Source organism: Mycolicibacterium boenickei (assembly GCF_010731295.1).
GTDB classification, from domain to species: Bacteria; Actinomycetota; Actinomycetes; order Mycobacteriales; family Mycobacteriaceae; genus Mycobacterium; species Mycobacterium boenickei.
This window is the reverse complement of record NZ_AP022579.1, coordinates 564,094-677,210: the sequence shown is the minus strand read 5'-3', so window position 1 is coordinate 677,210 and position 113,117 is coordinate 564,094. Positions and strand designations below refer to the sequence as shown.

The following is a 113,117-nucleotide window of genomic DNA, read 5'->3' as shown; positions in this document are numbered from 1 at the left end:
TCCGGCGACTCGTGATCGTGGAGTCGCCGACAAAAGCGCGCAAGATAGCTGGCTACCTGGGCTCCAATTACGTGGTCGAATCCTCCCGCGGGCACATTCGTGACCTGCCGCGCAACGCCGCTGACGTGCCGGCCAAATATAAAGGTGAGCCGTGGGCGCGCCTCGGAGTCAACGTCGACGACAACTTCGAACCGCTCTACATCGTCAGCCCGGACAAGAAGAGCACCGTCACCGAACTCAAGGACCTGCTCAAGGGCGTCGACGAGCTCTATCTCGCGACGGACGGTGACCGCGAGGGTGAGGCCATCGCCTGGCACCTGCTGGAGACCCTGAAACCCAAGGTGCCGGTCCGGCGGATGGTGTTCCACGAGATCACCGAGCCTGCCATCCGCGCCGCCGCCGAAAACCCGCGTGACCTGGATATCGCGCTGGTCGATGCGCAGGAAACCCGCCGTATCCTCGACCGGCTCTACGGCTACGAAGTGTCGCCCGTGCTGTGGAAGAAGGTCGCGCCGAAGCTTTCGGCAGGCCGCGTTCAGTCGGTGGCCACCCGCATCATCGTGCAGCGGGAGCGCGAGCGCATGGCGTTCCGCAGCGCCGGTTACTGGGACGTCAGCGCCGAGTTGGACGCGTCGGTGTCCGACCCGCAGGCCACCCCGCCGCGGTTCACCGCCAAACTCAACACCGTCGACGGCCGCCGGGTCGCCGCCGGCCGTGATTTCGACTCGCTGGGCCAGCTGAAGAAGCCCGACGAGGTGCTCGTGCTCGACGAGACCAGCGCAGGAGCCCTGGCCGCCGGGCTGCGCGGTGCCCAGCTGGCCGTCAGCTCCGTCGAGCAGAAGCCGTACACCCGCCGCCCCTACGCGCCGTTCATGACGTCGACGCTGCAGCAGGAAGCCGCCCGCAAGCTGCGGTTCTCCTCCGAGCGCACCATGAGCATCGCGCAGCGGCTGTACGAGAACGGCTACATCACCTACATGCGTACCGACTCGACCACGCTGTCGGAGTCGGCCATCAATGCCGCGCGCAACCAGGCGCAGCAGCTCTACGGCGCCGAGTACGTGCATCCGTCACCGCGGCAGTACACCCGCAAGGTCAAGAACGCGCAGGAAGCGCACGAGGCCATCCGCCCCGCCGGTGACGTGTTCCAGACCCCGGGTCAGCTGCACGCCCAGCTCGACACCGACGAGTTCCGGCTCTACGAGCTGATCTGGCAGCGCACCGTCGCCTCGCAGATGGCCGACGCGCGCGGTACGACGCTGTCGCTGCGGATCGCCGGCACCGCCGCTGGTGGCGAGCAGGTCGTCTTCAACGCGTCCGGTCGCACCATCACGTTCCCGGGCTTCCTCAAGGCCTACGTCGAGAGCATCGACGAGCTGGCCGGCGGCGAATCCGACGACGCCGAGAGCCGTCTGCCGAACCTGACGCAGGGGCAGCGCGTCGACGCCGCCGATCTGACCGCCGACGGCCACCAGACCAGTCCGCCGGCCCGCTACACCGAGGCCTCGCTGATCAAGGCCCTCGAAGAGCTGGGGATCGGCCGTCCGTCGACGTACAGCTCGATCATCAAGACCATCCAGGACCGCGGCTACGTGCAGAAGAAGGGCAGCGCGCTGGTGCCGTCCTGGGTCGCCTTCGCCGTGGTCGGCCTGCTGGAACAGCACTTCGGGCGTCTGGTGGATTACGACTTCACCGCGGCCATGGAAGACGAGCTCGACGAGATCGCCAACGGCCAGGAGCAGCGCACCAACTGGCTGTCGAACTTCTACTTCGGCGGTGAGCACGGCGTCGAGGGTTCGATTGCCCGGGCCGGTGGGCTCAAGCACCTCGTGGGCGGCAACCTCGAAGGCATCGACGCGCGAGAAGTCAACTCCATCAAGCTCTTTGATGATGACGAAGGCCGCGCCGTGGTGGTCCGGGTGGGCCGCAACGGGCCGTACCTGGAGCGGATGATCGCCGACCCGGACAATCCCGGTGAGCTCAAGCCGCAGCGCGCCAACCTCAAGGACGAGCTGACTCCCGATGAGCTGACCCTGGAGCTGGCCGAAAAGGCTTTCGCCACACCGCAAGAGGGACGTGTGCTGGGCGTCGACCCGGCGACCGGACACGAAATCGTTGCCAAGGACGGACGATTCGGTCCCTACGTCACCGAGATCCTCCCCGAACCGCCAGAGGACCCCGATGCGGGGACGACGGCCAAGAAGGGCAAGAAGCCGACGGGCCCCAAGCCGCGGACCGGATCGCTCTTGCGCACAATGGATCTCGAGACGGTGACACTCGACGACGCGCTCAAGCTGCTGTCGTTGCCGCGCGTGGTCGGCGTCGACCCGTCGAACAACGAGGAGATCACCGCGCAGAACGGCCGCTACGGCCCATACCTGAAGCGCGGCACCGACTCTCGCTCGCTGGCCACCGAGGAACAGATGTTCACCATCACCCTCGACGAGGCGCTGAAGATCTACGCCGAGCCGAAACGCCGTGGGCGTCAGGCCGCTGCGGCTCCGCCGCTGCGTGAGCTGGGCACCGACCCGGCATCGGGCAAGCCGATGGTGATCAAGGACGGCCGGTTCGGTCCGTACGTCACCGATGGTGAGACGAACGCCAGCCTGCGCAAGGGCGACGACGTCGCCTCGATCACCGATGAGCGGGCCTCGGAACTGCTGGCCGATCGTCGGGCCCGCGGGCCGGTGAAGAAGGCTGCCAAGAAGGCGCCCGCCAAAAAGGCCGCGGCCAAGAAAACCGCGGCCAAGAAAGCCCCGGCGAAGAAAGCCGCGGCCAAGAAGGCCTGAGCCTTCTAGCTCGTCACGTCGCTTTCGGCTTCGCGCTCCAGGTCGCGGGGCAGCACCAGGTTCATCGGGCGTGCCAGCTGGGTGGGCACGGTGCGTCCGCGCAGTTCCACGATTTCGCCGACGTCCCAGCTCAGCGCCTCGGCATCGAGTGCGCCGCTGACCGCGATCGCGGAGGCCAGCACGTGGCCTTCCTCCAGCTTGGCGAGCTCGGTGAGGCGGGCGGCCTCGTTTACCGGGTCGCCGATCACGGTGTATTCGAAGCGGGCCTGAGCGCCGATGTGGCCGGCGATCGCGCGCCCGGCCGAGACCCCGATGCCGAACTCGGTGTCGCTGCCGAGCACGCTGAGCAGCTCGTCATGCAGTTCGCGGGACGCGGCCAGTGCGCCGCCGGAGGCGTCGGGATGCTCGATGGGGGCGCCGAAGATGGCCAGCGCCGCGTCGCCCTGGAACTTGTTGACGAACCCGCCGTGCCGGTTGACGGTGTCGACGATGACGCGGAAGAACTCGTTGAGCAGGTTCACCACATCGCCGGCCGGGATCGTCGAGGCGAGATGCGTCGACCCCACCAGGTCGACGAACAGCACTGCCACGTCGCGTTCCTGGCCGCCCAGCTCGGTGCCGCGCTCCAGGGCACGACGGGCCACGTCCTCACCCACGTACCGGCCGAACAGGTCGCGCAACCGTTGCCGCTCGGCCAGCTCGCGCACCATGTCGTTGAAGCCGGCCTGCAGCAGGCCCAGCTCGCTGGCGTCGTAGATCTGCATGTGCGCGTTGTAGTTGCCGCGCTGCACCTCGCCCAGCGCCCAGCGCAGCTGGCGCAGCGGATCGGCGATCGACATCGCCACCAGCACCGTGCTGGACAGCCCGATCACCAGTGCGGCGATGGCGAGCAGCAGCAGCGGCGTGATCAGCCGGTCGGCAGATGCGGTCAGGATCGAGAACTTGCTGGCTACCAGGGCCAGCACGATGGCCAGCACCGGCACGCCGGTGGACAGCACCCAGGTCAGCACCTGGCGCAGGATCACCCCGGGGGCGCGGAAGTTCTCCGGAACCCCGCCGCGCAGGGCCGCCACCGCGACCGGCCGCAGCACACGCTCGGACTGCAGGTAGCCGATGATCGCCGTGGCGGTGGCACCCAGGGCGGTGGCGACCAGAACCACCGGGGCGGACTTGCTGGCCACCGGCCAGCTGGCCACGATGAACACGATCGAGCCGAGGAACCAGTTGGTGACGCTGATCAGGGTGCGGTAGAAGGGCATCTTCAGCGCCCGCACGCGGGCCAGCTCGGTGATGGCCGGGTCGGACTTGGACAGCAGCGTGTCGCGACGCTGCCAGCGGATCACCGGGATCAGCAGCCGCAAGGCCAGGTAGGCGCCGATGGTGAACGAGACGAACAGGTAGCCCAGGAAGATCGCCAGGTTCACCACGGGGAGGTCCTGGAGCTGGATGCGATCCTCGGGCGGCAGGCCGAAGCGCAGGAAGCCCAGAACGAACAGTGCGCCGATGATGTCGGCCTGCAGCATGCCCAGCGTGAACACCGGCCACGGGGTGCGCGCCACCCATCGCGCGAATGCACCGATTCGCGCGATGGGTATGGGCTCCGTGGTCACCTGTTAACCGTATCGGGCCGCGGGGACGTTCAGCGCCTGCTGTGACGTGGTTGTGTCGGCTTGACCACTACTGTTGGGGACGATGAGCGGGGTCTTTTCGCGGCTGGTGGGCCAGCAAGCGGTGGAACAGGAGCTGGTGGCGGCCGCGTACGCCGCGCGGGGTGATTCGCCACACAGTGGCACCACCGTCGGGACCATGACACATGCCTGGCTGATCACCGGGCCGCCCGGGTCCGGACGCTCGGTGGCCGCGCTGTGCTTCGCGGCGGCCCTGCAGTGCACGTCAGACGGGACGCCGGGGTGCGGTGAATGCCGCGCGTGTACGACGACGATGGCCGGCACCCACGCCGATGTACGGCGCATCGTGCCCGAGGGGCTGTCGATCGCCGTCAAGGAGATGCGCGAGATCGTCCAGATCGCCTCGCGGCGACCCGGAACCGGGCGCTGGCAGATCGTGGTGATCGAAGATGCCGACCGGCTCACCGAAGGTGCTGCCAACGCGCTGCTCAAGGTGGTGGAGGAACCGCCGCCGTCGACGGTGTTCCTGCTGTGTGCGCCCTCGGTGGACCCGGAAGACATCGCGATCACGCTGCGGTCGCGTTGCCGGCACATCGCGCTGACCACGCCGTCGGTGGAGGCCATTGCCGACGTGCTGATCTCCGGGGACGGGCTGCCCGAGGCGGATGCCCGCTGGGCCGCCTCGGTCAGCGGCGGACACGTGGGCCGGGCCCGGCGGCTGGCGACCGATCCCGAGGCCCGGGAGCGCCGCAAGCGCGCGTTGGGGCTGGCCCGGGACGCCGCGACACCGGCGCGGGCATTCGCCGCCGCTGAGGAGATGGTCGCGGTCGCCGAGGCCGAGGCGCTGGCGTTGACCGCCGGACGCAACGAGACCGAGACCGAGGAGCTCAAGACCGCCCTGGGTGGGGGTGGCACCGGAAAGGGCACTGCGGCCACCACCCGCGGGACGGCCGGTGCGCTCAAAGAGTTGGAGCGGCGGCAGAAATCCCGGCAGACCCGGGCCTCGCGTGACGCCCTGGACCGGGCCCTGATCGACCTGGCCACGTACTTCCGCGATGCCCTGCTGGTGTCGTCGGGAGCTTCGTCGGTGACCGCCAACCACCCGGATATGGCCGAGAAAGTGCAGGCCATGGCCGACCACGTGCCCCCGGACCGGCTGCTGCGATGCATCGAGGCGGTGCTGGAGTGCCGCGAAGCGCTGGCCATCAACGTCAAGCCCAAGTTCGCCGTCGATGCCATGGTGGCGACCATCGGGCAGGCGCTTCGAGGGTGAGTTGGGTCCTGGGCGTTGTCTGCCGTAAAGTGGTGCCGCCCGGTTCGCCGAGCACGCCACCCTAGCTCAGTCGGTAGAGCAATTCACTCGTAATGAATAGGTCAGGGGTTCGATTCCCCTGGGTGGCTCCACAAGTCCAATTCGGGCGAAAATGCTGCGTCCCCGCAGGTCATAGCGGGGATAGGCTCACCACTTATGACGCGGATCGTCGTGGGTGCGGCTCTCATCGCCTCGGTTGCACTGGCATCGCCCGTTGCAGGGGCTGACCCAGGGCAGATCCCCGATCTGAGTGGTTACGCCGCAGTGGATGTCGACGCGTACAACACGTACTACAACTATCCGACGACGAACGGCGCACAGTTCGTCACCCCGGGCGGATACCGATGCCGGATCAGCTACACAGGCCGTGCCAATCCGCCCATGAAGCAAGCCTCTTGCTGGGGTGAGCTGCCCGGGACATCGAGCAATTCGGTCAGCGTATTCGCGGCCATGTCAGTCGAGCCGGCGACTTTTTCTACCGTGGACCTGGCCGCCATGGAGAAGTACATGGACTACAAGGACCCGCGTGACCGCACGGTCGACCCGGCCGACTACAAGCTGCTTCCCGCCGGCAGCAAGCTCGACTATCCCGACACGGGCACGTGTGCCGTCACCGAGGTGAGCACGGTGTGCGTGGTGGGCGACCACGGCTTCGAGTTGTCCGCGAAGGGCAGCCGCGTCTTCTAGTCCTTGCTCAGCGCTTCGCGGGCCACGTTGCGGGCGGTGTTCGCAGCAGGGAATCCTGCGTAGCCGCTGGCGTGGTAGATGACTTCGGCGATCTCGTCCTCGGTGAGGCCGTTTCGGAGGCCGATCCTGACGTGCGACTCGAACTCATCGGTGGCGCGCAGCGCGATCAGAATGCCCATGGTGACCAGGCTGCGATCACGCCGGCTCAGCCCATCACGGCTCCACAGCCGACCGAAGACATTGTCGACACCGATGGCCATCAGCTCGTCGCCGAATCTGCCGTCCGGCTCGACGACGTCTGCCGGCAGATGCGGAACCATCTCCTGGAGGACCCGTAGACCTTGTTCACGTACGTCGTCAGTCATGCCTGCCAGCTTGGCATGAGCTCCGAATCAGTCGTCGACCGAGCGCATAACGAGGGTGGTCGATCCGCTGTCGAGATAGGCGGTCGATCGCCATTCGTTGTTGCTAGTGAGGTACCAGATGCTCGGCTGCCGGCCAGTTCGATGATTGCTTCGGGGCCGGACGATTGATCCTTAGCCCTTCATCTGGCCTTACGACGATTCTGTCGGCCAGCCTGGGATGGCTGGGTCCGGCTTGGGAGGTGTGTCGGGGCGAGCGGTGTAGAAGGCGTGGCGTTGCGCCGCGTCGTGCGGCATCCTGTCGAGGCATTGCTGTCGTCTCTGTATGTAGTCCGCTGCGGGACCCGAGTTCGGATCGCTCGACGGACCCCAAGTTGTACTTGGGTTGGCACCGGTTATGCGCCACGGGCCGAAGACATCCCCGAGCGGTGCAGGAGCGGGACCCTTCTGCGGCTCAGTGACTGCCGACGGCGCTTTCTGGTTTGATGGATTTGGATCGTCGGTGAGCTCAATCCGCCATACATTCATCGCAGTGCGGTCTGGATCTGGGTCGCTTTCCGTTGGTGTGTGCACTGGCACGTAGGTATTTGGATCATCGCCTGCGCGGAAGACGTTGTATGTGCCGTCGCATACATATGCGCGCCACCCGCTGTCGATCGGAGTGAGCTCGAGGATATGGAAGTACTCATTGCCGTAGAAGTTCCCAGCTGGCCCGAAGCTGTAGCGGGGATCGCTGAATGGCTGGATGTACCAAAGTTCGTATGGCTCGTCAGGGAACCGGTCAGTGTTCGGCGGCCCCGCATGGACGGCTCGGCGGAAGCCGGGGTAGACATTGTCAGGATTGAGAGTGAAATCTCCAGTGCGGTGGGATTCTAGATACGCTCGTATCGGCACTGCTGGACCTAACAATAAGTCGATGCCGGGCTCGGCAGTCCATTGAAATCGCAATCCATCTAACGATTCCGGCCAGTTCGCGTACGTCGGTTCTGCAGGTGTTGTGGCCAACTCGCTGGTGTGGCAGGCAGTCGAGCCGGACACGATTAGTAAAGCGATAAACCAGCGAAGGACTGCTGAGGCGGTCACGGTCCGGTATGTCCTTCCGCTATAGGCAGCGCATCGCGAACACTATCTTCATAGTCCTCGATAGCGGATTTGACTGCTGGGTTGATTCCGTTGAAATAGCTGTTGAGTGCTGTCTCGAAGTTGGCCTCATTCCCCTTGAGGGGTCGCAAGTGGCCACTGTCATCTAGCAGGTCGAGTTGCCTGAAGTAGTTTGAGTCGCCCATGTTGTGGCTCAGAAGTTGTTGGGCGATTGAGTGTTGCATCGCGGCTGAACTGCCGGAAGCAATGTGTACGGGCTCTTGGGGAGTTGGCGCTTCGCCGACAAAGATGTCCTGCAAAGACAGGCCAGGTATTTTTCCGGCACCATCGAGAACGGATTTAACAACAGGGATCTCTGCTCCGATTGTTGTGGCGGCCTCGAACCACCTTCCACGGCTCTCGTATGCTTTCACGTCCTCTAAATTCCCATACTTTATGGCGTCGTTATCGGCTGCATTGGCGGCTGAATCTATGACGCCACGTAAAGTGCCTGCTGAACTTAAGTCGCCGCTATTGGGCATTTCACCGCTGATTATTGATTGTTCGAAATTTCCCTGGTACTGGAGACCGGTCGCGTAGGCGTGACTGTTGAGTATTTCTGCCGCCTCTTTGTTGGAGTCGATCACTGCAAACAAGTCCCGCATGTGTGGCATTTGCTTGTTGGAGAGATCGCCCTCTAGAGGTCCACCGAACCCTTTGGTGTCATCAAGGGGATTGCCTAGCATGTCGTCGATGTAGGGAGAATTAGCGTGGGCCAGAGCTTTCACGAACTCAGGATTCATTTGACCCAGAGATTGTTTATCTGTTCCGGGGATATCTAAGAGTTGGGGCCCGTGGCCACCCACGTAGTTGTCGAATGCCCTCATTGTTTCGCCGGCCAGTTGGCTGTGATCGGCGGGTTCGGGCAATAGTCCCCCTAATGCGGAACCGTCGTCTGTCCACGGGTGTGTTACGAAGTTCTCGATGAACTTTTCGCCACGGTCACCGGTGACAACTTCATGCACAGCGGCTTGGTCGTGACCGACGGTATTAAGGGCATTCTGGATTTGGTCGGTCATTCCTTCGCTCATGGCTGTGGCTTCAGCGGACCACGGGCCCGTCGAATGCATCAAATCGACGGTCTCGCCCATTTTCGTCATCAATGCTGTGTTCACTTCATTGCCGTGCATCAAGGATGGGTCGGCATTGCTCATTAAGTTGGACCACTCTTGATACTCGTCCCAGTGGCTGAATAGCACCCGCGGGTCAAACTCGCGATTTCCTGACTGTGCAAGTTGCTGGAATGTTTCGGATTCCACACGGAGTAGAGGGTCGTTAAATGTTTTCTGCACGTCGGGAGGCATGGCAGCCATTCCGCCATGGTCGCCGTTGGCCGTCTGGATGTCAGGGTTTCCCATGATCCCCATCGCATTTCCTAGGGTGTACTTCAGGCCCGAATAATGATCCAATGCTTCCTTGACATCGTTAGAACCCATTTCTTTCATCAGTGACTTTAAGTAATCGTACTGATCTTGGGAAATTGTGGTGGGATTACCCTGGGATAAAGCAGCTTTCTGCTCAGGCGTGAGATTCGCGGCATCTTTTAATCGCGTTAACTGTTCGGGAGTTGCGGTGCCGTCTTTCGCGGCGGCGAAGTCGTCGGCCGCCTGCTTGGCTTTGTCTTCCTTCTCTCCCTTTTTCTCGCTTCCGGGACCGAACTGCTGATTCGTGCTCAGATCGTCGTATTCGTTCTTGATGTCGGTCACGCGGAACCCGATCTTGAGCATGTCCCCATTGGCAGTGCTGACGGTGTTGTTGACCTGGGTGATGCCTTGGTTGGCGATCGGGATGAGACTGTTTTCGCGCGCTTGGGAGCTGAGCGAGCTGGGCAGTGATTGGACCATGCTATCGACCCAGGACTTCGTGGCGTCCAATTGCGCACGTCCGGTCGTGACGATGTTGGCCGCGTTCGTGACCTCGGCAGACATCCTCTTGTCGAGCTCAGCGAGCTTGCCGTAAACATCGGCATGGTTCTTGTTGGCCGCGGCATAGGCGTCTGCGCCTGCGCCTTGCCAGCCGTCATGCTTGGCCGCCGATTCGACCATGCCCTTCATCTTCAGCAGCTGCGAGCTGCCGTCGTGCTGAGAGCCATCGGTAGGCGTGCCGACGCCGAAGGTTTCCCGCGCTTTGTTCCACGTTGAATAGAAGCCATCCAGCGCGCCCACAGAACGTCCCCCTCGACAGGATTCCGAAACTCAACGTTCAGTATCTCAGCACTCGGACTACCTCGGTGCCAGGAATCCCACGGGTCCGGGGGAGATGCAGACCGACAGCGCGGCGGTGTTGGCCTGCACGGAGATCGATTGTCCGGCTCCGGGCAGCCGGACGAAGACGCGGTTGAGCCCGGGCCGCACCGGCACCTTCACCTCGGGTCCTTCTGCCAGGGCCATGGTCAGTGAGCCGTCACTGTTGGCCAAGTAGTTGATCTCGGTGGTCCAGTCGGCCGGCAGCAGCGGCCCGTCCAGCGGCATGACGACGGGCTCGTCGGGCTGCACAAGGAATCCGCATTTGGGTGCCGGGCCCTCGACGATGGTGCGCACCCAGGTCACCTTGGCATCGACTAATTTTCCGGTGCGGTCGAACATGCGCAGATCGGTTGTCGCCGAGGCGAACTCGGGGCGCGGTGAGGCGAGGGCGAACATGTGGCTGGCCAGGTTCTCCGGGGCGGCCACCCGCTGCAGGATCAGCGGATCGACCTCTTGATCCAGCAGGGGAGCGGCTGATGAGGTGGACGCCAACGACGCGCGGGCATTGTTCAGATAGGCGGGCACCGGGTTGTCCTGCCACACCTTCAGGAAGGTGAAGGTCGAGTACAGGCTGCTCGCCACGAAAAGCACAGCAACACTGACACATACGGCGGTGCGCGCCGGCGACGCGGAAAGCGCACGCGAGGATTCCCGGTTCGGCGCACAGAACCCCACCGCCGCCAACAGCGCCAGCACCACCACCAGATCCGGCAGGTAACGCAGCGTCTGCGCCAACTCCAACGCCGTGAACCGGGACGAGCGCATCAGGTAGATCGGGATCTGGCAGGCCACCGCATAGCCCAACGCCACCACCAGCACCGGCCAGATCCGCCGCTTGCGCACCAGCACCACCGAGATGGCAGCAACGAGCACCACCCAGCCCAGCACCATCACCGAGACCGGTGGGGTGGCCCACGGCGAGGCGGGCGCCCAGCGCTGCCAGGACCACGGCCCGCCCACAATCCCGGGCACGATGCCGTGGGTGAAGGAGCGGCTCAGCAGGTCCCAGGTCATCGCCAGGTCGAAGCTCCACCGCTTCTGATCCACGACGAGCAGGTACACGCCGATCCAGGCCACCAATAGCGCCAGACACCCGACCCACAGCCGCAGGCCGCGCTGCCACACCTCGCGCACGGAGAACGTCCCGGTGACGTACCCGAGTAGGCCCACCACCGCGAACGCCACGAACGGGATCACCGCGGCCTTCTCGAAGAACAGCAGCCCGCCCAGAAAGACGAGCACACCAACGACCGCATGCCGCGAGGACCCGGTCCGCACGTACAGCACGGCCTCGCCGACCACCCAGGCCAGCGCGGCCTGCATCGGCAGTGTGTTCAGGCCGGCGGCCCACCACGCGAACCCGGGCAACGCCAGCGGTGTGAACAGCGCGAAGGTCAGCGGTATGAGCAGCACCGGCCGCCAGCCCAGGATCACCCATAGCGCCCGCAGCAGTGCCAGGGACGCCAGCAGTTGCATCACCACCAGGCTCACCGCGGCCAGCACCCAGGAGAACGGTGCCAGCCGGGTGACCGCGCCGGACACCAGGAACGCCGCGGGCATGACGTGACCGTCGTGATCGTCGAACAGGAAGGACGGCGACAGCAGATTCTGGGTCCCGGCCCGGCCGATCAGGATCAGATCGTCCCAGTAGAAATAGCCCCCGAACGCGAGTATCGCCCGGACCACCAGATGCAGCGCGATCAGCGCAGCGGCTGTGCGGGCGACCTTGTTCACTCTTGCCGACTGTACGGATACAGCGGGGCCATAGTTGCCGTCGGTATGGTGAGCCCGTGCGAACACTGGTGACAGGAGCGGCAGGTTTCATCGGATCGACGCTGGTCGACCGGCTGCTGGCAGACGGGCACAGCGTCGTCGGGCTCGACGACCTGAGCTCGGGCCGGGCGGAGAACCTCAGCAGCGCCGAGAACAGCAAGGACTTCGAGTTCGTCAAGGCCGACATCGTCGATGCGGATCTGCTGGGCCTGCTCAAGGACACCCAGCCCGAGGTGATCTTCCACCTGGCCGCCCAGATCTCGGTGAAGCGTTCGGTGGACGATCCGCAGCTGGATTCCACGGTGAACGTGGTGGGCGTGGTCCGGTTGGCCGAGGCGGCGCGTCAGGCCGGTGTGCGCAAGGTGGTGCACACGTCCTCGGGTGGCTCGGTGTACGGCACCCCGCCGTCCTACCCGACGAGTGAGGATGTCCCGACCAATCCCGCATCGCCGTACGCGGCGAGCAAGGTGGCCGGTGAGGTGTACTTCAACATGTTCCGCAATCTGTACGGCCTGGATTGCTCCCACATCGCGCCTGCCAACGTGTATGGCCCCCGCCAGGATCCACATGGCGAGGCCGGCGTGGTGGCCATCTTCGCCCAGGCGCTGCTGGCGGGGCGGCCGACCAAGATCTTCGGTGACGGCTCCGATACCCGGGACTACGTGTACGTCGACGACGTCGTCGACGCCTTTGTGAAGGCGTCCGGGACGGCCGGCGGCGGTCAACGCTTCAACGTCGGTACCGGAGTCGACACCTCGACCCGCGAGATGCACACCGCGATCGCGCTGGCCGTGGGTGCTGCCGACAACCCGGAGATGCACCCGCCGCGGCTCGGTGACCTGCGTCGTTCCCAGCTCGACATCAGCCGGGCCAGGGATGTGCTGGGCTGGCGGCCGCAGGTGGACCTGGCGGAGGGGATTCCCCGGACGGTCGAATTCTTCCGGAGTAATTCTCACTAAAAGATTGTGAGTACTCACTTTCTGCTCTAGCGTTGCGTCATGTCCTACGACGTCATCGTTCGCAACGGCTTGTGGTTCGACGGCACCGGCGCCCCGCCGCAGGTCCGTACGCTGGGGATTCGCGACGGGGTAGTGGTCACGGTGTCGGCCACCCCGCTCGATGAGACCGACTGCCCGGATGTCATCAACGCCGGCGGCAAGTGGGTCCTGCCCGGCTTCGTCGACGTGCACACGCACTACGACGCCGAGGTGCTGCTCGATCCGGGCCTGCGGGAGTCGGTGCGGCACGGGGTGACCACGGTGCTGCTGGGCATGTGCTCGCTGTCCACGGTCTACGCCGACACCGAGGACGCGGCCGACCTGTTCAGCCGCGTCGAGGCGGTCCCGCGTCAGTTCGTGCTGGGCGCTCTGGAGCAGCACAAGACCTGGTCGGGTCCGGCCGAATACGTGAAGGCCATCGACGAATTGCCCCTGGGTCCGAACATCGCGTCACTGCTGGGTCATTCGGACTTGCGGGCCTCGGTGCTGGGACTGGACCGGGCCACCACCCGCGGGGTGACGCCGACCGACGCCGAGCTGGAGACCATGGCAGCCAAGCTCGACGAGGCGCTGGAAGCCGGCATGCTCGGCATGTCCGGGATGGACGCGGCGATCGACAAGCTCGACGGCGACCGGTTCCGGTCCCGTGCCCTGCCGTCGACATTCGCGACGTGGCGTGAGCGCCGGCGCCTGATCAAGGTACTGCGCAAGCGCGGCCGGATGCTGCAGAGCGCCCCGAATGTGGCCAAAGTCCATGAGGCACTGAACTTCTTCCTGGAGAGCAGCGGCATGTTCGGCCGCCGCCAGGGGGTCCGGATGAGCCTGCTGGTCTCGGCCGACGCCAAGTCCTCGCCCGGTGCGGTGCGAGTGCTGGGTCCCGGCGTTCGGCTGCTCAACCGGATCCTGGGCTCCAAGGTGCGTTTCCAGCACTTGCCCGTGCCGTTCGAATTGTATTCGGATGGAATCGATCTGCCGGTGTTCGAGGAGTTCGGCGCGGGTACCGCGGCGCTGCACCTCAAGGATCAATTCGAGCGCAACAAGCTGCTCGCCGACCCGGAGTACCGCCGCCGGTTCCGCAAGTCGTTCGACCGGCGCGTGCTCGGACCGACCCTGTGGCACCGCGACTTCCACGACGCCAGGATCGTCGAATGCCCCGACAAGTCGTTGATCGGCAAGAGCTTCGGGCAGATCGCCGACGAGCGTGGCATCCACCCGCTCGACGCCTTCCTCGACGTGCTCGTCGACAACGGTGAGCGCAACGTCCGATGGACGACGATCGTGGCCAACGACCGCCCCAAGTACCTGGACCGGCTGGCCACGGATTCCTCGGTGCACATGGGCTTCTCGGATGCCGGTGCGCACCTGCGCAACATGGCGTTCTACAACTTCCCGGTGAAGCTGCTCAAGCGGGTGCGCGACGCGCAGCTGGCGGGCCGGCCGTTCATGACCACCGAGCATGCCGTGCACCGGCTGACGGCCGAGGTGGCCGACTGGTTCGGCGTCTCGGCGGGCACACTGCGCCAAGGTGATCGGGCCGACTTCGTGGTGCTCGATCCGGCCGGCCTGAACGACTCGGTGGTGGCCTATCACGAGGAGTCGGTCCCGTTCTACGGCGGCCTGAGCCGCATGGTGAACCGCAACGACGACGCCGTCGTCGTCACCGCCGTCAACGGACAGGTGGTGTTCCGCGACGGTCAGTTCCGCGAGGGCTACGGCGAGTCGGTGAAATCGGGTCGCTACCTGCGGGCCGGCGCCGAGCATCTGGACCATACGCCGGTCTGAGATGGCCAGAACCCAACAGCAGCGCCGCGAGGAAACCGTCGCCCGACTACTCGACGCCGCCATCGACACCATCATCGAGGTCGGCTACGCCAAGGCCTCGGCTGCGGTGATCGCCAAGCGGGCCAAGGTTTCCGACGGCGCGCTGTTCCGGCACTTCCCGACCATGAGCGACTTCATGGCGGCCACGGCGCAAGAGGTGGCACGCCGTCAGCTGGAGTCAGGAAGCAAGCTGGTCGCGGAGATCCCCGCCGACCAGCCGCCACTACCGGCGGTGCTGACCATCCTGCGCGATATCGCGGGCAGCGACACCAACACCGTGTGGCATGAGCTCATGATGGCGGCCCGCACCGACGAAAAGCTCAGGGGCCCACTGCAGACCGTGCTGGCGGAGTACATCGACAACATCTACGAGACGGCCAAGAGCGCGCCGGGGGCCGATCAGATCCCCGAGGATGTCTTCGCGGTACTGCTGACCATCGTGATCAACACGTTCGACGGCGCGGCCATGGTGCGCCGCGTACTGCCGCTGCCGGAACTCGAGGACGCCCGGATCGCCATGCTGGCGGCGTTGCTCAGCCGCTAGGTGTCTTCCGGCACTCGCGCGTTCTGCAGGGCCACCGACCGGGCCAGCCGGGCGTAGCGCAACTCGATGTCCTTGAAGCGCAGGTATGTCGACAGCGTGACGAACACGAACGCGATGATGAGCACGTACTCCATCAGGTCCGTACCGCGTTTCACGCCAAGCCAATTCGCGAGGACCGTGGTGTCATCGGGCCGAAGAATGGCGTAGATCCCGGCCGCCACGAACAGCACGAAACCGACCTTGACCCACGCTTTGGACCGGGCGCTGCGCCGCGACCCCAGGAGGTAGGCCAACAGCGCCAGGACCGAGACGATCAACAGAGCCTGAATCCAGTTCACCGGGACATCCTCCTGCGCAACAGCCCGTCGAAGACGATGTTGACGCCGTTGAGCAGCGGCTGTCCCTTCGACTTCGAATAGTCGGTGTAGAGAATCTCGACAGGCTCCTCGGCTACTCGCCAATGGTTCTCGGCCGCCAGTGCGATGAACTCGCCGGCATGGCTCATGCCGTTCATGGTCAGGTTGAGCGCATCCGCGACAGTCTTGTTGAACACCCGTAGCCCGTTGTGCGCGTCGGTCAAGCCGAGGCTGCGGCTCTGCGGGCTGAGAAACGCCGCGGCGCGCAGGATGACCCGCTTGACCGGCGGGACGTGGGTGACGGTGCCGGCGAACCTGGTACCCACCACCAGGTCGACGTCGTCGGCGTCGAGCCGATCGATCATCCGCATCACGTCTTTGACCTGATGCTGTCCATCCGCATCGAAGGTGGCGAACACCCGGGCACCGGGCCGGCTGCGGGCGTACTCCACCCCGGTCTGGATTGCAGCTCCCTGGCCCAGATTCACCGGATGGGGGACCACGTGCGCGCCTGCGGCGAACGCCAGATCGGCGGTGTCGTCGCGGCTGCCGTCGTCGACGCACACCACGTTAGGGAAAACCGAGCGCACGTCGGAGATGACGTCGCCGATGATGTTCGCCTCGTTGAAGGCGGGGATGACGATCCAAACGTCCTGAAAGCGCATGTCGATGGGCACCAAACTACACGGTCACTTGAGCGCCAGCCTCGCCAGCGCGCCCAGGTGAACAGCAATTCCGACGAGCGGTCCGCACAGCAGCGCGATGATGGTGCGCTCCTCCAATCCGAGCGGCAGCAACAGCAGTGCCACCGCGGCGACCGTGGCGATGATCCAGCCCAGTGCATAGGCCCGGTGCAGCGCCGCCGCGACGGTCGCGGCGCCGGTCAGCGTGAGCATCGCGATGGCGACGGCGGCCGCGGTCAGCCAGGCCAGCAAGGCCCCGCCGGCCAGGTACTCCTCGCCGAACGCCACCCGCAGCAGCCAGGGCCCGAGCAGTCCGGCCGCGGCAACGCCCACGGCGCCCAGCCCGGCCACCGCGGCGGCCGGGGCCAGCAGTGCCCGCAACCGCTTGTCGCGCTGGTCGACGAAGTGCGCGATCAGATTGCCCTGCATTGCGGTGAGCGGAACCAGCAGTGGTGCCCGGGTCAGGGTGACGGCCAGGATCACCACACCGCCTGCGGCGCCCAGGTCGCCCGAGGTGGCCTTGAGCAGCACCGGGAAGCCCATCACCAGGATCGCGCTGGCACCGGCCGCGGCGATCGAGTGCGCGGCACCGCGCAGGAACGTCGCCGGGCTGCCCGCGGTCAGCAGCCCCGCGGCCATCCGTGCCGCCGGAGCGGCGATCAGCATGATCAGCCAGGCCACCGCTCCGGCCACGGTCGCCCACAGGAACCCGGCCAATCCCCAGCCGAGTACGAACGTGGCGGCGGCGACGGCCACCCGGATTCCGGCGTCGGTGACCATCAGGGCCCCGTACTCGGTCCAGCGGTTCACCCCGGCGAGCATGCCGAGCAAGGTGGCGTGCAGACAGAAGCCGGCCAGCCCGACGCTGAGCAGCACCACGCTCAGCGCCCGCGACTCGGCGAAGACGTGCGCGCTCCACAGCGGTGAACTGGCCGCGATCACCAGGGCCGCGACGATGCCGACCAGACCGGCGATCCGCATCGGATGGGTGGTGGGGGCACCGCTCAGATCGCGGTGCCGGGCCGACCGCACTTCACGGGTGGCCTCTTGCAGCAGACCGTTGGCCGCCCCGGTCACGAGGCCGAACGCACCCCAGAACACGCTGAAGATCGAGAAGCCGGCGGGCTCGAGGTCGCGGGCGGCCAGGTACAACACGGCGTAGCCGCACAGCGCGCTGACCGCGGTCGCCAGTCCGACGCGGGCGACGCTGCTGCGCGTGATCGGGCCCGTAGCAGGAGCACCGCCGGCATCGGTCACAGGTCCGGCAGCTCTTTCGAATACAACCAGGCCTGCCACAACGGTTGCAGCGGCTCGTCGGTGTACCCGGCGGCCAGCCCGGTGAAGTCATCGGTGAATGCGGTGCTGTGCCGGTAGCGGGCCGTCCAATCCCGCAGGAGCGCAAAGAAACTGTGGTCACCGATCAGGGTGCGCAGCGCGTGCAGGGTCAGGGCTCCGCGCTTGTAGACGCGGTCGTCGAACATGTCCTCGGGTCCGGGATCGGATAGCAGCAGATCCTGAGGCTTGTCGCGCAGCCGTTCGTAGTAGTGCTCGGCCCACTCCGCGGCGCTGCGGCCGCCGCTGTGTTCGGACCACAGCCACTCGGCGTAGCAGGCGAAGCCCTCGTGCAGCCAGATGTCGCGCCAGCGTCGCGCCGTCACGGAATTGCCGAACCACTGGTGTGCCAGTTCGTGGGCGATGAGCCGCTCGGCGCCGCGGTGCCCGTCGCAGTGATTGGCCCCGAAGATCGAGATGCCCTGCGCTTCCAGCGGTATCTCGAGGTCGTCCTCGGTGACCACCACGGTGTAGCCGCTGTCCAGCGGGTACGGACCGAACAGTTTGATGAACAACTTCATCATCTGCGGCTGATCGGCGAAGTCGTGGTCGAAATTGCGCCGCAACTGGGCGGGCAGCACAGCGTGCATCGGGACCGGTGTCTTGGTCAGCCGCTGGCTCTCGTACTGGCCGATCTGCAGGGTGATCAGATAGCTCGACGTCGGCTCGGCCTGCTCGTAGGTCCACACGGTGTGCCCGGCGCGGGCCTTGCGGGAGATCAACTCGCCGTTGGCCAGCGCGTAGTACGGGCTGTCGGTGCTGATCTGGATCCGGTAGCTGGCCTTCGAGCTGGGATGGTCGTCGCACGGGAACCAGGAAGCCGCCCCGTTGGGCTGGCCGGCCACCAGGGCCCCGTTCGACAGTTCCTCGAAACCGACGTCACCCCAATAGGATTCGATCGGCCTCGGGGTGCCGTTGTAGCGGATGACGACGGTCATCGCCGCGCCGGCCGGCAGCGCCGAGGCCAGGGTGATCGACAGTTTCCCGCCCGAACATCGGTACTGGGCCGGGCGCCGTCCGTTCACCGAGACCCGCGACACCGCCAGCGCATCGGACAGGTCGAAGGTGAAGGTGCGCAGCGCGGCCAGGGTCACCGCGGTGATCGTGGCGGTCCCGGCCAGCCGGTTGATCGCCACCTTGTATTCGAGGTCGAGTTCGTAGCGCGACACCCGGTACCCGAAATTGCCGTTGCGCGGCAGGTACGGGTCGATCACGGGCGGAGGCGCCAACTTCTTCGCAGCTTTCTTGGATCGCGTCACGCGGCAGGGTCTTCTGTCTTCTTGGCGGTCTTGTCGGAGGACTTTTCGGCGGAACGTTTCTTACCGAACATGTTCCACGGTGCGATCGGGTTGCCCTGCCAGCGCGTCGACGGCGGCACTTCGTCGCCGCGCATCACCAGTGAGCCGGGCCCGACCGTGGCGCCGGCACCCAACCGCGCCGCGGGCAGCGCCACGCAGTGCGGCCCCAGCGTCGAACCTTCTTCGAGCACAACGCTGTCCAACCGCATGATCCGGTCGTGGAACAGATGCGTCTGGACGACGCAGCCGCGGTTGACGGTGGCGGCGGTGTCCAGCGCCACCAGATCGGCTTCCGGCAGCCAGTAGGTCTCGCACCACACGCCCCGGCCGATCGAGGCGCCCAGCCCGCGTAGCCACAGGTTCATCACCGGGGTGCCGCTGGCTGCCCGGGCGAACCACGGGGCGGCGACGGTTTCGACGAACGTGTCCGACACCTCGTTGCGCCACACGAACGACGACCACAGCGGATGCTCGACCGCGCGAATCCGGCCGACCACCAACCACTTCGCGATCACCGCGATGGTCCCGGCCACCGCACCGGCGACCAGCAACACCAGGCCTCCGGTCAGCGCCGCCCACAGGAATCCGAACCGCATCGTCACGGCCTGCAGCGCGCCGAGCACCGCGATGCCGATCGCGAAGGTGACGATCACCGGGATCACCCGGCAGGTCTCGACGGCCGAGCGCATGATCTTGAGCCGGAGCGACGGATGGAAGGTGCGCAGCGCATCGGCGGCGGTGGCGTTGCGGCGCAACCGAACCGGTGGGCTGCCCAGCCATGACGAGCCGGCCTTGGCCTTGTGCGGCGTGGCCGACAGCACCGCCACCAGCCCGTCGTCGGGCACCTTACGGCCGGGCTGGGTGATCCCGGAGTTGCCGAGGAACGCGCGCTTGCCGATGGTGGCCTTGGCGACGTGGATCCAACCGCCGCCCAGCTCGTAGGACGCCACCATGGTGTCGTCGGCCAGGAACGCGCCGTCCTGTACCTCCGTGAACTTGGGGGTGAACAGGGCAGTCGAGATCTCGGTGTCCTTGCCGACTTTCGCGCCGAGCAGTCGCAGCCACCACGGGGTGAGCAGGCTGGCGTAGATCGGGAACAGGTAGTTGCGGGCCGCGTCCATCAGGCGCTCGGTGGTCCACAGCTGCCAGCCCACCCGGCTGCGCACGGGGTGATAACCCTCCGAGAGCCGCACCGACAGGATGCGCACCCCGATCACGGTCAGCGCGGCGTACGTCAGCAGCGCGACGACCGCTGCGGCCGGGGTCCAGGCCAGTGCGGGCAGCAGCGCGTCGGCCGGTGAGGCGGTGTCGTGCACCGCCCAGACGATCACGGCCAGCCCGGCGGCCAGGGCGAGCAGCGGCAGACCGGCCAGCAGCAGCGAGGACACGCCGTACACCGCGACCCACAGCGGGGCGCGGCCCGGCCGGTGATCGGGCCAGGGGTGGCGGGCCTTGCCCGATTTCACCGCGGGCGAGCCCTTCCAGAACTGGCCGTTCTTGACCTTGCCGACCACCGCCGATCCGGGGGCGACGTCGGCGTTCTTGCCGACCGTGGCCCCGGGAAGCAGCGTGGTGCGGGCGCCGATGGTGGCGTCGTTGCCGATCGACACCGGGCCGACATGGAACAGGTCGCCGTCGATCCAGTGCCCGGTCAGATCCACCTCGGGCTCGACCGAGGCGCGGTGGCCGATCTTGAGCATGCCGGTCACCGGCGGAGCCGAATGCATGTCGACGCCCTTGCCGACGGTGTTGCCCAGGGCGCGGGCGTAGTAGACCATCCACGGGGCGCCGGCCAGGTTCTCCGCGCCGCTGGCGGCGGCCAGCCGTTCGGCGACCCAGACCCGCAGGTGGACGGGGCCGCCGCGGCGATAGGTTCCGGGTTCGAGTCCGCTGAGCAGCATCCGGGCGAACAGCACCGCGATACCCATGCGGCCCGGCGGGGTGACGAACAGCACGAACCCGGCCAGCACCCACCACCAGCTGAGCGGATGGGCCCACGACACGATGCCGGTCTGGGCGGCCACGTTGTTCAGCAGCGCCAGCCAGACCACCCATTGCATGCCGGTGAGGGTGGCCAACGGCAGCGACAGCGCGACCTGTGCGGCCTGGGTGAGCAGCGGGGTCGGTTTGACCTCGCGGGATTGGATCTGCGGCGGCGGCTTGAGTTCGTCGAGGTAGCCGGCCAGCGAGCCGAGCCGAGGATGGTCGTACAGATCGGCGACGGTCACCAGCGGGTAGCGCTGGCGCAGCGCGGCCACCAACTGGGCGGCCGACAGTGACCCGCCGCCCAGCGCGATGAAATCGGCTTCCGGGCCTTCGACGGGGGTGCCGAGCACGTCGCGCCACAATCCGGCGAGCCAGCCCATGGTGCCGTCGAGCTGCGGGGCGTCCTGATCGGCGTCTCCGGGCGGTGGCCACGGCAACGCGTTGCGGTCGACCTTGCCCGAGGTGCGGGTGGGGAGTTCGTCGAGCAGCACCAGCCTGGGCACCAGGGCGGCGGGCAGCGACTCCGACAGTGCGGCCCGCGCGGCGGCCAGGTCGAACTCCGGGTCTGTGCTGGCGATGTAGCCGACCAGCAGCGGTGTGCCGCTGGCGGTCTTGCGGACCGCGGCCGCGCCGCCGCTCACGCCGGGCAGGTGCACGAGCGCGTTGTCCACCTCACCCAGTTCGATGCGCCGGCCGCCGACCTTGACCTGATCGTCGGCCCGGCCCTGGAAGTACAGGCCGTCGGCCTCCAGGCGCACCAGGTCACCGCTGCGGTAGGCGCGGTTCCAGCCCAGCGTCGGCATCGGGGCGTACTTCTCGGCGTCCTTCTCGGGGTCGAGGTACCGGGCCAGGCCCACCCCGCCGATCACGAGCTCGCCGACTTCGCCGACCGCGACCGGCAGGCTGTCTTTGTCCACCACCGCCAGGTCCCAGCCGGCCAGCGGCAGGCCGATGCTGACCGGGCCCTGGCCGTCGAGCTGTGCGGCGCAGGCCACGACGGTGGCCTCGGTGGGGCCGTAGGTGTTCCACACCTCGCGGCCGTCCACCGCGAGCCGGGCCGCGAGTTCAGGCGGGCAGGCCTCGCCGCCGAAGATCAACAGCCGGACGGCCTCCAACGCTTCGGCCGGCCACAGAGCGGCCAGCGTCGGCACCGTGGACACCACGGTGATGTCCCGCGAGACCAGCCACGGGCCCAGGTCCATGCCGCTGCGCACCAGCGACCGTGGGGCGGGCACGAGGCAGGCGCCGTGCCGCCAGGCCAGCCACATCTCCTCGCACGACGCGTCGAAGGCCACCGACAGCCCGGCCAGCACCCGGTCCCCGGGTCCGATGGGGTTGTCCCGCAAGAACATCTGCGCCTCGGCGTCGACGAACGCCGCGGCGCTGCGGTGCGTGACGGCCACACCTTTCGGGGTGCCCGTCGAGCCGGAGGTGAAGATGATCCAGGCGTCGTCGCGTCCCAGCGGGGCGGCGGCGCGCCAGCCGCGCGACGAACCCGGCCCGCGGACCAGTCCTTGCTCGGTGATCACGCCGACCACGTTGGCCTCACCGAAGACCAGCTCGGCGCGCTCGTCGGGGTCGTCGGCGTCGACCGGGACGTAGGCCGCGCCGCAGGCCAGCACCGACAGGATCGCCACGTACAGCGCGTAGCTGCCCGAGGGCATCCGGATTCCGAGCTTGTCGCCACGGCCGATACCGCGGGCTGCCAACCAGGACACGCTGTCGGCGATGTCGGCGATCAACTCGGAGTAGGTCAGTTGGACGGTGCCGTCGTCGAGCGCGGGTGCATCGGGAAAACGCCGCGCCGTGTCGTGCAGGATGTCGACGAGCGTGCGGGGCTCAGGTGCCAGTGGGGATAGCACGTACTGCGGGGGAATCTCGTGCGCACCGTCGGCAGCTGTCACGAGTACAAACTACTAAGCCGCCGCCGCGACGGCTCGGCGGTCCGAGCGGCGTGCCGGTTCGATTTCGATTCGTGGGGTCCGTCAGGCAGACTGGTCGGCGGAGGGGAGTATTCCTTCGCTGCGATGTCGTCATCACGTCGGTCGTCAATGATCGATCGGTGTCGCGGGCCGGTGCATGTCACCGGTGGAAGAGACCTCCGGCGCTTTGACGACCGGAGGATTCTTGATGCAGGTTACCCAGCTGGAATGGATCATCACCCTGGCGGTGACGATCGCCGTTCTGCTGTTCGACGTCGTCGTGATCGGGCGACGTCCACACGAACCCAGCACCCGTGAAACCGCGACGGCGCTGTCGGTCTACATCGGACTGGCCGTCGCCTTCGGGGTGTTCGTGTGGTTCTTCCACGGCAGCCAGTTCGGGCTGGAGTTCTTCGCCGGTTGGCTCACTGAGTACAGCCTGTCGGTGGACAACCTGTTCATCTTCTTGATCATCATGGCCAGCTTCAAGGTGCCGAGGATCTACCAACAGCAGGCCCTGCTGGTGGGCATCATCCTGGCGCTGATCTTCCGCGGCATCTTCATCGCGCTCGGTGCGGTGGCCATCAACCAGTTCTCCTGGGTGTTCTACATCTTCGGCGCGTTCCTGGTGTACACCGCGATCAACCTGGTGCGCGACACCGACCACGACGACGACGGAGACAACGGTGTGGTGCGGTTCGCCCGCAAGCACCTGCGCACCACGGACCAGTGGGACGGCCTGAAGCTGTGGATCCACGAGAACGGGAAGCGGCTGATGACGCCGATGTTCCTGGTGATCGTCGCGCTCGGCACCACCGACCTGCTGTTCGCGCTGGACTCGATCCCGGCGATCTACGGGCTGACCCAGGAGCCCTACCTGGTGTTCACCGCCAACGTGTTCGCCCTGATGGGGCTGCGCCAGCTGTACTTCCTGCTCGGTGACCTGCTCAAGCGGCTGGTCTACCTGTCGCAGGGGCTGGCGTTCATCCTCGCGTTCATCGGCGTGAAGCTGGTGCTGCACGCCTTGCACGAGAACGAACTGCCGTTCATCAACGGTGGCGAACCGGTGCACGTCCCGGAGATCCCGACCTTGGCCAGCCTCGGTGTGATCGTGGTGACGCTCGCCATCACCACCGTCGCGAGTCTCTACAAGACCCGGGTGCGGGACGCCAGGTAGTCCCTTGGATTCGGCCTGAACGTAACTCTGTTCAGGTGCGGTATGTGCACTTAGCGTGGCGGGGTGCGGATATTCGTGGCGGATGCCGAGTCCTGGACCGAGCTGACCGAAGGTGACGAGCCGACGGCGCGAATCTCTGCGCCTGACCTGGCTCAGGCGCGCCGGATCCGGTCCGGCCTCAAGTCCGAGGACGACGCCGTCTCGGTGATCCTCGACGTCACGGTCGCGGTGGCAGGGGACTACCGGTCGGCGCGCTGCAGCCTGACCGTGGCCGGACCCGAGGCGCAGGTGCGCTATGTCGGGACGGTCGACGGGCTGACCGGGCTGATCGCTGACATCGAGGCGGCAGAGGTGGCCGACGGAGTCACGCTGATCCCGGCCACCGAGGGCCAGGACCCGCGCGGGCTCGGGGCCGACGTGCTGCGCAGGCTGGAGCTCCGCTCGGCCGCGCGGGCTTCCTAGCCCAACGCCTCGTAGAACAGGTTCAGGTAGCGGCTGGTGCGTGCGGAGCCCTCGACCCCTGGCCCCATCCGGTTCATCACATAGGCGAAGGTGGCCCGGTGATCGGGGTTGCACGTCTCCCACGAGCCACCCCACCCGCCCCAGAAGCAGATCTTGCCGTCGGGGACATACGACAGGGTCTGCGGCTGCGGCAGACCGAATCCCAGACCCCAGCGCAGCGGGTGCCCCAGCAGGACGACGTCGGGCCCGTCACAGTGCAGCTCGAAGATCGACTCGACCGTCTCGGGCTGCAGCAGCTTGACGCCGTTCACCGTGCCGCCCAACGAGATTGCCGAGAGGATCTGGGCCAGCGACCGCGCATTGCCGTGACCGTTGACGGCACCGATGTCGGCGGCCCGCCACTCTGCGGTGTTGGCGACCGTCGGTGACGGCGCGCCCATCAAGGTCTTGATCGCGGTTTCGGACAATTGGTCCAACGGCAGGTCCATCGGTTCGTCGGACGGGATGATCTCGGCGATGCGGTGGCTGTCCTCGGGCCGTGCGCCGATCTGGAAGTCGGCCGCCAGCGGACCCGAGATCTCTTCACGGACAAACTCTTTGAGTGACATACCGGTGACCCGCCGCACCACCTCACCGATCAGATGACCGTACGTCAGAGCGTGGTAGCCCGATGCGGTACCGGGTTCCCACCACGGCGCCTGGGCGGCCAGCGCCGCCGTGGACTTCTCCCAGTCGTAGCTGTCCTCGATCGCGAACGGCGGCTCCCAGCCGGACACCCCTGAGCTGTGGGTCAGTAGGTGACGAAACTCGATGTCCTGCTTGCCGTTTGCGCCGAATTCGGGCCAGTACTCGGCCACCGGGGTGTCTGCGGTGATCAGGCCGCGATCGATCAGCATCAGCCCGGCCAGGGCCGTCACCGTCTTGGTGGACGACCAGACATTGACGATGGTGTCCTCGGTCCAGGGCCTGGTCCGCGCCGCGTCGGCGTAGCCGCCCCACAGGTCGACGACGAGTTCACCGTTGATGTCGACGGCGATGGTGGCGCCGGTTTCCTCTCGGCCGGCGATCGCCTCCGACAGTGCGTCGCGGATTGCGTGAAAACGATCGTCGCAGTGGCCGTGTACGAGGTCATCCATCGGCACATCATGCGGGACCGGCGACCTGGCAGAGGCTCGAAACGGACTAATTCAACTAGTGCATGATTGACCGGCAAATTTGACTTGGACAAGCATTTATTTGGCGTCGTACCGTGCCTGTATGACCTCAACGGCGACGCTGGACCTGACCGGACAGATGCTGATCGCGGGGACGCCGGTGCGCGGCACCGGCACGGAGATCCGCGGCGTCGACCCGCAGACCGGCGAGCCCATCGAGCCCCCGTACGCATATGGCGACCACACCAATGTCGAGGACGCTTGTGCGGCCGCCGCGGAAGCGTTCTCGGCATACCGATCAGCCCCGATCGAGACGAGGGCCCGGTTCCTGGAGACGATCGCGGCCAACCTCGAGTCGATCGGTGACGCTCTGGTGAGCCGTGCGCACTCCGAGACCGGCCTGCCGCGGCCACGGCTGACCGGTGAGGTCGGGCGCACTGCGGGTCAACTCCGGTTGTTCGCCGCGGTGCTGCGCGAGGGGAGCTGGAACCAGGCACGGATCGACCCCGCGCAGCCCGGCCGAACCCCGTTGCCGCGTACCGACATTCGTCAGCGCAGCGTGCCGCTCGGCCCCGTCGCGGTGTTCGGTGCGAGCAATTTTCCGCTGGCCTTCTCGGTGGCCGGTGGCGATACCGCGTCCGCCCTGGCCGCCGGCTGCCCGGTTGTCGTCAAGGCGCACGACGCCCACCCTGGCACCTCCGAACTCGTCGGGCGGGCCATCACCGATGCCGTCGCTTCCTCCGGGCTTCCGGCCGGAACGTTCTCCCTGCTGTACGGGTACGGCCCTGAACTGGGCGCCGCCCTGGTCACCGATCCCCGGATAAAGGCGGTCGGGTTCACCGGCTCCCGCGCGGGCGGCATGGCGCTGGTTGCCGCCGCGGCGGCCCGTCCTGAACCGATCCCGGTGTACGCCGAGATGAGCGCCGTCAACCCGGTATTCCTGCTCAGCGGTGCGCTGGCCGACCGCGGTGCCGAGCTGGGACGGGCCTTCGTCGGCTCGCTGACCCTGGGCTCCGGACAGTTCTGCACCAATCCGGGTCTGGTCATCGCGGTCGACGGGCCCGAGCTGGAAACCTTCGCCGCCGCCGCGGGTGAAGCGGTCGAGGCGAGTGCTCCGACCGCGATGCTGACGCCCGGTATCGCCGACAGTTTCCGCAAGGGTGTGGAGGCAGCGGAGCGGGAGGCAGTACTCGTCGCCCGCGGAGCGCAGGCCGACGCACCCGCTGTGTCATGCCGCGCCGCACTGTTCAGCACCGACGCGACGACCTTCCTGGCCTCGAAGACACTGCAGGCCGAGATATTCGGCGCCGTCGGCGTTCTGGTGAGGTGCTCCGATGCCGCCGAGATGCTGCGGCTCGCCAAGAGCCTGGAGGGTCAGCTGACCGCGACGATCCACGTCGACGATTCCGACCACAGCCAGGCCCGTGAGCTGCTGAATGTTCTCGAGCTGAAGGCGGGCCGAATCTTGTTCAATGGCTGGCCGACCGGCGTCGAGGTCTGTCATGCCATGGTGCACGGCGGGCCGTTCCCGTCGACCTCCGATTCGCGCACCACATCGGTGGGCGCGCGCGCCATCGAGCGGTTCCTGCGGCCGGTGTGTTACCAGGACGCCCCGAAACAACTGCTGCCCAGTGCCATTGCCGAGGGAAATCCTGACGGCCTGTGGCGGCGTATCGACGGCCAACTCACCAAAGACTGACCTGAAAACAAGGAGTACACAATGCTGGACGGCGTCCTGTTCTTCCCGGTAACCCCGCTCACCGCCGCTGGCGAAGTCGACGTGGATCGGCTCGCGCAGCACATCGCAAAGGGGGTCGAGGCTGGGCCCGGTGGCGTGTTCATCGGCTGTGGCACCGGAGAATTCCATGCCCTCGATCCCGACGAGATGCGCACGGTGGTGCGTACCGCCGTCGATACGGTGAGCGGGAGGGTTCCGGTGTACGCGGGCGCCGGCGGTTCCATCGCGTCGGCCAAGGCCTTCGCGCGTGCCGCCGCGGAAACCGGAGCCGACGGTCTGTTGCTCCTGCCGCCATACTTGGTCGAGATGCCGCAGGCGGGGCTGGTGGCATACACCCGTGAGGTCAGCGCGGTCACGGATCTGCCCGTCGTCGTCTACAACCGCAACAACGCCCGCTACACCGAGGAGTCGGCGGTGGAGGCGGCTCTGATCCCCAACGTGGTCGGATTCAAGGACGGCACAGGCGATCTCGATCGAGTATCACGCATCGTGCGGGCGGTCACCGACGCCTTGGAGCCGCTCGGCAAGCCGTTCCAATTCTTCAACGGGCTGCCCACCGCCGAGGTGTCCCAGCAGGCCTACCGCGCGATTGGGGTGACCTTGTACTCGTCGGCGACTTTCGCCTTCGCCCCGGATGTCTCACTCGCCTTCTACCGGGCCCTGGAAACCGGTGACGAGCCGATGATCGCGGCCCTGACGCGCGAGTTCTACCATCCGCTGGTGCGGCTCCGGGACACGGTTCCCGGCTATGCGGTCTCCTTGATCAAGGCCGGTGTCACCTTGGAGGGGATCCCGGCCGGACCGGTGCGCCCACCGCTCATCGATGCCAGACCCGACGATGTCGCTGAGCTGCAACGCATCCTGGCGGCCGGCCGCGCCGTGATCGACAATGCGCTGGTTCACTGATGCCGCCCGTCCGTATTACCGGCGCACGCATAACACCGGTCGCGTTCGCAGACTCCCCGCTGCTCAACACCGTCGGTGTGCATCAACCGTTCGCGTTGCGGGCGATCGTCCAGGTGCAGACTGATGTAGGTCTCACCGGGCTCGGTGAGACCTACGCCGACACCCGGCATCTGGAGCGCCTGTGGGCAGCCGCGGATGCAATCGTCGGGCATGATGTGTTTTCTCTCAACGCCATTCGTGCGGCAATCGCCGATCGGCTGCGCGGAGACACGGCTGCCGTCGGCACGGCAGGCATGATCACCACCGCCAGCGCGGTCGATCAGGTTTTCTCTCCGTTCGAGGTGGCGTGCCTCGATATCGCGGGGCATGCGACCGGCCGTCCGGTATCGGATCTGCTCGGCGGCGCGGTGCGTGATGCGGTGCCGTTCAGCGCCTACCTGTTCTACAAGTGGGCCGGTCACCCCGGGGCTGAGCCAGACGGCTGGGGCGAGGCGCTCGACCCCGACGGCATCGTGGCCCAGGCCCGTCGCATCGTTGACGAATACGGTTTCACCGCAATCAAACTCAAGGGTGGCGTGTTTCCGCCCGAGGAGGAGGCGGCCGCGATCGAGGCATTGCGGGCCGCGTTCCCCGACCATCCGCTGCGGCTGGACCCGAATGCCGCCTGGACGCCAGAGACGTCGCTGAAGGTGGCCGCGCGGCTGTCGGGCGTGCTGGAGTACCTGGAGGATCCGACGCCCGGGTTGGACGGCATGGCAGACGTGGCTGCGCAGGCAACCATGCCGTTGGCCACCAACATGTGTGTGGTGGCGTTCGACCACCTGGCCCCCGCGGTCGCGAAAGGTGCGGTGCGCGTGGTGCTCTCGGATCACCACTACTGGGGCGGCTTGCAGCGGTCCCGCCTGCTGGCCGGTATCTGCGACACCTTCGGGTTGGGGCTGTCCATGCATTCCAACTCGCATCTGGGCATCAGTCTGGCTGCCATGGTGCATTTGGCGGCCGCCACACCTAATCTCACCTACGCCTGCGACACGCACTGGCCGTGGAAGACCGAAGACGTCGTGCGCCCCGGTGCCCTGGAGTTCCGATCTGGCGCAGTGCCCGTGCCAGCCGGTCCCGGACTCGGCGTAGAGATCGACGACGACGCTCTGGCTGCGTTGCACGAGCAGTACCTGCGCTGCGGGATCACCGACCGCGACGACACCGGCTACATGCGCACGGTCGATCCGTCATTTGAGGCGATCAGCCCGCGCTGGTAACTCGGGGCCCGGTCAGAACGGTGGTTCGTCCGGCCCTGGATCCGGTGGAGGTGGCGGTTGCCAGTCGGCGGGCAGGGTTTCGGGCTCGTACGGATCGTTGATCCAGGTAGCGAATGGGCTGGTGCTAGGGCGGTTTCCCTTGAACAACGTGAGGGTGGCGCGCATCCGGTTGTGTTCAACGCGGCGACGTACCTCGGCCGTGCGGGCCTTCCGGACGCGGCGGGCCTCGGCATTGATCGGACGCAACCGGTGGTTCTTGGCCCGGTGCTGCGCGATTCGGACCGCACGAGGTGTGGTCTTGGTACGCCGTGGAGCGCGACGCGCCGTCAATTCCGGGAAGATCTCGACGGCGCCGGGACTGGTGGTGTAGGTCTGGCCGCTCGGCGCGGTCCACACGATGGTCCCATCGGGGAGTTGTCGGTCGCGCCAGCCGTCATGGAACGTCTTGAGACGATGGTGTTGGCGGCAAAGGCATTTCAGGTTCCATGGCACTGTGAGCCCGCCCCGTTCCGGGTTGGCGTGATTGAACGGGATCGTATGGTCGACATCGCAGAGCTCGGCAGGTCGGTCGCAACCCGGAAACCGGCAGGTGATGTCACGGCACCGGATCCAGCGCGCCAGCGCGGTTGATACCTGGTACCGCAACGCCTCGGCGGTCGCCACCGTGGGGGCCTGAATTACCCGCAGGGCGGCCTGCTCGGCCAGCTCCCGCAGCTTTTCGGCGTCTATCACGCCGTACCCGGCGAGGTAGCCGGGCTGGTTCCCACCGGTGAGGGCGCTCTGCGGGGCGATCACATTCATCAACACCCGCGCTGCGGGTGGCTCGGCCGGTTCGGCATGCGGGCACTCGGGCCGCCGGCACAGGCAGACCAAGGCGCGGTTCTCGGACATGGCTTCGACAGCGTCGGCTCGGCGCTGGCCCAGTGTGCGCGGATCCTCTGCACACACTCCGTTGGCCAGCTGAGTCAGGCGCTGGTCGAAGGTCGAACCTGCCTTCGCGGTCAACGTTCCTTCCAGTCGTGCAGTGCCGTCGGGCCCGGGCCGTACCCGTACAAAGCGGCGCCGCTCAGCCTTTTCGCGTTCACGGATGGCATCGGGGTCCATCTCGCGCACCGCAGCGTCCACGGCGTTGACGACCCGCTGCCGTGACCACGACTTCCAGCCCGAGATCCGGCCGGCCAAATCGGCATCCAGGCGGGCGATGACCCCGTTGTCGGCGACCAGTTCTGTCCGCTCGATGATCACCGCCACCGTTGCCCAGTCGATCTGTCCGCGCCGAAGGACTTGCGCCACCGCGGGCAGTCGATCGGTCAACGCTTCAGCTTGCGCAACGACCAGTGTGGCGACTTTGGGCGAGACGTTCATGGCCGCGCCCACTTCGGCGACGGTGCGGGAAAACCCGGTCACCAACATGTAACCCGGGTCGGAATCCTCGGGTTCGACCTCCGCGGTGCGGCGGGCCAGCAGCTCCCCGATCATCGACATCCGCGAGGCCATCAGCATGGCCTCCTCGCTGACGGAGTCACCGATGCACAGGACCAGCTCCCACGATGCATCCGACTCGAACATGTGTTCGATTTTGCTACGAAAATTGGCGATGCGCAAGGAAATCCGCGATCTCGTGGTGTTTATCGATAATTTCCTCCATCAGCCCTAGTGTCGGCCTATTCATGCGATTCACGCATATATAACGGAGGTGGACGATAGGCTGCACCGGTGTTCTCGCTGTCCCGGCTGTCGTGCTTCATCGCCGTCGCAGAAGAACTGCACTTCGGCCGGGCCGCCGAGCGGCTGCACATGACCCAGCCGCCGCTGAGCCGCCAAATCCAGCAGTTGGAGAGCGAACTCGGTGTGCACCTGATCGACCGCACCACCCGGTCGGTCACTCTGACGCCCGCGGGGGTGGCGTTCCTGCCCGATGCCCGCCGCATCCTGCAATTGGCCGAAGGTGCGGCGCTCAATGTAAAACGCGTTCCCGCAGGCGATCTCGGCACGGTGGTGATCGGATTCACCGCGGCGTCGGCGCATCCGGTGCTGCCCAGGCTGTTCGACGCCGCACGTCAACAGATTCCCGACGTGAAGCTCGAGTTGCGCGAGATGGTGACGGCCGTCCAGATCGAGGCGCTCATGACCGGAGAACTGGATCTCGGCATGGCACGGCCACCGCTCAAACGTCCGGGCCTGGTATCGCGACCGCTGCTGCACGAACAGCTCATCGCCGCGCTTCCGGCAGCGCACCCGCTGGTCGAAGTACGTCGACAGCTCACGCTCAACGATCTCGACGGCCAGGACATGATCATGTACTCCCCGGTACAGGCCCGCTACTTCAACGAGTTGCTGATCAGCACGTTCACCATCGCTGGAGCCACGCCGCGATACGTTCAGTACGTCACGCAGGTGCACACCATGCTGGTGCTGGTGCGCTCCGGGATCGGCATCGCCCTGGTGCCCGCGTCGACGGCCACCCTGCATCCCGAGGGCGTGGTGTTCCGCTCGATCGGCGCGTTCCGGGAACGCCCGGTCGAACTGGACGCGGTCTGGCGCGGGGACAGCACCAACCCCGCGCTGCTGCGGCTGCTGCGCGATGTGCTGCCGCCGCGGGAGTGGACCACCGACGATCTGGTCGAGGATTTCGTCGGTTAGCCGCGGGCTGCCGGAACCGGCATGGGCACCGGGGTGACGAGCTCGCCGGACTCCAGGAACTTGTCCAGGTTGGCCAGGGTCAGGGCCTCCATGGCCGCCCGAGTCTCCACGGTTCCACTCCCCACGTGGGGGAGCAGCACCACGTTGTCCAACGACAGCAGTGCCTCGGGCACGTTCGGCTCGTCGGTGAACACGTCGAGCCCTGCGCCTGCCAGCCTGCCCCCGGTCAGGGCGTCGACAAGAGCGCCCTCGTCGACGACGCTGCCGCGGGCGATGTTGACCAGGTAGCCGTCGGGGCCGAGAGCCTCGAGCACATCCCGATCGACCAGGTGGCGCGTGCCGCTGCCGCCGGCCGCGGCGATGATCAGGACGTCGACCTGGTGCGCGAGGTCGACCGGGGAAGAGACGTATTGGTAAGGGCTGTCGGCGATCTCGCGACGATTGTGATAGCTGATGGGGCAACCGAACGCGACCAGTCTGGTGGCGATCGCGGTGCCGATACGTCCCAGCCCGATGATGCCGACGCGAGCCCCGGAGACCTTGTGGGTCAGTGGGTAGTTGCCGTCGGCGGGCCACCGCCCGGCGCGCAGGTAGCGGTCGGCGGCCGAGAACTGGCGCATGGTGTCGATCAACAGACCGACGGCGGTGTCGGCCACGCAGTCACTGAGGACGTCAGGGGTATTGCTGACCATGACGCCTCGGGCTGCGGCAGCCTCGACATCCGTGGTGTCGTAGCCCACCCCGAAGTTCACCACTGCGCCCAGATTGGGCAGCGCGGACATCAGTTCGGCGTCAACCCCGGTGCGCCCGGAGGTCACGACGGCGGCGATCGTGGCGCCGTGCTCGGCGAGGAACGCTGTGCGTTCGGGGCCGTCGGGCAACACCTGGGCGTCGTAGCTGGTCCGCAGGGTCTCGGCGAGCGACGGCTTGAGCGGACCCACCTGCAGGACGCGGCGGCTGGAATCGGATTCGGGCACACGTACTCCTCGGTCGGGATGCAGCTACGGTAAGCCTGCCTGCAAATACCCGTCCAACACGGAAATAGCATGGCTTGATACGCAAGCTGCATAATTCCCCCCTCGGCATTGCTGCGGGCGTATCGCCGATCCCGCCGCAGCGCTAAATCTGCAGTTCAGAGCCACTTCTTGGCCCATGTGACGGCGGGCCGAGCACATTCAGGCGGGGCCGTTTCAGCCGATTTCCCCGGGTTGACGGGTGGAGCGGGCCGTTCTTAGCGTGTGTCTGCGGTCACAACCGGCATCTACATACGTGGACATCACATCCTGGAGGATCCATGAGGCGAGTTCTCGCCGCCCCGGCAGTCGCCCTGACCGCCTGCACGCTCACCGCGGGGTGCAGCGTCGCCAACACCGCGCACGGCGGTTACGACCCCGATACCCTGCGAATCGTCATCTCCCAGGAACCGCCGACGCTGGAGCCCTGCGAGAGCTCGTTGACCTCCACCGGCATCGTGGTGCGGTCCAACATCACCGAACCGCTCATCGAGCGCGATCCCGACACCGGCGATCTGCAACCGCTGCTGTCCACCGCATGGCGCCAAACCGCGCCCGACCAATGGACTTTCGACATCCGCAGAGGTGTCACGTTCTCCGACGGTGCGCCGTTCACCGCCAAGGATGCGGCCTTCTCGATTGATCGCGCGGTCAACTCCGATCTGCAGTGCAACGTCGACGGCTATGTGTTCGGCGACGACAAGCTCGTCGTCGCGGCGCCTGACGAGAACACGGTGACAATAGCTACGCCGAAGCCGGATCCGATTCTGCCGCTGCGCATCTCGTTCGTCGAGATCGTCCCGTTCAACACCAGCACCACGGAAAAGGTTCGCGAGCCCATCGGCACCGGGCCGTACGCCATCGCCGACTGGGAGTACGGCCAGAAGCTGCTGCTCACCCGGAACGACCGCTACTGGGGCGCCAAGCCGGCGTTCGCGCGAGCCGAGTACCAGTGGCGCAGCGAGGGCAGCGTGCGCGCCGCCATGATCACCAACGACGAGGCCGACATCGCGACGTCGCTGGGTCCTGAGGACGGGGCCGGCGATCGGGGAGTGCCGTTCCAGAACAACGAGACCACCGCGCTGCGGATGCAGGCGACGGAGGCGCCGCTCAATGACATCCGCGTGCGGCAGGCCATCAACTACTCGGTCAACCGGACCGGCATCGTCAAGGCATTGTTCCGTGGACTCGGTGAGCCGGCCTCCCAGCTCATCCCGTCCGGTGTCGTCGGGTACAACGACGACCTGCCGTTGTGGCCCCACGATCTCGACAAGGCCAAGGCGCTCATCGCCGAGGCGAAGGCGGACGGGGTCCCGGTCGACCGACAGATCCGGCTGATCGGCCGCACCGCCCAGTTCCCGAAGATCTCCGAGACCATCGAGGTGCTCCAAAGTGAATTCGCCGAGATCGGCCTCAACGTGAAGATCGAGATGATGGACACCGCCGGCCAGTTGCAGTACCAGCTGCGGCCGTTTCCGGCGGACACCGGCCCATATCTGTTGATGATCATGCACGGCAACCAGGCCGGTGACGCCGCGTTCACCATGGACCAGTACATGCTCTCGCAGGGGCCGCAGAGCGCCTACGGCACAACGGAATTCGATGCCAAGATTCGTGCCGCGGAAGCCCTCACCGGCCAGGCCCGCCAGGATGCCTTCGCCAAACTGTTCGCCGAGGAACCGCAGCAGATCATGCAGTTCGCCTATATCGCCCACATGAAGGGCATTCTCGGCAAGTCGCCACGTGTCGACTACACCCCCAACTCCGCCACCGGCGACGAGATGCGGCTGTCGGAGATGACGCCCGCTTCGGCCGACCGCACCGACAGGAGCTGAGCCAGATGTTCCCCTTCCTCCGGCGCCGGATGTACACGAGCACCATTCCGTTGATCATCGTGCTGCTCGGCGTTTTCCTGCTCGCCCGGCTGACCGGTGATCCGACCAACCTGTACCTGCCCGAGTCCGCCACCGCCGACCAGCGTGCGGCGTTCGCCCACCAGCACGGGTTCGATCAGCCGTTGTTCACCCAGCTGGTGGACTACTTCAAGGGCGTACTCCACCTCGACTTCGGAACCTCGCTGCGCACCGGCGAATCCGCGTCGGCAATGGCACTGCGCGCCTTCCCGGCGACGCTGCAACTGGCCTTCACCACCATGCTGCTGGCGATCATCGGCGCCATCATCGTCGGCTGCTGGGCCGCCTACCGGCCCAACTCTGTGGCCGACCGGTTCTCCAGCCTGTTGTCGATGACCGCGGCCAGTATTCCGGACTTCTGGTTCGCCATCACCGGGGTGTGGCTGTTCTCCGTGCTGATGGGATGGTTGCCGACCTCGGGCACCGACGACGGCATGCTGTCGTGGATTCTGCCGATCGCCACGCTGATGATCCGCCCGTTGGGTGTGCTGACCCAGGTGGTTCGCGGCGCCATGGTCTCGGCCCTGTCAGCGCCTTACATCCGGCTGGCCCGCAGCAAGGGCGCCGGCGATCTGCGGGTGGTCAGCCACCACGCGCTGCGCAACGCGGCCGCACCCGCACTGACGGTGGCAGGCGATCTCGCCGTCGGCCTGATCAACGGGGCGGTCGTGGTGGAGGCCATCTTCGGCTGGCCGGGCATCGGCAAGCTCATGATCGACGCCATCCTGCAGCGTGATTTCGCTGTCCTGCAGGCCGCAGTTCTGCTCACCGCGGTGAGCATCTTCGTCCTCAACATCATCATCGACGCCTGCTACGCGCTGCTCGACGCACGCGTACGGGAACCGGCCAAGGTCTAGGGGTACACATCGTGAGCACTCAAATCGACCTGGTGCCAGTCAAACCCACCACCGCGATCGTCGGCGAACCGGAGACCGAACCCACCCGCAGGCGCTCGGTGTGGGTCCGGCTGCTGGTCAATGACCGGGTGGCGGCCGCTGCCGCCGTGGTGCTCGGCCTGGTGATCCTCACCGCGGTGTTCGGCCCGATGCTGGTCGGCAACCTGGCCACCCACATCGACCTCGACAATTCGAATCAGGCGCCGTTCACGTTTGCCCACGGCTGGGCCAACGTGCTGGGCACCGACCCGCTGGGACGCAGCATGTTGGCCCGGCTCATCGTCGCCTGCCGCACCACACTGTCGGTAGCCATTCCCGCCGTGGTGATCTCGGCGGTCGTCGGATCACTGATCGGCATGTGGGCCGGCTACTACCGCGGCTGGCGGGAGACGTTGGGCATGCGGGTGGCCGACGTCATCATGAGCTTCCCCTCGCTGCTGTTGGCCGTGGTGGTGCTCTACGTGTTCTCCCCGAGTGCCGCGAATATCGTTGCGGTGCTCGCCATCACCCGCATTCCGGTGTACCTGCGCACCGCCCGCGCCGAGTCTGCCGAACTGTCGAGCCGGGTGTTCGTCGACGCGGCCCGCACGTTCGGGGCCAGCGGACGGTCCATCATCGTCCGGCACGTGGTGCCGATCGTGCTGCCGACCCTGCTGACCGTGGCCACCCTGGACTTCTGCTACGTCATGCTGGCCGAATCCTCGCTCAGCTTCCTGGGCATCGGGATTCAGCCGCCGGATGTCAGCTGGGGCCTGATGGTTTCGCAGGGCCGCACCTACCTGCACACCGCGTGGTGGCTCTCGTTCTTCCCCGGGCTGGCCATCGTGATCACCACGGTCTCGGCCACCATTCTGGCCGCCTGGGCCCGGATCGCCACCGATCCGGGTCAGCGCTGGCGACTCACCGTCCCGCAGAAACGCCTGTCCCGCTTCACCAAAACCGGAAAGGCCCTCGGATGACCTCCCAGTCGAGCAGCAGTGTCGTGGAACCGCCGACCAGGCCCGAACATGTCGACGTCGATCCCGCGCTTGTGGTGGACGGGCTCACCGTCGACATCCGCACCATCACCGGAACCGTGCGCGCCGTCGACCACGTCAGCTTCGCGGCGCACCGGGGCCAGACCCTGGCACTGCTGGGCGAATCGGGTTGCGGCAAGTCCATGACGGCCACCGCCCTGGTCGGATTGCTGGAGCCGGTCGCCGAGGTCGTGGAAGGAACTGCGCGGCTCGGCGAAATCGACGTGGACGTCCTGGCCGCCGACCGCAAGACCCGGCGCAAGCTGGCCGGGCCGGAGCTGGCCATCGTGTTCCAGGACGCGCTGACTGCACTCAACCCGCTCTACCCGGTCGGTACCCAACTGGCCGAGCCTTTCCGCATCCACCACGGGATGAATGCCAAGGACGCCAAGCGCAGAGCAACCGAACTGATGGCGCGGGTGGGCATTCCGCAGCCCGAGGAGCGGATGAAGTCCTACCCGCACCAGTTCTCCGGGGGCATGCGGCAACGCCTGCTGATCGCGATGGCCGTCGCGCTGAACCCGCGGGTACTGATCGCCGACGAGCCGACCACCGCACTGGATGTCACCGTGCAGGCGCAGATCATGGCACTGCTGAAGAGCTTGCGCAGTGAATACGACATGGCCGTCGTGTTGATCACTCACGATCTGGCGCTGGTCGCCGAGGAAGCAGATCAGGTCGCGGTGATGTACGCCGGCCAGGTTGTCGAAACCGGGCCGGTGGCCGAGGTTTTCGCCAGTCCCCGACACCCATACACGAAGGGCCTGCTCGACTCGGTCCCCGTGAGCGCGGTGCGCGGCGAAACCCTCAAGTCGATCGGCGGTGCCCCACCGGATCTGCACTCGATCCCGGCCGGTTGTGTCTACCAGGACCGCTGTCCGCTGGCCCGGGACATCTGCGTCACCACCAGACCGGCGCTGCAGGGTGACGGTCGGCGAAGTGCCTGCCACTTCCCTGACGAGGTCGGCCCCCAAATGCGAGGAGGAGAAGCAGCTGATGTCTGAGAACCTGCTGACCGTCCGCGATCTGCGCAAGTCATTCCGGGTGGGCAAGCGTCAGCTGGCCGCTCTCGACGGCATCGACCTCGACCTCGGCCGCGGTGAAACGCTCGGGTTGGTCGGTGAATCCGGTTGCGGCAAGTCCACACTGGCGCGGACCCTGATGATGCTCGAGCGCCCGGATTCGGGCAGCGTGACGTTCGACGGCATCGACCCGTTCAGCCTGCGTGGTGCGGAGCTGCTGAAATTCCGGCGCAGGGTCCAGATGGTGTTCCAGGATCCCTACGCATCGTTGAACTCCCGCATGACCGCCGGCGACATCATCGCCGAGCCGTGGCGCACCCACAAAACCCTGCATCCGAACCGCAAGGACCGGGACATGCGAGTGCGCGGCCTGCTCGACATGGTCGGGCTGGGAGCCAAGGCCGTCAACAAGTACCCGCAGGAGTTCTCCGGCGGACAACGACAACGCATCGGTATAGCCAGGGCGTTGGCGCTCAACCCTGATGTCATCATCTGCGACGAACCGGTATCGGCGCTCGACCTCTCTGTCCAGGCGCAGGTGCTCAACCTGCTCAACGAGCTACAGCTGGAACTCGGCATCTCCTATGTCTTCATCTCGCACGACCTGTCGGTGGTACGACACGTAGCGGATCGCGTCACGGTGATGTACCTGGGCCACATGATCGAGAGCGGCCGCACCGAGGACGTCTACCGCAATCCGCGCCACCCCTACACCGCGGCACTGATGTCGGCGGCACCGAAACTCGATGCGGCCCAGCGCAACAACCGGATCCTGCTGAAGGGCGAGGTGCCGTCACCGCTGAATCCGCCGTCGGGCTGCCGGTTCCGGACCCGATGCTGGAAGGCCACCGACATCTGCGCGACGCAGGCGCCGACGGCTACCGCCGCCCCGGACGTCGACGGCCACATATCCGAATGCCACCATCCGTTGGAGCCGGCCGTGCCGGTGTCGGCGTGAGTATCGCCGGCTTCGGGATCGTCACCGCCGCAATTGTGCTGGCGTCCTGCATGCAGGCCTCCATCGGGTTCGGCATGGGCATGCTGGCGGCACCGATCGTCGCGATTGTGGACCCCGGGTTGATCCCAGGAACGCTGATCATGCTCGCCACGATGGTCACCCTTATGGTGGTGGTGAGGGAACGCGAGGACATCGACCTCGCCGGCACCGGATGGGCCCTGGCCGGAAGGGTTCCGGGCACCATCGCCGGGGCGCTGCTGCTCGTGGTGATGCCCAAGGAGATGCTGGCGTATGCGTTGGCCGCGGTGGTGCTGGGCGGCGTGGCACTGACCAGCATGGGGTGGATCCCCGCGCCGCACCGGCGCAACCTGGTGCTGGCCGGCGCCACCTCGGGACTGCTCGGCACCGCGACCTCCATCGGCGGGCCACCGATGGCGCTGGTGTGGCAGAACAACACCGGTGCCCGGTTGCGTGGCACGATGAGCGGCTTCTTTCTCGTCGGCTCGGCCCTGTCGCTCGTGCTGCTCGCGCTCACCGGGTCCGTCGACCACCACACTGTCGTGGTGTTCGCGATGCTCGTCCCGGCGTGTGTCGTCGGCTATGCGCTGTCCCGGTGGGTCAACCGGCATCTGGATCGGCAGCGTCAGCGGTGGGCGGCCATCGCGATATCCACCATCGGCGCCGTGGTGCTGATCGTCCGTCAGTTGATGGGAGGGTGAATTGACCGGCGATGACAGCGTTTCGGTGCGCAAGGTCAAATCGGCAGTGCGCACGGTCGAGCTGCTGGAGTTCCTGGCGGCGCGGCCCGACGAGCCCACCCGCATCCGGGAAATCTGTGCCGCACTCGACATGCCGCGCAGTTCGGCGCATGCGTTGCTGCGCACTCTGGTGGCCCAGGGCTGGGTGCGGTCCGACGATGCGGGCACGCAGTACAGCATCGGCATGCGGGCGCTACTGGTGGGAACCAGTTATCTCGACGCCGATCCGTATCTGCCGATGATCGCGCCGTTCCTCGAAGACCTGCGTGGCCAGCTCGACGAGACGTTTCATCTCGGCAGGCTCGACGGGCACGACGTCGTGTACCTGGCCACCCGGGAGTCCCGCCAATACGTGCGCACCGCCAACAAGGTGGGCCGCCGGTTGCCGGCCTACGCCACCGCGCTCGGCAAGGCACTGCTAGCCGAGCGGTTCGGTGCCGAGCTTGATGCGCACATCCCGGATGTGCTCACGCCGCTGACTCCCCGCACGATCACTGACCGCGCCGGTCTGGATGCGGCTCTCGATGAGGCCCGCGTTCGGGGCTACGCCACCGAGGACGAGGAAAACACGCCGGGCATCAAGTGCTTCGCGGTCACGCTGCGGTACCGCCATCCGGCCCAGGACGCGATCAGCGCGTCGGTGCCGTTGTCGCGGCTGACTCCGGAGCGGGAACGGGAGATCGTCGACGCGTTGCGCCTGGTGTGCGACAAGGTGTCCCGTGTGGTCCGACCGGTTGCCAACGGAGACAAGTGGTTCGCATGACTTCCTACGAGATTGGACTACCGATGAGTGCAGATAACGCGACTCCGGTTGTGACCGAGATGATCGTGATACCGATCGCAGGTCACGACAGCATGCTGCTGAACCTCAGCGGTGCGCACGCGCCGTTCTTCACCCGGAACCTCTTGATCCTCAAGGATTCCGATGGGAACACCGGGGTGGGGGAGGTGCCGGGCGGTGAGGCCATCCGCAGAACCCTCGACGATGCCAGGCCACTGGTGGTCGGCCGGTCCCTCGGTGGTTACCACGCGATCCTGGCAGGCATCCGACGTGAGTTCGCCGGCCGCGACAGCGCGGGGCGTGGTGCCCAGACCTTCGATCTGCGGGTCATGGTGCATGCCGTCACCGCCGTCGAGTCGGCGCTGCTGGACCTGCTGGGCAAGCACCTCGGTGTGCCGGTTGCCGCACTGCTCGGCGACGGCCAACAGCGCAATCGTGTTCAGGCGCTGGGCTACCTGTTCTTCGTGGGCGACCGGAACCGCACCGATCTGGACTACCGGTCCGCGGTCGACGAGCCGGCCGCCGCGGACGAGTGGTTGCGCATCCGCCACGACGAGGCACTCTCTCCCGAGGCGATCGTCCGGCTCGCCGAGGCTGCCCGTGCCCGCTACGGATTCCGCGACTTCAAACTCAAGGGTGGTGTGCTGCCCGCGGCCGACGAGGCCAAGGCCGTCACCGCGCTGGCCGAACGGTTCCCTGATGCGCGGATCACCTTGGACCCCAACGGGGGCTGGCTGCTGGCCGACGCGATCCAGACCTGCCGTCAGCTGACCGACGTGCTGGCCTACGCCGAGGACCCGGTCGGACCGGAAGGCACATTCTCGGGGCGCGAGGTGATGGCCGAGTTCAAACGGGCCACCGGTCTACCGACAGCGACCAACATGATCGCTACCGACTGGCGCGAGCTGGGCCATGCGATCCGGGCCGGTGCCGTGGACATCCCGCTGGCCGATCCGCACTTCTGGACCATGAGTGGCTCGGTCCGCGTCGCTCAGCTCTGCGACGCGTGGGGCCTCACCTGGGGTTCGCACTCCAACAACCACTTCGACGTGTCCCTGGCGATGTTCACCCACGTCGCCGCGGCCGCGCCGGGGGACATCACGGCGATCGACACGCACTGGATCTGGCAGGACGGCCAGCGGATCACCAAGCAGCCCTTCCAGATCGTCGACGGCTACCTCGACGTGCCCGATGCGCCGGGGCTCGGGGTCGAGCTCGACGAGGAGCGGGTCGCCGCGGCCCACGAGCTGTACCTGGCCAAGGGGCTGGGCGCCCGTGACGACGCGGTGGCCATGCAGTACCTGATCCCCGGCTGGAAATTCGACAGCAAACGTCCTGCCCTGCAGCGGGATTGACATGAAGATCGTCGTCATAGAACCGAATCTGCTGGCACACCGCGATCGCTTCGAAGCCGGGCTACCGTCGAGTGCCGAGGTGATCTGGAACGGGAGCATCGAAGACCTGCGGGACGCTGACGTGTTGGTGGGCGGCCGGTTCACCGCCGAGATGGCGGCCGCGGCCGAGAAACTGCGCCTCGTGCATGTCGCGGGGGCCGGCACCGACAAGGTCGACTTCGCCGCGTTGCGGCCAGAGACCCTGGTGGCCAACACCTTCCATCATGAACGGTCCATCGCGGAGTACGTACTCGCGGCAGCGGTGCTGCTGCGCCGTGACTTCCTGGCGCAGGACCGGTCCCTGCGCCGGGGGATATGGGCCACCTCGGTGTACGACGTCAACCTGCCACAGTTGCCTGCGATCGGCGCGGCCCGCGTCGGTCTGGTCGGGTTCGGCCACATCGGCAGGCGCGTCTGGGAATTGTTCCGCAGCCTCGGCTCGACCGGGGCCGCGGTGACCGGATCAGGGCGGGTCGACGCCGTGGCGAACGGCCTGTCCTGGGCCGGCGACACGGCCGCGCTGAACCGGCTCATGACGGAGTCCGACGTGGTCGTGGTGTCGGCGCCGCTTACCGAGCAGACCGAGGGCATGATCGGCGCCGAGCAGCTTCGAGCGCTGGGCCCCGACGGCGTGCTGGTCAACGTCGGGCGCGGTCCCCTGGTGGCCGAGCGCCCGCTCTACGACGCGCTGCTGGAGGGCCGGATTCGGGCCGCTGCGATCGACGTCTGGTACCGCTATCCCAGCCCGGGCGGGCAGGGGGCGCCGAGCGAGCTACCGTTCGGCGAACTGGCCAACGTGTTGATGACGCCGCATTCGTCGGGCGTCACCACCGACACGTTCGGCGGGCGGGCAGAAGACATCGCCGCCAACATCGGCAGGCTCGAACGCGGTGAGCCGCTGAACAACCTGATCAGGTAGCCGGGGCTACCAGTTGTAATAGCCCCCCTCGGGGCCGAGCATGCGTTCGAGCCTGGCCCGGTTGATGCGGGCCAGTTCGTTGCGGACAACCTTGCGTTCGGTCTCGCGGTCGTTGTGCAACCGGTCGACGAGGCCGGCCATGGCCCGGTGCGCACAGCAGTCCTCGACGAACATCACGAAGCCGAAGCCGAACTGCTCGGCGTAGTGCTGCACCTCGGTGTTGAGCTGGGTCATCACCGCGGGATCGTCGTCCCACACCGAGCACTGCTCGCACACCGACTTCGGGCTGCGCGGCCGCGCACCGATATGCGGATAGGCCTGCAGCACGCGGTCGATGGAATCCTCGCCGAGGCTGAACAACAGGGTGTCGGCCTGCCGGAACAGCGAGTCGTGGTCGGCGAACGGACGCCCGCCTGCCAGGTCGGTGGCCAGCACCACGCTGTAGCAACACTCGTACACGGCGTGCACCGCACGGCGCAGGGGCAGCGCGTTGTAAGCCTCAAGTCCCATGCCCTGATGCATCAACACACAGCAATGATCGGAGCCTCAGGGCACAGCGGAGTTACCTCGTGTTACAGCGAGGCTAACTTTCGGAGCTCAGTGACCTGAGGTCTTGAACCGCTCGACCGACCGCTGCAACTCGGCCTCGGCCTCTTCGCGGCCCACCCAGTCGGCGGTCTTGACGAACTTGCCCGGCTCCAGGTCCTTGTAGTGCACGAAGAAGTGCTTGATGGCGTCGAGTTCGAACTGCGACACGTCGCCGAGGTCCTGGATGTGGTCCCAGCGCGGATCTCCGGCGGGCACACACAGCAACTTGTCGTCGCCGCCGGCCTCGTCGGTCATCTTGAACATCGCGACCGGGCGGGCCTCGACGATGCAGCCCGGGAACACCGACTCGGGCAGCAGGACGAGGGCGTCCAGCGGATCGCCGTCCTCGCCGAGGGTGTCCTCGAAGAACCCGTAGTCGGCGGGGTAGCCCATCGGGGTGTAGAGGTAGCGGTCGAGCTTGACCCGGCCGGTCTCATGGTCAACCTCGTACTTGTTGCGCGAACCCTTCGGGATCTCGATGACGACGTCGAACTTCACCGTCGTGGCTCCTTCGCATCTGCGGTCAGTCTGGGGTCGTCGGGCGACGACGCGGGTCAACCCTAATGGAGCGATAGTCTGGCCTAAACGGGTGGCTCGTCCCCACCACCGGCAGAGCAGGAGAAATATGCGGCCCACACGGTGGCGGCAGTCCACCCATGTGGCGGTTGGCGTCGTGGTCCTGGTGCTGGTCGCTGCCGTCGTGGCGGTTGCTGCCGTGCTCACCGGGCACCGGTCCAGCGATGCCGAGGCGGTCGCGCCCGCGCCCCCGCCTGCGACCGCCAGTCCGGGCATCGTCCCGGTGGACATGTCCGCGCCGACCCCGACCATCAGCGGCCTGGCCGCCGCGCTGGCCCCGGCTCTGGCGAATCCCGATCTCGGTGAGGTGACCGGCCGGATCACAGACGCCGAGACCGGTGCCGAACTGTGGGAGCAGAATTCCGGGGTGCCGATGCAGCCGGCGTCGGTCAACAAGGTGCTGACGACGGCGGCCGCGCTGCTCACGCTGGACCGCAACGCCCGGCTGGCCACCACGGTCCTGGCCGTCGACTCACAGCCCGGTCTGGTGGTGCTCAAGGGCGGTGGGGACACCACCCTCTCGGCGGCGCCCGACGACACCGACACCTGGTACAAGGGCGCGGCCCGGATCAGTGATCTGGCCGAGCAGGTGCGCCGCAGCGGCATCGCGGTCACCGCGGTCCGGGTGGACACCAGCGCGTACAGCGGCCCGACGATGGCGCCGGGCTGGGACCCGGCCGACATCGAGGGCGGTGACATCGCGCCGATGGAACCGGTGATGCTCGACGGTGGACGCATCCAGCCGACGACGGTGGAATCCAGGCGATCGACCACACCGGCCCTCGACGCGGGCCGGGCCCTGGCGGCCGCACTCAAGGTGGATCCCGCGACGGTGACGGTGCTGGCCAGCGCGGTCCCGGGCGGCAGGCAGATCGCCGCGGTGCAGTCCGCGCCGCTGATCGAGCGGCTGCGCCAGATGATGAACGAATCCGACAACGTGATGGCCGAGTCGATCGCCCGTGAGATCGCCGCCCAACTGCACCGGCCGGAGAGTTTCGACGGCGGTGTCGACGCGGTGCTGAGCCAGCTCGAGGGCATCGGCATCGACATGTCCGCGGCCAAACTGGTCGACTCCAGCGGTCTTTCGACCGAAGACCGGTTGACCGCCCGGATCCTCGACGAGGTGGTCAACATCGCCGCGGGTAACACCGAACCGGCCATGCGGCCGCTGGTGGATCTGCTGCCCATCGCCGGCGGCAGCGGCACGCTGTCCAACCGCTATCTCGACACCGACGCCGGGCGCGACGCCGCGGGCTGGCTGCGGGCCAAGACCGGGTCATTGACCGGGACCAATGCGCTGGCAGGCATCGTCACCGACGACAGCGGGCGGGTGCTCACGTTCGCGCTGATCTCCAACAACGCCGGGCCCACCGGGCGCACCGCGATCGACGAGCTGGCCGCGGTACTGCGGTCGTGCGGATGTGGCACGTGACCGACCGGGTCGAGATGACCGCGGGCCGCGCGGTCGACTGGGATTTCGCCGCGACGGTCGGGGCGAAGCTGGCCCGGCCGGCCCCGGCAGCCAGTGACTACACCCGTAGCCAGGTGATCGAGCAGCTGTCGGAGAGTTCGAAGGCTGCCGAGCTGCCGGTGCGCGAGGTGACGGGCCTGATCGAGGGTGCCGAGGTGCCCGAGGCCCGCGTGGTCGACCGTCCCGCGTGGATCCGGGCGGCTACGCGGTCGATGCGGGTGATGACCACCGGCATTCAGCCCGGTGACGAAAGTGACACGCCCAAGCCGGGATTCATCACCGGACGGGTTACCGGCGCGCAGACCGGTGCGGTACTGGCGTTCATCTCCTCGGGCATCCTCGGTCAGTACGATCCGTTCGCCCCGAACGGCGGCGAACTGTTGCTGGTGTATCCCAACGTCATCGCGGTAGAGCGCCAATTGCGGGTCACCCCAGCTGATTTCCGGCTGTGGGTGTGCCTGCACGAGGTCACCCACCGGGTGCAGTTCCGCGCCAATCCCTGGTTGGCCGACCACATGTCGCAGTCGCTGGCCGTGCTCACCCAAGACGCCGGCGAGGACGTCACCGAGGTGGTGGGGCGGCTCGCGCAGTTCGTCCGCAGTCAGCGCAACGGGTCGGAGCCGGATCCGAACTCGAGTGGAGTGCTCGGGCTGATGCGCGCGGTGCAGGCCGAGCCGCAGCGTCGGGCGCTCGATCAGCTGTTGGTGCTGGGAACCCTGCTGGAAGGGCACGCCGATCACGTGATGGATGCCGTCGGCCCGGCGGTGGTGCCGACGGTCTCGACCATCCGGCGCCGCTTCGACGACCGCAGGCAGCGTAAGCAACCGCCGCTGCAGCGGGTGGTCCGCGCGCTGCTGGGATTCGACGCCAAGCTCAGTCAGTACACCCGGGGCAAGGCGTTCGTCGACCATGTGGTGGGAGAAGTCGGGATGGCCCGCTTCAACACCATCTGGTCCGGCCCCGACACCCTGCCGCAACCCCACGAGATCGACGAACCGCAACGATGGATCGAACGGGTGCTGTAGCCGCGCTGCGGCAAGTGGTCGAGGCCTCGGTCCACGGCGTCGACGGTCCGGCCTGGTGTGTGGCACTGTCGGGCGGCCCGGACTCGCTGGCGCTGGCCGCCGTCGCAGCCGGCCTGCGGCCTACGACCGCGCTGATCGTCGACCACCGGCTGCAAGCCGGTTCGGACACCGTCGCCGACACTGCTCGCAGGCAGGCTTTGTCGCTGGGGTGTGTTGCGGCGCATGTTCTTTCCGTGGACGTCGGTCGGATCGGCGGGCCGGAGGCCGCGGCGCGCCAGGCCCGCTACGCCGCACTCGACGCGGCGCGTGACGGCGCCCCGGTGCTGCTCGGGCACACGCTCGACGATCAGGCCGAGACGGTGCTGCTGGGTCTGGGCCGCGGATCGGGTGCCCGCTCGATCGCCGGTATGCGCCCTCATGATCCACCGTGGCACCGGCCGCTGCTCGGCGTTCGTCGCACACTGACGCACGCCGTGTGCGCCGAGCTCGGCCTCACTCCGTGGCAGGACCCCCACAACGCCGACCGCCGGTTCACCAGGGTCCGGCTGCGCCACGAGGTGCTGCCGCTGCTGGAGGACGTGCTCGGCGGCGGGGTGGCCGAGGCGCTGGCCCGTACCGCGATCGCCCTGCGCGAGGACACCGAGACGCTCGACGCTCTCGCGGCCGAGGCCCTTACCGAGGCGCGCATGGAGGCCGGCGGTCTTGACCCTGCCCGCTTGGGTCCGCTGCCCGACGCGCTGCGGCGCCGGGTGATCCGGGCCTGGTTGCTGGATGGCGGCGCGTGTGATCTGACCGACATCCAGATCCGGGCGGTGGACCGGCTGGTGACAGCTTGGCGCGGACAGGGCGGTGTGGCCGTCGGGTCCGGGCTGCGCAAACAGCGGTTGTTCGCGGCGCGGCGCGGCGGCGTGCTCGTGATGCACACCGAACCCGTCTAGCGATCCGCGTTGGAAAGCGGACCACTCGCATGGCACGCTGTTCGGGTGGCTGTCGACTCTGCCGAGCTGTATGCGGGAGACATCAAATCGGTGCTGTTGTCCGAGGAGCAGATCCGGACCCGCACCGTCGAACTCGCCGAGATGATCGCCGAGCAGTACCGAGACAATCTGGGTAACGACGACCTGCTGTTGGTCACCGTGCTCAAGGGCGCGGTCATGTTCGTCACCGATCTGGCCAGGACCATCCCGCTGCCCACGCAGCTGGAGTTCATGGCGGTCAGCTCGTACGGCTCGTCCACGTCGTCCTCGGGTGTGGTGCGCATCCTCAAAGATCTCGACCGCGACATCAATGACCGCGACGTGCTGATCGTCGAGGACATCATCGACTCGGGGCTCACCCTGTCGTGGTTGCTGCGCAACCTGGCCACCCGTCACCCCCGCTCGCTGCGGGTCTGCACGCTGCTGCGCAAGCCCGAGGCCGTCAAGACCGAACTCGACGTCGCCTACGTGGGTTTCGACATCCCCAACGAGTTCGTCGTCGGGTACGGCCTGGACTTCGCCGAGCGCTACCGCGACCTGCCCTACATCGGCACCCTCGAACCGAAGGTGTACGAATCGCCCTAAGCGGCGCACAATTCGGGGCATGGCTGATACCCGCACGGCCCTTCGGATCTGCCCGTTCTGCGAGGCCACCTGCGGCCTGACCCTGACCATCTCGGACGGCCAGGTGACCGCCGCCCGCGGTGATCGCGACGACGTGTTCAGCGCGGGATTCATCTGTCCGAAGGGCGCCAGCTTCGGCGAACTCGACAACGATCCCGACCGGCTGACCCGGCCGCTGATCCGGCGGGACGGCGTGCTGACCGAGGCCACCTGGGACGAGGCGTACGCCGTCGTCACCGAGCGCCTCGGCGCCGTGATCGGCGAGCATGGTGGCACCTCGGTCGGGGTCTACCTCGGCAACCCGAATGCGCACACCATCGCAGGCAGCCTGTACGCGCCGCTGATCATCCGCGGTCTGGGCACCCGGCAGGTGTTCAGCGCCAGCACGCTGGATCAGATGCCCAAGCACGTCGCGCTGGGGCTGATGTTCGGCAGCCCGGTCGCGTTCACCGTGCCCGACCTGGATCGCACCGACTATCTGGTGATCATCGGCGCGAACCCGATGGTGTCCAACGGCAGCCTGGCCACCGCCGCCGATTTCCCGGGCAAGCTGCGCGCGTTGCGCAAGCGCGGCGGCAAGCTCGTCGTCATCGACCCCGCCCGTACCCAGACCGCCAAACTCGCCGACCGGCACCTCGCGCCGCGGCCCGGCACCGACGCGGCACTGCTGTTCGCGATCGTGCACGTGCTGTTCGACGAGGACCTCGTCTATCTGGGCGAGCTCGGCGAGCACGTCGCCGGCCTCGAGGAGCTCCGCGGACTGGCCGACGAATTCTCACCCGAGGCCGTCGAGCAGGCCTGCGGCGTCGGCGCCGCCGAGATCCGGGAACTGGCCCGCGAACTCGCGGCAGCCCCGACGGCGGCCGTCTACGGCCGGATCGGTACCTCCACGGTCGAGTTCGGCACCATCGGCAGCTGGCTCGTCGACGTGATCAACATCCTCACCGGCAATTTCGACCGTCCCGGCGGAGCCATGTTCGCGCTCGGTGCGACGGCCCCCGCGCCGCGCCCGCCGAAACCGGGACGCGGCTTCAAGACCGGACGGTGGGCCAGCCGCGTCTCGGGCTACCCCGAGGCGCTCTCCGAACTGCCTGCGGCCGCGCTCGCCGAGGAGATCGACACCGCGGGCGAGGGCCAGATCAAGGCGATGATCACCATCGCGGGGAACCCGGTGCTGTCCGCACCGGACGGTGACCGCCTCGACAAGGCGCTGGAGCGCGTCGATTTCATGCTGAGCGTCGACCCCTACCTGAACGAGACCACCCGTCACGCCGACGTCATCCTTCCGCCGCCCCCGCCGTCCCGCAGTGCGCACTTCGATGTCGCGCTGAACAATCTCGCGGTCCGCAACAACGTGCGGTACTCGTCGCCGGCGCTGCCGCTGGACGGTCGGCCCGACGAGCCCGAGATCCTGTCCCGGCTGGCCCTGATTCTCTACGGCATCGGTGCCGCCGGGGACCCGGCGCTGGTGGACGCGCAGGTGATCGCGACGACGCTGGCGAAGGAGACCGCCGATCCGAATTCGCCGGTGGCGGGGCGTGACGTCGACGAGCTCACCGCGATGCTGTACCCGGGTCCCGGATATGAACGACGCCTCGACATGATGCTGCGGCTCGGACCCTACGGCGACGCGTTCGGCGCCGAGCCCGACGGGCTGACCATGGAGCGGCTGAAGGCCAACCCGCACGGGATCGACCTCGGGCCGCTGCGGTCGCGGATCCCCGAGATTCTCCGAACCCCAAGTGGACGAATCGAACTCGCGCCCGAGCCGATCGTCGCCGACGTGGCGCGGCTGCGCGACGCGCTGGGCCGCACGGCCGGCGGGTTCTTGCTGATCGGCCGGCGCCACCTGCGGTCCAACAACAGCTGGATGCACAACGTCCCGGCGCTGTCGGGCGGCTCCAACCGGTGCACGCTGCAGATCCATCCCGACGATGCAGCCGATCTGGGGCTCACCGACATCGCGGTGATCAAGGGCCCGGGCGGTGAACTGCTCGCCCCGATCGAAGTCGATGACGGCATGCGGCGTGGCGTGGTCTCGCTACCCCACGGCTGGGGTCACGACCGCGGCGGTACCGGTCAGCAACTCGCCGCCAGCCACCCCGGGGCGAATGTCAACCAGCTCAACGACGGAACGCATCTGGATCCGTTGTCGGGCACCGCGGTGCTCAACGGAATCCCCGTCGACATCGCGCCCGCGGGCTGAGCCCCACTTCCGCCGAAACGGCATTCCGGCAGGCGTTTACTCGCACTTTCTCTGCTGGAATACCGTTTCGGCGGAAGGGTCAGGTCAGCTCCCAGACCACCGTCACCGAGAAGTCCACGGTCTGCTGACCGGGTTCCAGCGGGACGGCCTGCATCGCCGCGCGCGGCATCGGGGTGGGCGTGGGCGGCGTCGAGCCACCGGACTGCTCGGATATCGAGATCACCTTGCCCAGGCGAAGTCCCGACAACCCGGCGTACTGGTCGGCGCGGTTCTTGGCGTCATCGAAAGCCCGGGCGCGGGCGTCGCGCACCAGATCCGAATCGTCCTCGATCGAGTAGTCGACCGAGTTGATGCGGGTGGCGTCGCCTCCGGTGCTCGCGATCAGCGCCAGGGTCTGCGACGCCTTGGCGGTGTCGCGGATCTTGACCTTGATCGCATTGCTGGCCCGGTAGCCCGTGATCGTGTTGTCGGTGAACTGCGGTTGCACGCTGACCTGCGTGGTGCTGATGTCCTTGCGGTCTACACCCGATCCGACGAGCGCATCGATCACGGCCTGCTGGCGCTGGCTGGACTGGTTGAGCGCGCCCGAGACGTCGGGGGCGGTGAACTCCATCGCCACATCGGCGGTCAGGGTGTCGGGCACGCCCTGGACGTGCCCGGATCCGACGACGGTCACCTGCCGAGCGCCGTCCGGCGCGCCTCCGGCGGGGCCTGACGTCGTGTCGCACGCGCTTGCGCTGACGGCGACCAATCCCGCCGCGGCAACACCGAGGACCCGCAACTTCGCATTTCCGGCGATCGGCATGTCCGAACCCTACCGGGACATCAGAGCGTCTCCAGGAACTCCAGCAGCGCTGTGTTGACCTCGTCGGGCCGTTCCTGCTGCAGCCAGTGCCCGGCGCCGTCGATCAGCACCTCGCGGTAATCGCCGGTGGCCACGTGGTGCACCCGGTCGCGCGGGGTGAACCCGAGCACCGGGTCGGCGGTGCCGGCCAGGAACAGCACCGGCACCGTGATGGTCGGCGCGGGGGTGTTCTCGGTGAGTTCCCAGTTGCGGTCGAAGTTGCGGTACCAGTTCAGCGGCCCGGTGAAGCCGGTCTCACTGAACGCCGCCACGTAATGCTCGAATTCGTCGGCGCTGATCCAGTCCGGCAGCGGCGGCACCGGTTGCCCGGTCAGCTGCTCCGGCGGAGCGCTGACTCCTTCCATCGTGACCATGCGTCGCATCGACTCGCGGACATCGGCGCCCAGCGCGGCGTCGGCCACACCCGGTTCCTGGAAGTAGAGGATGTAGAAGAAGTTGTCGCCGACGATGCGGCGCCAGATCTGCGTCGGCGGCCCGGACGCCCGTGGAACCGGGGGCACACTCAGCGCCGCCACCGCGCTCACGCGATCGGGGAAGAACAACGGAAAGTTGGTGGCGACGGGGGAGCCCCAGTCGTGGCCGATGAGGATCGCGCGTTCGGCGCCGACGTCATCGAGCAACCCGGCGATGTCGGCGGTCAGCTCGACGATGTTGTAGGCATCGATCCCGTCGGGCCGCGACGAGCCGCCATATCCGCGCTGGTCAGGGGCGATAACGTGGTAGCCGGCCGCCGCCAGCACGGGGATCTGGTGACGCCACGAATAGGCCAGCTCGGGAAATCCGTGGGTCAGCACCACCACCGGATTTCCGGGTTCTCCCGCCTCCAGCACCTTCAACGTCACGCCATTGGTTCGGACGAACCGTTCGGTCGGTATGGGCACGGTCACAGCCAAGCACAGGACCGGTGGCATGGTAAGCCTGCCTATCAAAAACTATCGAAATAGAAACGGACGTTTACCGTACGATAGTTTCATGTTCCGCGTCTGCCTCCGGGTGATCGCCGTCTGCTGCCTCGTCGCGGCAGCTCTCGGCGGTGTGGTGCTGTATCAGAACGACTTCGACATCACTGAAGTTCGGGTGGAGATACCCGGCTCGGCGCAGTCGCTCGATGCGATCCTGGCCCTGCCGACCCGTGGCGAAAAGCCGTACGGTCTTGTGGTTTTCGTGCACGGCGACGGGCCGGCTGACGCATCCCGCGACTCGTTCTACCGGCCGCTGTGGGAGTCGTTCGCCCGGGCCGGTTATGCCTCGGTTTCCTGGAACAAGCCCGGTGTACAAGGGGCGCAGGGTAATTGGCTGCATCAGAGCATGCATGACCGTGCCGTCGAGACGGAGTCTGTGCTGACCTGGGCCCGCGGCCGCGGCGACATCGATCCGCGTCGCATCGGGCTGTGGGGCATCAGCCAGGCCGGCTGGGTGCTGCCCGAGGTGGCCGTGAACCACCCCGAGTTGCAATTCATGATCCTGGTCGGCCCGGCGATCAACTGGCTGCGCCAAGGCGAATACAACCTGCTGGCCGAACTGCGGGCGCAGGGAGCCGGAGACGCCGAGATCGCCGCAGCGCTGCATCGGCGGGCCGAATCGGTGCGACTGCTGCGCGCCGACGCCGACTACGGCCGGTATGTCGCGAGCGGGATCGACGACCCGCCGATGTCCGCCGACCGGTGGGGATTCGTGCGGACCAACTACACGTCCGACGTGACGCCGCAGCTGGCCAAGATCAAGATCCCGGTCCTGCTGATGCTGGGAGCCGAGGACCGGAATGTCGACGTGGCCGAAACCGAGCGGGTCTACCGCGCGCAGGTGCCGCCGAACCTGCTGACCGTCCAGACGTTTCCGGATGCCTCGCACAGCATCGCCAAGGCCCCGCTGGACCACCACCAAGGCGTTCGGTCGTTCCTGGTGGCGGTGTTCGCGCCGCGATCGCTCTACGCACTCGGCTACCTCGACGCCCTCCGGCGATTCGTCGAAACCCAACCCGAAAGGACCACGCCATGAGAGTTCTAGCCCTGGGCGGCGCCGGAGCGATGGGCGCCGTCGCGGTACGGACCGCTGCGCACGGCGTCGGCGTCGAGCACATCGTCGTCGCCGACCGTGATCTCGCGGCGGCCGAGGGCCTCGCCCGCGAGTTGGCCGATGCATCCGTTCACGTCAGCGCTCGCCGGGTCGATGTCACCGACGCCACCGGACTGCTCGATGCGCTCGGCGAAGCCGACCTGGTGCTCAACACCGTCGGCCCGTATTACCGATTCGGGCTGACGGTGTTGCGGGCCGCGATCGAGACAGGCACGCACTATGTCGACATCTGCGATGACTGGGAACCCACCGTGCAGATGCTGGAACTGGACGCACCGGCCCGTGCCGCGGGAGTGACGGCCGTCATCGGCATGGGCGCGAGCCCGGGCGTGAGCAATCTGCTCGCAGCGGCGGCGGCCTCTCTGCTGGACTCGGTGCGCGATGTCTACACCGCATGGCCGGTCGACGTGACGGCCGGCGGTGAGGAAGCCGGCCGCGAACAGCTCATCGGCCCGGACGGGTCGCCGACGGCAGCAGCCGTGCACTGGATGCAGCAGTGCAGCGGCACCATCACCGGGGTTCGGTCGGGCGCATTGACCCAACAGCGGCCACTGCGGCCCGTGAGCCTCAAAGTTCCCGGGGGACGCCGCGGCACTGCCTACACGGTCGGGCATCCCGAACCCGTCACGCTGCAACGCACCCTCAAACCCACCGGAGAATCGGCCAACCTCATGGTCATCAGCCCGTCGGCGCTCGCCTATCTCGACGTGCTGCGCCGGGGCATCGACGGTGGCCGACTCACCAACGAGGCCGCGGCCCGACGTATTGCCGAACCCGATCTCCCCGGCATCATCCGATCGTTGCCGCGTGCCCTGACCATGAAGGGCCCGGGCACACTGCCACCCTTCTTCGCCGTCGCGTTCGGTGATCGGTCCGGCCGCGACTCGGCCGTGCTGGCCCACCTCAATCCAGCGGCCGGCATCGATGTGCTGTTGACGGACATGGCCCGCGCCACCGGAATTCCGTTGGCGCTCGGCATGTCCCAGATCGTCGACGGCACCGCTCGCCGGGCCGGCGTGCACCCGCCCGACGCGGTGATCGACAGCGACCGGTTCTTCGCCGACCTCGATCGCGAACTCGGGCGTACCGGTTCACCACCGCTGATCGTGGTGGACCATGAGTACCGATGAGCCCTGACGTATCAGCTGAAACCGACCACGCTGTGCCGACCCGCACACTGGTCGAGAGCATGCTCCGTGCGGACGCCACGGTCGACGCGGGCGAGCTCTACGACGTCGCGAACACTCTCGGCATGAGCGACCAGCAGGTGAGGTTGTGCATCAAACGTCTGGTCGCCGAGGGACAGTTCGTCCAGGACGGCCGCGGGCGCAAGGCGGTGTTGCGGGCGACGCCGGAGGTGCGCAGCACCATCGAGCCGGACCTGGAATTCGTCCGCTACATGTACGCCCAGGACCGTGGGCAGGCCGATTGGGACGGCCGCTGGCATGTGGTGGCCTTCGCCATCGGTGAATCGGCGCGATCGGCCCGCGACTCGATGCGCGACGCCGTCGTCCGGCTTGGCGGTGCTCCCGTCCAGGGCGGCCTGTATGTCTCACCCAACGAATGGGAGCCGTACGTGCAGGCCGCGGCCGACCGTTTCGGCGTTGCCGATCGCGTCACCACCCTCACCACGACCGACCTCACGGTCGGCGGTGTCGCCGAGGCCCGGGCGCTCGCCGAAGTCCTGTGGCCGCTCGATCGCATCGCCGACGGTCATCGTCGCCTGCTGGCGACGGCGCAACGAGCGGCGCGGGAGTTGCAGGGCGCCGCCCGGGCGACCCGGCTCAGCATCGCGATCGAGCTGGCAGCGGAGTTCACCCGGGCGGTGGAGCCGGATCCGCTGCTGCCGCCCCAACTGTTGCCGCAGCCGTGGATCGGTACCGCTGCCCGGGCCGCGGTCGCGGATTGCTGGTCGGAGCTGCTGCAAGGCGATCAGCCGGAGCCCCTGAAACTCTTCCGCTGGTACGGCGATGTCATCGCGGAGGTGGCGGGCATCGCCGGTGAGTAAGGGCACTTCAGGTGCGCGTAGTAACGACGGATACCGTCGGGAACTGCCAGACGTTGGTCTAGCGGTAGCCTTGAATGTCTCAACTGCGCACGTTGGAAGGACCGGGCCGAACTCGGCCGAGTGATCGATGAACCGCAAAAATGTGATCCGTACGCTGACCGTGATCGCGGTCGTGCTGTTGCTGGGCTGGTCGTTTTTCTATTTCAGCGACGACACCCGAGGCTACAAACCCGTCGACACCTCGGTGGCGGTGGCGCAGATCAACGCCGACAACGTCAACAACGCCCAGATCGACGACCGCGAACAGCAGCTGCGTCTCGATCTGAAGAGCGGTAAAGAAGAGACCGAGAACTCCGACAAGGTCATCACCAAATACCCGACCGGTTACGCGGTGAAGCTCGTCGACCAGCTCGACGCCAAGCACGTCAAGTTCGGCACCACGGTGAACCAGGGCAGCTTCCTCGGCTCGATGTTGATCTACATGCTGCCGCTGCTGTTGCTCGTCGGCCTGTTCGTGATGTTCTCCCGCATGCAGGGCGGCGGCCGGATGGGCTTCGGCTTCGGCAAGTCGAAGGCCAAGCAGCTGGGCAAGGACATGCCCAAGACCACGTTCGCCGACGTGGCCGGTGTCGACGAGGCGGTCGAAGAGCTCTACGAGATCAAGGACTTCCTGCAGAACCCCAGCCGGTACCAGGCGCTGGGCGCCAAGATCCCCCGCGGCGTGCTGCTCTACGGCCCGCCCGGAACCGGTAAGACCCTGCTGGCCCGCGCAGTGGCCGGCGAGGCCGGGGTGCCGTTCTTCACGATCTCCGGTTCGGACTTCGTCGAGATGTTCGTCGGTGTCGGCGCCTCCCGCGTGCGCGACATGTTCGAGCAGGCCAAGGCCAACAGCCCGTGCATCATCTTCGTCGACGAGATCGACGCTGTCGGCCGCCAGCGCGGCGCAGGCATGGGCGGCGGCCACGACGAGCGCGAGCAGACGCTCAACCAGCTGCTCGTCGAGATGGACGGCTTCGGCGACCGCCAGGGCGTCATCCTGATCGCGGCCACCAACCGGCCCGACATCCTCGACCCGGCGCTGCTGCGCCCGGGCCGGTTCGACCGCCAGATCCCGGTGTCCAACCCCGACCTGGCCGGCCGTCGCGCGGTGCTCAAGGTGCACTCCGCGGGCAAGCCGATCGCCCCCGACGCCGACCTGGACGGGCTGGCCAAGCGCACCGTCGGCATGTCCGGCGCCGATCTGGCCAACGTCATCAACGAGGCCGCGTTGCTCACCGCGCGCGAGAACGGCACAGTCATCACCGGTGCGGCACTGGAAGAGGCCGTGGACCGGGTGGTGGGTGGTCCGCGCCGCAAGGGCCGCATCATCAGCGAGCAGGAAAAGAAGATCACCGCCTACCACGAGGGCGGGCACACCCTGGCCGCGTGGGCGATGCCGGACATCGAGCCGATCTACAAGGTCACCATCCTGGCCCGCGGTCGCACCGGCGGTCACGCCGTCGCGGTGCCCGAGGACGACAAGGGTCTGATGACCCGCTCGGAGATGATCGCCCGGCTGGTGTTCGCGATGGGCGGCCGCGCTGCCGAGGAGCTGGTCTTCCGCGAGCCCACCACGGGTGCGGTGTCCGACATCGAGCAAGCCACCAAGATCGCCCGTGCCATGGTCACCGAGTACGGCATGAGCTCCAAGCTTGGTGCGGTGCGCTACGGCACCGAACACGGCGACCCGTTCCTGGGCCGCACCATGGGCACCCAGGCCGACTTCGGCCACGAGGTGGCCCGCGACATCGACGACGAGGTGCGCAAGCTGATCGAGGCCGCGCACACCGAGGCGTGGGAGATCCTCACCGAATACCGTGATGTGCTGGACACTTTGGCCGGTGAGCTGCTGGAGAAGGAGACGCTGCACCGGGCCGAGCTGGAGGCCATCTTCGGTGACGTGAAGAAGCGTCCGCGGCTGACCATGTTCGACGACTTCGGTGGCCGGGTGCCGTCGGACAAGCCGCCGATCAAGACGCCGGGCGAGATCGCGATCGAGCGTGGCGAGCCGTGGCCGCCGCCGGTGCCCGAGCCCGCGTTCAAGGCCGCCATCGCCGCCGCCAGCCGGGAGGCCGCCGAGCGGGCCAAGGAGACCAACGGTGCCGGCACCAACGGCGCACCGCCGAACGGCACGAACCAGAACGGTTCGACCCAGCCCGACTACGGTGCACCGGCCGGCTGGCACGCCCCGGGCTGGCCGCCGGCCCCGTCGCAGCCGGGATATCAGCCGCCCCAGCAACAGCAGGGTTACTGGTACCCGCCGCCGCACCCGTCGGGATGGCAGCAGCCCCAGCCGTACCCGTACCAGCCGTATCCTCATCCCGGCCAGCCGAATCCGAACGAGGAGGCGGGCCAGGACCGTGCCCCTGAGCGGACCGACCGTTCCGACCGGTCCAACCCACCGGCCCACGGCTGACCGGACGAACGGAGGCTTCATGTCGCAGACGCTGCGCGAGCATCACAACAACACCGATACGACCACGCGGGTGTTCGACCAGCCGCGGGCCGAGGCGGCAGTGCGTGAGCTGCTGATCGCCATCGGTGAAGACCCTGATCGTCAGGGTCTGCTCGACACCCCGGCTCGCGTGGCACGTGCGTACAAGGAGCTGATGGCCGGTCTGTACACCGACCCGGACGCGGTGCTCAACACCACCTTTGACGAGGAGCACGACGAGCTCGTACTGGTCAAGGAGATCCCGCTGTACTCCACCTGCGAGCACCACCTGGTGTCGTTCCACGGGGTGGCCCACGTCGGGTACATCCCCGGGGTCGACGGCCGGGTGACCGGGCTGTCGAAGATCGCCCGCCTGGTGGACCTGTACTCGAAGCGCCCGCAGGTGCAGGAACGGCTGACCGCCCAGATCGCCGACGCGCTGATGCGCAAGCTCGATCCGCGCGGCGCCATCGTGGTGATCGAGGCCGAGCACCTCTGCATGGCCATGCGCGGTGTCCGGAAGCCCGGCGCGGTCACCACCACCTCGGCCGTCCGCGGACAGTTCAAGACCGACAAGGCATCCCGGGCCGAGGCGCTGGAACTTATCCTGCGGAAGTGAAGCCCACCCATTTGCAGGTCATGGGAGTTGTGAACGTCACCGACGATTCCTTCTCCGATGGCGGCAAGTTCATCGACCGCGACCGCGCTGTCGAACATGGGCTGGCGCTTGCCGCCGCGGGGGCCGCGATCATCGATGTGGGCGGCGAATCGACGCGTCCCGGGGCGGTGCGGGTCGACCCCGCGGTGGAGGCAGCGCGCGTCGCTCCCGTGATCGAAGCGCTTGCCTCCCAAGGGATCACGGTCAGCATCGACACCATGCACGCCGACGTGGCGCAGGTGGCCCTGGAGAGCGGCGCGCAAATCGTCAACGACGTGTCCGGTGGCCTGGCCGACCCGAACATGGCGCCCCTGCTCGCCGAGGCGCAGGTGCCGTGGATCCTCATGCACTGGCGTTCGGTCAGCGCCGAGCACCCCCATCACGCGCCGGGTTACGGCGACGTGGTGGCCGAGGTGCGGGCCGAACTGCTCGGCGCGGTCGACGCCGCTGTCGCCGCGGGTGTCGACGCGCAGCGGTTGATCATCGACCCGGGCCTGGGATTCGCCAAGACCGCCCAGGACAATTGGGCGCTGCTGCACGCGCTGCCGGAGTTCATCGGCACCGGGATCCCAGTGCTGGTGGGTGCGTCCCGCAAGCGATTCCTGGGGGCGTTGCTGGCGGGCGCGGACGGGACACCGCGGCCGCCGGACGGCCGTGAGACGGCGACCGCCGCGATCTCGATGCTGGCCGCCCAGCACGGGGCCTGGGGTGTTCGGGTGCACGATGTGGTGGCCTCCGTCGACGCACTCGCGGTACTGGAAGCCTGGGAATCTGGAGGTCGGGTTGGCTGATCGAATTGAGTTGCGCGGCTTGCGAGTTCGAGGCAATCACGGCGTCTTCGACCATGAGCGCCGCGACGGCCAGGAGTTTGTCGTCGACATCACGGCCTGGGTGGACCTGCGCCGGGCGGCGGCCACCGACGATCTGGCCGACACGCTCGATTACGGCGCGCTGGCCCATCTCGCGGCCGACATCGTCGCGGGCCCGCCGCGCAATCTGATCGAGACGGTCTCGGCCGAGATCGCCGACGCCATCATGGCCGACGAGCGCCTCCACGCCGTCGAGGTCGTCGTCCACAAACCCAGCGCACCCATTCCGCTGACGTTCGACGATGTCGCGGTGGTCGCCCGGCGTTCCAGAAGAGGAAACAGTCAGTGACGACCACAGTTCTCTCGATCGGGTCGAACCTCGGCGACCGGCTGGCCCGGTTGCAGTCCGTGGTCGACGGCCTCGGGACCGCGGTGCGCGCGGTGTCGCCGGTGTTCGAGACCGATGCCTGGGGCGGCGTCGAGCAGGGCCCGTTCCTCAACGCGGTGCTGATCGCCGACGATCCCGACCTCGATGCCCACGGCTGGCTGCGCCGCGGCCAGCAACTCGAGCAGGCGGCGGAGCGGGTCCGGGAGCAGAAGTGGGGCCCGCGCACCCTCGACGTCGACCTGGTCACCTGCCACGACGGTGACATCGAGGTGACGTCTCGCGATGAGGATCTGACGCTGCCGCACCCACTCGCTCACCTGCGCGCCTTCGTGCTGATCCCGTGGCTGGCCGTGGATCCCGACGCCACGCTGACGGTGGTCGGCCGGTCCCGCCGGGTGGCGCACCTGCTGGAGGAGATCGACCCGGCCGAACGGGCCGGGGTCAGGCCCACCGATCTGGCGCTGGATCTCGGCTCGGAACCGGTGGCGCGCTGATGGGCCCGACCCGCAAACGTGACCTGGCCGGCGCGGTCGCCGTGGTCGCGATCGTCGGCTACGTGCTGGTCGGGGTGCTCTACCGGTGGTTCCCGCCGCTCACGATCTGGACCGGGCTCTCCCTGCTGGCGGTCGCGCTGATCGAGGCGGGTTGGGCGTTCTACGTGCGGGCCAAGATCAACGACGGACAGATCGGGGTCGGCGCTGGCCGGTTACACCCGCTGACCGTGGCTCGGTCGGTGGTGATCGCCAAGGCTTCGGCCTGGGTCGGCGCCATCGTGGCGGGCTGGTGGATCGGGGTGCTGGTGTATCTGCTGCCCCGGCGCGGTGAACTGCGGGTAGCGGGGGAGGACACCCCTGGTGCGGCGGTCGCGGCGATCAGTGCCATGGCCCTCGTCGTGGCCGCGGTGTGGCTGCAACACTGCTGCAAGTCGCCCGAGGAACCGCCGGACAACGGCGATGCCGCGACCGAGTGAACGATTTCCTCCAGGCCGGTGGCCGAATCGCCGCGGCGGTCACCAGGCTGGATGGCCTGTGACGGGTACAGTCGGCGCATGACCGTTCTGCCCCGCGGTGGTCGGCCACGGCGCGGCGGCCGAAGGCCAGGCTGGCTGCTCCTGACGGTATTGCTGGTGCTCGCCATTCTGGCCAGTTCCGCATTGGTGTTCACCGATCGTGTCGAGTTGCTGAAGCTCGCCGTCATCCTGGCCCTGTGGGCCGCCGTCGTGGCGGCCTTCGTCTCCGTCATCTACCGGCGCCAGAGTGACCTGGACCAGGCCAAGGCCCGGGATCTGAAGTTCGTCTACGACCTGCAGCTGGATCGGGAGATCTCGGCGCGGCGGGAATACGAGCTGACCGTCGAAACCCAGCTCCGCCGCGAGCTGGCCTCGGAGCTGCGCGCCCAGGCCGCCGACGAGGTCGCCGCGCTGCGTTCTGAGCTGGCCGCCCTGCGGGCGAATCTGGAGATCCTGTTCGACACCGACCTGGTGCACCGGCCGGCCATCGAGACCGACAAGAGCGCCCCGCGTACGGCAGGCCGGGTCACCGCCAGCCGGCTGGACGTGCCGCCGGTCGAGGTCACCGACATCCGGTCGTCGCGGACCGAGGAAAGCCCGATCATCGACGTCCCGGCCGAGCCGCATCCGCCGGAGAACGACTGGGCCACGGCGGGCGGTGCCCATCGCCTGCCGTCGCGGCCGGTTCCCGCCGGCGAGCAGCCCCGGCGTCGCCGGCGCCAGCAGGATGCCGCACGGCAGCAGGAGGCCCCGCGCCAGCCCGAGCCCAGGCCCCAGCCGCGTCCCGAACCGCAACCGGCACCCCGTCCGGAACCGCAACCCGTGTCGCGTCCGGAACCGCAACCGGCGCCCCGTCCGGAACCGGAACCGCAACCCGCGCCTCGGCCTGAGCAACCCGCCGCGAGCAGGCAGCCCGAACCACCGTCCACCTGGGCGCCGCCCCCGCCGCCGCCGGCCATGCCACCGATGCAGCCCTCACCCACCATCGATGCCACGGAGCCCGAGCCGCCGAGCCCGCCGCCGGCCGCCGAACCGGCGGCCACGGGTTGGCAACCGGCACCCGCCGAGGGCCAGTGGATTCCCGCGGGCGCACCGGGCAGCAACTGGGCCGCGCCGGTGACGCCGCAGAACGGCGCTTCCACCGAATACGTCGGCAGGCGCCGGGCCCCCGAAACACCCGCGGCACCGACCGCGGCACCCAAGGCCGAACCGGCCCCTGAACCGGCACCCACGCCGGCTCCCGCGATGTCGGCCGGCCAGGCCCCTGAGCCTCCCCGCGGTCGGCACTCCGCCGCAGCGGAGGCCGCCGATCCTGGCCGTCCTGAAGCGGCCCAACCGTCCCCGGCCCTGGCCACCGAGTCCTCGCAGCCACCCGAGCCGCCCCGGCGGCGGGCGTCCCGGCACCGCAGCGACGCGGAGCCCGAGCCACCGAACGGGAGCCACGCCGACGGGCAGTCGGTGAACGAGCTGCTCGCACGGTTTCAGTCCGCCCCTGCTGAAGGCGGGCGTCGCAGGCGCCGCGAGGAGTGAGCTAGTCTCGTGACGACCGTCCGGTACCCGCAACGCGGGACTGGAACGACTGAAACCTATTCAACCTGTGAGGTCTCCTGCGATGGAGCAACCCCCTGCAAACGGGTGGTCCCTGCCTGAGGGGCTGCGCCCGGCCCGGCTCAGCGTCGGCATCGTCTCGGCGGGCCGAGTGGGAACGGCGCTGGGCTATGCCCTGGAACGGGTCGAACACGTGGTGGTGGCGTGCAGCGCGATCTCCGAGGCCTCGCGGCTGCGGGCACAGCGCCGGCTGCCCGACACCGCGATCCTTCCTGTCCCCGAGGTAGCGCAGCGGGCCGAGCTGCTGCTGCTGACGGTCCCGGACTCCGAGTTGCCGTCGCTGGTGTCCGGTCTGGCCGCCACCGGGGTGGTGCGCCCCGGCACGATCGTGGTGCACACGTCCGGGGCCAACGGCGTCGCGGTGCTGGCCCCGTTGACCGAGCTCGGCTGCATTCCACTGGCCATTCATCCCGCGATGACATTCACCGGCTCCGACGAGGACATCGCACGGCTGCCCGATTCGTGCTTCGGCATCACCGCGGCCGACGAGGTGGGCTACGCGATCGGACAGTCGCTAGTGCTGGAGATCGGCGGCGAGCCGTTCCGGGTGCCCGAGTATGCGCGGACGCAGTATCACGCGGCGCTGGCGCACGCCAGCAACCACCTGGTCACCCTCGTACTCGACGCCGTCGACACGTTGCGGGCGTCCCTGCGCGGCCAGGAGCTGCTCGGTCAGGAACTCGTCGGCGATGCACCCGGTGGTCTGCCCGAGCGGGTGGTGGGTCCGCTGGCCCGCGCCGCGCTGGAGAACGCGCTGCAACGCGGCCAGGCCGCATTGACCGGCCCCGTCGCCCGCGGTGACGCCGCGGCGGTAGCCGCGCACCTCAATGCTCTGCAGACATTGGATCCTCAACTGGCCCAGGCATATCGGGCCGATTCGCTGCGTACCGCCCAACGCGCCCACGCGCCGGCGGACGTGGTCGCAGTCTTGGAAGCAGGCCCCGAAACCAGCCCGGAAACGAGTCAATGATGACCCAGAGCAATCCTCCGAAGTTCGTCGCCGGTGAGCTGAACGTCTACTCGGCGCCCGCCGACGTCGCGGCTGTCACCCGGGCGCTGCGGGCCAGCGGGCGGCGGGTCACGCTGGTGCCGACGATGGGTGCGCTGCACGAGGGGCATCTGACGCTGATCCGCGCCGCGAAGCGGGTTCCGGGCGCGATCGTGGTGGTGTCGATCTTCGTCAACCCGCTGCAGTTCGGTGCGGGGGAGGACCTCGACGCCTACCCGCGCACCCTCGACGAGGACCTGGCCGCGCTGCAGGCCGAAGGCGTTGAGATCGCCTTCACCCCAACCGGCTCGGACATGTATCCCAATGGCCCCCGCACCAGCGTGCAACCCGGTCCGGGCGGTGGGGAGCTCGAAGGGGCCTCGCGTCCCGGCCATTTCGCGGGCGTGCTGACGGTCGTGCTCAAGCTGCTCCAGATCGTCCGGCCCGACCGGGCCTTCTTCGGCGAGAAGGACTATCAGCAGCTGGCGCTGATCCGGCAGATGGCCACCGACCTGAACCTCGACACCCAGATCGTCGGGGTTCCGATCGTGCGGGAATCGGACGGGCTGGCGATGTCCTCGCGCAACCGGTACCTCGACGCCGACGAGCGGGAACAGGCCGGAGCCTTGTCGGCAGCCCTGCTGGCAGGCAAGTACGCCGCCGCGGGCGGCGCCGCAGCAGCGGTCGAGGCCGCCCGGGCCGTACTCGACGAGGTCCCGGCGATCGAGGTGGACTACCTGGAAGTACGCGACCCGCTGCTGGGTCCCGCGCCAAGCGAAGGCCAGGCGCGGTTGCTGGTGGCCGCCCGGCTGGGCCGAACCAGACTGCTGGACAACATCTCTGTAGACATCGGAGCGTCCGCCGGAATCGACGGACACCCCCGCGTCGGCGACGGCGACAATCACGAATTGCCCTGGAGGAACTGATGCAGCGCACCATGCTGAAATCCAAGATTCACCGCGCCACGGTGACGCAGGCCGACCTGCACTACGTCGGCTCGGTGACCATCGACGCCGACCTGATGGAGGCCGCCGATCTGCTCGAGGGCGAACAGGTCACGATCGTCGACATCGACAACGGTGCCCGGCTGGTCACCTATGCCATCACCGGCGAGCGCGGCACCGGGGTGATCGGGATCAACGGCGCCGCAGCACATCTCATCCACCCGGGCGATCTGGTCATCCTGATCGCCTACGGGGTGATGGAAGATGCGGAGGCCCGCGAGTACCGGCCGCGAATCGTGTTCGTGGATGCCGACAACAAGCAGATCGACCTCGGTGAGCACGCCCACGACCCGGCGTACGTCCCCGCGGACGCGTCCGAACTGATGTCGCCGCGCTGATGCTGCTCGCGATCGACGTCCGCAACACCCACACCATCGTCGGGTTGATCTCCGGTTCGGGGGATCACGCGAAAGTGGTGCAGCAGTGGCGGATCCGGACCGAATCCGAGGTGACCGCCGACGAGTTGGCGCTCACCATCGACGGCCTGATCGGTGATGATTCCGAGCGCCTGACCGGGGCCGCTGGGCTGTCCACCGTTCCCTCGGTGCTACATGAGGTGCGGCTGATGCTCGAGCAGTACTGGCCGTCGGTGCCGCATGTGCTGATCGAGCCCGGTGTGCGTACCGGTATCCCGTTACTGGTCGACAACCCCAAGGAAGTCGGCGCCGACCGGATCGTGAATTGCCTTGCCGCCTATCACAAATACGGCACCGCGGCGATCATCGTCGACTTCGGTTCGTCGATTTGCGTCGACGTGGTGTCAGCCAAGGGCGAGTTCCTCGGCGGCGCGATCGCACCCGGCGTCCAGGTCTCCTCCGACGCGGCGGCCGCCCGCTCGGCCGCGCTGCGCCGGGTCGAGCTGACCCGTCCCCGTTCGGTGATCGGCAAGAACACCGTGGAATGCATGCAGGCCGGTGCGGTGTTCGGGTTCGCCGGGCTGGTCGACGGGCTGGTCCACCGGATCCGCGAGGACGTCGACGGGTTCTCCGGCAGCGACGTCGCGGTGGTGGCCACCGGTTACACCGCTCCCTTGGTGCTGCCTGACCTGCGAACCGTCGAGCACTACGACCGCCATCTCACCCTCGACGGACTGCGCCTGGTGTTCGAGCGCAACCGCGACAGCCAGCGCGGACGGCTCAAACCGGCCAGGTGACCGGTGTGAGGTTGTGCACACCCGGTCAGCACACCGACCCCAACGGGACGCGGATATGCCCTTGAGGCGCCGGTCCATTGGCTCGTGGTCGACCGTCGGCCGCATTCTCGGCGTGCAATTGTCCGCCGCCGGGTTCATTTAAGCTGGCATTTTGTGAGCCCAGCCGATCGCGACGACGCGTCCCAGTCCCAGGCCGACCTTCCCGAGCAGTTCCGGATTCGTCAGGCCAAGCGGGAGCGGCTGCTGGCAGAGGGCCGCGAGCCCTACCCGGTGACCGTTCCGCGCACGCACACCTTGGCCGAACTGCGGGCCGCCTATCCGGAGCTGGCCGCCGACACCCAGACCGGGCAGATCGTCGGCGTCTCGGGCCGCGTGGTATTCGCCCGGAATTCCGGCAAGTTGTGCTTCGCGACGCTGCAGGAAGGTGACGGCACCCAGCTGCAGGCGATGATCAGCCTGGCCCAGGTGGGGCAGGAGTCGCTTGACGCGTGGAAGGCCGACGTCGATCTGGGCGACATCGTGTTCGTCCACGGCGAGGTGATCAGCTCCAAGCGTGGTGAGCTGTCGGTGCTGGCCGATTCCTGGCAGATGGCGGCCAAGGCTTTGCGACCACTTCCGGTTGCTCACAAAGAAATGAGCGAAGAAACTCGGGTGCGTCAGCGCTATGTCGATCTCATCGTCCGGCCGGAGGCGCGCACCATCGCACGTCAACGGGTCGCGGTAGTGCGGGCGGTGCGGTCGGCACTGGAACGGCGTGGCTTTCTCGAGGTCGAGACCCCGATGCTGCAGACGCTGGCCGGCGGGGCGGCGGCTCGGCCGTTCATCACCCATTCCAATGCGCTCGATGTCGATCTGTACCTTCGGATTGCGCCGGAACTGTTCCTCAAACGCTGCATCGTCGGCGGATTTGACCGGGTTTTCGAGTTGAATCGAAACTTTCGTAACGAAGGTGTCGATTCCACGCACTCGCCGGAATTCTCGATGTTGGAGACATATCAGGCCTACGGCGACTACAACGATTCTGCGCGGGTCACGCGCGAACTTATTCAAGAGGTCGCGGACGAGGCGATCGGCACGCGTCAGGTGCCATTGCCCGATGGCACTGTCTACGATCTCGACGGCCAATGGGACACATTGGAAATGTATCCCTCGCTGTCGGAAGCGTTGGGTGAGGAGATCACGCCCGAGACATCAGTCGACTACTTGTGGCGTATTGCCGAGGGCCTCGAGCTCGAGATTCCGCGTGACCGCGGTTACGGACACGGGAAATTGGTCGAGGAACTCTGGGAACACACCGTGGGGGAGAAGCTGTGGGCGCCCACGTTCGTCCGTGACTTCCCCGTCGAGACGTCTCCGCTGACCCGGGCCCACCGCAGCATCCCCGGGGTGACCGAGAAATGGGATCTCTACGTGCGGCGTTTCGAGCTCGCCACCGGATATTCCGAACTCGTCGACCCGGTAATCCAGCGGGAACGATTCGAAGCCCAGGCCCGTGCCGCGGCTGCCGGCGATGACGAGGCAATGGTTCTCGATGACGATTTTCTTGCCGCATTGGAGTATGCGATGCCGCCCACAACGGGCACCGGAATGGGTATCGATCGCTTGTTGATGGCGTTGACCGGCTTGTCTATTCGGGAGACGGTTTTGTTCCCGATTGTTCGCCGTCACAGTAACTGAGCCCGCGCAACCGATCCGTCTTGATCGTCGGGTCGTTGGAAATGTGTGCGTTTTTGTGGCACATTAGGGCGCAGGTGCAGGATACTCAGGCGTAGTCACCAATGCGTATGCGGAAGGGTTCGGTGCGGGGTAATGGCGAAAAAAGTGACCGTCACGTTGGTCGACGATTTCGACGGTGAGGCCACCGCCGATGAGACGGTCGAATTCGGCCTCGACGGCGTTACCTACGAGATCGACCTTTCGTCCAAGAATGCCGCCAAGCTCCGTAACGATCTGAAGCAGTGGGTCGAGGCCGGGCGCCGGGTCGGCGGCCGCCGCCGCGGACGCGCAGCCGGACCGGCCCGTGGCCGCGGAGCCATCGATCGTGAGCAGAGTGCCGCCATCCGCGAATGGGCCCGCCGCAACGGGCACAACGTGTCCACCCGTGGCCGTATCCCCGCCGACGTCATCGACGCCTTCCACGCCGCAACCTAAAACGACCGCAACTTAACCAACAGTTGCCAGCTCCGGACCGGTGAGAATTCCCGGTCCGGAGTTTTTCGCTAGTGGCGAACCCGAAAGGCCCGGATTTCGGAAACGATTCGCCGACCGGCGACGTTGCTCATCTGCAGTACCAGATGTGGACAGCTCCTACTGGGTGCCTGCCCTCCGGAACGGACCGCCAACCTCCGCACCCGGGACGGCCGCCCATTAGAGTGGACGGTAGGTACTACGTGCGGGCTACGAGAAAACCGATAGAACGCAGCCGTACGCGGGTATCGCTAGCGATGGAGAGCAGGTAACCACCGATGTTTGAGAGATTTACCGACCGTGCCCGCAGGGTCGTCGTCTTGGCGCAAGAAGAAGCCCGGATGCTCAACCACAACTACATCGGGACCGAGCACATCCTGTTGGGTCTTATTCACGAGGGCGAGGGCGTAGCCGCCAAGTCGCTGGAGTCGTTGGGCATCTCGCTGGAAGGCGTTCGCAGCCAGGTCGAGGAGATCATCGGCCAGGGCCAGCAGGCCCCGTCCGGGCACATCCCGTTCACGCCGCGCGCCAAGAAGGTGCTTGAGCTGTCCCTGCGCGAGGCGCTGCAGCTCGGCCACAACTACATCGGCACCGAGCACATTCTGCTCGGTCTGATTCGTGAGGGCGAGGGCGTCGCGGCCCAGGTGCTGGTCAAGCTCGGCGCCGAGCTGACCCGCGTGCGCCAGCAGGTCATCCAGCTGCTCAGCGGCTACCAGGGCAAGGAGGCCGCCGAGGCCGGCACCGGTGGTCGTGGTGGCGAGTCGGGCAACCCGTCGACCTCGCTGGTCCTCGACCAGTTCGGCCGTAACCTGACCGCCGCCGCCATGGAGGGCAAGCTCGATCCGGTCATCGGCCGTGAGAAGGAAATCGAGCGGGTCATGCAGGTGCTGAGCCGCCGCACCAAGAACAACCCGGTGCTGATCGGTGAGCCCGGCGTCGGTAAGACGGCCGTCGTCGAGGGCCTGGCCCAGGCCATCGTGCACGGCGAGGTTCCCGAGACGCTGAAGGACAAGCAGCTCTACACCCTGGACCTGGGTTCGCTGGTGGCAGGCAGCCGTTACCGCGGTGACTTCGAAGAGCGGCTGAAGAAGGTGCTCAAGGAGATCAACACCCGCGGCGACATCATCCTGTTCATCGACGAGCTGCACACGCTCGTCGGTGCGGGTGCCGCCGAGGGCGCCATCGACGCCGCCAGCATCCTGAAGCCGAAGCTGGCTCGTGGCGAGCTGCAGACGATCGGTGCGACCACCCTCGACGAGTACCGCAAGTACATCGAGAAGGACGCCGCCCTCGAGCGCCGGTTCCAGCCGGTCCAGGTGGGTGAGCCGACCGTCGAGCACACGATCGAGATCCTCAAGGGTCTGCGTGACCGCTACGAGGCGCACCACCGTGTCTCGATCACCGACGGCGCGCTGGTGGCCGCGGCCACCCTGGCCGACCGCTACATCAACGACCGGTTCCTGCCGGACAAGGCGATCGACCTGATCGACGAGGCCGGCGCCCGGATGCGCATCCGCCGGATGACCGCTCCGCCAGACCTGCGCGAGTTCGACGAGAAGATCGCCGACGCGCGCCGGGAGAAGGAGTCTGCGATCGACGCGCAGGACTTCGAGAAGGCGGCGAGCCTGCGCGACCGCGAGAAGCAGCTGGTCGCCCAGCGCGGCGAGCGTGAGAAGCAGTGGCGCTCAGGCGATCTCGACGTCGTCGCCGAGGTCGATGACGAGCAGATCGCCGAGGTGCTCGGCAACTGGACCGGTATCCCGGTGTTCAAGCTGACCGAGGCCGAGACCACGCGCCTGCTGCGCATGGAGGAGGAGCTGCACAAGCGGATCATCGGCCAGGAGGACGCCGTCAAGGCCGTCTCCAAGGCGATCCGCCGCACCCGTGCCGGTTTGAAGGACCCGAAGCGCCCGTCCGGTTCGTTCATCTTCGCCGGCCCGTCCGGTGTCGGTAAGACCGAGCTGTCCAAGGCGCTGGCCAACTTCCTGTTCGGCGACGACGATGCGCTGATCCAGATCGACATGGGCGAGTTCCACGATCGCTTCACCGCGTCGCGGCTGTTCGGTGCCCCTCCGGGGTACGTCGGCTACGAAGAGGGCGGCCAGCTCACCGAGAAGGTGCGCCGCAAGCCGTTCTCGGTCGTGCTGTTCGACGAGATCGAGAAGGCCCACCAGGAGATCTACAACAGCCTGTTGCAGGTCCTGGAAGACGGACGCCTCACCGACGGTCAGGGCCGCACGGTCGACTTCAAGAACACCGTGTTGATCTTCACCTCCAACCTGGGCACCTCCGACATCAGCAAGGCGGTCGGACTGGGCTTCAGCCAGGGCGGCGGGGAGAACAACTACGAGCGGATGAAGCAGAAGGTCAACGACGAGCTCAAGAAGCACTTCCGGCCTGAGTTCCTCAACCGCATCGATGACATCATCGTGTTCCACCAGCTGACGCAGGACGAGATCATCCAGATGGTCGACCTGATGATCGGCCGGGTCGGCAACCAGCTCAAGGCCAAGGACATGGCGATGGAGCTGACCGACAAGGCCAAGGCCCTGCTGGCCAAGCGCGGCTTCGATCCGGTGCTCGGTGCCCGCCCGTTGCGGCGCACCATCCAGCGCGAGATCGAGGATCAGCTGTCCGAGAAGATCCTCTTCGAGGAGCTGGGCCCCGGCCAGCTGGTGACGGTCGACGTCGAGGGCTGGGACGGCGAAGGTGCCGGCGAGGACGCGAAGTTCACGTTCTCGGGCGCGCCCAAGGCGGCCGGCTCCGATGGTCCGGACCTGGCCAAGGCCGGAGCGACCGCGGAATAAGTTCACAAGAGATCAGGCCCCCGGAAATCCGGGGGCCTGATTTTTTGTGGTGGTCAGCTGCCCAGGGCCGGGCCCACGGTCGTGTTCCAGGACTCCTGCATCTCCGACTCGAACAGGCCCCACGTGTGCGAGCCCTGCGGCCGGACCACGTAGGTGATCGGCACCCCGGCGGCGGAGGCCGCGTCGGCGAACACCTTGGTGCTGTCGGCGACGATGCGCTCGATCAACCCGCCGGTGAGGTTGGGGCCGAAGCCCGCAGGTAGCCGGTCGACGTCACCCACGTCGCCCGAGGCGGATGCCGCGGCGTAGACGGCCGTACCCCGCAGCTTTCCGACATTCTTCGACGGATCGTGGGCGACCCACAGCGGTCCGCCGGCCGGTCCCCACATGTTGTCGGCGCTCACGCCGCCGCCCATCAGCGTCAGCGAGACCTGCTGGGCGTTGTCGGCAGGGTTGAGCAGCCCGCTGTAGGACGCGACGGCCCGGAACAGTCCGGGCGCCTGAACGGCGTAGTCGACGGCGGTGCCGCCGGTGCTCGAAAGTCCGCCGACTGCGTTGCGGCCGTTGGCGTTGTACTGCGAGTTGATCAGCGGCGGCAGTTCCTGGGTCATGTAGGTCTGGTACTGCCGGCTGCCGTCGTTGACCCAGTTGGTCCACCAACTGAACTGGCCGCCGAGCGGGGAGACGACGTTGACGTTTTTGTTGGCGAAGAAACCTTGGATGTCGGTCATGCCGAACCAGCTCTTGGCGCCGGGCGCGAAATTGCCGCCGGGGTCGAGGTTGTCGCCGCCGTCGATGCCCGGCAGCAAGTAGAAGGTGGGCGCTCCCGAACGCGGAGCCTTCAACACGTCGTTGACGATCACCTGGTTCATGGCCGGCGAGAACACCGACACCTTGTCCCAGCGATCGTTGACGTGCTCGATGCCGGTGATGTGGGCACCGCCCGGGATGGGCGCTGCTTCGGCCACGGGGACGGACACAAACGGCAGCACTGCGATAACGGCGGCGGCGAAGACGCGCGCACTGCGTAGGAGTTGGGTCACCGCGTGATTATGTGGCACCGATTCGCCGAAACACCGCGTTTGAAAAACGCGTCACCTGCGGTTATTTGCGTTTTCACGCAGTGGGCGCGGTTGCGGTATACGGCGATCTCCTGCGCCGTGGTTAGGATGCTGTTGTAATCGACAGGCAAACGGAACCTGGTGAGAGTCCAGGACGGCCGCGCCACTGTTAACAGTCAGACCCGACCTGTCACGACACGGACTGGGACGCGAATTCCCGGAAAGGACCTCTCGATGGCTTCCACTGACGTACGCAAGGGCCAGGCCCGGCCGATCGACCTCTCGGCAACCAAGGCGGTGCTCTGGCTGACCCTGACCGCGTTCGTCGCGCTGTTGGCCCTTTACTTCGTCGGGATGGACCAGGGCGCAACCTCTGTGCTGGGCAACAACACCTACGTGCACGAGTTCGTGCACGACGCCCGCCACCTGCTCGGTTTCCCCTGCCACTGACGCAGCGGAGATTCGGCGACAAAATGGAAAAGCAGATCATCGGGCGCGGCATTCTGGCCGGCGCCCTAGCTGGCGTGCTCGCCTTCCTGTGGGCGAAGCTGCTGATCGAACCGATCATCGGTCGGGCGATCGACTTCGAGAACGGTGTCGGCGCGGCGCATGAAGCCGCGGAACATTCGCACGGCGGAGGCGGGCATTCGCACGGCGGCGCCGAGAGTGCCGAGGTGTTCACCCGCGGCGTGCAATCCAACATCGGCATGGGCCTCGGCGTCCTGATCTTCAGTGTGGCGATGGGCGCGCTGCTGGCCGTCGTGTTCTGCGCGCTGTACGGCAGGGCCAACCTGTCCGCGCGGGCGTTGGCCGCGCTGACCGCGGGCGGCATGCTCGTCTCACTGTGGATCGTCCCGGCGCTCAAGTACCCGCCGAACCCGCCGGCGGTCAGCCTCGAGGAGACCATCCAGCAGCGGACCCTGCTGTACCTGTTGTTGGTCGTGCTCTCTGCCGGGTTGTTCGTGGGATCGGTGCTGCTGGCGCGCCGGCTGACGCCGAAGCTGGGAGCATGGAACGCCACCCTGGTCGGCGCCGCGGACTACGTGGTGTCGATGGCCGTGGTTTTTCTGATCCTGCCGGGCATCCATGAGACCCCGTCGACGTTCCCGGCCGACGACCTCTACCAGTTCCGGTTGTACTCCCTGGGTACCCAGGTGGTGATCTGGGCGACGATCGGTCTGGTGTTCGGGGCCCTGGCATCGAAGGTGCTCGAGGGCAAACGGGAGTCTCTCGCAGCGTGAACTTCGATGAGTGAGGTCGTCCGGCTGACGTTGGTGTCGCACGCCATGACCGATGCCACGGCGGCCGGACGATTTCCCACCGACGAACCGCTGAATGCGTTGGGCCACCGTCAGGCTGACGCTGCCGTTGAACTCGGTGTCATCGACACCGCGTGCTGCGGGCCGGAGAAACGGGCCCGCCAGACCGCGGAACTGCTGGGGCTGTCGGCGGCGGTCGAACCCCGGCTGGCCGACCTGGACTTCGGGAGTTGGCGCGGAGCTGTGCTCGGCGGCGTCCCGCCGGCAGACCTGGCGGTCTGGCTGACCGATCCGGCCCGGGCGCCGCACGGTGGTGAATCCGTGGTCGACCTCGTCAATCGGGTGCACGGCTGGATGGACGGCCTGGCCTCGGAGCGAGGACGGCTGGTCGCCGTCACCCACCCCGCGGTGGTCAGGGCTGCCATCCTGGTGGCCCTGGATGCCCCGCCAAAATCGTTCTGGCGCATCGACATCGCACCGATGAGCCGCACCGTCATGAACTTCCGCGGCCACGCCTGGACGCTGCGGAGCAGCAGCTAGTTTCCGCCGCAGGATCTGTCGACCGGGACGTCCGTTTCTACCCCGAGGTTGTCATTCGGCGACGACCACAGCCTTGAGGCAGAAACCGGCGCAGCGAGGCGCCGAACCAGCAGTTAGCCCACGGGCGCCATGGCGAACGCGCGCTTGGCGATCTGCAGTAACCAGCCCGCGGCGGTGGGGCTGCGGAACTTCGGCCAGTTCAGCTGGAAACTGAACACCCACGGCTGGCCGGTGTAGTCCACTGCGTACCAGCTGAAGGTCAGGTCGCCGGGCAGATTGCCGCCCTTGGCTCCGATGTAGCGCCACTTCGCCGGATCCGGGTCGATGCCCGGCAGCGCCGACAGGATGTCTTTCACCGGCGCGGCGGCACCGTAGGCCGAGGCCTGCAGGGCGGCATGCACCCGGCAGATGTCAGCCGCGCTGGCGAACCACTCCAGGCCGTCGTTGGAGGCCGGGGTGTGGGTCCGGTACGGATCTGGTTCGTAGGGGCGGGAATTCGTCTGCTGCAGCAGTGCCACCCGATCAGCCGGGGAGGCCGTCTTCCACTTGTCGCGGAGATTCGGTTGCCCCCAACCGACCGAGAACACCTCGTGCATGGTCGGGAACGGGGTCATGCTGGCCGGATCGTGATGGCCTGCGGTCACCAGTGCGCGTTCCACCGCCGCCGGGCCCATCCGCCCGATCAGCAGATCGGTGGCCATGTTGTCGCTGGCCGAGATCATCTGCTGGGCGGCGGTCCGCACGGTGATCTGGGCGCCGGGGGGAAGTTTGTCCAGCCCGGCCGAACCGAGCTTCTTGCCTTCCTTGGTGATCGTGAGGTGATCGTCCCAGCTCAGCGTCCCGGCCTTGACCGCATCTGAAACCGCAAGCAGCACATACAGTTTGAAGATCGAGGCCAGCGGCAGCGACATCTCGGTGTTGGTGCCTGCGACCTGCTCGCACTTGCCGTTGTTGACCTTCGACACCCGGTACGAGTACCGCGCACCCGACTTGGTCAGCTCGGCATCGATGTCGGACCACTTGTCGATCTTCGGGGGCACGAGGTTGACCTCGAAACGGTCGACGAGACCGACATCGTTGGTGCGGAGCTCGATGTCCTGGGCGACGTTGTACGACGTCTGCACGTGCAGCGTCGCCTGTGCGGCCCCGATGTCGACCGAGGTGACCTTGAACGGGCGATCCCACCAGATGGAGTCCATCTTGGTGCCCACCAGATCGACCTTCTCGGGTGCGGCGAGGGTCCGCACGCCGATGGGCCCGATCGGCCAGTCGGAGTTGAGCATGTCCATCGTCTGCTTGGCCCGCAGACCAGGCGGGGTGATGGTGTCGATGTGCGCGCCGTAGGACACTTCTGCCGCGGGCGCGACGGACGGCGAACAGCCACAAGCCAGGGCCGCGGCGACCGCTGTGATGGCCGTCAGGCCAACAGTGCGGCGCAGCGTCCGGCCGCGGCTACGCCTGGGCAGCGGGCCCTGCAACGTCCAGCACAACCTCGAACTCCAGCAGCGATGCGCCGGTGGCCACAGGCTTGGCCGCCTGGCCCTTGTGGGCCTCCACGGCCGGGCCCGAAGCCCAGGCCTGGAAGGCCTCTTCGGTTTCCCACTGCGTCACCACGAAGTAGCGGTCTTCGCCCTTGACCGGGCGGAGCAGTTGGAAGCCGAGGAAGCCGGGCTGGCTGTCGACAGCATGTGCACGGTTCGCGAACCGCTTCTCCAGTTCCGGGCCGGCATTGGGCGGGACCTCGATGGCGTTGATCTTCACGACGGGCATGGTGTTCAGGCTACCGTGGCTGCCCGGCAAGATAACGGGATGGTCACAGATCTGCTCACCCGCCGAGGGGGCCGTGGCGAGCCCATCGTTCTGGTGCACGGCCTGATGGGCCGCGGCAGCACCTGGTCGCGCCAATTGCCCTGGTTGACCGGGTTGGGGGAGGTCTACACATACGACGCGCCATGGCACCGAGGGCGCGACGTGGTCGACCCGTATCCGATCAGCACCGAGCGTTTCGTCACCGATCTCGGTGATGCCGTCGCCGGGCTGGGGCGGCCGGTGATCTTGGTGGGGCATTCCATGGGTGCGTTGCATTCGTGGTGCCTGGCCGCGGCCCGTCCGGAACTGGCTCGCGCGGTGGTGGTCGAGGACATGGCCCCCGATTTCCGTGGCCGTACCACCGGGCCGTGGGAGCCGTGGGTGCACGCCCTCCCGGTCGAGTTCGGTTCGGCGCAGGAGGTTTACGACGAGTTCGGGCCCGTCGCGGGCCGGTACTTCCTGGAGGCGTTCGACCGGACGGCCACCGGCTGGCGGCTGCACGGGTATCCGCAGTGGTGGCTGGACATCGCTGCCCAATGGGGGACGCGCGACTATTGGCAGCAGTGGCGAGAGGTACAGGTTCCGACCTTGCTCATCGAGGCGGGCAATTCGGTGGCGCCGCCCGGGCAGATGCGCGAGATGGCCGAGATCGGGAAGGACACAAGGTATTTGCACGTTCCCGGGGCGGGTCACCTGATCCACGACGACGCGCCCGAGGTGTACCGCGAAGCGGTGACCGGGTTCCTATCGGCGCTCGCCTAGAACGCCCGCACTCGGCCATGACGGCTGGTGTTCGAAGCGGCTGCGGATCGCGTCGAGGTCGTGGCCGGCACGGTATGCCTCGTAGTCGGGTTGGCCGGCGTTGAAAGGCATGTCGAACAGATCGAGGCGGAACCGCAGGATATTGCTGCGCTGTGCCGCCCAGCCCACTGCCGCGGCGACCGCGAAGGGTGAGATCAGGATGATCAGAGCGAGTGCAACAGTCATGGCAGTAATGCTTGTCGGGGAAATATACCGCCAACAGTGGCAGCGCTGACACCTTGCGATAAAATACTGCCATGCTGAGAAGCGTCTCCACGCTGGTGCTCGATGGCCTGGCCGTTTTCGAGTTCGGGGTCATCTGCGAGGTTTTCGGAATCGACCGGTCCGCGGACGGGGTCCCCAACTTCGACTTCAAGGTGTGCGGGCCCGAACCTGGCAAGCCGCTACGGACGTCGGTCGGGGCCACCCTGACGCCTGAGCACGGGCTGGATGCCCTCCAGGGCGCCGACCTGGTGGCGATCCCGGCCATCGGCACCTCCGACTACCTACCCGAGGCGTTGGAGGCTGTGCGGGCCGCCGCCGATGCGGGCTCGATCATCCTGACCGTGTGCTCGGGCGCCTTTCTCGCCGGCGCGGCGGGCCTGCTCGACGGCAGGCCGTGCACCACGCACTGGATGCACGCCGACGCGCTGGCCCGCAAGTATCCGACGGCCAAGGTGGACCGCAACGTCCTGTTCGTCGACGACGGAAACCTGATCACCAGTGCGGGTACCGCGGCGGGCATCGATGCGTGCCTGCATCTGGTTCGCCGCGAACTCGGCAGCGAGGTCACCAACAAGATCGCGCGGCGCATGGTGGTCCCTCCGCAGCGGGACGGCGGGCAACGCCAGTTCATCGATCAGCCGATCCCGGTCCGGTGCTCGGAAGGCTTTGCGCCGCATCTGGACTGGATCATGGGGAACCTGGACAAGCCGCACACTGTGACGACCTTGGCCAGGCGATCCGCGATGTCCACGCGCACGTTCGCCCGCCGGTTCGTCGAGGAGACCGGCACCACGCCCATGCAGTGGATCACCGATCAGCGGGTGTTGTACGCACGCAGGCTGCTGGAGGAGTCCGATCTCGACATCGATCGGATCGCCGGCCAGGCCGGGTTCGGTACCGCGACGCTGCTGCGCCATCACTTCCGCCGGCTCATCGGCGTGACACCGTCGGACTACCGGCGTCAATTCGCCTGTGGTGCAGCCGAAGAAGCCGTCACCGCGTGATGCGTCAGCCGTCGGGCTGGCAGGCCACGTTCACGTAGACCGTGGTGTGCTGCGCCGAGTCGATGCGGTACCCGTTGTCGTCGATGTTGGAGTCGGCCAGTCCGTGCACCCCGGTCACCCGGCAATTCGACAGGGCCGTATTGGCGTTCGAGTTGACCTGCACGTGATAGCCCCGGCTCTGCAGGTCACGCACGGTGTCGGCGGCTGAACCGGTGCCCGCCGGTGCGGCGTTCGCGGTCGCCGCCAGGCCCAGGCCGGCGCCAAGGCCCATCGCAGTACACGCAATGGTCGCGAAGAATTTGCTTGACATAGCTCCGTTCTATGTGAAGCAACGCCCAAATGGTGTGCCGCGGAACGGATTCATGCCGATCTCATGGAATTTCACCTTCGCCGGCCAGGGCGAAGAGACCGTCGGCGGTCTGCTCCACCAACCCGTCGACCAGAAGTGAGTCGAGAGCCCGGTCGCGTTGGGCGGTGTCGGTGAGCCAGACCACGTCCAACTGGGCCCGGGTGACCGGAGAACTGCTGTCGCGCAACACGTCCAGCAGCTTGCCCCGAACCTGGCGGTCCGTCCCGGCATACCGCTGCACCCGCTTGGCGACCGTCCCGGCCGGATAGCCCGCGGTGCGCCAACGGCACCGGCTCAGTGGGCAGATCCCGCACTGCGGTGCCCGAGAGGTGCACACCACCGCACCCAGTTCCATGAGCGCGGCCGAGAAGGTCGGTGCGGTTTCCTCATCGGGCAGGAGAGCGGCGACGTCTTCGAGGTCGCGGGCCCGGGCCGGCGCGTCTGCCTGGCCGTGCAGCACCCTGGTCACCACGCGGCGCACGTTGGTGTCGACCACCGGCACGCTGGCCGAATACGCGAAGCAGGCCACCGCACGCGCGGTGTAGGCGCCGATGCCGGGCAGCGTCAGCAGCGTGTCGACGTCGGCCGGCACCTCGTCGCCGTACTCGGTGGCGATCACCACTGCGCATTCGTGCAGGCGCTTGGCCCGGCGCGGGTAGCCCAGCTTTCCCCAGGCGCGCAGCACCTCGGCGGACCCGGCGGCCGCGGTGGCCGACGGTGTGGGCCACCGCTCGATCCAGGCCAGCCAGATCGGCTCGACGCGCGCCACCGGCGTCTGCTGCAGCATGAATTCGCTGACCAAGATCTGCCAGGCGGAAACGCCTGGTCGACGCCACGGCAGGTCACGCTGGGCGGATTCATACCAACCTACTAATTCGCCAGGGTCGATGCTCATCGCAGCCTCATGCAGAATGGCTGGCATGCCCAACTCGAATCCGGTGTCCGCTTGGAAGGCACTCAAGGACGGTAACGCCCGCTTTGTCGCAGGCGAACCGCAGCACCCCAGCCAGGACATCGCCCGTCGGGCGAAGCTGACGCACGGGCAGAAGCCCACCGCGGTGGTGTTCGGCTGCGGTGACAGCCGCGTCGCCGCCGAGTTGCTGTTCGACCAGGGCCTGGGCGACATGTTCGTGGTGCGCACCGCCGGCCACGTCATCGACAACGCGGTGCTGGGTTCGATCGAGTACGCGGTCTCCATCCTGGAGGTGCCGCTGATCGTGGTCCTCGGCCACGACAGCTGCGGCGCGGTCAAGGCCGCGATCACCGCCCTCGACGAAGGTCAGGTGCCCGGCGGCTACGTACGCGACATCGTGGAGCGCGTCACCCCGTCGATCCTCATGGGCCGGCATTCCGGCCTGACCCGCGTCGACGAGTTCGAGGCCTTCCACGTCAAGGAAACGGTCAGCCAGCTGCAGATGCGCTCGTCCGCGATCGCCAACGGCCTGGCCGCGGGCACCCAGGCCATCGTCGGCGCCACGTACCACCTGTCGGACGGGCACGTGGAACTGCGCAGCCACCTGGGCAACATCGGCGAAGCGTCTATCGGTCTCTGACATTTGCTGACACATGGGTGTCGCCGGTGTCGGGGATCGGTTGTGCAGAGGTGCTCGCCGCTGTGGTGGCGGGTTGCTGGTCTCTGTCCCACACGGACGCTGCACGTGCAGGAACGAACGATGGGCTTGGTGGCCGGGTGGCCACCAGCGGTCGCGGGATCGTGCGCCGCACTCGTTTGTGGCGGCGTTGTTTCGGTGTGGCGGTGGTTTTGCGCCGGGTTTTGCGTACCGGCTGGTGCTCGACGGTGGTAACTCGTTTCGGTTTTCCTTTGGGCCGCTTGACTTTCGCCTTGGCCAGTAGAACGCGTTTGGCGATGTTCTGACCCGCGATCTGGTCACGGTTTGCACCTCGGATGCCGCAGCGTTCGCATGTTGCGGTGTGATACCCGCCGGGACGGGTCAGCTCCTGATCGCAGCTGGAACAGTTCGCTGATGTGCCCCGTGGTGGGCACATCACGACTTCCAGACCGGCTCTGGCGGCGGTGTGCTCAAGCGCCACGACCGCCCGGCGGCGGGCTGATTGGGCCGCTCGGTTGTTGTTGGCGCGGCCTCGGCCAGTCGATTCCAGGTCGCGCAAGTCTTCCACCGCGATCACCCCAGCGCCTGAGGTAGTGGCCATCGTGGTCATGGTGACGGCGAAGTCGAACGCCATGTCCCGATTGATCCGTCGCCGTTTGGCGCCCAGCGCCCGCCGGTTGTCGTGCAGGGTCTCGATTTTGGCGGTCAATTGGGCGCGCGTGGGTTCAGCAGCGTTGGCGGCGAGTTTCGTCAGTCGGGCGATCTTGCCGGTCAACGCCTGGCCCTCGGCCTGCAGCCGGGCAAGCTTGATGCCCAGACCGCGATCGTTGTACACGTGTGTGGCTGCGTCGGTGAATAGCTGTCCGGCACATTCGACGACCACGGTCGCCGAGCCCAGGGAGGATGGGCACCAGTCGATCCCCAACGCTGCGGCCGCGGCGGCAGTGGCCGGATCGGGAACGATTTCGGAGATGGTGAACCGCAACAACGGTCTACCGCGCTGCACGCTGAGTGTTGGCAGATGCCAGCAAGCGATGTCACGTTCTTTCAGATGCGGCGGGAGCGGGCACCACAGCCGACACCACGACCATTCACCGCGCCCAGTTGGCGCCGCGCTGGTCGGCAGTTTGATGCGGAGCCACACCCCGGCCGGATCCGCGGCGTTCAGCTCGACCAGCTGGCCATCGGCCGCCCCCAGCCGGGCGATCCGCGCTACCGTGGGTTGGTTCTGAATCTGGACGATCGAGGTCACGACTGCGCCGCGGGGATGGCTCAACTGGCGGCATAGGTTGCGCAGGAACGCCGAGGGCACATACCGGGCCCGGTCCTGTCCGAGACGCCGGCGATCGAGTCGGCCGTGCTCGTCGAGGGCGGCGATCACCGGGCCGATCAGCGCATCCCGAAAGGCGATCGTTCTCAATACCGGCACCACGTTCGCTTGGGCCAATCGCACTACCCGCGACGGGACGTACACCCCGATCGGGGGTGTGGGTACCCAGCCCAATCGCGCGGCGGCCGCCGCGGCAGTCGAGGGCAATCTGCGGCCCAGCCCATCAACCCCACCATGGAGCGCAGCGAACGTCGCGGGCTGCCAAAGCGACTGCATCAACTCGGTGCTGAGCTGCTCGACCAGGTCCAAAAGCCACCCTATCCGGGCGTCGATAGAGATGGCCTCGCCAGTCGCGTCGTCGACCGCCACGGAGATCCGCAACGGCACCGCAGACTGAATCACCACGTCAGGACCGCTGTGGTAATCGCCCAACGGCCGCGTCGAGCAGCCGCTGTTGATTCTGCCGGGACCGCAGTTGGTAGAAACGGCCCGAAAACGATGCCAGCAACGCTATGAAGTCGTCCATCAGCTCCTCCAGCAGCGACTTGTCCCCACGCTCATGCAGCACCTCGACGCTAACTCCACATACCGACAAGCCCGACACGCCGAGGCGCCTCGGACAACCCGGCATGACCTGGGCTTACCGTGAAAGCCGTGTTAGATCTCGAACCTCATGGGCCACTGCCCTCGCAGATTTACTGGCGGCGCCGTGCGCTGGCCATCGGAATCGCGGTGGTGGTCGTGGGGATCATCGCCGCGATCGTCGCGGTGATCATGACCAGCAGCTCCGGAGCCGAGACCAAGTCAGCTGACGAACCCTCTGCCGCGGCTGCCCCTCCGACGCCGCTGCCGGGCGAGAATCCCGAGGTGAAGACCCCGGTGGTGCCGCCGGCTCAGCACGCGCCGCCGCCGACGGCCACGCCGACCGCTGCCGTCACGCCGCCGCCGCTGCTCAAAGAGGGCGACGACTGCCCGGATTCCACGCTCGCGGTCAAGGGCATCACCAGCCAGCCCGAGTACGTCGTGGGCGATCAGCCGAAGTTCACCATGGTCGTGACCAACATCGGCCTGGTGGCCTGCAAGCGGGACGTGGGTGCCGCGGTGCTGGCCGCCTACGTGTACTCGCTGGACAACAACCGGCTGTGGTCGAACCTGGACTGCGCACCGTCCAACGAGACCCTGGTGAAGACCTTCAACCCCGGTGAGCAGGTCACCACCGAGGTGACCTGGACCGGCATGGGGTCGGCGCCGCAGTGCCCGATGCCCCGTCAGCCGATCGGTCCCGGCACCTACAACCTGATGGTGCAGCTTGGCAACCTCAGATCGGCGCCGGTGCCGTTCATCCTGGCGCAGGCCAACCCGCAACAGCCTGCACCGCCCGCTGCTGAGGGCGCGCCGGCGGCGGAGACGCCCACGCCGGGTAACTGAGGCTCAGGCCAGCCGGTCGGCGATGGTCGACTCGGCCAGCAGCGACAGGCCCTCACGGATGTGCCGGGCCCACATCGACCCGATGCCGTCGACGGACTGCAGATCGTCCGCGCTGGCGGCCAGCAGCCCCTGCAGTGAGCCGAACGAGCGGACCAACAGATCGACGTGGGCGAACTGCAGTCGCGGTATCCCTGCCATGGCGCGGTAGCCGCGTGAGCTCATCGCCGAGTCCTGCGCCTCGGACGTCGACGGATAGCCGAAAACCCTTGCCAGCGTGGTGAAGTCGAGCAGCTCACTGTCGGTCAGGGCATCCAGCTCATCGAGCGTCGAGTGCACCTGCGCGGCCGTCGGCGGATCCGGAAGGGCGTGGTAATCCCGCACGATCAGCTCGCGGGCGGCCTCGTTGTCGCCGACGAGTTCGTCGAGCTGCAGTTTGAGCTGGCGTCCGTCGGTGCCGAGTTCGACGACGTCCGCGTCGATCTCAAGGCTGATGCGGCGCACCATCTCCAGGCGCTGCACCACGGTCATGACGTCGCGCAGCGTCACGAAGTCTTCGATCTCTGCGGTCGACAGCTGCTTGCTGACCTCATCGAGCCGGCCCTTGTAGCGCTCCAGCGTCGCGATGGTCTGGTTGGCCCGGGACAGGATGGTCGCCGAATCGGGCACCACGTGGCGCTCCCCGGCGACGTAGACCGTCACGATGCTCATCGAATGGCTCACCGAGATCACCGGGTAACCGGTCTGGATCGCGGTGCGCTCGGCCGAGCGGTGGCGGGTCCCGGACTCGTCAGTGGGGATCGATGGATCAGGCACCAGCTGGACGTTGGCCCGCACTATCCGGCTGCCGTCGCTGGACAGCACCACCGCGCCGTCCATCTTCGACAGCTCGCGCAACCGGGTGGGGGCATACCGCACGTCGAGGGCGAATCCGCCGTCGCAGATGGTCTCCACGCTGTCGTCGTAGCCGAGCACGATCAGCGCGCCCGTCTTGCCGCGCAGGATGCGTTCCAGGCCGTCGCGCAGCGGGGTACCGGGCGCCAGGCGGCCGAGGGTTTCTCGTAGCGTCGGCCGAGCCAGATGCACGACGGTGCGGCTGGTCCTGGCGCCGGAGTTCACGGCCATCAGCTCTCCTAGGGTCGGCCGCTATTGTCCGTGATGGGATTGATTGCTGGCAATCGCGATGTCTTTGAGTGCCCGTAACGCCGCCCCGATGTGATCGACGGTGATGACGCGCAGTCCCGGCGGCGCGCTGGTGACCCCTGGCGGCACCACGGCAATGTTGAACCCCAACCGGGCGGCCTCGGCCAGCCTGCGGTCCATACCGGTGACCCGGCGCAGATCGCCGACGAGCCCCACCTCACCGATAGCCACCGCGTTCATCGGCAACGCGATGTCGAGGTAGGCCGAGGCGACGGCCACCGCCACGGCCAGATCCGAGGACGGATCGGTCAGCCGCATGCCGCCGACGGTGGACAGGTAGATGTCGTTGTTGCCGATCGGCAGGGCGCACCGGGTCTGCAGTACCGCGCCGATCATGGCCGCGCGGGCCGAGTCGATTCCGCTGACGACCCGCCGGGGCGGCCCAACCGGCTGGGCGACGAGCGCCTGAACCTCGCCGATCATGGGGCGCTTGCCGTCGAGGGTGACCGTGATGGCGGTGCCGGGCACCGCCGCCGGACGCTGGTCCAGGAACAGTCCGGACGGATCGCTGACGCACTCGATTCCGTTGTCGTGCATCTGAAAACAGCCGACCTCGTCGGCGGCGCCGAACCGGTTCTTGACCCCGCGCACCATGCGCAGGCTCGACGTGTGATCGCCTTCGAAGTGCAGCACCACGTCGACCAGATGCTCCAGTGAGCGCGGGCCCGCGATGGCGCCGTCCTTGGTCACATGGCCGACCAGGATCATGGCCACCGCCGGGTCTCCGACCGCGGTCTTGGCGTAGCCGGTGAGCGCCGTCGTCACCGCGCGCACCTGCGTCACCCCGCCGGTCACGCCGTCGGCTTCGGTGGTGGACATGGTCTGCACCGAGTCGACGATCACCAGGCTCGGTTTGACCTCGTCGATGTGACCGAGGGCGATCTGCAGATCGGATTCGCCTGCCAGATAGACGTTGTCGTGCGTGCAGCCGGTGCGTTCGGCCCGCAGCCGGATCTGGCCCGCGGACTCCTCGCCGGACAGGTAGAGGGCGCGGCGGCCGGTGTGCGCCCAGCGATTGGCGACTTCGAGGAGCAGGGTGGACTTGCCGACTCCGGGTTCCCCGGCCAGCAGCGTGACCGAACCGGCCACCAGGCCGCCGCCGAGGACCCGGTCCAGCTCACTGACCCCGGTCGCGAAATGCCGGGTGATGCCAGGGTCGATGGCGGTGATCGGCACGGCGGGCGAGGTCGGGGCCACCGAGCGGCGGACAGGGCTGCCCACCGGTGCCAGTGTCGCTACTTCGTCGACCGTTCCCCAGGTGCCGCAATTGGCGCAGCGGCCGACCCATTTGGGGGTGGCGTGCTGACATTCCGAGCAACGGTATTGCGAACGTACTTTCGAAGCGGCCACGCCCGTGACAGTAACCGGTGGCCCCGACATCGGCGGTGTGCACGCGCCGGTCGGGGCCCGCGGGTCAGCGGTAGCTCAGATCAGTGATGGCCGCCGGCTGCGGGGCCCTCGCCGGGCTCCTCGCCGGTGGTGTCGCGCCGGGGCGACTCGCCTGCCGAGATCGGCACGGCCACAGTCGTCTCGCCGTTCTCGAACTTGAACGTGAAGTCGTAGAGCAGCCCGTTGGTGACCGGCTTGGTCAAGGTGACCTTGGCGGTGACGGCGTCGGCGGCCTCGGCCTTCTCCAGCGGCTTGGTCTGGCCGTCGGGCTCGCCCACCACGAGGACGCCACCCGCCGGGATGGTCTGATCCCCGGTCAGCGCCACGTCGCCGACGGTGGTCTTGATCGAGACGAGCTTGTTGGGCGCCTCGGTGGATCCGTTGGCTGCGACGAACAGCAGCTCGGCCTCGGAGCCGGGCTCGACGTAGTCCTTCTGCTGCGGCGCGCGCAGGTGCACGTTGCGCAGCGCGATCGAGCCGGCCTGTGCGTTGACACCGTTGACGGCGGGCTCCTGGGTCGCCGTCTGGGAGACCTGCCCGGCGCTGCAACCGGTGAGAACGGCTGCGGTCAGGCCACATGCGGCCAGACCGGCCGAGGCACGCATTGCGAAGCGGTTCACTCAAGCCTCCTGAGCTGGGTCGGCGTACTTCGACTATGCACAGTAGTAGGTGGCGTCGGCGGGTGGAATGCGAGGGCGTGGCAGAGGGGTCGAAAAGGTACTCGGCAACGGGTGGTCCAGGCTCGCAACCGCTTTGCGGGGGCACCCCTTTCGGGCCTCCGGAGGGCCGGGCGGTTGCACGCTTTCGTCACCATGTCAACCCCTGTTCTTCACCTACAGTGCCCCTGACCTGCGCAGTTGGTGCGCATGTGATCTGGGCCCGTGTTAGGATGGACTAGCGAAAGGGGCTCGAATCAGATGATTTTCAAGGTCGGAGACACCGTCGTCTATCCACACCACGGTGCTGCGTTGATCGAGGCGATCGAAACCCGGACCATCAAAGGCGAGCAGAAGGAATATCTCGTACTGAAGGTCGCCCAGGGGGATCTGACCGTTCGAGTGCCCGCAGAGAACGCCGAGTACGTCGGAGTCCGCGACGTCGTGGGCCAGGAAGGCCTCGACAAGGTTTTCCAGGTGCTGCGCGCGCCGCACACCGAAGAGCCGACCAACTGGTCGCGCCGCTACAAGGCCAATCTCGAGAAGCTGGCCTCCGGTGACGTGAACAAGGTTGCCGAGGTGGTCCGCGATCTGTGGCGTCGGGATCAGGAACGCGGTCTGTCCGCGGGTGAGAAGCGAATGCTGGCCAAGGCCCGGCAGATTCTGGTGGGCGAGCTCGCGCTGGCCGAGAACACCGATGACGCCAAGGCCGAGACCATTCTCGATGAGGTTCTGGCTGCCGCGTCCTGACGCGTCGTGGCAACAACTGTCGCGGTCGTCCCGGCCGCCGGCTCCGGTGAGCGGCTAGGTGCGGGCAGACCGAAAGCGTTCGTCAATCTGGGGGACAAGCCCCTGTTGGAGCATGCCCTGGACGGGCTGCTGGCTTCGGGGGTGATCGACCAGGTCGTGGTTGCGGTACCGCCCGCGCTCACCGATGAAGCCACCCTGGTGTTCGGTGGGCGCGCGCGGATCGTGGCCGGGGGAGCCGATCGAACCGAATCGGTCGAATTGGCTCTGGCCGCCGCAGGGGACGCCGATTTCGTCCTCGTTCACGACGCGGCCCGGGCGTTGACGCCTCCCACGCTGATCGCTCGCGTGGTGGCGGCGCTGGCCGACGGGCACGCTGCCGTCGTTCCTGGCCTTCCACTGGCCGACACGATCAAGGCGGTCGACGCCAACGGTGCGGTGCTGGGGACGCCGGAACGGGCCGGTCTGCGGGCCGTACAGACCCCGCAGGGCTTCCGCGCCGACGTGTTGCGCCGGGCCTACCAACGCGCCGGTGCCGGCGCGGTCACCGATGACGCCTCGCTCGTCGAGCAGATCGGTACGCCGGTGCAGATCGTCGAGGGCGATCCGCTGGCCTTCAAGATCACCACTCCGCTGGACCTGTTGCTCGCCGAAGCCGTCATGGCGCGTGACGCATGTTGATTCCACGGGTCGGGCTGGGTACCGACGTCCATCCGATCGAACCGGGCCGCCCCTGCTGGTTACTGGGGCTGCTTTTCGACGGCGCAGACGGCTGCGCCGGCCATTCCGACGGCGATGTCGCCTCCCACGCCTTGTGCGACGCGCTGCTCAGTGCCGCCGGCCTCGGTGACCTCGGCGCGGTGTTCGGCACCGACCGGCCGGAATGGCGCGGGGTCACCGGCGCCGACATGTTGCGTCACGTCCGCGGACTAGTGCACGCGGCGGGCTTCGAGATCGGCAATGCCACCGTCCAGGTGATCGGCAACCGGCCCAAGATCGGGCCGCGCCGGGATGAGGCACAGCGGCTGCTCTCCGAGCTGATCGGGGCGCCGGTGTCGGTGTCGGCCACCACCACCGACGGGCTCGGGCTGACCGGCCGGGGTGAAGGATTGGCCGCGATAGCCAGCGCTTTGGTGGTTCCTGCGGAATAGGCCGGTAAGCTGGCACGTCGTGACCGATCGCGCTCAAGCCGTCGCGTCGGGGTTTGCCTCCGATTTGCGGCTGTACGACACCATGGCGGGTGCCGTACGAGATTTCGTACCGCTGCGGCCGGGGCACGCTTCGATCTACCTGTGCGGTGCCACCGTCCAGGGCTTGCCGCACATCGGCCATGTCCGTAGCGGAGTCGCGTTCGACGTGTTGCGCCGCTGGCTGACCGCCAATGGATACGACGTTGCGTTCATCCGCAACGTCACCGACATCGACGACAAGATCCTCAACAAGGCGGCCGACGCAGGCCGGCCGTGGTGGGAGTGGGCCGCCACGTACGAGCGGGCGTTCAGCGCCGCGTACGACGCGCTGGGCGTGCTTCCGCCGTCGGCCGAGCCGCGGGCCACCGGGCACATCACCCAGATGGTCGAGCTCATCGACCGGCTGATCGAGAAGGGGCACGCCTACGCGCAGGGTGGGGACGTCTACTTCGACGTGCTGAGCCTGCCCGATTACGGCGCGCTGTCCGGGCACCGGATCGACGATGTGCACCAGGGCGAGGGTGTGGCGACGGGTAAGCGCGATCAGCGCGATTTCACGCTGTGGAAGGGCGCCAAGCCGGGAGAGCCGTCGTGGCCGACGCCCTGGGGCCGGGGACGCCCCGGCTGGCACACCGAGTGCGTCGCGATGTGCGAGGCCTATCTGGGCGCGGAGTTCGACATCCACGCCGGCGGTATGGACCTGGTGTTCCCGCACCACGAGAACGAGATCGCCCAGGCGCAGGCCGCCGGCGACGGCTTCGCCCGGTACTGGCTGCACAACGGCTGGGTCACCATGGGCGGCGAGAAGATGAGCAAATCGCTGGGCAACGTGCTCTCCATTCCCGCTGTGCTGCAACGTGTTCGCGCTGCCGAGCTGCGCTACTACCTGGGTAGCGCGCATTATCGGTCCATGCTGGAGTTCTCCGAGAACGCGCTGCAGGACGCGGTGAAGGCCTACAGCGGCATCGAGGACTTCCTGCACCGGGTCCGCAACCGGGTCGGCGCCGTCGCAGTGGGCGACTGGACGCCGAAATTCGCCGCCGCCCTCAACGACGACCTCGCGGTGCCGATGGCCTTGGCCGAGGTGCACGCCGCCCGCGCCGAGGGCAACCGCGCGCTGGACGCCGGGGACCACGCGGGCGCGATGGCGCAGGCCACCTCGATCCGGGCGATGATGGGCATCCTGGGTTGCGACCCGCTCGACGAGCGCTGGGAATCGCGCGACGAGACGTCGGCCGCGCTGGCTGCCGTCGACGAACTGGTGCAGTGGGCGCTGGCCGCCCGGGCCGAGGCCCGGACCAATCGTGACTGGGCGGAGGCCGACGCCATCCGAGATCGGCTCAAGGCGGCCGGCATCGAGGTCACCGACACCGCCGACGGTCCGCAGTGGGCACTGCTGGACGGGAACGGAGCGTAGATGGCCGGGAATTCGCAGCGGCGCGGCGCAGTGCGCAAGCCGGGCACCAAGAAGGGGCCGACGGTCGGGTCCGGCGGCGTGCGTCGTCGCGGGCTCGAGGGCCGGGGCGCCACGCCGCGCGCGGACCAGCGGCCGCACCATCCGGCCGCCAAGAAGGCCGCCAAGGCCGCGCGTCAGGCGCAGGGCAGGCACAAGAAGACCGACGACACCGAGTTGGTGCTGGGCCGCAACCCCGTGGTGGAGTGTCTGCGCGCGAAGGTTCCGGCTACGGCGCTCTACGTCGCGCTCGGCGCCGAGGCCGACGAGCGGCTCACCGAATCCGTCCAGATCGCGGCCGATCGCGGCATCTCGATCCTGGAGGTGCAGCGCCACGATCTGGACCGGATGAGCAACAACACGCTGCACCAGGGCCTGGCCCTGCAGGTGCCGCCCTACGACTACGCGCACCCCGACGATCTGCTGAAGGTTGCCCGGCAATCCGGTGAGCCCCCGCTGCTGGTCGCGCTGGACAACATCTCCGACCCGCGCAACCTGGGCGCCATCGTGCGTTCGGTGGCCGCGTTCGGCGGGCATGGCGTGGTGATCCCGCAACGACGTTCGGCTTCGGTGACCGCGGTGGCCTGGCGCACGAGCGCCGGAGCCGCGGCCCGCACGCCGGTGGCACGGGCGACGAACCTGACCCGCACGCTGAAGAGCTATGCCGACGCCGGTCTGCAGGTGGTCGGCCTCGATGCCGGTGGTGACACCACGCTCGACGAGCTCGCAGGCTCGGGACCGATGGTCGTGGTGGTCGGCTCGGAGGGCAAGGGCCTGTCCCGGCTGGTTCGGGAGACCTGCGACGCGGTGGTCTCGATCCCGATGGCCGGGCCGACCGAATCGTTGAACGCCTCGGTCGCGGCCGGTGTGGTGCTGGCCGAGATCGCCCGTCAGCGGCGCAGTCTCTGACTCAGGACCGTCGCGGCTTGCGGAGCGTGAAGCGGTCCACCGCAGTGGTCTGGCCGAACGGGCCGTCGACCGCGAAATAGGTTGCCTCGATCGATGTCTCGCCGCCTGGCGAACCCGGATCGACATCGAACATCACGAAACCGTAGGCGTGGTCACGATCCCGGAACACCGACCACGGGGCAGCTTCGGTGACATAACGCGGTGTGCGTTTGCCCAGCGCGGGATCGAGTGCCCCGACCCCGGTCAGCACGCGACAGCGGGGTTCGGGGAAGAACATTCGGTTCGACGGGATCGAGGTTCCGCCACCGCCGATCACCAGATGCACTGTGCCTCTGCTGGTGTCGATGGCCTTCCCGTGGCCGTCGACCGGGATCGGGGTGAGGGTGTCGGTCGGCTGCACGCCGCGGATCGGGTGTGAGCGCTCGTAGTGGTGTTCGTGGCCGCACACCACCAGGTCGACGCCGTAGCGGTCGAACAGGGGCAGCCAATTCTCGCGGATCCCGAGATCCGCACCGTTGGTGCGGTCGGCCGTCGACACCGCGGTCTGGTGCATGCAGACCACGATCCAGTCGATGCCGGAATCGGTGCTACTGCGTTCCAGTTCTTGTTCCAGCCAACGTTTCTGGGCGCCACCGGAGTATCCGTGAACATAGGAGTTCCCGCCGTCCTGGTAGCACACGTCGTCGTTGTTGAGACTGATCACCCGTACCGCGCCCGCGGTGAACGCGTACCACATTCCGCGCAGCTCGGTGTCCGCGCCGGAATCGGGCAGCGCGAAGTAGGTCTGATACGCGGCGTAGCCGATCGGGCCGTTGCCCAATTCGTTCTCGTGGTTGCCCGCGGCGGGCATCCATGGCCGGTGCCGCGCGGAGCGAGAGTTGTTCTCGAACCAGTCCGACCAGGTTCTGATCCGGTCTCCGGACAGGTTGGCGTAGCAGAGGTCTCCGTTGACGAGGTTGAACAGCGGCCGGGCATTCTCGACTGCGGTCGTGATGTCGCCCGCGGCAGGCGAACCCCGGTTGTCGCTGCCGAACGCGTCGGCCACCATGGCATCCAGCGTCGGGGTCGACTGATCGCCGAAACTGGTGAACCGCAAGGCGGCCCGGCCGCGCGGCGCGGTTCGGGCGGTGCCCAGCTCGGGGCTGGTGCCGTCGTGCACCGCGGCGTAGACGTAGTCGGTGTCGGGCAGCAGGCCGGTGAGCCGGGCGTGGTGCACCCGGATCTCGGTCCCCGACTGTCCGTCGCGGTAGGTGACGGTGTCGGCGGCAACCGTCTCGCCGAAGCCGTCGTTCGGGGTGCCGAACATGACCCGCGGGTTGCCGACCCGGGTGGCGCTGTGCCAGGACACCACGACCTCGGAAGAGGCATCGGCGCCGTACTGGAGGTGCAGCCCGCCGACTCGCGGTGCATCGCTGCGGTCCTCACGCTGCCAGAGCTCTGGCCCTGACGACCGGAGCGAGCCGTCTACGGCGACTCCGGCGCCGGCACCCAGAATCGCGGTGGTGCCGCCCACCAGCAGCAACGTCCGTCTGCTGACTGCCGCGTTGTTGTTCACCCTTGCCGTGCTACCGGGTCAATGCGAACGGGGTGGCACCGGCAAGTTAACGGTGTCGCCCGTCAGCCGAGGACCCGTAGGCCGGCCCACAGCGCCAGCACGCCGGCCACCAAGGTGAACGGCACGGTCGCCAGGCCCACCCGGCTGAACTCGGTGAACCGCGCGGACAGGCCGTCTCGGTGAACTACATTGCGCCACAGCAGGTTTGACAGTGAGCCGACGTAGGTCAGGTTGGGGCCGACGTTGACCCCGATCAGCACCGCCAGCACCGCTGCGGGTCCGGCGCCTGCCACCAGCGGTAGCAGTACCAGCACGGCGGGCAGGTTGTTGACCAGATTGGCCAGCACGGCCGCCACCGCCGCCAGACCCAACAGTGCGGGCAGCGAGTCGCCGACCGGAAGCACCCCGCGCATGGCGTCGCCGAGGCCGTTCTGCACGACCGCATCGACCACGATGCCCAGGCACAGCACGAACGCCAGGAACGGCGCATTGACGGCGCGCACGATCCCGCCCACCGTGCTGCGACGCTGGGCCAGACTGCGTACCCCGAGCACCACCGCGCCGGCCAGCGCGGCCCAGGCCGGCGACACATCGAACACCGAGGTGACGACGAAACCCGCCAGCGTCAGACCCAGCACAACGAGCACGAACACCGGCACCTCGGGCGGCGGGGGAGTCACGTCGGCGGCCGGGTGTTTCAACTCGTGACGGAAGAACACGCGCAGTATGACGAACTCGACGGCGATGACGGCCAGCCAGGGCAGCGCCATCACCGCGCTGAATTCCGTGAACGACAATCCGGCCACGGCGAAGGCCAACAGGTTCGTCAGATTCGACACCGGAAACAGCAGCGACGCGGAGTTGGCCAGATGCGCGCTGGCATAGGCATGCGGCCGCGGCGGTATCGACAGGGTGCGCGCGGTGGCCAGTAGCACCGGCGTCAGCAGCACCACGGTCGCGTCCAGGCTCAGCACGGCCGTCGTCGTCGCCCCGATCAGGAACACCCGGGTGAGCAGCCGCCGGGAATCACCCCTGCTGGCCCGGGCCATCAGCGTGCCCGCGGCATGGAACAGGCCTTCGTCGTCGCACAGGTGGGCCAGCACCAGCACGGCCGCCAGGAATCCGACCACGGGCAGCAGGCGTTCGGCTTCGGCCAGCGCCTCGTCCGGCGAGATCACGTCGCAGGCGATCAGCAGCCCGGCCGCCGGGATCGCCACGACGGCCTCGGGCCAGCCCTCGGGTCGCGCCAGCGCGAACACCAACACGACGGCCAGCAGCACCAGGGCCAGAATCAACGGCGTGGATCCTTTCGGCCAGTCGAACATCCGATGACGATTCGCGCGGCCGGGCCGCGCGGACCTGACCGTACCGGGCTTGCTCGATAGCGTTGCTGACCATGCGTCCTGCCGTTTCCATGGTCCTGTTGTTCGCTCTGGCTGCCGCGTTCCAGTCTGTCCCGCCTGCCGTCGCGGCGCCCGCCGGATTCGACCTGCAGTCGCACCGTGGCGGGCGCGGCGAGACGACCGAGGAGTCGCTGCGGGCCTTCGCGAAGTCGTTGGAGCTCGGGGTCAGCACGCTTGAGCTCGACATCGTGCTGACGAGGGACAAGCAACCCCTGGTGTGGCACGACCCCCGGATCGACGAGACCAAATGCACCGACACCGGCCCGGCGTTCCCGGGCGACCCGATGTACCCGTACGTCGGGCAGCTGGTGCACGATCTCACCCTCGAGCAGATCCGCACCCTGGACTGCGGCAAGCTGCTCAGCGGGTTTCCCGACGCCGAAGTGGTGCGCGGCAACAAGATCGCCACCTTGCCCGAGGTGTTCGAGCTGACCGACGCCTACCACGCCGACGTGCGGTTCAACATCGAGACGAAGATCGAGGCGGACAAGCCCGAAACATCGGCCGCACCAGAGGAATTCGTCGGCGTGATCCTGGGCGCCGTGCGCGCTGCGGGCAAGGTCGACAAGGTCGACATCCAGAGTTTCGACTGGCGCACCCTGCCGTTGGTGCAGCGGGCCGAGCCGTCGATGCCACGGGTGGCGCTGTGGGATGACACGACGTGGGTGCCCGGTTCTCCGTGGCTGGGTGGGGTCGATCCGGCCACGGAAGCCGATCCGATCGCCGGCGCCAGGTCGGTGGGCGCCACCGTGCTGTCGCCTCAGTATCAGCTGGTGGACCGGGGGTTCGTGGAGCGGGCACATGCGTTGGGTCTGAAGGTGACTCCGTGGACCGTCAACGATCCGGCGGCCATGCGGGCGCTGATCGCGGACGGCGTCGACGGCCTCATCACCGATTACCCGACGCGGCTGCGCGGTGTGCTGGCAGATCTGGGCCTGCCGTTGCCGCCGGCGTTTCAGCGGCTCAGCTGAGCCACGGGTCGGCGCGTTCCCACAGGGTCGGCAGGTGCAGGCTGACATTGTCACGTTCGGCCAGCCGGGTCAGGATCCGCATCGAGACGTCGAGGTCGTCACCGGCGTACGGCAGTGCGCGCAACGGTTTGTGCAGCGGGCGGAAGAAGTCGTCCCAGTGGATCAGCACGACGCGGCGCGCGCCGACCGTGCGCACGGTCTCGGCCCAGTAGCTCTCGAAGTACCGCTCGGACTGCAGCCCGAGTTGGCCGATCCCCAGGTACACCACCTCGGCGTGCTGCCCGGCCAGCGCGCCCGGCACCGCGCCGGCGCTGCCGACGATCAGCACGCGGTGGTCGCTGGGCCGATGGTGCACCAGGGTCGACCAGGCCTCGCCGCACTTGTACGCCGAGGTCTTCACCGGCGGAACGACGGGCGTGGTGATCACGCCGGGGAAGCGGTCCGGTGGGCAGTGCTCGGACTCGAAGAGTGTGACCTCAAAGGCGCCGAGGGTGACGGCTTCGCCCGGGGTGACCGTGACGATCTGCTCGGGGGCAAGCCTGCCGCCGACGCCGACCTGGGCCGTCGAGGTGCCGCCGACCAGTCGCGCGCCGGTGCGCCTGGCCACCACCGCCGAGTCCATGGCGTGGTCGAAGTGGGTGTGCACCGGCAGCACCGCTTCGAGCCGGTCGATGCCGAGGCGGGCCAGGCTGCCGTCGATGCGGGGCAGTGACGGCGAAAGCTTGCCCAGGACGACGGTCGGCAACGCAGGCCGCGAGAAGAATCCGTCGGTGAGAACCGCCGACGTGCCGTCGTCGACCAGCAGCGTGCTGACCCCGGCCCAGCTGACGGTGACCGGGGATTGCGCGGAAGCCGGCGGCGCGTCGAAGTACCGCGCATAGGGGGCCAGGTCGGGTCTGCCGGGCTTGAGCCGCATGGCCCCACCCTATGGCTAGCGGCGGCCGTAACGCCGCCGGAACTTCTCCACCTGTCCGGCCGAGTCGATGTGCCTGGCCGACCCGGTCCAGAACGGGTGTGAGTCGCTGGTGACGTCGACGACGATCAACGGATAGGTCTGAATTCCCTGGGCGGTGGGCCAGTCGATGGTGCGCTCGCTGGTGGCCGTCGACCGGGTGAGGAACTGGGTGCCGGTCGCGGCGTCCTGGAACACCACGGGGTGATAGTCGGGGTGGATGTCGGGCTTCATTGGGATTCCCCTTCTGTGTAGGCGGATGTCGCGGGCTCTTCGATGCCGGGCAGACACGGTTCTTCGTGCCAATCCCCGAACGGGTCCGGATAGTGGGCCCATTCGTCGGGTCGCGCCAGTTCGTCGTCGGTGAGCAGCGCGCCGCGCAGTGCCTCGATGACCTCGCCGGGCCGGGCGCCGCAGACCAGCACGGTCAGCGAGATGTGACGATCGCCGAACTCGTGGTGCCAGTCGATCGCGGCGATCGCCAGCCGTTCCGGGTCGGTGTAGGCGCGTTCGGTGGCGTCCATCGCCGCCAGCCATTTGCCGGCATTGCTGAAATGCATTCCGCCGCCCGCGGATTCGATCCACATGACATCGGCGGGGCGGTTGGCCAGCCAGGCCCGCCCGCGGGTGCGCACCACGCCGTCCAGCAGGTGGTCGACGGCGTCGTGCAGGCGCATCGGGTGAAACGGCCGGCGAGCGGCGAACTCGACGATGATGACCTCATCGTCGGGTTCCAGCGGTGGTTCGCCGGCCAGGAGCGGATCGTGCGGTGTCGCGGTGCGTCCCCGTCGGCTGTTCGCTTCCAGATGTGCCAGGCCCAGTTCGACCCGGTCGGGGCCGACGGTGATGCGGGCGCGGGGAGCGAGCCGGCGCAGCACGGCGAGTGTGGTGGCGTCGGGCTCGTTGAGCACCAGCATGTCGGCGAACTCGGCCTGCCCGACGACCACCTGGGCGACGGTGCGTCCGTCGGGCAGTTCCTCGTCGCCGACGGACTGTTGCAGCCAGACGCTCGCGTCCAGGCTTGCGATCACCGCCTCGATCTCGACGTCGCGGGCTGCAGGCCCGTCGAGATAACCCGGGCCGACGTGGACCCGGATGGTGTTGATCGCCCAGCACACGGGCTCGGCCTCCAGCCAGGGCATCAACTGCACGACGATGCGCTCCACGTCGCTGCGCCGGTGCAGGCGCCGCAACAGGATCAGCAGGTCGTCGCGGACCGTGCAGGACACGCATCCGTGGGCCAGCTCCAGGGCGAGGTCGGATGTCCCGCCGCCGTCGGCCACGGTCCGCAGCACCACCTGACCGTCGAAGGTGTGGCGCACCAGCACCGTTCCCGGCCTGCGGCCCAGTTCTTCCGCTACACCGTCGCTGTCACCTTGACCGGCGATCAGCACCACAGGGGTTCGCACCGCACCTCCCGATCGGGTTGTTGTTGAAAACGATTATCATTATCGTGAGGCTACCCCATCCGAAGGAGACCCATGTCTGCCCACTGCCAAGTCACCGGGCGCTCGCCCGGGTTCGGCAACACGGTGTCGCACTCGCACAAGCGCAGTCGCCGCCGTTGGAACCCCAACATCCAGACGAAGACCTACTACCTGCCCGGAGAGGGACGCCGGATCCGGCTTCGGGTCAGCGCCAAGGGAATCAAGGTGATCGACCGCGACGGCATCGAGGCCGTGGTGGCGCGGCTGCGTAGCGCAGGGGAGAAGATCTGATGGCCAGCACTGATATCCGGCCGATCGTGAAACTGCGATCGACCGCGGGGACGGGGTACACCTACGTCACCCGCAAGAACCGCCGCAACGACCCGGACCGGATCGTGCTGCGCAAGTACGACCCGATCGTCCGCCGCCACGTCGACTTCCGCGAGGAGCGCTGATGGCCAAGCGATCCAAGATCGTCAAGAACGAGCAGCGCCGCAAACTCGTCGAGCGCTACGCCGAACGACGGGCCGAACTCAAGGAGGCAATCCGCAATCCGGCCAGCACGCGGGAGCAGCGCGCCGCGGCGGTCTCGGCACTGCAACGGCTGCCGCGTGATTCGAGTCCGGTGCGGCTGCGCAACCGAGACTCGGTCGACGGCCGCCCGCGCGGGCACCTGCGCAAGTTCGGGCTGTCGCGGGTGCGGGTGCGCGAGATGGCGCACCGCGGTGAGCTGCCGGGTGTGCGGAAGTCGAGTTGGTGATGGCGGCGAATTCCCGGAAGAACACCAAGAAGCGCCCACCGGTCACCGACCTCAAGAAGCCGAGGCGTAATCAGTTGACCGCCCTCGGGGTGACGCAGGTCGACTACAAGGAGGTCCACCTGCTGCGCACCTTCATCAGTGAGCGGGGCAAGATCCGGTCCCGGCGTATCACCGGGCTCACTCCTCAGCAGCAGCGGCAGGTCGCCACGGCGATCAAGAACGCCAGGGAGATGGCGCTGCTGCCGGTGGTCGGCCCCGCTTGACCTACCATTCGAGGCGATAGGGCGACTGCGGATCGTGGAAGCCGGTGTGAATCCGGCGCGGTCCCGCCACTGTGATCGACCGATCAGCCTCCGCTGAGGAGTCGAGAGCCAGATACGCACCGCAGTCGCCACCTCGCACGTACTGGGGCGGATCTCCCCGGAGAGGATGGGTACGCCCATGGCTGCTCGTTGGCTGATCGCCGGACTCGCGTCGGCGCTACTGGTCTCGGGGTGCGCCTCGACCGCGACGCCCGAGACCGAGGGCGACGCTCCACCGGGATTCCCGGTCACCGTGGACAATTGCGGCGTCAGCAGCACCTATGACCGCCCGCCCGCCCGCGCGGTCGCACTCAACCAGCACGCGATCGAGACGCTGCTGGCGCTGGGACTCGAAAGATCCATGGTCGGCACGTCCTACCTCGACGACCAGATCCTGCCCGAGTACCGGGCCGCCTACGACGCCGTTCCCGTGCTGGCCAAGGAATACCCGTCCTACGAATCGTTACTGGCCGTCGAACCTGATTTCGTGTACGGCGGCTGGGACAGCGCGTTCGACGAGAAAGAGGGCCGCAGCAGGCAACGCCTGGCCGATGCCGGAGTGCACACCTACCTCAACATCGAGGATTGCCGGCCCGAGCCGGTCACGATGTCCACCGTGGATGACGAAATCCGCAACATCGGAACGATATTCGGGGTCGCGGACCGGGCCGGACAGCAGATCGAGAAGCTGCACCGTGAACTCGCGGATTCGGCGGACAGGCTGCGCGGGGTCCAGCCGTTACGGGTCGCGGTCTACGACAGCGGCGAGGCGACCGTGTTCACTTCGGGCGGCAAGGGCATAGGCAACCTGATGATCGAGGCCGCCGGCGGGGTCAACGTGTTCGCCGATGTCCCCAAGGTGTGGGGCGACGTGTCCTTCGAGCAGTTCGCCGAGCGGGAGCCCGAGGTCATCGTGATCTATGACTACGGAGACCAGCCGGTCGCCGAGAAAAAGCGGTTCCTGACCGAACATCCTCTGCTGCAGCATGTTCCGGCAGTCGCTCAGCAGCGGTTCGCGGTGCTCCCGTTGTCCTCGGTGGTGGTCGGCGTGCGGGTGGGCCGGGCGGTGGACGCGCTGGCCCGGCAGCTGCACCCGGACCGGTTCGTGTGATGCCCTACCGGTTCACCCTCGCCGCGCTGGCCGGGCTGTTGCTCGCGGCGATGACCGCCGGGGTGGCAATCGGTTCGGTGTCGATCCCGCCGGGCCAGGTGTGGGCCATCGTGATACACGCTGTCCACCCGGGCCTGGTCGAGCAGAGTTGGCCTGCGGTAAGGGAATCCATCGTGCTCGACGCCCGGCTGCCCCGCGTCGTGCTGGGCGCCGTGGTGGGCGCCGGCCTGGCGGCATGCGGGATGGCGCTGCAGGCAGTGGTGCGCAACCCGCTCGCCGATCCGATGCTGCTGGGTGTCTCCTCCGGGGCATCGGTCGGGGCCGTGGTGATCCTGGTGTTCGGCGCCGGTGCGCTTCAGGTGGTCACCGTGCCGCTGGCGGCCTTCCTCGGAGCCTTCCTCGCCCTCGTCGCGGTGTACTTCCTGGCCCGCTCGGGTGGGCGGATGACGACGGCGCGGTTGATCCTGGCCGGCGTCGCGGTGGCCGAAGTGCTGTCCGCGGTGGCCAGTCTGCTCATCGTCACCTCCGACGATCCGCACAAGACGCAGGCCGCCGTGCGGTGGATGCTCGGCGGCCTGGGCGGTGCCACCTGGCGCATGGTCTGGGTGCCCGCGGTGGCGGTCCTCGTCGGTGTGGTGGTGCTGCTGGCTTTCACCCGGTCGCTGAACCTGCTCTACACCGGGGAGGAGGCTGCCGCTTCACTCGGGCTGGATGTGCACCGGTTCCGGGCCGGGATGTTCGTCGTCGTGGCGCTGATGGTCGGGGCCATGGTCGCGGTCAGCGGCACCATCGGGTTCGTCGGACTGATCATGCCGCACGTGGTGCGCCTGCTGGTCGGTGCCGATCATCGCCGGGCGCTGCCCGCCGCGGCCTTGCTGGGCGCGGCGTTCCTGGTGGTGTGCGACATCGTGGCCCGGACCGTGGCCGCGCCGGAGGAGCTGCCGGTGGGGATCCTGACCGCGCTCGCCGGCGGGCCGTTCTTCCTGTGGTTGATGCGGCGAAAGGCCGTGACGTGACGGCGGCCGTGGAATTCGATGCGGTCTCGGTGTCGCTGCGCGGCAGACCGTTGATCGCCGACGTGTCGTTGTCGGTCGTCCCGGGTGAGATGCTGGCCGTCGTGGGTCCCAACGGCGCGGGCAAGACCACGCTGCTGCGCACGTTGTACCGGGCGCAGCGGCCGAGTACCGGGCAGGTCCTGGTCGACGGCATCGACGTGTGGAAGCTGCCGGGTAAGCGGGCCGCACGCCGGGTCGCGGCGGTATTACAGGAAGCCACCGGTGATTTCGAGCTCACCGTGTTCGACATGGTGGCGATGGGGCGCACCCCCTACAAGCGGTCCTTCGAGGCCGACAACGTCGAAGACCGGGAGATCATCGACGCGGCGTTGACGGCGCTGGACATCGCCGAGCTGAGCGGGACCGGCTACGGCAGGCTGTCGGGAGGGCAGAAGCAACGCGTGCTGATCGCCCGGGCGCTGGCGCAGCGGACCGACGTGATCGTGCTCGACGAGCCCACCAACCATCTCGATCTGCGTCATCAACACGAGGCCCTGCAGCTGCTGCGGGAGACCGGTGCCACCGTGGTCGCGGCGTTGCACGACCTGAATCTCGCTGCGGCCTACTGCGATCGGATCTGCGTCCTTGCCGACGGCGGGCTGGTCGCGGTCGGGGCGCCGGCCGACGTCCTGACCGAGCGCTTGCTGGCCGAGGTGTACGGGGTCGAGGCGCGGATCACCTCTGACCCCGATACCGGAAGCCCGCAGGTCACCGTTCCTGCCAAGGTGGTGGCGAGGCGATGAACATCGACCCGCAACTGCGCGAGATCGCCTTGTACGGAGGCTTCTTCGCGATCGCCTTCGGTGGCGATCCGACTGACTGGGTTCCGGTGCAACGCTGTTACGAGCAGGGCTGCGCCGACCTCGTCGACGCGACCGCCGCGCGAAACCGCACCACGGATCTGCGCATCGGCGCGTCTCTGGTCCAGTTCAGTCATGCCTCGCGGTTGTGGTCACCGCTGCTGGCATGTGCCCTGCGATACGGCGTGCTGCCCGACCTCGCGGATCTGCAACGCCATGCCACCAGTACCGAACTCCGGTTACCGGTCCCGGTGGGCACACCCGTCGACGGCCCACTGCCACAGCGGTTGTACCGGAGCGTGATCACCGAGCACCTCGAGCCGCTGGCCGCCGGCTTGCGGGTCAAGATGGCACCACGGTTGCTGTACGGCAACGCCGCTGCCGCTCTGGTGGCGGCGGCCCATGAGCTCGCCAGGGTGCGACCGGAGTTGGCCGACGACGCCCGCGATCTCACCGAATCGCTGTTGGCGACCGGGGACCTGGTCGGCACCGGCTACCTGCGCGGCCTCACGTTCCGCCGGCGCAGCTGTTGCCTGTACTACCGGGTCCCCGGCGGATCGAAATGCGGTGATTGCGGGCTCACGCGTCAGTAGGCGTACGGACGTGCCGGGGGTTCGGTGCGGGTCACGCTCAGGGCTGTCATCGTCGGAATGGAGCGCCGGCTCGAATCGCTCTGTCCCGCCGGGATCGTGCCCACCACCTTGATCCAGGTGTTGTCCGGATAGCCGGCCACCTGGGCCGCCGCAGGCCCGGAGAGGCGAATGCGGGCCAGCTGAGCGTCGGCCGCGCAGCAGATGATCACCACCCGAGCCAGGTCGCTGCGGTCACCGTCGCGCATGGTGAACCCGGTGACGGTGATCGTGCGGTTGTCCAGGGTGCCCGCGGAGTCCTGGGCCACGCGAATCAGCGCTTGGGGCAGCGAGATCTCCGGAGCCGGGCCGTCGGGCAGCGGCGGAAACGGCCGGCGCAGCACATCGGTCGACACCTCGGTCACTGACGCGGCATCGGGACGAATCGCCGGAGGCACCACGAACGCCAGCAGTGCGATCGGGATGAGCAGGAGCCACGCGATGCCGGGGGAGTGCGGATGGTCGTGAGCTTCGTCCGGTCCGTCCTCGCGGCGGCCGTGTCGGATGTCGCGCACGATCGCGGCGAGGGCCAGCGCGATGAGCAAGATCGCGGTCGCGGCGAGGTAGGGCAGCAGGCCCGGTTTGACGTAGCGGGTGTAGGCACCGCTGATGGTGATGAGCGCGGTGCTGACCCCGATCAGCAGCAGCAGCGCGTTCTCGGTCTCGCGGCTCACTGCGGCCCCAGGATCAGCAGGCCGACGGCGGTCGCCACCAGTGTCGCGACCACGAACGTGGCGGGGGCGAACCGGACGGCGAACGCGCGGCCGAACATTCCGGCCTGCATCGCGAACAGCTTGATGTCGACGGCTGGTCCGACCACCAGGAACACCAACCGGGGCAGCAGCGGCAGCATGGTCAGGCTGGCCGCGACGAACGCATCCGCTTCCGAACACAACGCCAGCACCACAGCGAGCATCGCCATGACGAGCACTCCGAGTACGAGCTGCCCCGCCAGATGTTCGTACACCCAGGGTGGAACCAGTACGTGCAGGGCGGCCGCGGCGGCGGCGCCGACGACCAGATATGAGGCCGCCGAGAGGAAGTCGTGGCGGGCGGCTTCGGTGAACACTGACCACCGCGAACCTTCGTCGTGATGCGGCTTGGGCAGGCGGCGGGTGATCCACTCGGGGCTGCCGAACCGGGCCCAGAGCGCTCCCATGATCAGCGCGGTGAACAGTGACGCGGCGCAGCGGGCGGCGACCATCTGCGGATGGCCGGGGAACGCGACGGCGGTCGCCACCAGCACGACGGGATTGATGGCCGGTGCCGCGAGCATGAAGGTCAATGCGGCTGCCCCCACGGTGCCGTCCTCGGCATCGTCGCCGAACAGCCTGCGTGCCACCGGCACCGAACCGCATTCACAGCCGGGTAGCGCCGCACCGCCCACACCGGCGGCCAGGATCGCCACGCCCCGGCGTCTCGGCAGCCAGCGGGCGAGCCGGTCGGGCGTGACGAAGACCGCGATCAGCCCGCTGATCACCACGCCGAGTGCCAGAAAGGGCAGGGCCTGGACGAACACACCGCAGAACACGGTGGCCGCTGTCGCCACGTCGGGGGTGTTCTCGACGAAGGCCTGCAGCGTGGTGCCGGCCAAGGCCAACGCAATGACACCGACCACCAGCACTTGCATGGAACTCGGCCGCCAACGCCTCACCGCCGGGTTTGCCACCACGCGGCCATCATGCCAGGCGAACCTGTCAGCAGAAGGGGCTCGGCGCGATCCCCTCGGCGACCAGGCGGTCGCGCACCGCCGTCGCGATCTCCACCGCGCCCGGCGAATCTCCGTGTACGCAAACCGATTCCACTGTCACCGGAATGACGGATCCGTCCACCGCGGTGACCTGTCCCGCCATCACCATGCCTGCCACCCGCTCGGCGATCTCGGAAGCGTCGTGCAGCACGGCGCCGGGTTCGCGGCGGGACACCAGCGTGCCGTTGGCCTGGTAGGCGCGGTCCGCGAAGGCCTCGGCCACGGTGCGCAGCCCGCGCCGCGCCGCCTCTTCGAAGAACACGGAACCGGACAGGCCGAGCACGGGCAGCCCGGCGTCCACGGCCGCTACCGCGGCTGCGACGGCGGCGGCCTGCTCGGGATGGCCGACGATTGTGTTGTACAGCGCGCCATGGGGTTTCACGTAGCTCACCGCGGTGCCCGCGGCTTGGGCGATCCCCTGCAGGGCGCCGATCTGGTAGATCACGTCGGCGGTCAGATCCTCGGGGGTGACGTCGATGAAGCGTCTGCCGAAACCGGCCAGATCCCGGTAGCTCACCTGGGCGCCGACGCGTACGCCCCCTGCCGCGGCCTCGCGGCAGGTGCGCAGCAGCAGTGCCGGGTCCCCGGCGTGGAAGCCGCAGGCCACATTGGCGCTGGTGACCAGCCTGAGCATGGCCTCGTCGTCACCGAGCTTCCACGCGCCGAAGCTCTCACCGAGGTCGGCATTGAGATCCACGGAGGCGGCCACCCGACCAGCCTAAGGCGATGCCTCCGCCGGCCACTCGTTCTCCGCCACGAATTCGGGCAGCGGGCGACCGACGGTCCAGTGCTCGATCTCCAGCACCGGCCGGTCCGGGAACTCGGGAACCGGACCCAGGCACAGGATCGCCACGGGCTCGGCATCGTCGGGCATGCCCATCAGCTCGGCGAGCGGCGCCGGCTGGAAGATCGACACCCAACCCATGCCGAGCCCTTCGGCGCGCGCGGCCAGCCACATGTTCTGGATGGCGCAGGACACCGAGGCCAGGTCCATCTGCGGGAGGGTGCGGCGGCCGAAGATGTGCCGGTCGCGGTTCTCGCCCAGGGCGACGACGAACAGTTCGGCGCAGTTGAGGATGCCTTCCACCTTCAGGGCCAGGAACTCGTCGCCGCGAACCCCGAGCGCGTCGGCGGTGTGGATGCGCTCCTGGTCGACCAGGGCGTGGATCTTGCCGCGCAGCGCGTCGTCGGTGATCCGGATGAACCGCCACGGCTGCATCAGGCCGACGCTCGGCGCCGCGTGGGCGGCCTGCAGCAGCCGGCCGAGGACCTCTGGCGGCACTGTGCTGCCGGGGACGAATCGGCGCATGTCGCGACGTTCGGCGATGGCCCGGTAGACGGCGCGGCGCTCGTCGGGGTTGAAGGCGTGCTCAGACACGGACCGAGCTTATGTGGGCCCTCGGGGGCGCCGGACACCGACCTTATTGAAAATGAATGTCATTAATGATAAGAGTTTGGGGTGCTGAACTGGGCCCGGGCGATAGCGCTCGTCGGTGTGTTGTCGGCCGGTTGCTCGGCGACCCCCGATCCCCGGCCGTCGGCGGCGCCTCGGGAATCCGGGCGGCCCGTGACGCGCCTGGTCCTGGTGGAGCGCCAGACGGGTGCGGCTGCGGTGTTCGACGTCGCCGATGCGGCCGAGACCGGTCTCGGACGGTTCGGTCGTGTCGACGCCGTGAGTGGCGACGGCCGATATGCCTACCTGCGCGAGGAGGCCGGCCTGACGATCCTCGACGGCGGGGCGTGGACGTATGACCACGGCGATCACTCGCATTACTACGTCGTGCCGCCGGCGGTGGTGGGCCGGATCGACGGCCGGGTGGCCGCGGTGCGCGGCGATGGGGCGTCGACCGTCGTGCTCCGCGGAGACGGCGCGGTCGAATCGCTGAACCGGGAGGCCTTCCCCCGCGAGGACCCGTCCGCGGCGACCGTGCCGGGAGCGGACCATGCAAGGGCCGCAGTGGCATTCGGCAAGGACTTGTTGACGGTGACCGAGCCCGGACTGGTCAGGCACGGCGCCGGGCAGGCCACGGTCCTCGGACACTGCCCCGAGGTCACCGGTGCGGCGGTATTGCGCCGGACAGCGGTGCTCGGGTGTCGCGACGGCGCACTGCGGATCTCCCGGCGCGGCGGGGCACTCGTGGCCGAAGATATCCCGTTCGGAGCATCTCGGCCCTCAATGCCGTTGGGTCCCTTCGGATACCGCAGGACCGGTAACTCCGTGGCCGCGGTGGCCGGTGACGAGGTGTGGCTGCTCAACGGCCGCCGCTGGGCATCGATGCGGCTTCCCGGCGTGGTCGCCGTGAACACCGCCGATGCCACCACCGTGCTGGCCCTGACCCGAGACGGCGTCCTGCACGCGCTCGATGTGGCGGCAGGTGCGAACATCGGCCGCATCGCCCTGCTCGCCGCTCCGGTCGGCACGCCGGTGATCGAGGTGGGTGCCGGGCGGGCCTACGTCAACGACTCAACGGCAAGGGCAGTGCACGAAATCGACTACGCGGACGGCTTGCGGGTGGTGCGCACGCACCGCACGGAAGTCACCCCGGATCACCTGGCAGCCGCGGGCTGGTGATTCCCCAACATGCAAGAAGGAGAACGAATGCCGAAGTCCATGAAGGTCCTGCTGGTCAGTGCGCTCGCGGTGGCGCTGACCGGTTGTGGGGGTGGCGAGACGCCGCCGGCGGCGCGGGAGCCGATACCCGATCCGCTGGTGGTCACCTATGACGGTGGGTTGTATGTGTTGGACGGCAACACCTTGCAGGTCAAAGCCGACGTGCCGCTGGAGGGATTCCTGCGGGTCAACCCCGCCGGTGACGACACGCATGTGATGGTGACCACCGATCAGGGTTTCCGCCTGCTCGACGCGTCGGCCGGTGAGCTGACCGACACCACCTTCATGGCCGACGAGCCCGGTCACGTTGTCGCCCACGGCGAGCACACCGTGCTGTTCGCCGACGGCTCCGGTGAGATCACCGTGCTCGACCCACACGAGCTCGCGGCCTCTGTACCGCGGATGCGAGGTATGAAGGCACCGCAGCCGCATCACGGCGTCGCCGTGGTTCTCGATGACGGGAGCTGGGTACGCAGCGAAGGCAATTCCGACGAGCGCAGCGGCGCAGTCGCATTCGACGCCTCGGATCGGGAGATCGCTCGCAGTGCCGAGTGCCCCGGCATACACGGAGAAACGGTCGTGGAGGCCTCCACTTTGGTTTTCGGCTGTGAGAACGGCGCGTTGACCTTCTCCGACGGCGCCTTCACCAAGGTCGCCGCCCCGGACCAATACGGCCGGGTGGGAACCGTTCGCGGGCACCAGGACTCACCGGTGGCGCTGGGCGACTACAAGGTCGACCCCGATGCCGAGCTGGAGCGGCCCAACCGGTTCGCCCTCGTCGACACCGCAACCGACCAACTGCGTCTGGTGTCGCTCCCGCAGGCGGTCAGCTACTCGTTCCGGTCGCTGGCGCGGGGGCCGCACGCCGAAGGCCTCATCCTCGGTACGGACGGCAATCTCCACGTCATCGATCCGGCATCTGGGCGCACCCTCAAGACGATCGCGGTGGTCGCGCCGTGGACCGAACCCGAGGACTGGCAGCAGCCCCGGCCGAGCGTGTTCGCCCGCGGCCACGACGTCTTCGTCACCGACCCGGCCACCAGGCAGATTCACGCCGTCGATGTCGAATCCGGCGAGAAAGGCGCGTCGGTGACGCTCGATCAGGCGCCCAATGAGCTCAGCGGAACCGTGGGCCACGAGCACTGAGTGTCGTGGTCGGGTGGCCACTTATGACACGCGTATGACCAAATTGCGTGTCATAAGTGGCCTTTCGGCGTCAAGCCGCTCAATGCGAGTGCGTGACGTTCCACGCCGGTAGCGGATCGGGATAGCCCATCCACGCCGGCTCGCCCTCGGCCAGTTCGGTATCCGTCAGCAGGGCTGAGCGCAGAAGTGCGTCGATTGCCTCCCGATCGAGCTTGATCCCGATGAACACGATCTCCTGACCCGGTGCGATCTCTGTGCCCGACCAGTACTGAGCCGGCTCGATCACCAGGTTCGGGCCGGCCTGGGACCAGATGGCGGCGATCGTCGGGCGGCTGGCGATCCAGCAGAATCCCTTGCTGCGCAACACCCTTGTCACCTGACCGAGCGCGTCGCCGAGGCGCTGGGGGTGAAACGGCCGGTCGGAGCGGAAGGTCATCGAGCTGATGCCGTACTCCTCGGTCTCGGGTGTGTGTCCGTCGGCGATCTCCTCGTCCCAGCCCGGGGTCTGGGCGGCGGCTTCCGGGTCGAACAGTCCGGTGCCCAGCACCTCGCCGATGTCGACGACGCCGTGGTCGGTCCGGATCAGCTTGGCGGTCGGATTCAGTCTGCGTAGCAGTGTTTGGACGGTGTCGAGGGTCGCCGGGCTCACCAGGTCGGTCTTGTTGAGCAGGATGACGTCGGCGAACTCCACCTGATCGGTGAGCAGGTCGGCGATGCTGCGGGCATCCCCCTCGCCGGCGGCCAGATCCCGCTCGGCCAGCGCTTCGCCCCGGGCCAACTCGGTCAGAAACGTCGACGCGTCGACGACGGTGACCAGCGTGTCCAACCGGGCCAGGTCGCCCAGGCTGAAGCCGTCCTCGAATTCCCAGCTGAATGTCGCGGCGACCGGCATGGGCTCGGAGATGCCTGTCGACTCGATCACCAACTGGTCGAACCGGTTCTGCCGAGCCAGCGCGCCGACCGCCTCCACCAGGTCCTCGCGCAGGGTGCAGCAGATGCAGCCGTTGGTCAGCTCGACGAGCTTCTCCTCGGTGCGATCGAGGTGCCCTTGCCCCGCGATGAGCGCCGCGTCGATGTTGATCTCGCTCATGTCGTTGACGATCACCGCCACTCGTCTGCCGTCCCGGTTGGCCAGGATGTGGTTCAAGAGAGTGGTCTTGCCGGCGCCGAGGAAGCCGGACAGGACGGTTACGGGCAGCAGGTCGGACATCGGGACACTCCTTAATGAAAACGATTTTCAATAAATCATCATCCGGACGTGCATCCGCTAATGCAAACGGTTATCGTTATCGCCGTGCTCCTGCCCCTGAATCTCCGTGCCGCGGCCACCGCGTTGCTGCTGGCCACACCGTTCGCCCTCGCCGCCTGCGGCGCCGATGAGGCCCAACCGGCCGAGTCCGCAGGGAACTGCGTGACCACACCGGTCAACGTGGTCGTCAGCGTCGACCAGTGGGGCGACATCGTGTCCGCACTGGGCGGAGACTGCGCGAAGGTGACCACGGTGCTGGCCGGCTCGTCGGTCGACCCGCACGACTTCGAGCCGTCGCCTGCGGATGCGGCCAAGTTCCAGGGCGCGCAGTTGGTGGTGATCAACGGAGGGCACTACGACGAGTGGGCGGCCAAGCTGGCGCAGAGCACCGCACCGAATGCCGTCGTCGTCTCTGCCGTCGGAACCGGCGATGACGATCATGACCACGGTGACGGGGACGGCGGCCATGCCCACGAACACTCGAACAACCCGCACGCCTGGTACAACCCGGAAGCGGTGACCGGTGTCGCCGACACGGTGACCGAGGAACTGGGGCAGCTGGCTCCCGATGCGCGCGATTACTTCGCGCAGCGCCGCGCCGAGTTCAACACTTCGATGCAGCCCTATCAACAGCTGATCGCCGACATCAAGGCAAAGGCTTCCGGCAAGCGCTACGCCGCGACCGAGGCCGTGTTCGACGACATGGCCGCCGCAGTCGGCCTGGTCAACGCGACCCCGGCGGGCTATCAGGCTGCCGCGTCCAACGAGGCCGACCCGTCGCCGGCCGACCTCGACGCGTTCCTGCGCCTGCTCGCCGACCACGGTGCCGACGTGCTGATCTACAACACCCAGACCGAGGGTTCGCTGCCCAAACAGATCCGGGCTGCCGCCGAGGGCGCGGGTATTCCGGTGGTCGATGTCACCGAAACGGTGGCGCCGGGAGCGGATTCGTTCGAGGCTTGGCAGGTGAACCAATTGACGGCGCTCGCCAAAGCGCTCGGAATACAGGTCTAGTGCCCGGCAGTGCGGACCCGCCTGCCCTCGTCTTCGACGATGTCAGCGCCGTGCGCGGGGGACGGCTCATCTGGTCGGAGGGCACCTTCGAGATCCCGGCCGGCGGCATCGTCGCACTGATCGGCTCCAACGGGTCGGGCAAGTCCACGATGCTGCAGGTCATCCTTGGCCTGCTGCCCGCGGCGTCGGGATCGGTGCGGGTGCTCGGTGGCGCACCGGGTGAGCACAACGACCTGATCGGCTACGTCCCGCAGGATTACGCGGCGGGTGCGGGGGAGGCCATCCGGGCCCGCGGTGCGGTGACCCTCGGCCTCACCGGTCGCAGGTGGGGTTTCACCCGGACGTCGGCCGCCGACCGGGCCCGCGTCGACGAGGCCCTGGCGTCGGTCGAGGCCACCGGGTTCGCGACCATGCGACTCTCGGAACTGTCCGGCGGCCAACGGCAGCGCATCGCGCTGGCCAATGCCCTTGTCGGACATCCGAGGATGCTGATCCTCGACGAACCGCTGGCCGCCCTCGACCTGCGCAACCAGCACGAGATCGTGCAGTTGCTGGCCCGGCTCAACCAGGACCTGGGCGTGACGATTCTTGTTGTCGCCCATGACCTCAACCCACTGCTTAGCGTGCTCGACAGCGCCATCTATCTGCTCGACGGACACGCTCACCACGCGGCCATCGACGAGGTGGTCGATGCCGAGTTGCTGACCCACCTGTACGGGACCAAGGTGCAGGTGGCCCACACCCCACTGGGGCAGATGTACATGAGGAGTGGGTGATGTCGGCGGGTCTGCTGGCGCAGGGCACGTTCGCCCAAAGCACTCTGGCACTGGGCTACCAGCACAACTGGTGGCAGATCCTGACCTCGGCGTTCATGCGCAACGCATTGATCGGCGGCACGCTGGTGGCGTTGGCGGCCGGGCTGATCGGCTATTTCGTCATCGTGCGCAATACCGCGTTCGCCGCCCATGCACTGGCCCACATCGGTCTGCCCGGCGCCACCGGTGCGGCGCTGCTCGGGCTTCCGGTCGGGTTGGGTCTTGGCGCGTTCTGCGTCGGCGGAGCCCTCGTGATCGGGGCACTGGGCAGTCGGGCCCACGATCGCGAGGTCGCCACCGGCACGGTGCTGGCCCTGGCCACCGGCTTCGGCCTGTTCTTCAACTCGCTGGCGACCAAGAATTCGTCCACGCTGACCAACGTCTTGTTCGGCAACCTGCTGGCCATCACGCATCAGCAATTGCTGACCTTCACCGCGCTGCTGCTCGTGCTGGCCGCCACCGTCGTATTCGTTTTCCGCCCACTGCTGTTCGCCTCGGTCAACGCGCAGGTGGCCGAGGCCAAGGGGATACCGGTGCGCGTGTTGTCGGTGCTGTTCATGGTTCTGCTGGGGATCGCGGTGACGATGGCGGTGCTCGCCGTGGGCACGCTGCTGTTGTTCGCGCTCGTCGTCACCCCGGCCGCGACGGCGATCATGGTGACGGCCCGGCCGGTTCTCGCGATGACGATCTCGACCGGGATCAGCGTGGTTTCGGTGTGGGCCGGGCTGGCGGTATCGGCGATCTTCAACATGCCGCCGAGCTTCGTGATCGTCACGATCGCGTGCGGGATCTGGCTGGCGGTGTGGACGGTTGACCGGGTGAGGAATTCGGTCATCCACTAGCCTCGGAAAGCATGCCAAGGAGTCCCCACCCGCCCCGGCGGGCCACCCTGGCTTCGTTGGCGGCCGAACTGAAGGTCTCTCGGACCACGATCTCCAACGCCTACAACCGTCCCGATCAGTTGTCCGCGGAGCTTCGCGACCGGATCTTCGATGCGGCCAAGCGGTTGGGCTATGCCGGACCGGATCCGGTGGCACGTTCCCTGCGCACCCGTAAGGCCGGCGCCGTCGGGTTGATCATCACCGAGCCGCTCAACTACTCGTTCAGTGATCCAGCAGCATTGGATTTCGTTGCCGGACTTGCCGAATCCTGCGAGGCGGTGGGGCAGGGGCTGTTGCTGGTGGCGATCGGGCCCAACCGCAGTTTCGAGGACGGTTCGGCGGCGGTGCTCGCGGCGGGTGTCGACGGATTCGTGGTGTATTCGGCCTCGGACGACGATCCGTATCTGCCGGTGGTGCGTCAGCGTCACCTGCCGGTCGTGGTGGTGGATCAGCCGAAAGACGTGCCTGGGGTGTCGCGGGTCAGCATCGATGATCGCGGCGGGATGCGTCGGCTGGCCGAGCATGTGCTCGAGCTGGGCCATCGCGACATCGGCCTGCTGACCATGCGGCTGGGCCGGGACTGGCCGCATGACGGCACGAAACCCGCACTGGCAGACCCGGATCGGGTGTTGTCTCCGCATTTCCACGTGCAGCGGGAACGGATCCACGGGGTGTACGACGCGATGACGGCTGCCGGCCTGGCGCCGGACACGCTGACGGTGGTGGAGAGCTACGACCACCTGCCGACCTCCGGTGGTGCGGCTGCCGAGGTGGCGCTGGAAGCCAATCCCCGCATCACTGCGCTGATGTGCACCGCCGACGTGCTGGCCTTGTCGGCCATGGATTATCTGCGTTCGCGCGGCATCTACGTGCCGGGGGAGATGACGGTGACCGGTTTCGACGGGGTGCCGGAAGCATTGCGCCGCGGCCTGTCCACGGTGGTGCAGTCGAGCGTGGCCAAGGGGCGGCGGGCGGGCGAGTTGCTGCACAATCCGCCGCGGGACGGGCTGCCCGTCATCGAGGTACTCGATACCGAGGTGGTGCGCGGCCGGACGTCGGGCCCGCCGGCCTAGCTCCTCTCACCCATTCCGCCGAAACGGTATTCCGGCAGGCCGTTACTCGCATTTCTTCTGCTGGAATACCGTTTCGGCGTCAGCGGCGCGCGTCCAACAGGTACTTCAGCGCTGCCACAACGTCTTCGGGCTCGTCGACCCGATATCCGGCGAGCGTCTCGCCGGGCCCCACCTTGACGCCGACATCGCCGTCGCGCAGTCGGCGGAACGCCTTCTCGTCGGTGACGTCGTCGCCGAAGTAGATCACTGCCGACGCCCGGTGCTTGTCGCGCAGGATGTCGATCGCCTCACCTTTGTCGGTGGTGATCACCGCGAACTCGAGCACGGCTTTGCCCTTGGTCAGCTGCGCATCCCAGGCTCGGGCGGACTGAAGTGCCTGCGCGGACGCGGCTTCGGCGTCGGCAGGTTCGGCGTTGCGCACGTGCAGGGCCACGCTCGCGGGTTTGACTTCGACGGTCACCCCGGGCCGGGCCGCGGCGATCGTGGTCAGTTCTGCCGCGATCCGGTCGAGCAGGGCGCGATCGATGGGGTGGGCGAAGCCGGAGTCGAACTCGGCGCCGTGGCTGCCGACCATGTGCACGGCCGCGGGCATGCCGGACAGGTCCCGCAGTACCTCCAGCGCGCGGCCGGAGATCAGGGCGGTCGAGGTGTCCGGACGTTGAGCCAGCGCCACCAGCGCCTCCGCACCTTCGCGCAGCGGGCGCGCGTCGGCCGGGTTGTTGACGATCGGGGCCAGGGTGCCGTCGAAATCGGAGGTTATGAGCAGGCGTGGGGCCTGCGCGGCCCGGTTCAGTGCGTCCTGGAGATCGACGGGAAGGCTCACCCGCTAGATCTTAGGTTTGTCCTCGGCGCCGATGAGCAGCCGCACGGCCAGGTCCAGTCGCTTGCTGACGTCGGTGGCCGAGGCCCGCCGGGTCAGCCAGGCCAGCAGGTTCGACAGCCACACATCCGAGATGACCCGGGCGATGTGGTACTGGTCCTCGGTCGGTTCGCCGTCGCTCATGGCCCGGGCGAACATCGAGTCCATCAGCTTGCCGACGTGGTCGACCTCGCCCGCGGCGGATGCGTCGGCGAAGACGAACGCCCGCGTCATGGCCTCGGTGAGCAGCGGGTTGCGCTGCATGGCCCGGTTCAGCTTGCCCACCATGAAGCTCAGCCGCTGGTAGGGGGTACCGCCGGAGAGGGCGGCCCGGTCGGTCTTGGCGTCGATGCGCTCGAACTCGCGGCCGAGTGCGGACACCAGCAGGTGGACCTTGGAGGGGAAGTAGCGGTAGAGCGTGCCGACGGCGACATCGGCGCGTTCGGCCACGGCCCGCATCTGGACGGCCTCGTAGCCGCCCTTGGAGGCGATGGCCAGGGTGGCGTCGAGGATGCGCTTGCGGCGCTCCCGCTGTGCTTCTGAGCCGAGTTCGGATTCGGCGAGTACGGCCACGTTCAGGACCTCACGCGGTCGGGTGTCCGACCCGGACGATTCGCTGCCTGTCTGCTGTGGTGCGCTGGACATGCGGTATGTGGCCCCCTCTCGGCGCGTACCTCATGGAAAACGATACGCACGGCGAACTCCTTCTACGCACCTCCGCGCCGGTAAACACACGGACGTGTCCTGCTGTGATGCGGGTCGACTTGACGGTCGAACACTGTCACCATTAGAACACGTTCTAGTGGGAAGCACGGACTTCTCGCGTTAGGGGCTAGGAGGTCCACCATGTCCGGCGCGTCTGCGACCATCACTGACGAGCAGTTTGCCGCCCGTGACCTGGTAAGGAGCTGGGCTGGTGCCAACGACACCGCTGCGGCGGTCCGAGCCGGTGAAACTGATGCCGACGCCTGGCGCGCACCGTTTCAGGGTCTCGCTGAACTAGGGATCTTCAGCGTCGCGGTCCCCGAGGAGCAGGGTGGCGCCGGCGGCACGGTCGAGGATCTGTGCGCGATGGTCGACGAGGCCGCCGCGGCGCTGGTGCCCGGTCCGGTGGCCACCACGGCGCTGGCCACCCTGATCGTGACCGATGAGGCTGTGCTGGAGGCTCTGGTCTCCGGCGAGCGGACCGCTGGTGCGGCGCTGGATGCCGACCTGACGCTCGACGGTGAGAAGGTCTCGGGCACCGCCGAGTATGTCCTGGGCGCGGACGCCGCGGGCGTGCTGTTGCTGCCCGCCGGGGACCGCGTGATTCTGGTCGACGCGGGTGCCGCCGGGGTGAGCATCGAACTGCTCACCGCCACCGACTTCTCGCTGCCGCTGGCCCGGGTCGTGTTCGATTCGGCGCCGGCTCAGGTGCTCGACGTGTCGAGGCAGCGGTTCGAGGACA

The 113,117-nt window shown here is 67.6% G+C and carries 109 protein-coding genes, 1 tRNA gene and 2 riboswitches (2 of these 112 only partly in view); of the genes, 72 read left to right on the top strand and 38 right to left on the bottom strand.

Annotation, left to right across the window (positions count from 1 at the left end):
* A protein-coding gene (gene topA, locus G6N57_RS03010) for a type I DNA topoisomerase (protein ID WP_077738686.1) crosses the window boundary here: on the top strand, positions 1 to 2,789 show its 3' portion. The gene continues 37 nt to the left of window position 1, outside the view; the window shows 2,789 of its 2,826 coding nt (coding positions 38-2,826); its start codon lies off the left edge, out of view; its stop codon occupies positions 2,787 to 2,789.
* 5 nt (positions 2,790 to 2,794) lie between these two features.
* Here topA and G6N57_RS03005 read toward each other — a convergent pair whose 3' ends face one another.
* A complete protein-coding gene (locus G6N57_RS03005; RefSeq protein ID WP_077738687.1) occupies positions 2,795 to 4,399 on the bottom strand; it encodes an adenylate/guanylate cyclase domain-containing protein in 1,605 nt (534 codons plus the stop codon).
* Between the two features lie 82 nt (positions 4,400 to 4,481).
* On the opposite strand from G6N57_RS03005, the gene G6N57_RS03000 reads away from it, so the two are divergent.
* The 3 genes from G6N57_RS03000 to G6N57_RS02990 all read left to right on the top strand — a co-directional run bounded on the left by G6N57_RS03000 (position 4,482) and on the right by G6N57_RS02990 (position 6,416).
* Positions 4,482 to 5,690, top strand: a complete 1,209-nt coding sequence (locus G6N57_RS03000; protein ID WP_077738688.1) for a DNA polymerase III subunit delta' — start codon at positions 4,482 to 4,484, stop codon at positions 5,688 to 5,690.
* A 55-nt stretch (positions 5,691 to 5,745) separates the two neighbouring features.
* A tRNA-Thr gene (locus G6N57_RS02995) sits at positions 5,746 to 5,821 on the top strand.
* Between the two features lie 64 nt (positions 5,822 to 5,885).
* Positions 5,886 to 6,416 carry a hypothetical protein gene (locus G6N57_RS02990; RefSeq protein WP_077738689.1) on the top strand — a complete coding sequence of 177 codons (531 nt, stop codon included), beginning with the start codon at positions 5,886 to 5,888 and terminating at the stop codon, positions 6,414 to 6,416.
* Here G6N57_RS02990 and G6N57_RS02985 read toward each other — a convergent pair.
* The 3 genes from G6N57_RS02985 to G6N57_RS02970 all read right to left on the bottom strand — a co-directional run bounded on the left by G6N57_RS02985 (position 6,413) and on the right by G6N57_RS02970 (position 11,898).
* Complete coding sequence (locus G6N57_RS02985) at positions 6,413 to 6,781, bottom strand: carboxymuconolactone decarboxylase family protein (protein WP_077738690.1); 369 nt, start codon at positions 6,779 to 6,781, stop codon at positions 6,413 to 6,415. The two genes, G6N57_RS02990 and G6N57_RS02985, sit on opposite strands and share 4 nt — an antisense overlap.
* A gap of 1,076 nt (positions 6,782 to 7,857) precedes the next feature.
* Positions 7,858 to 10,083 (bottom strand): TPR repeat domain-containing protein, encoded by a 2,226-nt coding sequence (locus tag G6N57_RS31770; protein ID WP_174814453.1) that lies wholly within the window; start codon positions 10,081 to 10,083, stop codon positions 7,858 to 7,860.
* A gap of 57 nt (positions 10,084 to 10,140) precedes the next feature.
* Positions 10,141 to 11,898, bottom strand: a complete 1,758-nt coding sequence (locus G6N57_RS02970) for a hypothetical protein (RefSeq protein ID WP_077738691.1) — start codon at positions 11,896 to 11,898, stop codon at positions 10,141 to 10,143.
* Between the two features lie 56 nt (positions 11,899 to 11,954).
* Between G6N57_RS02970 and G6N57_RS02965 the strand changes: the two genes are divergently transcribed.
* From G6N57_RS02965 to G6N57_RS02955, 3 genes are read left to right on the top strand one after another with little or no spacing between them, the layout of a single operon-like run.
* Positions 11,955 to 12,896, top strand: a complete 942-nt coding sequence (locus tag G6N57_RS02965) for a GDP-mannose 4,6-dehydratase (protein WP_065512536.1) — start codon at positions 11,955 to 11,957, stop codon at positions 12,894 to 12,896.
* 39 nt (positions 12,897 to 12,935) lie between these two features.
* A complete protein-coding gene (locus tag G6N57_RS02960) occupies positions 12,936 to 14,717 on the top strand; it encodes an N-acyl-D-amino-acid deacylase family protein (RefSeq protein WP_077738692.1) in 1,782 nt (593 codons plus the stop codon).
* A gap of 1 nt (position 14,718) precedes the next feature.
* A complete protein-coding gene (locus tag G6N57_RS02955; protein ID WP_077738693.1) occupies positions 14,719 to 15,300 on the top strand; it encodes a TetR/AcrR family transcriptional regulator in 582 nt (193 codons plus the stop codon).
* On the opposite strand, the gene G6N57_RS02950 is transcribed toward G6N57_RS02955, so the two are convergent.
* The 5 genes from G6N57_RS02950 to G6N57_RS02930 are packed head-to-tail and all read right to left on the bottom strand — an operon-like array spanning position 15,297 to position 22,859.
* On the bottom strand, positions 15,297 to 15,638 hold the full coding sequence (locus G6N57_RS02950; RefSeq protein WP_077738694.1) for a DUF2304 domain-containing protein: 342 nt from the start codon (positions 15,636 to 15,638) through the stop codon (positions 15,297 to 15,299). The two genes, G6N57_RS02955 and G6N57_RS02950, sit on opposite strands and share 4 nt — an antisense overlap.
* Entirely contained in the window at positions 15,635 to 16,321 is a 687-nt protein-coding gene (locus G6N57_RS02945; protein WP_077738695.1) for a polyprenyl-phospho-N-acetylgalactosaminyl synthase PpgS, read from the bottom strand. Before G6N57_RS02945 ends, G6N57_RS02950 begins: the two co-directional genes overlap by 4 nt.
* Before the next feature lie 24 nt (positions 16,322 to 16,345).
* Positions 16,346 to 17,596, bottom strand: coding sequence for an MATE family efflux transporter (locus G6N57_RS02940; RefSeq protein WP_077738696.1), 1,251 nt, complete (start codon positions 17,594 to 17,596; stop codon positions 16,346 to 16,348).
* On the bottom strand, positions 17,593 to 18,930 hold the full coding sequence (locus G6N57_RS02935; protein ID WP_077738697.1) for a M1 family metallopeptidase: 1,338 nt from the start codon (positions 18,928 to 18,930) through the stop codon (positions 17,593 to 17,595). The genes G6N57_RS02940 and G6N57_RS02935 overlap by 4 nt, the downstream gene beginning before the upstream one ends.
* Positions 18,927 to 22,859: a Pls/PosA family non-ribosomal peptide synthetase gene (locus G6N57_RS02930; RefSeq protein ID WP_097926117.1), complete on the bottom strand. Its 3,933-nt coding sequence runs from the start codon at positions 22,857 to 22,859 to the stop codon at positions 18,927 to 18,929. Before G6N57_RS02930 ends, G6N57_RS02935 begins: the two co-directional genes overlap by 4 nt.
* 226 nt (positions 22,860 to 23,085) lie before the next feature.
* Here G6N57_RS02930 and G6N57_RS02925 point away from each other — a divergent pair, with 226 nt between their 5' ends.
* Together G6N57_RS02925 and G6N57_RS02920 are read left to right on the top strand one after the other, a co-directional pair.
* On the top strand, positions 23,086 to 24,054 hold the full coding sequence (locus G6N57_RS02925) for a TerC family protein (RefSeq protein WP_077741635.1): 969 nt from the start codon (positions 23,086 to 23,088) through the stop codon (positions 24,052 to 24,054).
* Between the two features lie 63 nt (positions 24,055 to 24,117).
* Positions 24,118 to 24,516 carry a hypothetical protein gene (locus G6N57_RS02920; RefSeq protein WP_234815711.1) on the top strand — a complete coding sequence of 133 codons (399 nt, stop codon included), beginning with the start codon at positions 24,118 to 24,120 and terminating at the stop codon, positions 24,514 to 24,516.
* Here G6N57_RS02920 and G6N57_RS02915 read toward each other — a convergent pair.
* A complete protein-coding gene (locus G6N57_RS02915; RefSeq protein WP_077738699.1) occupies positions 24,513 to 25,652 on the bottom strand; it encodes a serine hydrolase domain-containing protein in 1,140 nt (379 codons plus the stop codon). The two genes, G6N57_RS02920 and G6N57_RS02915, sit on opposite strands and share 4 nt — an antisense overlap.
* Positions 25,653 to 25,773: 121 nt before the next feature.
* On the opposite strand from G6N57_RS02915, the gene G6N57_RS02910 reads away from it, so the two are divergent.
* From G6N57_RS02910 to G6N57_RS02900, 3 genes are read left to right on the top strand one after another with little or no spacing between them, the layout of a single operon-like run.
* Positions 25,774 to 27,369: an aldehyde dehydrogenase (NADP(+)) gene (locus tag G6N57_RS02910; RefSeq protein WP_077738700.1), complete on the top strand. Its 1,596-nt coding sequence runs from the start codon at positions 25,774 to 25,776 to the stop codon at positions 27,367 to 27,369.
* A gap of 21 nt (positions 27,370 to 27,390) precedes the next feature.
* Positions 27,391 to 28,314, top strand: coding sequence for a 5-dehydro-4-deoxyglucarate dehydratase (locus G6N57_RS02905; protein WP_065514448.1), 924 nt, complete (start codon positions 27,391 to 27,393; stop codon positions 28,312 to 28,314).
* On the top strand, positions 28,314 to 29,573 hold the full coding sequence (locus G6N57_RS02900; RefSeq protein ID WP_077738701.1) for a glucarate dehydratase family protein: 1,260 nt from the start codon (positions 28,314 to 28,316) through the stop codon (positions 29,571 to 29,573). The genes G6N57_RS02905 and G6N57_RS02900 overlap by 1 nt, the downstream gene beginning before the upstream one ends.
* A gap of 12 nt (positions 29,574 to 29,585) precedes the next feature.
* Here G6N57_RS02900 and G6N57_RS02895 read toward each other — a convergent pair whose 3' ends face one another.
* Positions 29,586 to 31,142 (bottom strand): HNH endonuclease signature motif containing protein, encoded by a 1,557-nt coding sequence (locus G6N57_RS02895; protein WP_077741637.1) that lies wholly within the window; start codon positions 31,140 to 31,142, stop codon positions 29,586 to 29,588.
* A 147-nt stretch (positions 31,143 to 31,289) separates the two neighbouring features.
* Here G6N57_RS02895 and G6N57_RS02890 point away from each other — a divergent pair, with 147 nt between their 5' ends.
* A complete protein-coding gene (locus tag G6N57_RS02890; RefSeq protein ID WP_065462783.1) occupies positions 31,290 to 32,216 on the top strand; it encodes a LysR family transcriptional regulator in 927 nt (308 codons plus the stop codon).
* Here G6N57_RS02890 and G6N57_RS02885 read toward each other — a convergent pair.
* Positions 32,213 to 33,193 carry a 2-hydroxyacid dehydrogenase gene (locus tag G6N57_RS02885; RefSeq protein ID WP_077738702.1) on the bottom strand — a complete coding sequence of 327 codons (981 nt, stop codon included), beginning with the start codon at positions 33,191 to 33,193 and terminating at the stop codon, positions 32,213 to 32,215. The genes G6N57_RS02890 and G6N57_RS02885 overlap by 4 nt on opposite strands.
* A 317-nt stretch (positions 33,194 to 33,510) precedes the next feature.
* On the opposite strand from G6N57_RS02885, the gene G6N57_RS02880 reads away from it, so the two are divergent.
* The 9 genes from G6N57_RS02880 to G6N57_RS02840 are packed head-to-tail and all read left to right on the top strand — an operon-like array spanning position 33,511 to position 42,886.
* A complete protein-coding gene (locus G6N57_RS02880) occupies positions 33,511 to 35,064 on the top strand; it encodes an ABC transporter substrate-binding protein (RefSeq protein WP_077738703.1) in 1,554 nt (517 codons plus the stop codon).
* 5 nt (positions 35,065 to 35,069) lie between these two features.
* Positions 35,070 to 35,999 carry an ABC transporter permease gene (locus G6N57_RS02875; RefSeq protein WP_077738704.1) on the top strand — a complete coding sequence of 310 codons (930 nt, stop codon included), beginning with the start codon at positions 35,070 to 35,072 and terminating at the stop codon, positions 35,997 to 35,999.
* A gap of 11 nt (positions 36,000 to 36,010) precedes the next feature.
* Complete coding sequence (locus G6N57_RS02870) at positions 36,011 to 36,997, top strand: ABC transporter permease (RefSeq protein WP_077738705.1); 987 nt, start codon at positions 36,011 to 36,013, stop codon at positions 36,995 to 36,997.
* Entirely contained in the window at positions 36,994 to 38,058 is a 1,065-nt protein-coding gene (locus tag G6N57_RS02865) for an ABC transporter ATP-binding protein (protein WP_077738706.1), read from the top strand. The genes G6N57_RS02870 and G6N57_RS02865 overlap by 4 nt, the downstream gene beginning before the upstream one ends.
* Positions 38,051 to 39,034, top strand: coding sequence for an ABC transporter ATP-binding protein (locus G6N57_RS02860; RefSeq protein WP_077738707.1), 984 nt, complete (start codon positions 38,051 to 38,053; stop codon positions 39,032 to 39,034). The genes G6N57_RS02865 and G6N57_RS02860 overlap by 8 nt, the downstream gene beginning before the upstream one ends.
* On the top strand, positions 39,031 to 39,753 hold the full coding sequence (locus G6N57_RS02855) for a sulfite exporter TauE/SafE family protein (protein ID WP_069426326.1): 723 nt from the start codon (positions 39,031 to 39,033) through the stop codon (positions 39,751 to 39,753). The genes G6N57_RS02860 and G6N57_RS02855 overlap by 4 nt, the downstream gene beginning before the upstream one ends.
* 1 nt (position 39,754) lies before the next feature.
* On the top strand, positions 39,755 to 40,555 hold the full coding sequence (locus G6N57_RS02850) for an IclR family transcriptional regulator (protein WP_077738708.1): 801 nt from the start codon (positions 39,755 to 39,757) through the stop codon (positions 40,553 to 40,555).
* Between the two features lie 23 nt (positions 40,556 to 40,578).
* Positions 40,579 to 41,928 carry a glucarate dehydratase gene (gudD, locus tag G6N57_RS02845; protein ID WP_077738709.1) on the top strand — a complete coding sequence of 450 codons (1,350 nt, stop codon included), beginning with the start codon at positions 40,579 to 40,581 and terminating at the stop codon, positions 41,926 to 41,928.
* Position 41,929: 1 nt separating this feature from the next.
* Positions 41,930 to 42,886 (top strand): 2-hydroxyacid dehydrogenase, encoded by a 957-nt coding sequence (locus tag G6N57_RS02840; protein WP_077738710.1) that lies wholly within the window; start codon positions 41,930 to 41,932, stop codon positions 42,884 to 42,886.
* 6 nt (positions 42,887 to 42,892) lie between these two features.
* Here the strand turns inward: G6N57_RS02840 and G6N57_RS02835 are convergent, their stop codons facing one another.
* A complete protein-coding gene (locus G6N57_RS02835) occupies positions 42,893 to 43,396 on the bottom strand; it encodes a 2-oxo-4-hydroxy-4-carboxy-5-ureidoimidazoline decarboxylase (protein WP_234815710.1) in 504 nt (167 codons plus the stop codon).
* A gap of 87 nt (positions 43,397 to 43,483) precedes the next feature.
* Positions 43,484 to 43,972 (bottom strand): inorganic diphosphatase, encoded by a 489-nt coding sequence (locus G6N57_RS02830; RefSeq protein WP_077738712.1) that lies wholly within the window; start codon positions 43,970 to 43,972, stop codon positions 43,484 to 43,486.
* A gap of 127 nt (positions 43,973 to 44,099) precedes the next feature.
* On the opposite strand from G6N57_RS02830, the gene dacB reads away from it, so the two are divergent.
* Genes dacB through G6N57_RS02805 form a run of 5 tightly spaced genes read left to right on the top strand, consistent with a single transcriptional unit; the run spans position 44,100 to position 50,353 of the window.
* On the top strand, positions 44,100 to 45,482 hold the full coding sequence (gene dacB / locus G6N57_RS02825; RefSeq protein WP_097926116.1) for a D-alanyl-D-alanine carboxypeptidase/D-alanyl-D-alanine endopeptidase: 1,383 nt from the start codon (positions 44,100 to 44,102) through the stop codon (positions 45,480 to 45,482).
* Positions 45,470 to 46,546 carry an Rv3626c family coenzyme F420 biosynthesis-associated protein gene (locus G6N57_RS02820; protein WP_077738713.1) on the top strand — a complete coding sequence of 359 codons (1,077 nt, stop codon included), beginning with the start codon at positions 45,470 to 45,472 and terminating at the stop codon, positions 46,544 to 46,546. Before dacB ends, G6N57_RS02820 begins: the two co-directional genes overlap by 13 nt.
* Positions 46,525 to 47,484 (top strand): tRNA lysidine(34) synthetase TilS, encoded by a 960-nt coding sequence (gene tilS, locus G6N57_RS02815; RefSeq protein ID WP_077738714.1) that lies wholly within the window; start codon positions 46,525 to 46,527, stop codon positions 47,482 to 47,484. Before G6N57_RS02820 ends, tilS begins: the two co-directional genes overlap by 22 nt.
* Positions 47,485 to 47,529: 45 nt before the next feature.
* Complete coding sequence (gene hpt, locus G6N57_RS02810; protein WP_077738715.1) at positions 47,530 to 48,108, top strand: hypoxanthine phosphoribosyltransferase; 579 nt, start codon at positions 47,530 to 47,532, stop codon at positions 48,106 to 48,108.
* A gap of 19 nt (positions 48,109 to 48,127) precedes the next feature.
* Positions 48,128 to 50,353 (top strand): molybdopterin oxidoreductase family protein, encoded by a 2,226-nt coding sequence (locus tag G6N57_RS02805; protein WP_077738716.1) that lies wholly within the window; start codon positions 48,128 to 48,130, stop codon positions 50,351 to 50,353.
* 79 nt (positions 50,354 to 50,432) lie between these two features.
* Here G6N57_RS02805 and G6N57_RS02800 read toward each other — a convergent pair whose 3' ends face one another.
* Both G6N57_RS02800 and G6N57_RS02795 read right to left on the bottom strand, forming a co-directional pair.
* Positions 50,433 to 51,158 carry an SIMPL domain-containing protein gene (locus G6N57_RS02800; RefSeq protein WP_077738717.1) on the bottom strand — a complete coding sequence of 242 codons (726 nt, stop codon included), beginning with the start codon at positions 51,156 to 51,158 and terminating at the stop codon, positions 50,433 to 50,435.
* A gap of 20 nt (positions 51,159 to 51,178) precedes the next feature.
* On the bottom strand, positions 51,179 to 52,099 hold the full coding sequence (locus tag G6N57_RS02795; protein ID WP_174814452.1) for an alpha/beta fold hydrolase: 921 nt from the start codon (positions 52,097 to 52,099) through the stop codon (positions 51,179 to 51,181).
* A 91-nt stretch (positions 52,100 to 52,190) separates the two neighbouring features.
* On the opposite strand from G6N57_RS02795, the gene G6N57_RS02790 reads away from it, so the two are divergent.
* From G6N57_RS02790 to clpC1, 17 genes are all read left to right on the top strand, one after another.
* On the top strand, positions 52,191 to 53,216 hold the full coding sequence (locus G6N57_RS02790) for an alpha/beta hydrolase family protein (protein WP_077738718.1): 1,026 nt from the start codon (positions 52,191 to 52,193) through the stop codon (positions 53,214 to 53,216).
* Positions 53,213 to 54,424, top strand: coding sequence for a saccharopine dehydrogenase family protein (locus G6N57_RS02785; protein WP_077738719.1), 1,212 nt, complete (start codon positions 53,213 to 53,215; stop codon positions 54,422 to 54,424). The genes G6N57_RS02790 and G6N57_RS02785 overlap by 4 nt, the downstream gene beginning before the upstream one ends.
* On the top strand, positions 54,421 to 55,302 hold the full coding sequence (locus G6N57_RS02780; protein WP_077738720.1) for a PaaX family transcriptional regulator C-terminal domain-containing protein: 882 nt from the start codon (positions 54,421 to 54,423) through the stop codon (positions 55,300 to 55,302). Before G6N57_RS02785 ends, G6N57_RS02780 begins: the two co-directional genes overlap by 4 nt.
* Positions 55,303 to 55,429: 127 nt before the next feature.
* Positions 55,430 to 57,757 carry an ATP-dependent zinc metalloprotease FtsH gene (gene ftsH / locus G6N57_RS02775; protein WP_077738721.1) on the top strand — a complete coding sequence of 776 codons (2,328 nt, stop codon included), beginning with the start codon at positions 55,430 to 55,432 and terminating at the stop codon, positions 57,755 to 57,757.
* A gap of 19 nt (positions 57,758 to 57,776) precedes the next feature.
* Positions 57,777 to 58,394, top strand: a complete 618-nt coding sequence (folE, locus tag G6N57_RS02770) for a GTP cyclohydrolase I FolE (RefSeq protein ID WP_077738722.1) — start codon at positions 57,777 to 57,779, stop codon at positions 58,392 to 58,394.
* Between the two features lie 20 nt (positions 58,395 to 58,414).
* Positions 58,415 to 59,224, top strand: coding sequence for a dihydropteroate synthase (gene folP / locus G6N57_RS02765; RefSeq protein WP_097926136.1), 810 nt, complete (start codon positions 58,415 to 58,417; stop codon positions 59,222 to 59,224).
* Positions 59,217 to 59,591, top strand: coding sequence for a dihydroneopterin aldolase (gene folB, locus G6N57_RS02760; protein ID WP_077738723.1), 375 nt, complete (start codon positions 59,217 to 59,219; stop codon positions 59,589 to 59,591). The genes folP and folB overlap by 8 nt, the downstream gene beginning before the upstream one ends.
* Positions 59,588 to 60,124 carry a 2-amino-4-hydroxy-6-hydroxymethyldihydropteridine diphosphokinase gene (gene folK / locus G6N57_RS02755; RefSeq protein ID WP_077738724.1) on the top strand — a complete coding sequence of 179 codons (537 nt, stop codon included), beginning with the start codon at positions 59,588 to 59,590 and terminating at the stop codon, positions 60,122 to 60,124. Before folB ends, folK begins: the two co-directional genes overlap by 4 nt.
* On the top strand, positions 60,124 to 60,600 hold the full coding sequence (locus G6N57_RS02750) for a DUF3180 domain-containing protein (RefSeq protein WP_077738725.1): 477 nt from the start codon (positions 60,124 to 60,126) through the stop codon (positions 60,598 to 60,600). The genes folK and G6N57_RS02750 overlap by 1 nt, the downstream gene beginning before the upstream one ends.
* A gap of 78 nt (positions 60,601 to 60,678) precedes the next feature.
* Positions 60,679 to 62,169, top strand: a complete 1,491-nt coding sequence (locus G6N57_RS02745; RefSeq protein WP_174814451.1) for a DUF6779 domain-containing protein — start codon at positions 60,679 to 60,681, stop codon at positions 62,167 to 62,169.
* Positions 62,170 to 62,251: 82 nt separating this feature from the next.
* Positions 62,252 to 63,217, top strand: coding sequence for a Rossmann-like and DUF2520 domain-containing protein (locus tag G6N57_RS02740; RefSeq protein ID WP_077738726.1), 966 nt, complete (start codon positions 62,252 to 62,254; stop codon positions 63,215 to 63,217).
* Positions 63,217 to 64,161, top strand: coding sequence for a pantoate--beta-alanine ligase (panC, locus tag G6N57_RS02735; protein WP_077738727.1), 945 nt, complete (start codon positions 63,217 to 63,219; stop codon positions 64,159 to 64,161). The genes G6N57_RS02740 and panC overlap by 1 nt, the downstream gene beginning before the upstream one ends.
* Complete coding sequence (gene panD / locus G6N57_RS02730; RefSeq protein ID WP_077738728.1) at positions 64,161 to 64,577, top strand: aspartate 1-decarboxylase; 417 nt, start codon at positions 64,161 to 64,163, stop codon at positions 64,575 to 64,577. Before panC ends, panD begins: the two co-directional genes overlap by 1 nt.
* On the top strand, positions 64,577 to 65,392 hold the full coding sequence (locus tag G6N57_RS02725; RefSeq protein WP_077738729.1) for a type III pantothenate kinase: 816 nt from the start codon (positions 64,577 to 64,579) through the stop codon (positions 65,390 to 65,392). Before panD ends, G6N57_RS02725 begins: the two co-directional genes overlap by 1 nt.
* A gap of 153 nt (positions 65,393 to 65,545) precedes the next feature.
* The gene (gene lysS, locus G6N57_RS02720; protein ID WP_077738730.1) at positions 65,546 to 67,069 is read left to right on the top strand and encodes a lysine--tRNA ligase; all 1,524 of its coding nucleotides are present in this window, start codon (positions 65,546 to 65,548) and stop codon (positions 67,067 to 67,069) included.
* 132 nt (positions 67,070 to 67,201) lie between these two features.
* Positions 67,202 to 67,543 carry a histone-like nucleoid-structuring protein Lsr2 gene (gene lsr2 / locus G6N57_RS02715; protein ID WP_003882525.1) on the top strand — a complete coding sequence of 114 codons (342 nt, stop codon included), beginning with the start codon at positions 67,202 to 67,204 and terminating at the stop codon, positions 67,541 to 67,543.
* A gap of 314 nt (positions 67,544 to 67,857) precedes the next feature.
* Entirely contained in the window at positions 67,858 to 70,386 is a 2,529-nt protein-coding gene (gene clpC1 / locus G6N57_RS02710; RefSeq protein ID WP_065514423.1) for an ATP-dependent protease ATP-binding subunit ClpC, read from the top strand.
* Positions 70,387 to 70,439: 53 nt separating this feature from the next.
* On the opposite strand, the gene G6N57_RS02705 is transcribed toward clpC1, so the two are convergent.
* Positions 70,440 to 71,429 carry an alpha/beta hydrolase gene (locus G6N57_RS02705; RefSeq protein ID WP_077738731.1) on the bottom strand — a complete coding sequence of 330 codons (990 nt, stop codon included), beginning with the start codon at positions 71,427 to 71,429 and terminating at the stop codon, positions 70,440 to 70,442.
* A 107-nt stretch (positions 71,430 to 71,536) separates the two neighbouring features.
* A riboswitch (cobalamin riboswitch) is annotated at positions 71,537 to 71,692 on the top strand.
* On the opposite strand from G6N57_RS02705, the gene G6N57_RS02700 reads away from it, so the two are divergent.
* The 3 genes from G6N57_RS02700 (at position 71,682) to G6N57_RS02690 (ending at position 73,246) form a co-directional block, all read left to right on the top strand.
* The gene (locus tag G6N57_RS02700; RefSeq protein ID WP_077738732.1) at positions 71,682 to 71,897 is read left to right on the top strand and encodes a CbtB domain-containing protein; all 216 of its coding nucleotides are present in this window, start codon (positions 71,682 to 71,684) and stop codon (positions 71,895 to 71,897) included. Its footprint overlaps the riboswitch before it by 11 nt.
* 23 nt (positions 71,898 to 71,920) lie before the next feature.
* A complete protein-coding gene (locus G6N57_RS02695) occupies positions 71,921 to 72,688 on the top strand; it encodes a CbtA family protein (RefSeq protein WP_077738733.1) in 768 nt (255 codons plus the stop codon).
* 6 nt (positions 72,689 to 72,694) lie between these two features.
* Positions 72,695 to 73,246 (top strand): histidine phosphatase family protein, encoded by a 552-nt coding sequence (locus G6N57_RS02690; protein ID WP_077738734.1) that lies wholly within the window; start codon positions 72,695 to 72,697, stop codon positions 73,244 to 73,246.
* A gap of 113 nt (positions 73,247 to 73,359) precedes the next feature.
* Here G6N57_RS02690 and G6N57_RS02685 read toward each other — a convergent pair whose 3' ends face one another.
* On the bottom strand, positions 73,360 to 74,724 hold the full coding sequence (locus tag G6N57_RS02685; protein WP_179968385.1) for a serine hydrolase: 1,365 nt from the start codon (positions 74,722 to 74,724) through the stop codon (positions 73,360 to 73,362).
* On the bottom strand, positions 74,699 to 75,016 hold the full coding sequence (locus tag G6N57_RS02680) for an antibiotic biosynthesis monooxygenase family protein (RefSeq protein WP_077738735.1): 318 nt from the start codon (positions 75,014 to 75,016) through the stop codon (positions 74,699 to 74,701). Before G6N57_RS02680 ends, G6N57_RS02685 begins: the two co-directional genes overlap by 26 nt.
* Before the next feature lie 39 nt (positions 75,017 to 75,055).
* Between G6N57_RS02680 and G6N57_RS02675 the strand changes: the two genes are divergently transcribed.
* The gene (locus G6N57_RS02675) at positions 75,056 to 75,817 is read left to right on the top strand and encodes an alpha/beta fold hydrolase (protein ID WP_077738736.1); all 762 of its coding nucleotides are present in this window, start codon (positions 75,056 to 75,058) and stop codon (positions 75,815 to 75,817) included.
* On the opposite strand, the gene G6N57_RS02670 is transcribed toward G6N57_RS02675, so the two are convergent.
* Entirely contained in the window at positions 75,800 to 76,042 is a 243-nt protein-coding gene (locus G6N57_RS02670; RefSeq protein WP_077738737.1) for a hypothetical protein, read from the bottom strand. The two genes, G6N57_RS02675 and G6N57_RS02670, sit on opposite strands and share 18 nt — an antisense overlap.
* Before the next feature lie 71 nt (positions 76,043 to 76,113).
* Between G6N57_RS02670 and G6N57_RS02665 the strand changes: the two genes are divergently transcribed.
* Positions 76,114 to 77,085, top strand: a complete 972-nt coding sequence (locus G6N57_RS02665; RefSeq protein ID WP_077738738.1) for a helix-turn-helix domain-containing protein — start codon at positions 76,114 to 76,116, stop codon at positions 77,083 to 77,085.
* Between the two features lie 4 nt (positions 77,086 to 77,089).
* Here G6N57_RS02665 and G6N57_RS02660 read toward each other — a convergent pair whose 3' ends face one another.
* Together G6N57_RS02660 and G6N57_RS02655 are read right to left on the bottom strand one after the other, a co-directional pair.
* Entirely contained in the window at positions 77,090 to 77,395 is a 306-nt protein-coding gene (locus G6N57_RS02660) for a hypothetical protein (RefSeq protein WP_077738739.1), read from the bottom strand.
* A gap of 61 nt (positions 77,396 to 77,456) precedes the next feature.
* Positions 77,457 to 78,329, bottom strand: coding sequence for an HhH-GPD family protein (locus G6N57_RS02655; protein ID WP_097926113.1), 873 nt, complete (start codon positions 78,327 to 78,329; stop codon positions 77,457 to 77,459).
* Between the two features lie 25 nt (positions 78,330 to 78,354).
* On the opposite strand from G6N57_RS02655, the gene G6N57_RS02650 reads away from it, so the two are divergent.
* Entirely contained in the window at positions 78,355 to 78,987 is a 633-nt protein-coding gene (locus G6N57_RS02650) for a carbonic anhydrase (protein ID WP_077738741.1), read from the top strand.
* Here the strand turns inward: G6N57_RS02650 and G6N57_RS02645 are convergent.
* Complete coding sequence (locus tag G6N57_RS02645) at positions 78,974 to 80,740, bottom strand: zinc ribbon domain-containing protein (RefSeq protein WP_097926112.1); 1,767 nt, start codon at positions 80,738 to 80,740, stop codon at positions 78,974 to 78,976. The two genes, G6N57_RS02650 and G6N57_RS02645, sit on opposite strands and share 14 nt — an antisense overlap.
* A gap of 249 nt (positions 80,741 to 80,989) precedes the next feature.
* Between G6N57_RS02645 and G6N57_RS02640 the strand changes: the two genes are divergently transcribed.
* On the top strand, positions 80,990 to 81,763 hold the full coding sequence (locus tag G6N57_RS02640) for a hypothetical protein (protein WP_174814450.1): 774 nt from the start codon (positions 80,990 to 80,992) through the stop codon (positions 81,761 to 81,763).
* Between the two features lie 3 nt (positions 81,764 to 81,766).
* On the opposite strand, the gene disA is transcribed toward G6N57_RS02640, so the two are convergent.
* From disA to G6N57_RS02625, 3 genes are read right to left on the bottom strand one after another with little or no spacing between them, the layout of a single operon-like run.
* Positions 81,767 to 82,885 (bottom strand): DNA integrity scanning diadenylate cyclase DisA, encoded by a 1,119-nt coding sequence (disA, locus tag G6N57_RS02635; protein WP_077738744.1) that lies wholly within the window; start codon positions 82,883 to 82,885, stop codon positions 81,767 to 81,769.
* Between the two features lie 21 nt (positions 82,886 to 82,906).
* Entirely contained in the window at positions 82,907 to 84,343 is a 1,437-nt protein-coding gene (gene radA, locus G6N57_RS02630; RefSeq protein ID WP_077738745.1) for a DNA repair protein RadA, read from the bottom strand.
* Positions 84,344 to 84,393: 50 nt separating this feature from the next.
* Positions 84,394 to 84,972, bottom strand: coding sequence for a copper chaperone PCu(A)C domain-containing protein (locus tag G6N57_RS02625; RefSeq protein WP_077738746.1), 579 nt, complete (start codon positions 84,970 to 84,972; stop codon positions 84,394 to 84,396).
* A gap of 297 nt (positions 84,973 to 85,269) precedes the next feature.
* On the opposite strand from G6N57_RS02625, the gene carD reads away from it, so the two are divergent.
* The 5 genes from carD to rlmB are packed head-to-tail and all read left to right on the top strand — an operon-like array spanning position 85,270 to position 89,307.
* A complete protein-coding gene (gene carD / locus G6N57_RS02620) occupies positions 85,270 to 85,758 on the top strand; it encodes an RNA polymerase-binding transcription factor CarD (protein ID WP_003921720.1) in 489 nt (162 codons plus the stop codon).
* Between the two features lie 6 nt (positions 85,759 to 85,764).
* The gene (ispD, locus tag G6N57_RS02615) at positions 85,765 to 86,436 is read left to right on the top strand and encodes a 2-C-methyl-D-erythritol 4-phosphate cytidylyltransferase (RefSeq protein ID WP_077738747.1); all 672 of its coding nucleotides are present in this window, start codon (positions 85,765 to 85,767) and stop codon (positions 86,434 to 86,436) included.
* On the top strand, positions 86,430 to 86,906 hold the full coding sequence (ispF, locus tag G6N57_RS02610) for a 2-C-methyl-D-erythritol 2,4-cyclodiphosphate synthase (RefSeq protein WP_077738748.1): 477 nt from the start codon (positions 86,430 to 86,432) through the stop codon (positions 86,904 to 86,906). Before ispD ends, ispF begins: the two co-directional genes overlap by 7 nt.
* A 19-nt stretch (positions 86,907 to 86,925) precedes the next feature.
* Positions 86,926 to 88,362 carry a cysteine--tRNA ligase gene (gene cysS, locus G6N57_RS02605; protein ID WP_097926110.1) on the top strand — a complete coding sequence of 479 codons (1,437 nt, stop codon included), beginning with the start codon at positions 86,926 to 86,928 and terminating at the stop codon, positions 88,360 to 88,362.
* Positions 88,363 to 89,307 (top strand): 23S rRNA (guanosine(2251)-2'-O)-methyltransferase RlmB, encoded by a 945-nt coding sequence (rlmB, locus tag G6N57_RS02600; protein ID WP_077738749.1) that lies wholly within the window; start codon positions 88,363 to 88,365, stop codon positions 89,305 to 89,307.
* 1 nt (position 89,308) lies between these two features.
* Here the strand turns inward: rlmB and G6N57_RS02595 are convergent, their stop codons facing one another.
* On the bottom strand, positions 89,309 to 90,862 hold the full coding sequence (locus tag G6N57_RS02595; protein ID WP_077738750.1) for a purple acid phosphatase family protein: 1,554 nt from the start codon (positions 90,860 to 90,862) through the stop codon (positions 89,309 to 89,311).
* Between the two features lie 62 nt (positions 90,863 to 90,924).
* Positions 90,925 to 92,187, bottom strand: coding sequence for an SLC13 family permease (locus G6N57_RS02590; protein WP_097926109.1), 1,263 nt, complete (start codon positions 92,185 to 92,187; stop codon positions 90,925 to 90,927).
* Between the two features lie 71 nt (positions 92,188 to 92,258).
* Here G6N57_RS02590 and G6N57_RS02585 point away from each other — a divergent pair, with 71 nt between their 5' ends.
* Entirely contained in the window at positions 92,259 to 93,236 is a 978-nt protein-coding gene (locus G6N57_RS02585; RefSeq protein WP_077741642.1) for a glycerophosphodiester phosphodiesterase, read from the top strand.
* Here the strand turns inward: G6N57_RS02585 and G6N57_RS02580 are convergent.
* The 3 genes from G6N57_RS02580 to mrf are packed head-to-tail and all read right to left on the bottom strand — an operon-like array spanning position 93,229 to position 95,597.
* Positions 93,229 to 94,152: an MBL fold metallo-hydrolase gene (locus G6N57_RS02580; RefSeq protein ID WP_077738751.1), complete on the bottom strand. Its 924-nt coding sequence runs from the start codon at positions 94,150 to 94,152 to the stop codon at positions 93,229 to 93,231. The genes G6N57_RS02585 and G6N57_RS02580 overlap by 8 nt on opposite strands.
* A gap of 15 nt (positions 94,153 to 94,167) precedes the next feature.
* The gene (locus G6N57_RS02575; RefSeq protein ID WP_077738752.1) at positions 94,168 to 94,422 is read right to left on the bottom strand and encodes a type B 50S ribosomal protein L31; all 255 of its coding nucleotides are present in this window, start codon (positions 94,420 to 94,422) and stop codon (positions 94,168 to 94,170) included.
* The gene (gene mrf, locus G6N57_RS02570; protein WP_097926108.1) at positions 94,419 to 95,597 is read right to left on the bottom strand and encodes a ribosome hibernation factor-recruiting GTPase MRF; all 1,179 of its coding nucleotides are present in this window, start codon (positions 95,595 to 95,597) and stop codon (positions 94,419 to 94,421) included. The genes G6N57_RS02575 and mrf overlap by 4 nt, the downstream gene beginning before the upstream one ends.
* Positions 95,598 to 95,669: 72 nt before the next feature.
* Between mrf and rpmB the strand changes: the two genes are divergently transcribed.
* The 8 genes from rpmB to G6N57_RS02530 all read left to right on the top strand — a co-directional run bounded on the left by rpmB (position 95,670) and on the right by G6N57_RS02530 (position 100,236).
* Positions 95,670 to 95,906, top strand: coding sequence for a 50S ribosomal protein L28 (rpmB, locus tag G6N57_RS02565; protein WP_044520828.1), 237 nt, complete (start codon positions 95,670 to 95,672; stop codon positions 95,904 to 95,906).
* Complete coding sequence (gene rpmG, locus G6N57_RS02560) at positions 95,906 to 96,070, top strand: 50S ribosomal protein L33 (protein ID WP_077738753.1); 165 nt, start codon at positions 95,906 to 95,908, stop codon at positions 96,068 to 96,070. Before rpmB ends, rpmG begins: the two co-directional genes overlap by 1 nt.
* Positions 96,070 to 96,375, top strand: coding sequence for a 30S ribosomal protein S14 (gene rpsN / locus G6N57_RS02555; RefSeq protein ID WP_075920712.1), 306 nt, complete (start codon positions 96,070 to 96,072; stop codon positions 96,373 to 96,375). The genes rpmG and rpsN overlap by 1 nt, the downstream gene beginning before the upstream one ends.
* Positions 96,375 to 96,638, top strand: a complete 264-nt coding sequence (gene rpsR, locus G6N57_RS02550; RefSeq protein ID WP_077738754.1) for a 30S ribosomal protein S18 — start codon at positions 96,375 to 96,377, stop codon at positions 96,636 to 96,638. Before rpsN ends, rpsR begins: the two co-directional genes overlap by 1 nt.
* Positions 96,639 to 96,649: 11 nt before the next feature.
* Positions 96,650 to 96,776: riboswitch (cobalamin riboswitch) on the top strand.
* A 40-nt stretch (positions 96,777 to 96,816) separates the two neighbouring features.
* Entirely contained in the window at positions 96,817 to 97,788 is a 972-nt protein-coding gene (locus G6N57_RS02545; RefSeq protein ID WP_077741644.1) for an ABC transporter substrate-binding protein, read from the top strand.
* Positions 97,788 to 98,804, top strand: a complete 1,017-nt coding sequence (locus G6N57_RS02540; RefSeq protein WP_077738755.1) for a FecCD family ABC transporter permease — start codon at positions 97,788 to 97,790, stop codon at positions 98,802 to 98,804. Before G6N57_RS02545 ends, G6N57_RS02540 begins: the two co-directional genes overlap by 1 nt.
* Positions 98,801 to 99,586 carry an ABC transporter ATP-binding protein gene (locus tag G6N57_RS02535; protein WP_077738756.1) on the top strand — a complete coding sequence of 262 codons (786 nt, stop codon included), beginning with the start codon at positions 98,801 to 98,803 and terminating at the stop codon, positions 99,584 to 99,586. The genes G6N57_RS02540 and G6N57_RS02535 overlap by 4 nt, the downstream gene beginning before the upstream one ends.
* Positions 99,583 to 100,236 carry a (2Fe-2S)-binding protein gene (locus tag G6N57_RS02530; RefSeq protein WP_077738757.1) on the top strand — a complete coding sequence of 218 codons (654 nt, stop codon included), beginning with the start codon at positions 99,583 to 99,585 and terminating at the stop codon, positions 100,234 to 100,236. The genes G6N57_RS02535 and G6N57_RS02530 overlap by 4 nt, the downstream gene beginning before the upstream one ends.
* Here G6N57_RS02530 and G6N57_RS02525 read toward each other — a convergent pair.
* From G6N57_RS02525 to bluB, 4 genes are all read right to left on the bottom strand, one after another.
* Positions 100,230 to 100,946: a TIGR03943 family putative permease subunit gene (locus tag G6N57_RS02525; RefSeq protein ID WP_077738758.1), complete on the bottom strand. Its 717-nt coding sequence runs from the start codon at positions 100,944 to 100,946 to the stop codon at positions 100,230 to 100,232. The two genes, G6N57_RS02530 and G6N57_RS02525, sit on opposite strands and share 7 nt — an antisense overlap.
* Positions 100,943 to 101,902, bottom strand: coding sequence for a permease (locus G6N57_RS02520; RefSeq protein ID WP_077738759.1), 960 nt, complete (start codon positions 101,900 to 101,902; stop codon positions 100,943 to 100,945). The genes G6N57_RS02525 and G6N57_RS02520 overlap by 4 nt, the downstream gene beginning before the upstream one ends.
* 67 nt (positions 101,903 to 101,969) lie before the next feature.
* Positions 101,970 to 102,731 (bottom strand): LamB/YcsF family protein, encoded by a 762-nt coding sequence (locus G6N57_RS02515; RefSeq protein WP_077738760.1) that lies wholly within the window; start codon positions 102,729 to 102,731, stop codon positions 101,970 to 101,972.
* 9 nt (positions 102,732 to 102,740) lie between these two features.
* A complete protein-coding gene (bluB, locus tag G6N57_RS02510; RefSeq protein ID WP_077738761.1) occupies positions 102,741 to 103,400 on the bottom strand; it encodes a 5,6-dimethylbenzimidazole synthase in 660 nt (219 codons plus the stop codon).
* Between the two features lie 81 nt (positions 103,401 to 103,481).
* Between bluB and G6N57_RS02505 the strand changes: the two genes are divergently transcribed.
* Entirely contained in the window at positions 103,482 to 104,594 is a 1,113-nt protein-coding gene (locus G6N57_RS02505; protein ID WP_077738762.1) for a hypothetical protein, read from the top strand.
* 27 nt (positions 104,595 to 104,621) lie between these two features.
* A complete protein-coding gene (gene aztD, locus G6N57_RS02500; RefSeq protein WP_077738763.1) occupies positions 104,622 to 105,779 on the top strand; it encodes a zinc metallochaperone AztD in 1,158 nt (385 codons plus the stop codon).
* A 79-nt stretch (positions 105,780 to 105,858) separates the two neighbouring features.
* Here aztD and G6N57_RS02495 read toward each other — a convergent pair whose 3' ends face one another.
* On the bottom strand, positions 105,859 to 106,989 hold the full coding sequence (locus G6N57_RS02495) for a GTP-binding protein (RefSeq protein ID WP_077738764.1): 1,131 nt from the start codon (positions 106,987 to 106,989) through the stop codon (positions 105,859 to 105,861).
* A 60-nt stretch (positions 106,990 to 107,049) separates the two neighbouring features.
* Between G6N57_RS02495 and G6N57_RS02490 the strand changes: the two genes are divergently transcribed.
* The 4 genes from G6N57_RS02490 to G6N57_RS02475 are packed head-to-tail and all read left to right on the top strand — an operon-like array spanning position 107,050 to position 110,811.
* Positions 107,050 to 108,042 (top strand): metal ABC transporter solute-binding protein, Zn/Mn family, encoded by a 993-nt coding sequence (locus G6N57_RS02490; protein ID WP_077738765.1) that lies wholly within the window; start codon positions 107,050 to 107,052, stop codon positions 108,040 to 108,042.
* Positions 108,042 to 108,818 carry a metal ABC transporter ATP-binding protein gene (locus G6N57_RS02485; RefSeq protein WP_077738766.1) on the top strand — a complete coding sequence of 259 codons (777 nt, stop codon included), beginning with the start codon at positions 108,042 to 108,044 and terminating at the stop codon, positions 108,816 to 108,818. The genes G6N57_RS02490 and G6N57_RS02485 overlap by 1 nt, the downstream gene beginning before the upstream one ends.
* Positions 108,818 to 109,699, top strand: a complete 882-nt coding sequence (locus G6N57_RS02480) for a metal ABC transporter permease (RefSeq protein ID WP_077738767.1) — start codon at positions 108,818 to 108,820, stop codon at positions 109,697 to 109,699. Before G6N57_RS02485 ends, G6N57_RS02480 begins: the two co-directional genes overlap by 1 nt.
* 11 nt (positions 109,700 to 109,710) lie before the next feature.
* The gene (locus G6N57_RS02475; RefSeq protein WP_036442393.1) at positions 109,711 to 110,811 is read left to right on the top strand and encodes an Rv3575c family transcriptional regulator; all 1,101 of its coding nucleotides are present in this window, start codon (positions 109,711 to 109,713) and stop codon (positions 110,809 to 110,811) included.
* Between the two features lie 79 nt (positions 110,812 to 110,890).
* Here G6N57_RS02475 and otsB read toward each other — a convergent pair whose 3' ends face one another.
* Together otsB and kstR are read right to left on the bottom strand one after the other, a co-directional pair.
* Complete coding sequence (gene otsB / locus G6N57_RS02470) at positions 110,891 to 111,634, bottom strand: trehalose-phosphatase (protein WP_077738768.1); 744 nt, start codon at positions 111,632 to 111,634, stop codon at positions 110,891 to 110,893.
* Positions 111,635 to 111,637: 3 nt separating this feature from the next.
* Entirely contained in the window at positions 111,638 to 112,315 is a 678-nt protein-coding gene (gene kstR, locus G6N57_RS02465; RefSeq protein ID WP_075920695.1) for a cholesterol catabolism transcriptional regulator KstR, read from the bottom strand.
* A gap of 201 nt (positions 112,316 to 112,516) precedes the next feature.
* Between kstR and G6N57_RS02460 the strand changes: the two genes are divergently transcribed.
* On the top strand, positions 112,517 to 113,117 hold the 5' end (the start) of the coding sequence (locus G6N57_RS02460; protein WP_077738769.1) for an acyl-CoA dehydrogenase family protein. 1,529 nt of this gene lie beyond the right edge of the window; the window shows 601 of its 2,130 coding nt (coding positions 1-601); the start codon lies at positions 112,517 to 112,519; the stop codon falls past the right edge of the window.

Excerpts from the sequence above, each read along its gene's own strand:
- G6N57_RS03000 (WP_077738688.1), top strand. The coding sequence starts at position 4,482 with ATGAGCGGGGTCTTTTCGCGGCTGGTGGGCCAGCAAGCGGTGGAACAG.
- G6N57_RS02990 (WP_077738689.1), top strand. The coding sequence starts at position 5,886 with ATGACGCGGATCGTCGTGGGTGCGGCTCTCATCGCCTCGGTTGCACTG.
- G6N57_RS02985 (WP_077738690.1), bottom strand. The coding sequence starts at position 6,781 with ATGACTGACGACGTACGTGAACAAGGTCTACGGGTCCTCCAGGAGATG.
- G6N57_RS02960 (WP_077738692.1), top strand. The coding sequence starts at position 12,936 with ATGTCCTACGACGTCATCGTTCGCAACGGCTTGTGGTTCGACGGCACC.
- G6N57_RS02955 (WP_077738693.1), top strand. The coding sequence starts at position 14,719 with ATGGCCAGAACCCAACAGCAGCGCCGCGAGGAAACCGTCGCCCGACTA.
- G6N57_RS02945 (WP_077738695.1), bottom strand. The coding sequence starts at position 16,321 with ATGCGCTTTCAGGACGTTTGGATCGTCATCCCCGCCTTCAACGAGGCG.
- G6N57_RS02925 (WP_077741635.1), top strand. The coding sequence starts at position 23,086 with ATGCAGGTTACCCAGCTGGAATGGATCATCACCCTGGCGGTGACGATC.
- G6N57_RS02915 (WP_077738699.1), bottom strand. The coding sequence starts at position 25,652 with ATGGATGACCTCGTACACGGCCACTGCGACGATCGTTTTCACGCAATC.
- G6N57_RS02910 (WP_077738700.1), top strand. The coding sequence starts at position 25,774 with ATGACCTCAACGGCGACGCTGGACCTGACCGGACAGATGCTGATCGCG.
- G6N57_RS02905 (WP_065514448.1), top strand. The coding sequence starts at position 27,391 with ATGCTGGACGGCGTCCTGTTCTTCCCGGTAACCCCGCTCACCGCCGCT.
- G6N57_RS02900 (WP_077738701.1), top strand. The coding sequence starts at position 28,314 with ATGCCGCCCGTCCGTATTACCGGCGCACGCATAACACCGGTCGCGTTC.
- G6N57_RS02895 (WP_077741637.1), bottom strand. The coding sequence starts at position 31,142 with ATGTTCGAGTCGGATGCATCGTGGGAGCTGGTCCTGTGCATCGGTGAC.
- G6N57_RS02880 (WP_077738703.1), top strand. The coding sequence starts at position 33,511 with ATGAGGCGAGTTCTCGCCGCCCCGGCAGTCGCCCTGACCGCCTGCACG.
- G6N57_RS02875 (WP_077738704.1), top strand. The coding sequence starts at position 35,070 with ATGTTCCCCTTCCTCCGGCGCCGGATGTACACGAGCACCATTCCGTTG.
- G6N57_RS02865 (WP_077738706.1), top strand. The coding sequence starts at position 36,994 with ATGACCTCCCAGTCGAGCAGCAGTGTCGTGGAACCGCCGACCAGGCCC.
- G6N57_RS02860 (WP_077738707.1), top strand. The coding sequence starts at position 38,051 with ATGTCTGAGAACCTGCTGACCGTCCGCGATCTGCGCAAGTCATTCCGG.
- gudD (WP_077738709.1), top strand. The coding sequence starts at position 40,579 with ATGAGTGCAGATAACGCGACTCCGGTTGTGACCGAGATGATCGTGATA.
- G6N57_RS02840 (WP_077738710.1), top strand. The coding sequence starts at position 41,930 with ATGAAGATCGTCGTCATAGAACCGAATCTGCTGGCACACCGCGATCGC.
- G6N57_RS02835 (WP_234815710.1), bottom strand. The coding sequence starts at position 43,396 with ATGGGACTTGAGGCTTACAACGCGCTGCCCCTGCGCCGTGCGGTGCAC.
- dacB (WP_097926116.1), top strand. The coding sequence starts at position 44,100 with ATGCGGCCCACACGGTGGCGGCAGTCCACCCATGTGGCGGTTGGCGTC.
- G6N57_RS02820 (WP_077738713.1), top strand. The coding sequence starts at position 45,470 with ATGTGGCACGTGACCGACCGGGTCGAGATGACCGCGGGCCGCGCGGTC.
- tilS (WP_077738714.1), top strand. The coding sequence starts at position 46,525 with ATGGATCGAACGGGTGCTGTAGCCGCGCTGCGGCAAGTGGTCGAGGCC.
- G6N57_RS02805 (WP_077738716.1), top strand. The coding sequence starts at position 48,128 with ATGGCTGATACCCGCACGGCCCTTCGGATCTGCCCGTTCTGCGAGGCC.
- G6N57_RS02800 (WP_077738717.1), bottom strand. The coding sequence starts at position 51,158 with ATGCCGATCGCCGGAAATGCGAAGTTGCGGGTCCTCGGTGTTGCCGCG.
- G6N57_RS02790 (WP_077738718.1), top strand. The coding sequence starts at position 52,191 with ATGTTCCGCGTCTGCCTCCGGGTGATCGCCGTCTGCTGCCTCGTCGCG.
- G6N57_RS02785 (WP_077738719.1), top strand. The coding sequence starts at position 53,213 with ATGAGAGTTCTAGCCCTGGGCGGCGCCGGAGCGATGGGCGCCGTCGCG.
- G6N57_RS02780 (WP_077738720.1), top strand. The coding sequence starts at position 54,421 with ATGAGCCCTGACGTATCAGCTGAAACCGACCACGCTGTGCCGACCCGC.
- ftsH (WP_077738721.1), top strand. The coding sequence starts at position 55,430 with ATGAACCGCAAAAATGTGATCCGTACGCTGACCGTGATCGCGGTCGTG.
- folE (WP_077738722.1), top strand. The coding sequence starts at position 57,777 with ATGTCGCAGACGCTGCGCGAGCATCACAACAACACCGATACGACCACG.
- folP (WP_097926136.1), top strand. The coding sequence starts at position 58,415 with ATGGGAGTTGTGAACGTCACCGACGATTCCTTCTCCGATGGCGGCAAG.
- G6N57_RS02750 (WP_077738725.1), top strand. The coding sequence starts at position 60,124 with ATGGGCCCGACCCGCAAACGTGACCTGGCCGGCGCGGTCGCCGTGGTC.
- G6N57_RS02745 (WP_174814451.1), top strand. The coding sequence starts at position 60,679 with ATGACCGTTCTGCCCCGCGGTGGTCGGCCACGGCGCGGCGGCCGAAGG.
- G6N57_RS02740 (WP_077738726.1), top strand. The coding sequence starts at position 62,252 with ATGGAGCAACCCCCTGCAAACGGGTGGTCCCTGCCTGAGGGGCTGCGC.
- panC (WP_077738727.1), top strand. The coding sequence starts at position 63,217 with ATGACCCAGAGCAATCCTCCGAAGTTCGTCGCCGGTGAGCTGAACGTC.
- panD (WP_077738728.1), top strand. The coding sequence starts at position 64,161 with ATGCAGCGCACCATGCTGAAATCCAAGATTCACCGCGCCACGGTGACG.
- G6N57_RS02725 (WP_077738729.1), top strand. The coding sequence starts at position 64,577 with ATGCTGCTCGCGATCGACGTCCGCAACACCCACACCATCGTCGGGTTG.
- lsr2 (WP_003882525.1), top strand. The coding sequence starts at position 67,202 with ATGGCGAAAAAAGTGACCGTCACGTTGGTCGACGATTTCGACGGTGAG.
- clpC1 (WP_065514423.1), top strand. The coding sequence starts at position 67,858 with ATGTTTGAGAGATTTACCGACCGTGCCCGCAGGGTCGTCGTCTTGGCG.
- G6N57_RS02700 (WP_077738732.1), top strand. The coding sequence starts at position 71,682 with ATGGCTTCCACTGACGTACGCAAGGGCCAGGCCCGGCCGATCGACCTC.
- G6N57_RS02695 (WP_077738733.1), top strand. The coding sequence starts at position 71,921 with ATGGAAAAGCAGATCATCGGGCGCGGCATTCTGGCCGGCGCCCTAGCT.
- G6N57_RS02690 (WP_077738734.1), top strand. The coding sequence starts at position 72,695 with ATGAGTGAGGTCGTCCGGCTGACGTTGGTGTCGCACGCCATGACCGAT.
- G6N57_RS02680 (WP_077738735.1), bottom strand. The coding sequence starts at position 75,016 with ATGCCCGTCGTGAAGATCAACGCCATCGAGGTCCCGCCCAATGCCGGC.
- G6N57_RS02675 (WP_077738736.1), top strand. The coding sequence starts at position 75,056 with ATGGTCACAGATCTGCTCACCCGCCGAGGGGGCCGTGGCGAGCCCATC.
- G6N57_RS02670 (WP_077738737.1), bottom strand. The coding sequence starts at position 76,042 with ATGACTGTTGCACTCGCTCTGATCATCCTGATCTCACCCTTCGCGGTC.
- G6N57_RS02665 (WP_077738738.1), top strand. The coding sequence starts at position 76,114 with ATGCTGAGAAGCGTCTCCACGCTGGTGCTCGATGGCCTGGCCGTTTTC.
- G6N57_RS02660 (WP_077738739.1), bottom strand. The coding sequence starts at position 77,395 with ATGTCAAGCAAATTCTTCGCGACCATTGCGTGTACTGCGATGGGCCTT.
- G6N57_RS02655 (WP_097926113.1), bottom strand. The coding sequence starts at position 78,329 with ATGAGCATCGACCCTGGCGAATTAGTAGGTTGGTATGAATCCGCCCAG.
- G6N57_RS02650 (WP_077738741.1), top strand. The coding sequence starts at position 78,355 with ATGCCCAACTCGAATCCGGTGTCCGCTTGGAAGGCACTCAAGGACGGT.
- disA (WP_077738744.1), bottom strand. The coding sequence starts at position 82,885 with ATGGCCGTGAACTCCGGCGCCAGGACCAGCCGCACCGTCGTGCATCTG.
- radA (WP_077738745.1), bottom strand. The coding sequence starts at position 84,343 with ATGTCGGGGCCACCGGTTACTGTCACGGGCGTGGCCGCTTCGAAAGTA.
- carD (WP_003921720.1), top strand. The coding sequence starts at position 85,270 with ATGATTTTCAAGGTCGGAGACACCGTCGTCTATCCACACCACGGTGCT.
- ispF (WP_077738748.1), top strand. The coding sequence starts at position 86,430 with ATGTTGATTCCACGGGTCGGGCTGGGTACCGACGTCCATCCGATCGAA.
- rlmB (WP_077738749.1), top strand. The coding sequence starts at position 88,363 with ATGGCCGGGAATTCGCAGCGGCGCGGCGCAGTGCGCAAGCCGGGCACC.
- G6N57_RS02590 (WP_097926109.1), bottom strand. The coding sequence starts at position 92,187 with ATGTTCGACTGGCCGAAAGGATCCACGCCGTTGATTCTGGCCCTGGTG.
- G6N57_RS02585 (WP_077741642.1), top strand. The coding sequence starts at position 92,259 with ATGCGTCCTGCCGTTTCCATGGTCCTGTTGTTCGCTCTGGCTGCCGCG.
- G6N57_RS02580 (WP_077738751.1), bottom strand. The coding sequence starts at position 94,152 with ATGCGGCTCAAGCCCGGCAGACCCGACCTGGCCCCCTATGCGCGGTAC.
- G6N57_RS02575 (WP_077738752.1), bottom strand. The coding sequence starts at position 94,422 with ATGAAGCCCGACATCCACCCCGACTATCACCCCGTGGTGTTCCAGGAC.
- rpmB (WP_044520828.1), top strand. The coding sequence starts at position 95,670 with ATGTCTGCCCACTGCCAAGTCACCGGGCGCTCGCCCGGGTTCGGCAAC.
- rpmG (WP_077738753.1), top strand. The coding sequence starts at position 95,906 with ATGGCCAGCACTGATATCCGGCCGATCGTGAAACTGCGATCGACCGCG.
- rpsN (WP_075920712.1), top strand. The coding sequence starts at position 96,070 with ATGGCCAAGCGATCCAAGATCGTCAAGAACGAGCAGCGCCGCAAACTC.
- rpsR (WP_077738754.1), top strand. The coding sequence starts at position 96,375 with ATGGCGGCGAATTCCCGGAAGAACACCAAGAAGCGCCCACCGGTCACC.
- G6N57_RS02545 (WP_077741644.1), top strand. The coding sequence starts at position 96,817 with ATGGCTGCTCGTTGGCTGATCGCCGGACTCGCGTCGGCGCTACTGGTC.
- G6N57_RS02540 (WP_077738755.1), top strand. The coding sequence starts at position 97,788 with ATGCCCTACCGGTTCACCCTCGCCGCGCTGGCCGGGCTGTTGCTCGCG.
- G6N57_RS02530 (WP_077738757.1), top strand. The coding sequence starts at position 99,583 with ATGAACATCGACCCGCAACTGCGCGAGATCGCCTTGTACGGAGGCTTC.
- G6N57_RS02520 (WP_077738759.1), bottom strand. The coding sequence starts at position 101,902 with ATGCAAGTGCTGGTGGTCGGTGTCATTGCGTTGGCCTTGGCCGGCACC.
- aztD (WP_077738763.1), top strand. The coding sequence starts at position 104,622 with ATGCCGAAGTCCATGAAGGTCCTGCTGGTCAGTGCGCTCGCGGTGGCG.
- G6N57_RS02495 (WP_077738764.1), bottom strand. The coding sequence starts at position 106,989 with ATGTCCGACCTGCTGCCCGTAACCGTCCTGTCCGGCTTCCTCGGCGCC.
- G6N57_RS02490 (WP_077738765.1), top strand. The coding sequence starts at position 107,050 with ATGCAAACGGTTATCGTTATCGCCGTGCTCCTGCCCCTGAATCTCCGT.
- G6N57_RS02480 (WP_077738767.1), top strand. The coding sequence starts at position 108,818 with ATGTCGGCGGGTCTGCTGGCGCAGGGCACGTTCGCCCAAAGCACTCTG.
- G6N57_RS02475 (WP_036442393.1), top strand. The coding sequence starts at position 109,711 with ATGCCAAGGAGTCCCCACCCGCCCCGGCGGGCCACCCTGGCTTCGTTG.
- kstR (WP_075920695.1), bottom strand. The coding sequence starts at position 112,315 with ATGTCCAGCGCACCACAGCAGACAGGCAGCGAATCGTCCGGGTCGGAC.